The following is a 115,343-nucleotide window of genomic DNA, read 5'->3' as shown; positions in this document are numbered from 1 at the left end:
TCCGGAGTATTATGAGGAGTCTGTGGAAAATACACCAGCCCGCGTTTTGTTTATTGAAACCCATGGCTGCGGTCATCGGTACCGTTACTGTTTTGTAAACCGTCAGTTTCAGTTTCGAGGCTATGATGAGCTGTTTCCTCATGTGAAGGTACAGGAATCAGAAGAGCTGGTGACAGAGCTGGCGTTGGGACGTCTTCTATATCCTGTGGAGCTGACACCTCGCTTTGAAGCTATGTACCGGGAATATGTAAAAGAGCACTGGAATGCGGCAGGGCGGCTTTTGATTGAAGCGGACAGTCCTCAGAAAGGGCGGAGAGCCAGTCTGGAGCCGGGGCGGCTGCCATGGCTGGTAACAGAAATTCTGGAGAGGGCAGGAGACGGTGAAGAGTCGGGTCCAGCGGAAGAGGGAAAAAATCAGCTGACGGATCGGATAGAAGCACTGATTGCTCTGGCCAGAGAGGCAGAGGATACGGAGATGGTCAGCTGGCTGATGGATTACCGGCATGAACGGAAAGACGAAAAGCAGATTGGTGAGGTCGGCAGAGAAAATGCCGGGGGACAGGCGGCAGAGGATGGTTCTAAGGGCCGTCGGCGCAGAAGATTTGAACTGTAAACCAGCATGAAAGCTGCAGCAGAGAGAAATCATAAAGGACGGAGGCAAATATATGATCGATCCTACAAGACACAGGCAGCTCCAGGAGCTGGATGTAGTGGGACTGTGTACGCGGATTCTTCAGAATTCCAGAAATGAATTATATTTGAATATGCGCTATCTGGATCTTTCACTCAGCAGCCTTGGCTTTGAGATGGATCCGGCCTGTCGGGGGCTGGGAACAGATGGCTTTGTGATCTATTATCATGGAGAATATCTCTGTGATTTGTACCGGAGAGGCCGGGTGCTCGTGAATCGGGCATATCTTCACATGGTACTTCACTGTCTGTTTTGCCATATGGATACCATGGGCAGGCGGGATGGCAGGATGTGGAATCTGGCCTGTGATATTGCGGCGGAATCTGTGATAGACGGTCTTTATCTAAAATGCGTTCATATACAGACACCGCCCTTTCGGATGGACTGGTACGGGCGTCTGAGGCAGCGTCTGCAGGTTCTGAACGCAGAAGGCGTGTATAAGGCCCTGGAAGAAATGAAGCTGACAGAACGGCAGCTGGAGCGTCTGGAGGCGGAATTTCTGGTGGATGATCATCAGTACTGGCAGCTTCCGCCAGATGCGCCGAAAACAGGTGTTGTGCGGCAGAACCAGTGGAGCAATAACCGGGAGAAGCTTCAGACTGAAATGGAGACCATGGGAAACCGGCAGGATGAGGACACAAAAAGCCTTCTGGAGCAGGTGCAGGTGGAAAACAGAAGCCGCTATGATTATCGCAGATTTCTGCAGAAATTTTCTGTACTGCGGGAAGAAATGCTGGTGGATGAGGATTCCTTTGATTATGTGTTTTATACCTATGGTCTTTCCCTGTACGGAAACATGCCGCTGGTAGAGCCGTTGGAATCAAAGGAGGTCAGCCGGATTGAGGATTTTGTTCTGGTGATTGACACCTCCATGTCCTGTTCTGGAGATCTGGTTCGGCGGTTTCTGGAGGAAACCTACAGTGTGCTGTGTCAGTCAGACAGCTATTTTAAAAAGACCAATATTCATATTATCCAATGTGATGATCAGGTGCAGCAGGACAGAAGGATCACCTGCCGTCAGGAGATGGAAGCGTATATGCAGGAGTTTTCGATTATCGGACAGGGCGGAACGGATTTCCGTCCGGCCTTTGAGTATGTAAATCAGATGCTTGGTCGGGGTGAGTTTCACCGGCTGAAAGGACTTTTGTATTTTACGGATGGAGAGGGGATTTATCCGGTAAAGCGTCCTGTGTATGATACTGCTTTTGTGTTTGTGAAGGAGCAGTATACGGACATTTCCGTCCCGGCCTGGGCCATGAAGGTAATTCTGGAGCCGGAACAGCTGTTGGAGATGAAACAGGAGAAACCTATAGAGATAGAATAGCAGGAGAAAAGAAATGAACATTAAACGTGCAAAGCAGGAAATAAAGGATACCATAGAGGCTTATCTGAAAAAGGATGAGTTTGGCTCCTATGTCATTGGATCCGTCCGGCAAAGACCTGTATTGTTGATTGGTCCGCCGGGAGTAGGAAAAACACAGATTATGGAGCAGATTTCCCAGGAATGCGGAATCGGTCTGGTGGCCTATACCATTACTCATCACACAAGGCAAAGCGCCATCGGTCTTCCTTTTATTGAGAAGAAAGAGTATGGAGGCAGAGAGTATGCAGTAACAGAATATACCATGAGTGAGATTGTGGCGGCTGTTTATAATAAAATCCAGCAGACTGGGCTGGCTGAGGGCATTCTGTTTATAGATGAGATTAACTGTGTATCAGAAACCCTTGCTCCGACCATGCTCCAGTTCCTTCAGGGAAAGACCTTCGGCAATCACCGGATTCCGAAGGGCTGGATCATCGTAGCTGCAGGAAATCCGCCGGAATACAATAAGTCTGTACGGGATTTTGATATTGTAACCCTGGATCGTATCCGCAGAATTGATGTGGAGCCGGATTTTGACGTCTGGAAGGAATATGCAGTAAAGGCAGACATTCATCCGGCAGTGCGGGAATATCTGAATATCCGCCGGCAGAACTTCTGTCAGATTGAAACAACGGTAGATGGGCGGCTTTTTGTCACGCCCCGGGGCTGGGAGGATCTTTCTCAGCTGATTCAGGTGTATGAGGAACTGGGGAAAAAGGCAGACCGGGAGCTGATCCAGGAATATATCCAGTTCCCCAAAATTGCCAAGGATTTTGCCAATTATCTGGAGCTTCATTATAAGTATAAAAATGATTATCAGGTAGAGCGGATTCTGGAGGGAGAAATTTCCGAAGCAGCAGTGGAAAAGCTGGAGCGGGCGGCCTTTGACGAGCGGATCAGTGTGGTAGGGCTTCTTCTCTCCGGACTGAATGAGGAGTTTCGCCAGGTAAGCCGGATGGGGCGGATTATGGCTATGCGGATGGAATGGATGAAGGAGCTGCACAAAAGCGGAGCTTTTGAAGGAAATGGCATTGAGGCCTTTGCAGCCATGACGGCAGAGTTTCAGGAGCAAATGGAGACGCGCCTGGAGCAGGGGCTGATTTCCAGAATGGAATACCGTACCCGGCGGGCGGTGCTGGCGTATTTTGAGGAGGATCTGCAAAAGCTTCGTGCCGGAGATTTTGCAGATGGGATGCAGGTATGGGAAGCTCTGCGGAAAAATTTCGGGCAGGACAGTGATCGATATGAGGATATGGCAGAGGCTGCCGGAGAAAAATTAGAACATGCCTTTGATTTTATGGAGGCGGCCTTTGGGGGAAGCCAGGAAATGGTTTTGTTTGTAACGGAGCTGAATACGGGCTTCTACAGTATTGAGTTTCTGCAGGAATATGATTGTGAACGGTATTATCAGTATAATAAAAACCTGCTGTTCTCCAGAGAAGAGGAGCTGTTGGGGAAGGTTTTGGGACAGTAATGTGGAGAAAACAGAGAGCATGTGGAAAACACAAGGCAGCCGCCTGCTCTTTGTGGAAAACGAGAAGGGATAAGATATCAATATGAATGGATTGAGAACAGGAATCTGGTATCGGACGCTTCCCAGGCTGGATACGGAAGCGATGATGAACACAATGAAGGGCTGGGGCCCGGGAATCCTTGATTTTATAGTAAGACTTTTGATTGCCCTGCTGATTCTTTTTATTGCCAGCCGGATTGTGAAGATTATCAGCCGTATTATGAACAATGCCATGGAGCGGGCGTCCCTGGATGTGAATGTGATGCGGATGCTTACCACCTTGACCGAGGTGGCGATTTATACGCTGGCTGTATTTATTGCAGCTGACAATATGGGCATTCCTTCTGCATCGATTATTGCCCTGTTAGGTTCCGCAGGCCTTGCAATCGGTCTGGCGCTGCAGGAAAGCCTGAAAAATGTGGCAGGAAGTCTGATGATTATGATCAGCCGTCCCTTTGTTATAGGAGAATATATTATTTTTGGAGATATTGAGGGAACAGTTGTCAGTGTAGGACTGATTTATACAACACTGCTTACCGTAGATAATAAAAAGGTCACGATTCCCAATGGCAGCATTTCCAATGGAGTGGTAGTTAATGTAACCGGTCAGGAAAAACGGAGAGTCGATCTGGAAGTAGGGATTGGATATACCTCTGATATGAAGCTGGCCAAGGAGATTATGTACCGTCTGTTTGAAAATAATCCGCTGGTACTGAAGGAGGATGGGATCACAGCCTATGTAGGAAATCTGGGAGACAGCTCCGTGACTGTGGGAATCCGGGGCTGGACAAAAACAGCGGATTACTGGACTGTGCGCTGGGAGATGATTGAGCGCATTAAGGAGGAATTTGACAAGAACGGAATTGAAATTCCGTTTAACCAGGTAGATGTGAATGTGAGAGGGGCTTTCACCCCTCTGCAAGAGACAGCATCCAGTGAATCCAACCGCTGACAGTGGAGGAACGGCGTTTGTAGGTGCTCATGCTTTCTACCTTGTAAAGGCCGGACTGCTTCATGACAGAAACAATGGCTGAGGCGTCCGGCATGATGCCGGTTTCCAGATACAGGCGAAAGGTTTCCCGGAAAGGCCGATGCTTTAAAATGGCTTCGCAGAGAGCCAGCTGACGTTGGCGGTAGCCCAGGTTCATCATTTTTCTTCCCAGAGGAGTGAGGAAGTAGACAGGCCGGCGTCCGTCTCCGTAGCGGCGGTCAAGAAGACCGAGATACCGGGCTGCGTCGGTGTAGTAGCTGGTCTGCCGGATATCGAAGGCATATTGTTCTGTTACCTGATCCTGACTCAGCTCCTGGGCGGAGAGAAGCTCGCACAGGTTAATGATTCGTTTCATGCTGTTTGCCTGAGGAAAGGAAATCTCCGGTTCCGGAACCGTATTTGTCCTCTGGAGTACCTCCTTTAAATCCTGAAGACTGATGGCAGTATCTTCTATGGAATAGTTTTTTTGTTTAACGAGAATCAGGGAATTGTAAGATTCCGGATTTTCAAATTTATATTCGTACAGGCTGAAAATTCCGTTGGAATAGACGAGAAAGATCGGCCTGATTTTTTTTGTCATCCGGCCAGACCAGGTACGGAATGGATAGTACAGCTGGCGGATCAGAAAATCCTCGGAAAGATCCCGCTTTGCCTCCAGAAGAGAGAGGCTGAAGGCGCTTTCAAAGGCAGCATCAATTTCAATCTGTGAATTATTGACAGAGACAGGAACAGGGAGCTGGGTTATACGGTTTTGAATATGAAAATCAAACTGTCCGGAACCCATCCGTCCGGAAACGGTAGGTAAAAGCCCATCCTCCTCCAGAAAATCTGCCAGCATTCCAGATGCCAGGGCGCAGTTGATGGCGATGGCTTCGCTGGGGATGTGATTGGCATTCAGGCTTTGAAGCCCGGAGGGGAGAGACAGATGGATAATGGAAGAAACCGGTTCCGGAAATGACTGATAGGCGTCAAAATGGGAAATGACATAATCGCCTCGGGAAATGGGAAGAATCGCCAGCTGATGCTCAGAAAAAATCTGCGGCAGATTGATCCGGTGATCGAATTTGGCCATAAGCCGCGGTTCCCGGTATTCTTTGATCTGCGCCGCAGAAATCACGAACTTTCCCTCCTGACGGATGTGGGAAAGAATATCATATTTTTCAAACAGAGCCTCCCAGGCCCGATCGTTCTGGCCTTTTGCTTTTTCACTCATGGGCTTACTCCTAAGCTGCAGAACCTGGAAAGTCCGGCTTACTGCCAGACCTGGCCCTGTGCAGCCTTTTCTTTTATTTGTAGTTTCTTACAACCACCTCGTCTACCTGTCCCCGCTTGGCTGCGTTGGAGTTGATGGCGCGTTTGGCCTTAACAATGGTGATATCATAGGCGGCATATTGTTCCCGGATAAAGTCTGTGGCTGAGTTGGAAAGCATAAACCGGATTCCCCGGCGATTCAGCTCATCACAGCATTCCCGAAGGCGAATCTGCTCCGGACGCCCAAAGCCGCCTTTGGCGTAGCCAGTGAAGTTGGCGGTATCAGAAACAGGGTCATAGGGCGGATCCAGATAGACAAAGGTTCCTTTTTTTACACTGGAAAGAACCTCGGCATAGTCCATGCTGGTAAAGGTCAGGCTGGCCTTCTGAAAGTAGGAGCTGACAGCCCGCAGGGTCGGCTCATTGATAATATTCGGATTTTTGTAATGACCGAAAGGCGTGTTGAACTGTCCGGCATTGTTTACCCGGAAAAGCCCGTTGTAACAGGTTTTGTTTAAATAAATAATCCGGGCGGCCCGATCCACAGGGCTGAGCTGCTGGTATTTTTCCCGATCCCGATCCCAGTCTCGAACCTGATAAAAGTGTTCCGCCTCATTGGGGTGGGTTCCAAGGGCTTCAATCAGCTCGTCTACGTTGTCGCGGATGACCTCGTACATCTGAATCAGCTCGGAGTTAATGTCATTCACATGGGCCGTGTTGGGCTGCAGCTGAAATAAAACGGCGCCGCCTCCTAAAAAAGGTTCGCAGTAGGAGGAGACCCGTTTTGGAAACAGCGGTGTTAAATCATCTAAAAGCTGGCGTTTCCCGCCAACCCACTTTACAACAGGCGCAACAAGACGATTTTTTCGCATAATTTGCACCCTCTCTTTCTAAGCATATTTTAACGGTAAAAATTCAGGACGGCGGGAGAGCTGGCAGAAAAATCCGTGTCAAGCTTGCTTGTAAGCGGATTTTTCAGTCAGAACTCACATCGGAGGAATCTCCGATGCTTCTTGTTCGGCTTTGCCGGACAAGAAGATGCCACGTCCTGTATAGTCACATTTAACGGCAGAAATTCAGGACGGCGGAAAAACGATGTGCCGTCCTGAACCTTTGCATTTCACCCATACATTTTATCACAAGTCCGGAACAGCTTCAATAGAAAGAAGCGGCATTAGGGAAAGAAAGAGTTTATTGTATGTTCTGAGAAAATAAGGTAAAATATTAGAAAAGGAAATGTCGTCAGAAAGGATTTCATGTGGACAGATATAAAAAAATTATTATTATTACTGGGATAATCGGGGCAGTTCTTATTTGTTGGGGTTTTTTGTATTCCCAGGCGGATCGATATGGCTTGGATGTGCCGGGAACCCGGCAGATTTTTCCGGAAAAGGTATGGAGGGGAGAGAACAGGACGATTACATACGAATTTGGTTTTGATTTTTCAAGAGATGCCGGACGGTGTCTGCATTTTGTTTCTGATCGGCAGACCGTAAAGGTTTACCAGAACGGGGGGCTGATACATTCTCTGGATAATGGAACTACGGCAGTGGGAAGGGTTCCTGGGAAGTTTTTTCATTTTGTAAAACTTTCCCAGGCCGAGAGCCAGGTTCTGGTTGAGATTCAGTATCATTATTACCATGATGAGAATGTTTCTCCTGTATTCTGGTTAGGGGATCGGCAGCAGATGTTTAAGGAGCGGCTGATTCATGCTCTGCCTGCGGCGGTTATTTATTTTCTGACTTTTGTGATTGGCGTAATGGTGCTTTTGTTTTGGGGGATTGTCCGCAGAGAGTTAAAAAACAGCCGGGAAAGCTTTTATTTTTCTGCACTGCTGATTGTGGTCGGGCTGTGGTTTATCAGGGGAAGTGAGCTGGTCAATCTTCTGGCCTCTAATCACATTGCCCTGTCTTATGCGGGATATCTTCTGTTTCTACAGATTCCAATTCTGTGTTTCTGTTTTTCCATTTACTATTGGGATATGAAGATAAAGCTTTGGTGGGAGAATTTGTATTTTTTCCTGTGTCTGCTGAATATGGCTGTCAGCGTTGGGCTTCACGTGAACGGAATCCGGGAGTTCAAGGAAACGGTGTTTACAACGCATCTTCTTTTGCTGGCTGCATTTGGAACGATGTTTGCAGGGATGTTTTTTTATTTTAGAAAGCATGGGGCTGATTATAAAGTAAAGGCTACTTTTTTTCCTACCATGATTATCCTGGTTTCTACAGCCTGGGATTTTTGGGGATTTTATCACAATACTCTGGATACTTACAGGGCTGGCGGTCTGGCAAGCCTGCTGTTTGTGGGCTGTGTTTCCTGGAGTGTTATTTACGATCTTTCCATACAGCTGAAGGAGGGACAGGAAAATGCAATTTACAAAAGACTGGCGGTGACGGATTTGCTGACAGGCCTGTATAACCGAAATGCTTATGAACGCTGGGAGCAGAGCTGTCAGGGGATGCTAGGGGAGATTGGGCTTGCGGTGTGTGATTTGAATAATCTCAAATATTATAATGACACATTTGGACATGAAGTCGGAGATCGCTATATTGTGGATGCTGCCGGTCTGATTCAGGAAGCTTGCGGCAGGGAGGGAACCTGTTACCGCATTGGCGGTGATGAATTTCTGGTTGTATGGGAAAGAAAGCCAGACTCTTTTCCATATGCAATGGAACAGTGTCTGAAAAAGCTGGATTTGATGCAGCAGGATTATAATCGGAATTCAGAGTATATCTGTATGCAGATTGCCTGTGGATATGCTGCGGCAGAACCGGGGGATACCCGGGTGGGAGATATGATTAAACGGGCGGACGGTATGATGTACTGCCATAAAAAGCAGCTGAAAGGGTTTGCAGAAAATTCACAAAGAAATTAGCACGTACCTCTTGATAATGGAAGTTGATTTTTGTCCTGTCTTGTGTATAATGGAAAAATAATTACCGTTCTGGCAGGTGGCAAAATGAGTCTAGATTTTGCAAATCACATTAAAGGTAGGAAAACCGCTAAAGCGTATCGAGATAATCCAGAGTATGTAGATGGGGATGGTAATATTCTTAAAAATTGTGAGCTTACTAGCCCTTCAACAGCAGCTCAGTTTGTGAATGGGCAAAGCACAGATGGTTATACTATTGGGAAGTGTTATTATAATCATAGAAGAAATTCTCGCAGGAGAATCGAAGAATGTAGAGTTCAAAGAGAACCTGCTTATCGTAAAAGGAGGGCTTGCGTATGATGACGGATGAAAAAATCAAAAATTCCAATGAACTGGAGTTTGCTGTATTTTGCATTGAAAATGTAGCGGCAAAGCTGGGTGTGGATGCAGAGCGTGTTTATCAGGCATTTACCGGACAGAGTGATATTTTGAACGGCTACATCGTGCCGGAATATGAAGTGCTGCATACCCAGAGCCGGGAATATATCGTTGATGACCTCCTTGATGTGATGAAAGAAAGGGGTGTGGAAGTATGATTCTCTATCATGGTTCTTTCTTAGAGATTGCTAAGCCAGATTTAGCTCATTCCCGCCCCAATGTGGACTTCGGGCGTGGCTTCTATGTCACGCCGCTATATGAACAGGCTGCAAAGTGGTGCGGCAAGTTCAAACGTCGTGGGAAAGACGGTATTATTTCCCGGTATGAATACGATGAAAGTCGGGAAGTTGAACTGAAAACGCTGAAATTCGATTCTTATTCCGAAGAATGGCTGGACTTTATTTTGAACTGCCGTAGCGGGAAAGATTCGACCGATTACGACCTGGTTGTGGGCGGTGTTGCCAATGATAAGGTGTTCAATACTGTGGAGCTGTTCTTTGACGGGCTGATTGATAAGACGGAAGCTATCAACCGCCTGCGTTATGAAAAGCCGAATCTGCAAATATGTTTCCGCACAGAGAAAGCACTGTCTCTGTTGCATTTTGAAGGGAGTGAAACACTATGACAGCGAATCCGATTTTGCTTCAGAAAAAATATAGCCGTGTTATTGAATGCTTTGCGAAGCAGCAGGGACTCTCGCTGGATGAGGCATTGGATTTCTTTTATCATTCCCAGGTTTATCAGCTGATCCGTGACGGTGTTTCTGATATGCACTGCATGAGCGATGCGTATTTGGCAGAGGAACTGAAACAGGAATATGAGGAGAAAGTGCCTGAAATGCGGTAGTAAAGGAGAAAGAAAATGGCAAAAATAGATCATGCGGCAATTCGCACAACATCTTATGAGGAGGCACAGAAATTTTTTGAAGATGTATTTGAAATGCATATGTGGAGAGAAACTGGGGAAAAGCCAGAACGCAAGTGCTGGTATAAAGAAGGAATCCAGCTCTGTGAAACAGAAGCAATTAATACAGGCGTAGAGAATGGCTACGATCATATTTCAATTGCGGTAGAATCTGAGTCAGAGATCATGGAGAGGATTAAGGCTTATCCGGTGAAGGCAATCAATGATCATTGGTTTTTACTTCCCGGTGGAACAAAGATCGAATTAAAATCTTTGGCAAACTGGAAAGTGAATGATGTAGAATAACCGCAATAAAGGAAAGCAAGTGAAAAATCCCTGTGAAGCCCATAAAATCAAGGCTTCACAAAATCTTCACAAAATAATTAGCACTCACCTCTTGACATGGCTAACAACATGTGTTATATTTCGTATAGAACAAGGAAATGCAAGAAATGCACATGTTCCGAAAGGAGGAACAGCTATGAATATTAATAAATTTACTCAGAAGTCTATGGAAGCGGTACAGAACTGTGAGAAATATGCCTATGAGTACGGAAATCAGCAGATTGAGCAGGAGCATTTGTTTTACAGCCTTCTGACTTTGGAGGACAGCCTGATTCTGAAACTGCTGACGAAAATGGGAATTTCCAAAGAGATGATTGTCAATGAGGCAGAGCAGAAGCTGGCGGGACTTCCGAAGGTAAGCGGCAGCAGTCAGGTATATATCAGCAGTGATCTGAACAAGGTGCTGATTCATGCAGAGGATGAATCGAAGGGCATGGGAGATGAATATGTATCGGTAGAGCATATTTTCCTGGCTATGATGAAGTATGCAGACAGAACCTTGAAGGAGCTGTTCAGGCAGTACAGCATCAGCAGGGATTCGTTTTTGCAGGCCCTGTCTACGGTGCGGGGAAATCAGCGGGTGGTCAGTGACAATCCGGAGGCAACCTATGACACTTTGGAAAAATATGGATATGATCTGGTGGAGCGGGCCAGGGATCAGAAGCTGGATCCGGTGATTGGCCGTGACAGTGAGATCCGGAATGTGGTTCAGATTCTGTCCAGAAAGACAAAAAATAATCCTGTCCTGATTGGTGAACCTGGCGTCGGAAAGACGGCTGTCGTAGAGGGACTGGCTCAGCGAATTGTCCGTGGTGATGTGCCGGAGGGCTTGAAAAACCGCAGGCTGTTTGCCCTTGATATGGGTGCGCTTGTGGCAGGAGCCAAGTACAGGGGCGAGTTTGAGGAACGTTTGAAGGCAGTTCTGGAGGAGGTAAAAAAGAGCGAGGGGCAGATTATTCTGTTCATCGACGAGCTTCATACCATTGTTGGCGCTGGAAAGACAGAGGGTTCCATGGATGCCGGCAATCTGTTAAAGCCCATGCTGGCTCGTGGTGAGCTGCACTGTATCGGTGCGACGACTCTGGACGAATACAGAAAATATATTGAAAAGGATGCGGCTCTGGAACGTCGTTTTCAGCCGGTTCTGGTGGATCAGCCGACAGTAGAGGATACGATTTCTATTCTTCGTGGAATTAAGGATCGGTATGAGGTCTTCCACGGAGTGAAGATTACGGACTCTGCACTTGTTTCTGCAGCTGTTTTGTCGGATCGTTACATTACGGATCGATTCCTGCCGGATAAGGCCATTGACCTGGTGGATGAGGCCTGCGCTCTGATTAAGACGGAGCTGGATTCCATGCCTGCAGAGTTGGATGAGCTGTCCCGTAAAATTATGCAGCTGGAGATTGAAGAGACGGCTCTGAAAAAAGAGACGGATCATTTGAGTAAGGAGCGTCTGGAGACGCTGCAGAAGAATCTGGCAGAGCTTCATGAGGAGTTTGCAGGAAAGAAGGCACAGTGGGAGAATGAGAAATCTTCTGTAGACCGTTTGTCGGCTCTTCGTGAAGAGATAGAGCAGGTGAACCGGGATATTGCCACAGCCCAGCAGCAGTATGATTTGAATAAAGCGGCAGAGCTGCAGTATGGACGGCTTCCTCAGCTGCAGAAGGAGCTGGCGGCAGAGGAAGAGAAGGTGAAAACTCAGGATTTGAGTCTGGTTCATGAAAGTGTTACAGAAGATGAGATTGCCCGGATTATTTCCCGGTGGACAGGAATTCCTGTAAGCAAGCTGAATGAAAGCGAACGCAGCAAAATTCTGCATCTGGATGATGTGCTGCATAAACGGGTAGTAGGCCAGGACGAGGGCGTGGAGAAGGTAACAGAGGCCATTCTTCGTTCCAAGGCCGGAATCAAGGATCCTACCAAGCCGATTGGCTCCTTCCTGTTTTTAGGACCTACCGGCGTGGGAAAAACAGAGCTGGCCAAGGCTCTGGCAGAGGCGTTGTTTGATGATGAGAACAATATGGTCCGTATTGATATGAGTGAGTACATGGAGAAGCATTCGGTAGCCCGTCTGATCGGAGCGCCTCCAGGATATGTGGGCTATGATGAAGGCGGCCAGCTGACAGAGGCTGTGCGCCGGAAACCGTATTCGGTAGTGCTGTTTGACGAGGTGGAGAAGGCTCACCCGGATGTATTCAATGTACTGCTTCAGGTGCTGGATGACGGCCGTATTACAGATTCCACAGGCAAGACGGTGGATTTTAAGAATACGATTCTTATTATGACCTCCAACATAGGTTCTCAATATCTGCTGGATGGAATTGATGAGGCCGGACAGATTCGTTCGGAGGCAGAACAGATGGTAATGCAGGAGCTGCGCGCTCATTTCCGCCCGGAATTTTTGAACCGGCTGGATGAAACGATTTTATTTAAGCCGTTGACCAAAGACAATATCAGCCATATCGTAGATTTGATGGTGGCAGATGTAAACAGGCGTCTGGCAGATCGGGAGCTGAAGGTAGAACTTACAGACGGAGCCAAGAGCTTTGTTACGGAAAATGGATACGATCCCGCTTATGGCGCCCGTCCTTTGAGACGATACCTGCAGAAGCATGTAGAAACCCTGGCAGCACGGATTATCCTGGAAGGTAATATCAGCGAGGGACAGACCATTGTTATTGACAGTTCCCAGGATGGACAAAAGCTGATTGCTTATGTGGAGTAAGTGCTTTTTGGAGAAGGCTGCAGCAGACGGAAGGTGTTAGGTTATGGTTCACAGGCCTGACTGAAAATGGGTACAATGCCGATAAAAGACACAGAAAATTCACAAAGATGCGCTTGACATTCACAGAAATAAGTGTTATATTACAGATAGAACAAAAGGAAGAGATAAGAATTCAATGACCGGCATTGGTCGATGGATTTTCTTCCTCCGGATTTCCGGTTCCAGAAAAACAAGGTGATTTTGCATCAATAGAGAAGGAGAGATGACTTATGTTAATGCCTAGTATTTTTGGAGAAGATTTGTTTGACGATTTTATGAGTGATTTTCCGTTTTTCGATGATAAGGCGGAGCGCCGACTGGAGAAAAAGCTGTATGGCCGCCGAGGTAGAAATCTGATGAAGACCGATGTGAAGGAGACGGATACAGAATATGAGCTGGAGATGGATCTGCCGGGATTTACGAAGGACGAGGTTTCTGCTTCTGTGGAAAATGGTTATTTGACGATTACTGCGGCCAAGGGCGTGGATAAGGATGAGCAGGAAAAAGAAACCCACAAATATATTCGCAGAGAGCGTTATGCCGGAGCCTGCCAGCGTTCCTTCTATGTAGGTGAGGATGTGACAGAGGCGGATATTAAAGGTGAGTTTAAGCATGGCATTTTGAAGCTGCATATTCCGAAAAAGGAGGTTCAGCCAGCAGTGGAAGAGAAGAAGTATATTTCTATCGAAGGCTGACAGAAGCGCTGACAAAGTGCATTAGAGGAGAAGTCCTTTCAGGGGCGCCGGGTTATCCGGCGCCCCGTTTTTGCGTTGACGCAGGGATGCATTTGTATTAAAATGAAGTCAGCCAAGAATCAGGCGAATCTACATTTTACGGGAGGATACTTTTGTGGATAAAAAACAGCTGGCAATTGAGAAGCATAAAGAATGGAAAGGGAAAATCGAAGTGATTTCCCGGGCACCTGTAACCAACAGAGAGGAGCTGGCTCTTGCCTATACGCCTGGCGTGGCGGAACCCTGTCTGCTGATTGCCGAGGATGAAGAGAAGGCTTATGATTATACAAGAAAGGGCAACCTGGTTGCTGTTATCACAGATGGTACGGCAGTGCTGGGACTGGGAGATATTGGCCCTTCTGCAGGAATGCCGGTTATGGAAGGAAAGTGTGCTCTGTTTAAAACCTTTGCGGATGTGGATGCATTTCCTTTATGCGTGAATTCCAAGGATGTAGATACGATTGTGAATACGATTGCTTTGATTTCTAAGAGCTTCGGCGGAATCAATCTGGAGGATATTGCGGCGCCTCGCTGCTTTGAAATTGAGAAGAAGCTGAAAGAGGTTTGCGATATTCCGGTGTTCCACGATGATCAGCATGGAACTGCGATTGTTGTGGGAGCAGCGCTTCTGAATGCAGTGAAGGTGACCGGAAAAACCATGGGACAGCTGCGTGTGGTAATTAACGGCGCAGGTGCAGCCGGTGTTTCTATTGGAAAGCTTTTGATTGCTATGGGCTTTGGAAATATTATTATGTGTGATATTCATGGCATTATCTGTGAGGGTGATGAAAACTTAAATTCCGGACAGGAGGAGATTTCTCATATCAGCAACCAGAACAAGGAGCATGGAACTCTGGCAGATGCCTTAAAGGGAGCGGATATTTTTGTCGGCGTTTCCCGTCCAAATCTGGTAACAAAGGAAATGGTTGCGTCTATGAACCAGGGAATTGTATTTGCTATGGCAAATCCGGTGCCTGAGATTATGCCAGATGAGGCAAAGGCAGGTGGAGCGGTTGTTGTGGGAACCGGACGCTCAGATTATCCAAACCAGATTAACAATGTGCTGGTATTCCCGGGACTGTTTAAGGGAGTTCTGGCTGTGCGCGCGAGAGATATTACAGAGGGAATGAAGATTGCTGCAGCTCATGCCATTGCAGCAGTGATTCCGGAGGAAGAACTGACGGCGGAGTATGTGATTCCGTCATCCTTTGATAAGCGGGTAGCCCTGGCAGTTGCCAATGCAGTGGCGCAGGAGGCTGTCAAAGAGGGAATCAACCGTGTGCCCTATGAGGAAATTGTGTAAGCTTACAGTTATTGTTGTCTGAGAGAATGTGATTGTTTTATTAATAGAAATGGAGAGGGAACTGTTGTTTTATGATTGATCGTGAAGCGACAGTTCTTTCTTTATTTTCTGGAATGGAATATAAAAATAATACATAAAAAGTGGAGCTGCCTTTCCCCCACAGAAAGCAGCTCCTCCGGTCACGAACAATAAACCGTACATTATACGCTGGTATCCCCATACCAATCTTAAGAAAATTAAGGATGTCGAAAAATCAACGTTCGCTTTTATTTCTTACATGGTATAATATACCATTTCTTTCTTTTTAAGTCAATGATATTTGTGCATATTTTATCAGAAAATTTCCCGACAAATCGACAAAGTGTGCAAAAAATACATAGGATTTTCTGGGAATCGAAGGAGGATTTTCGATAGAAACGCCAATTCTGTCTGCCTTTGGATAATTTGTCAGGAAGCGGTACATAATGAGCAGAGAGAATAATGCGAGAGGAGCAGAAGGCTATGGCATTTTCAAAACAGATGACAGAAAATCTGGAGCATTTTAAACAGATTCTTCAGACGGATAAAAATTTTGATGTAGTATATCGAGTAATTGATATAGCGGGGCGAAAGGGATGTCTGTTTTGTGTAGACGGATTTACTAAGGATGAGGTGCTGTTAAAGGTGCTGCAGTCCTGGTGGAGCATTCAGCCGGAGGATATGCCGGAGGATGCAGATGGGTTTTCCAAGAAATATATGCCTTATGGCGAGGTAGGAGTTCTGGAACAGGAGAAGGATGTGATTGTTCAGCTTCTGTCGGGAATTACCTGTATTTTTCTGGATGGATATGACAAATGCCTGACACTGGACTGCCGGACTTATCCGGCCAGAGGTGTAGGAGAGCCAGAAAAAGATAAGGTGATGCGGGGCTCCAGAGATGGATTTGTAGAGACTCTTATATTTAATACAGCATTGATCCGGCGAAGAATTCGGGATCCCAGACTTATAATGGAGATTTTGTCAGCAGGAGAAAGCTCTCATACAGATATTGCAGTCTGTTATATGGATGGAAGAGTAGATGAAAATCTTTTGAAAGGAGTGAAAAAGCGAATCCAGCAGCTTCATGCCGATGCGCTGACCATGAATCAGGAGAGTCTGGCAGAGGGAATTTATCCCTATAAATGGTATAACCCTTTTCCGAAATTCAAATTTTCAGAACGGCCGGATACAGCGGCAGCCTGTATTTTGGAGGGAAATATTGTCATTCTGGTGGACAATTCTCCGGCGGCTATGGTGCTGCCGTCATCGGTATTTGATATTATTGAGGAGGCAGATGATTATTATTTTCCGCCGATAACAGGAACCTATCTGCGGCTTTCCAGAATGCTGACAGCTGTGCTTTCACTGTTTCTGACGCCTACCTGGCTTTTGATGATGATGCATCCGGAGGCGCTGCCGGACTGGCTGGAATTTACCAAGCTGGCGGATCAGACCTATGTTCCTCTGATTTTTCAGCTTCTGATTCTGGAATTTGCCATTGACGGTCTGCGGCTGGCGGCCATCAATACGCCCAATATGCTGACAACGCCTCTCAGTGTGATTGCTGGTATTGTGCTGGGGGAATATTCCGTAAAGTCCGGCTGGTTCAATTCAGAAACGATGCTGTATATGGCTTTTGTAACCATAGCCAATTACAGTCAGTCCAGTTTTGAACTGGGCTATGCTCTGAAGTTTATGCGGGTAATGATCCTGATTCTTACCAGTATCTTTGATGTATGGGGATACGGAGTCGGGGTAGTTTTATCCATATGTGCAGTTGTGTTTAATAAAACCATTGCAGGAAAAAGCTATATCTATCCTCTGATTCCTTTCCAGTGGAATGAGGTGAAGAAACGGTTTTTCCGCGGCCGCCTGCCCATGGAGAAAAAAGACGCCTGAAGCTATACAGGATATAAAATATCACGGTTAATGGTGCGGTACAGCAGTTCCCGCACCATTTGCGGATCCTGAGTCTGGCCAAGAATCCACATCAGCTTTGTGACAACGGCTTCCAGAGTCATGTCATAGGCTTCTAAAAGTCCGAATTCCTGTTTAATATTTTTCCCGATTTCATAAACAGACATATTGCTGCCTTCATTGGTGACCTGGGTTGTCATAACGAGGGTCTTTCCGGAGCGGACAAGCCGTTCAATGGCGCTGTGGAAATCTCCGGTTTCCCGGGCGGGAATACCGCCGACGCCGAAGGATTCAATAATGACAGCATCGTAATGTTCTGCCATATAATCAAGAACTCCGGCATCCATAGAAGGAATCAGCTTCAGCAGAGCCACCTTACTGTCCAGGTGGTGATAAAAGACTGCCGGGCCGGTAACATGATCCTTGTCGTCCAGATAGAAAATAATGTGGTCATCATGAATCACTGCCACATAGGGAAAATTAATGCTGGAAAATGCATTGTAGCTTTTGGTTCGTTCCTTTTTGGCGCGGGTTCCGGCAATAACCTTGCCGTCAAAGACAAGATTTACACCGTGGGCGCGGCTGCAGGAGGCAAAGCGCAGGCTGTCCAGCAGATTTGTTTTTGCATCTGTAATTTCCAGATCAATCGGTTTTTGGGCGCCGGTAATTACAATAGGCTTGGGTGAGTTCTGGATAAGGTAGGAAAGAGCTGCGGCGGTGTAGGCCATGGTGTCTGTACCGTGGCAGATAACAAAGCCGTCATACTGGTTATAGTGGTCCTCAATCGTGCGGGCTATAAGCAGCCAGTGCTCCGGCTGGATATTGGTGCTGTCAATGTTCAGGACCTGAATGGCATCAGCCTGACAAAAATGGCGGGCGTCAGGCACATAGCTCAAAAGCTCGTCTGAGGTAATCAGCGGCTTCAGCCCAGTTTCGCTTCGTTTGGAGGCAATGGTTCCGCCTGTGGCAATCATCAGAATCCGTTTATTTTCCTGGTTCATGGTATAGGGCTCCTTTGGGTAAATATTTCGAATGGGAAGGGAATGTCTCTTGTTTTTTGTCTGGAAACATTGTAAACTGATAAAGAACTGTCTGAAAGTTTTTGCTTCGGACAGATTCATCATAATATTGTAACAGTTCAGCTTTGCATCTTCTTGCCCGCTTACAGCGGACAAGAGGCTTTAGGCGTCCGCCTTATGTGGATTCGGTCAGAAAAAATCTTATGAAAGCAAGCTTTCAACGAGTTTTTCTGACCGAATCCCCGCAAGTTTGAACTGTTACATCATATCACAGAAAATTGACGCAGAACAGAGGGATTTTCTGTTAGGCGCCAGAGGAAAGGATGGATAGGTATGGCAGGAATTCCCAAGGATCCGGTTATGTTGATGAGCTTTTTAAATACAAAGCTTCGTGATCGGTATTCGTCATTGGAGGAGCTTTGCCAGGATCTGGAGGCAGATCAGGCGGAGCTGGAAAAAAAGCTGGAAACTATAGATTACCGGTATGATCCTGGAAAAAATCAATTTGTGTAGAGGTTTGAAAGCAGGGCGAGAAGAGCAAGGCTCGAGAAGTGAAGATTTAAGAAGCAGAAGCTGTGAGAGCCGGGAATCGGCGAGAAGCAGTAAGCTGTGGAAGGAGAGAAGAGCAAGCCTCAAGAAGCAGAAGCTGCGAGGAACGGGAATCGGCAGAGAGGAGTGGGGGAATGGAGTTTGCAGCAGAGATTTGGGGATGGCTTATGGAGCATCTTCTGTATATCAATCTGGTGTTATCCGTAGTGATTGTATTTTTTCAGAGGCGGGATCCCAAGGCCGTCTGGACCTGGCTGATGCTACTGTATTTTATTCCTGTTTTTGGATTCTTTTTCTATTTGATTTTTGCCCAGGATTTCAGAAAAAGCAGAATGTTTCGGGTTAAGGAGGTCGAGGATCGGTTCCGGCGTCCTATCCGGACCCAGGAAGAATATCTGCGGCGGGTCGGTCCGTTTTCGAGAGATGAACTGGCGCAGGATTATTCAGATTTGATTTACTATAATCTGGAGCAGTCCGGCGCTGTGCTGACGGCAGCCAATCAGGTCAGGGTATTTACAGACGGAGAAGAAAAATTCGAGGATCTGCGGACGGAGCTGAGAAAGGCATCTCATTTTATCCATATTCAGTATTATATTATAAAAAATGACGAGCTTTTTGATTCGATTGTTCCCATATTAAAGGAGCGGGTTCGGGCTGGAGTGGAGGTCAGAATCCTTTATGACGGAATGGGCGGACGCTTTATGCCAAAGAGAAAATGGAAGGAGCTGGAGGCAGCAGGAATCCGCACAGCCTGCTTCTTTCCGCCGGTGCTGGGGCGGTTAAATCTCCGCGTGAATTACAGAAATCACAGAAAGATAGTTGTAATTGACGGTCATACAGGCTATGTAGGCGGTTTCAATGTGGGAAGGGAGTATCTGGGGCGGGATCCCAAGTTTGGATACTGGCGGGATACTCATCTGCGGATTACGGGAGATGCGGTGATCAGCCTTCAGATCCGTTTTGCTTTGGATTGGAATTATGCAGCGGGAGAGAATCTTTTTAAGCAGATTCGTTATTTTATGGATCAGCGAACCCTCTTTTATGGGATAAGGGCAGAGAAGGCGGATGGTATGCCGGTTTGTCCTGCCTGGGAGCCTCTGGGGATTCAGATCATTACCAGTGGACCGGACTCCTCTAACCGGCAGATTCGTGACAACTATCTTCAGTTGATTCACAGAGCACGCCATCATATTTATATTCAGACACCTTATTTTGTCCCGGATGACGCAGTGCTGAGCGCTCTGAAAATGGCAGCCGGCTCCGGTCTGGATGTACGGGTTATGATTCCCTGTAAGCCGGATCATCCCTTTGTTTACTGGGCCACTTATTCTTATATCGGTGAGCTGATAGGGGCCGGGGCCAGATGCTATACCTATGAAAAGGGCTTTCTTCATGCAAAATGCCTGATGACAGATGGCCGGGTTAGCTGCTGCGGTACTGCCAACATGGATATTCGCAGCTTTGAGTTGAATTTTGAGGTCAATGCTACGATTTATGATGAGAATACGACGGAAACTCTGGAGGAGGCGTTTTTAAGGGATCTGGATGATTGCCGTGAGATTACAAAGGAGGTTTATGCATCCAGAAATCTCTGGATTCGAATTCGTGAGCAGGGCTGCCGTCTGCTGTCACCTCTTTTATAAAGGTAACTGCCCCGACCTGAACCGTTACTTATAAAGAATAAAGAGCAGGTATAGGAACGGGATTTTGGGGGCAGACTGTTGTTATGGAATATTTGAATGTTTTAAAAGAACTGCCCGGTAATTTTATGAAATGCGGCATTGCAGGCTGGTGCCTGGAGGTGATGTTTACCTCTGTAGAATCAGTGCTGGCCAGGGACTGGCGGCTTATGGGAAGAACCTCTCTTCTGATGTTTCCTATTTATGGCTGCGGCGCCTTTCTGTCTCCTGCGCTGAAGCTGATTGATTTCTGGATTGGGGATCAGAAGGTCAGCCTTCCGGAACAGCTGATTCGCCATGGTATGATTGACATGGTGCTGATTTTTACAGCGGAATACATTTCCGGTGCCTGGCTGAGGGCGAGAGGAATGTGTCCCTGGGATTACAGCGCAAGCCGCGCCAGTGTCAACGGTCTGATCCGTCTGGATTTTGCGCCTTTGTGGTTTGCCACAGGATTGTTGTTTGAACAAATTACAAAAAAGAGAAGCAAATGACTTGTTTTTGCTTCTCTTTTTTTATATACTGGAAAAATAAACAATCTGTCGAGGAATGGATCAAATGACGGCGGCAGGACAAAAAGAAAATGACAGCAACGTCAGAAGAAGAGGTAAGACATGATACGATTTATTTTAGTGGCTCTGCTGGTTGTGGGATTTCTGATTTTCAGTATTCCCCTGCTTTTGTGGGAAAATCACGTAGGGAAACAGGATCCGGAGAAGCAGCAGGCGCATAGCCTGAAGATTGTGCAGGCGATGTTTCGTCTGATTCTGCGTATCAGCGGAGTGCAGGTTACAGTCAGGGGGCAGGAGCGGATTCCGGAAGGCCCGGTACTTTATGTAGGAAACCACCAAAGCTATTTTGACATTCTTGTGGGATATACCACAGTTCCTACCCTGCTGGGCTTTGTTGCGAAGAAAGAAATGGAACGTTATATTTTGCTGAGAGACTGGATGCGGAATGTAAACTGTCTGTTTCTGGACAGAACGGACATTAAAGCAGGAATGAAGACGATTCTGGATGGAATTCAGAAAATAAAAGCAGGAATTTCTGTGTGGATTTTCCCGGAGGGAACGCGCAATATCAATGAGGATGTGACAGAGCTTCTTCCTTTTAAGGAGGGAAGCCTGAAAATTGCGGAAAAGGCAGGCTGTCCCATTGTTCCGGTAGCCATTACCGGCACCTCAGAGGTTTTTGAGAAGCATATTCCTTTTATCCGCCGTTCTCAAGTGACGATTGAATTTGGAGAGCCGTTTTATGCAAAGGAGCTTCCTCTGGAGGAAAGAAAGCATGCAGGGGCCTACACGCGAAATAAAATTATAGAAATGCTGAAGGCGGAGCAGCAGATTCGGAGGTCTGGAAAATAGTGGATTTACTGGAGTGCAGAAAAGAACTGGACGGGATTGACCGGCAGATAGTAGAACTGTTTGAAAAAAGAATGGAAATCTGCGGACATGTGGCAGAATCTAAGCTGGCATCAGGAAAAGCCGTGTATGACGGTGAGCGGGAAAGGCAGAAGCTGGAGGCCGTAGAGGCGATGGCCCATGGAGATTTCAACAGAACGGCAGTGACAGAGCTGTTTTCACAGATGATGACCATCAGCAGAAGGTATCAGTATAAGCTGCTTGAGGAAGGCGGAAAAAGTGAGGATCTGGGCTTTCGCAGGGTAGAAGGTCTTCCTGCCAAAGGGGCCAGAATTGTATATCAGGGCGTGGAGGGCGCTTACAGCCATGGCGCTGCCCTTCAGTATTTTGGAGAAGAAGCAGATGTGTACCATGTGGAGCATTTTGGAGACGCTATGGAGGAGGTTCAGGCAGGACGGGCAGATTTTGCAGTTCTTCCCATTGAGAATTCCTCTGCGGGGGCAGTTGTGGATTTGTATGACATTCTGACCCGCTATTCCAATTCGATTGTGGCAGAGACATTTCTTCCAGTAAATCACGCTCTTTTGGGAACAGCAGAGGCTGAAGAGGAGCAGATTAAAACTGTATATTCTCACCCTCAGGCGCTGATGCAGAGCTCAGAATACTTAAACAGTCATAGAGACTGGAAGCAGATCAGTATGGAGAATACGGCAGTGGCTGCCAGAAAGGTTCTGGAGGATGGAGATCCCACACAGGCGGCAGTTGCCAGCGAGATTGCCGGAAGACTGTATGGATTAAAGGTGTTAAAACCATCGATTCAGAACAACAAAGGAAATACCACCCGGTTTGTGATTCTTGCCAGAGAACAGGTATATCGCCGGGATGCAGGAAAGATCAGCATCTGTTTTGAGCTTCCTCACCGCAGCGGTACTCTGTATAATATACTGGGTCATTTTATTTTCAATCATGTCAATATGGTTATGATTGAATCGCGGCCTATACCGGGACGGAACTGGGAGTATCGGTTCTTTGTGGATATCGAGGGAAATCTGGAGGATGCGGCAGTAAAAAATGCATTGAAGGGCATTGGAGCCGAGGCGCTGAATTTGAGAATCCTTGGAAATTATTGAGAAAAACTGAACATTTGAGACAAAGGAAAAATCCAGGGAAATATTACAGAAGCGAGGATGCCTCTGAATATTTAACCTGGATTTTACGCAAATTTTATGTTTGTTTTGTATATTGAAAAGAAGCAGCAGGTTTTGCGAAAGAGCCTGGGCAGGAGGAACAGACAGAGAGGAGTGAGGGGCTATGGTACGAACATTTGCAGCGATTGATGTAGGGTCATTTGAACTGGAGATGGGAATTTATGAGATTTCTGAAAAGACAGGCGTCCGTTCCATTGATCATGTGAAGCATATGATTGCTCTGGGAAAGGATACCTTTGAGGACGGGAAAATCAGCTACCAGATGGTAGAGGAAACCTGCCGGGTTTTGAAGGATTTTGCATCCATTATGAAGGGATACCAGGTAAACGAGTATCGGGCTTATGCCACAACGGCTATGCGGGAGGCAAAAAACAGTCAGATTGTGCTGGAGCAGATCCGGGTCAGGACGGGAATCCAGGTAAAGGTACTGAGCAATTCGGAGCAGCGATTTATCCGCTATAAAGCGATTGCGATCAAGGCCTCGGAGTTTCAGAAGACCATCCAGAAGGGAACAGCGATTGCAGATGTGGGATTTGGCAGTATGCAGGCATCGGTTTTTGATAAGGATTCCCTGATTTCTACTCAGAACCTGCCTCTTGGCGTTTTAAAGCTGCGTCAGATTCTGACTCATGCAAAACTGTCGGCTCAGGCAGAACAGTCTCTTGTTATGGAGCTGATTGATAATGAGCTGTTGACCTTCCGAAAGATGTATTTAAAGGATCGGGAAATCAAACATCTGATTGCAATTGGAGATCCGATTCTGACCATGTATTACAAGCTGAATGGAATTACCCGCAGCGATCGTCTGACAGCAGAAAAGTTTAACAGCTTTTTTGAGTGGATGCGCACCAAAACCCGCGCCCAGCTGGAGGATGCCTTTGACGTAAACGGAGAATATGCATCTATGATGTTTCCTACAGTTGCTATTTACAAAAGAATGCTGGAGGTGACCGGGGCGGAGATTCTCTGGGTTCCGGGTATTCGTATGGCAGACGGGACAGCGGCGGAGTATGCAGAAGAAAAAAAGCTGATTCGGTTTGAACACAATTTTTCCAATGATATTATTGCGGCTTCCCGGAATATGGCAAAGCGGTACAAATGCCATATGCCCCATATTCAGGCTGTGGAGCTGGCGGCACTGAAGGTATTTGACAGCCTGAAAAAATATCACGGACTGAAGGAGCGGGAACGTCTGCTGCTTCAGATCGCAGCAGATCTTCATTCCTGTGGAAAGTTTGTAACCATGCGGGACGCTACGGAATGTGCTTATAATATTATTATGGGTACGGAGATTATTGGCCTGTCTCATGTGGAGCGGGAAATTGTGGCGAATGTGGTAAAGTATCATATTCAGAAGTTCCGATACAATGAGGTGGAGCTGCAGGCAAGACTGTCAAGGGACAGTCGTCTGGCCAATCCGGAAAATCTGCCTTTGATCATAGGAAAGCTGACAGCGATTCTTCGTCTGGCTAATTCTATGGATCGGGGACATGCGGGAAAGCTGTCTGACTGCCGTTTAAGCGTAAAAGGAAACATGTTGGTGATTTCCACGGAATATGATGGTGATGTAACGCTGGAAGCCATGTCTATTGCGGAAAAGGGGGACTTTTTTGAGGAAATTTTTGGCATTCGTCCAGTGTTAAAACAGAAAAAGAGGGTATAAAATATGGCTGATACAGGATTAAATTATCTGGATTCAAAAAATTATGTAAACCGGGAGCTGAGTTGGCTGGAGTTTGATTTTCGTATTTTGAATGAGGCCCGGGACAAGTCTATTCCGCTGTTTGAGCGGCTGAAATTTCTAAGCATTACGGCGTCAAACCTGGATGAGTTTTTTATGGTTCGGGTGGCGTCTTTGAAGGATATGGTACATGCAAAATACAAAAAGACGGATATTGCAGGTCTGAGGCCGGAGGAGCAGCTGGAGTTGATCGGAGAAAAGACCCATGAGCTGGTGGCGCTTCAGTACTCCACCTACAATCGTTCTCTACTTCCGGCTTTAAAGCAGCAGGGACTTCAGATTGTTTCTGAGCATGAAGAGCTGACAGAGAAAGATGGAAACTTTGTGGATCGTTTTTTCCACGACAATGTCTACCCGGTGCTGACGCCGATGGCCGTGGATTCTTCCCGTCCATTTCCTCTGATTCGCAATAAGTCTCTGAATATTGCAGCTCTGGTACAGAAGAAAAATGGAGCGGATGGGCTGGAGTTTGCCATGGTTCAGGTTCCTTCCGGCCTTCCCCGGATTGTGGAGCTTCCTGCGGATGGAAACGGGGAGCGCCGGGTGATTTTGCTGGAAGAGATTATTGAACGAAATATGAAGGAGCTGTTCCTGAATTATAATATTGTGTCTGCTCACCCCTTCCGGATTATGAGAAATGCAGATTTTACTCTGGATGAGGAGGAGGCAGAGGATCTTTTGGAGGAGATCCAGAAGCAGCTGAAGAAGCGCCAGTGGGGCGAGGTTATCCGTCTGGAGGTAGAGGAAAAGGTTGACAAACGCCTCTTAAAGATTCTGAAACGGGAGCTTTCTGTAGGAAACGATGATATTTATGAGATCAACGGTCCTCTGGATCTGACGTTTTTGATGAAAATGTACGGGATGAGCGGATTTGATGAGCTGAAAACGCCGTCTTATACGCCTCAGCCGATACCGGCTTTTATGAATGATGATGATATTTTTACCAATATGCGGAAGGGTGATATTCTTCTGCACCATCCCTACCAGACCTTTGAACCTGTGGTAGAGTTTGTCCGTCAGGCGGCAAAGGATCCGGATGTGCTGGCGATTAAGCAGACCTTGTACCGGGTAAGCGGCCATTCCCCCATTGTGGCGGCTCTTGCCGAGGCAGCGGAACGGGGAAAGCAGGTTTCAGTTCTGGTGGAGCTAAAGGCCAGATTTGATGAGGAGAATAATATTAACTGGGCAAAAAAGCTGGAGAAGGCGGGCTGTCATGTTATTTATGGTCTGGTAGGACTGAAAACGCACTGTAAGATTACGCTGGTGGTTCGCCGGGAGGAGGACGGTATTCGCCGTTATGTCCACCTGGGAACGGGAAACTACAACGATTCTACGGCAAAGCTGTATACAGACTGCGGTCTGATGACATGTCATCCTCAGATTGGCGAAGATGCTACTGCTGTTTTCAATATGCTTTCCGGATATTCAGAGCCGCCGACCTGGAATAAGCTGGCGCTGGCTCCTTTGTGGCTGAGAAGCCGCTGTATCCGGATGATTAAGCGGGAAGCGGAGCATGCCCGGGCAGGAAAGCCGGCCCGGATTATGGCAAAGATGAATTCACTTTGTGATAAAGAGGTGATTGCAAATCTGTATGAGGCCTCCTGCGCTGGTGTGAAGATAGAACTGGTTATCCGGGGTATCTGCTGCCTGAAGGCGGGAATTCCTGGTCTCAGCGAGAATATTACGGTGCATTCTATTGTGGGAAATTTCCTGGAGCATGCCCGGATTCTTTATGTGGAAAATGACGGCAGTCCAGAGGTATATATGGGAAGCGCAGACTGGATGCCCAGAAATCTCGACAAGCGCGTGGAGATTATGTTCCCGGTAGAGGATCCGGAGTTAAAGAAACAGGTAATCCATATCCTTCAGGTTCAGCTGGAGGATAATGTAAAGGCTCATGTGCTGCAGCCGGACGGAACCTATGAAAAGATTGACAAGCGCGGAAAGGTTCTGGTGTGTGCACAGGAGCAGTTCTGTGAGGAAGCCATTGCCATGGCAAAAAAAGCGGCGGAGGAAGCCGGCCATGATGTGCACAATACCAGAGTATTTGTGCCGGCTGAGGCATAGGAAATAATATAAAGCGTTATGGGGGCAAAAGAGAAGCCTGCCTGCTCTAAAACAGAGCAGGCAGGCTTCTCTGCTTTAGCCTTGAAGATCTCTTGCAGAAAAAACGCGGAAAATGGGAATTCTTACACCTTTTGTCAGAAAAAAGTAAGGCATAAACCTGTATTTTATGTTACACTTATGAATAGAGTGAAGCATCGGGAAACAGCAGCTTCTGCAGATTCCCGCATACGGACAGAGAAGAATCACACAAGGAGGAAGCCAATATGGCAGAGACTAATATTCTGGTAGTTGATGATGAGCAGGAGATCGCGGATCTGGTGGAGATCTATCTGGTCAGCGATGGATATAAAGTATTTAAGGCGTCCAACGCCCAGGACGGGCTGGCAATTTTGGATAAGGAGGACATTCATCTGGTCCTTCTGGACATTATGATGCCGGGGATGAATGGTCTGGAGATGTGCAAGAAGATCCGGGAAACCAACAATATTCCCATTATTATGCTGAGTGCCAAGTCTACGGATCTGGATAAGATTCTGGGACTGGGAACAGGGGCAGATGACTATGTAGTAAAGCCATTTAATCCGCTGGAGCTGACTGCCCGGGTGAAATCCCAGCTGCGCCGTTATACCCAGCTGAATCCCAACAGCAATGTCCATGAAAGCTCCAAAAATGAGATCAGCATTCGTGGGCTGACGATTAACAAGGACAATCATAAGGTAACGGTTTATGACGAGGAGATTAAGCTGACGCCCATTGAGTTTGATATTCTGTATCTGCTGGCTTCCAATGCAGGAAAGGTATTCAGCACCGATGAAATTTTTGAAAAGGTGTGGAATGAGAAGGTTTATGAGGCCAACAATACAGTTATGGTACATATCCGCCGTTTGCGGGGCAAGATGAAGGAGGATGAGCGCCAGGACAAGATTATCACCACAGTGTGGGGGGTAGGATACAAAATTGAAAAATAAGAATCAGGCTCCGGGAAAAAATGATTTAAGACACAGATACCACACCCGGATTATTGCCAATGTAGTGTACAGCGCTCTGGTGGCTTTTCTGGTGGAGATATTTCTGGTGACGAATATTTCCATGCTGGCCGGATATGCAGAGGAGGCCCGGTGGAGCAATGCATTTTTGTCTATGGCAAATCGCTTTGATACTGTGATTGTTCTGGGCTATGTACTGGTGGGGATTGTGATCTTTGCTGTGACTTTTCTGATTCTCCAGGAGAAATCCATTGCCTACATCAGCAGAATCTCAGATGCTGTTACCAGTATTTCTGAAGGAGATTTGAATACTACGGTGGAGGTTCTGGGAGATGATGAGTTTTCTTCTATGGCGTCCAGTCTGAATAAGATGGTGGAGGATATCCGCTGGCTGATGGACAAGGAGCGGGAGTCAGAGCGGACGAAAAATGAGCTGATTACCAATGTGGCGCACGATCTCAGAACGCCTCTTACATCGATTATCGGATATCTGGAGCTGCTTTCCGGAAAGGTAGAGCTGCCGCCGGAGATGCAGAAAAAATACATAGACATTGCATACAGCAAGGCAAAGCGGCTGGAAAAGCTGATTGAGGATCTGTTTGGCTTTACTAAGATGAATTATGGCAGACTTTCTATGCATGTGTCGCAGGTGGATATTATCAAGCTGTTAGGACAGCTTTTGGAGGAATCCTATCCGAATTTTGCAGATAAGGGACTTTCTTACGAGCTGCAGAGCAATGTTCCGGCCAAGGTTATTACAGCTGACGGCAATCTGCTGGCCCGCCTTTTTGACAACCTGATCAACAATGCCATTAAGTACGGAGCTGACGGCAAGCGGGTGATGGTGAAGGTTGCGGCAGGGCCGGAGACGGTGACGGTATCTGTGACCAATTACGGATATGTAATTCCGGCAGAGGAGCTGCCTCTGATTTTTAACAAGTTTTACCGCGTGGAGCAGTCCCGTTCAACTCATACAGGAGGAACCGGGCTGGGGCTGGCCATTGTAAAAAATATCGTAGATATGCACGGAGGTACCATTGACGTGAAAAGTGATTTGAACGGTACAGTATTTACTGTAACGCTTCTGGTTAATTTTGATGTAAACAAAGAGCATTTCGGAAAGGCCGGGTGATGAATTTGAGACGCCGCATTCGAAATTCTCAGGAAGAAAGAAACTTTTCAGTCAGAACATCGAAGGCAGGATGGGCCGTCAGGGGGGCGGCTGTTCTGCTGGCTGGTGGGCTGGCTTTTTGTGCTTTATATATGACGGAAACAGCCATGGCAGCGCCGGAAACAAAGGCAGCTGAAGCGGGCACGGCGGGCCGGGAACTGCCGGAAGTAAGTGGCACGGTGGCTCAGGACAGGCAGGAACTGCCGCAGGTAACTGGTGCAGCAGGAAGAGAATCTGACAACAGCAGAGGGGAAGCAAAGCTTTCTCTGGAGGTCAGCTATGGCTATGGAAATAATGCTAAGGGCGGACGATACCTTCCAGTGGATGTGGAGCTTTCTAACAGCGGAACAGAAGCCTTCTCTGGAATGCTCCAGGCAAAAACGATGGAATCAGACGGTACGGTGTACCAGTACGAGTATCAGGTGCAGGCTGGAGCTGGAGAGGTGATGAGTGCCAGGTATTATATTCCCTTGGGAACCGGCGGGGATCAGATCCTTTTCACTGTTTCAGGAGAAGAGGGAAAAACTCTGGTGTATAAGCCTGTGAATCTGAATGTAAGCAGGGATGTGCCGGAAATGTATATCGGCCTTCTGTCGGATGATCCGGGAGAGCTGTCGTATCTGGACGGAGCAGGAATCAATTACAGTACCCTGAGAACCAGAACCTTTGAGCTGGATGAAGCCGATTTTCCGGAGGAGGAGATAGGTCTGGATCTTCTGGACGTTCTGGTTGTAAATGACTATAAGCTTCGCAATCTTTCGGAAAAACAGATTGCGGCGATTATGTACTGGGTACATGGCGGCGGCATACTGATTCTGGGAACAGGAGAGCGGGTGGACGATACTCTGGGGCGGTTTGCACCGGAGCTGCTTGACGAGTCTTATGGGGCTCCGAATCTGCGCCATATTAATCTGGGGGAGAATTTTGCTCTGGATGAGCCGGGGGCCGGAATGCTGGCGGTTTCCTGTGTGGATGTTTCTCTTCACGGGGGCAATGTGATTCTTTCCAGCAGCGGTTTTCCGCTTCTTACAGCAGCGGCCAAGGAACAGGGAATTATTGCTGTGGCAGCCTTTGATCTGGGGGATATCGGAGCGTTTTGTGAGAAAAACTCATCCTTTCTTGATTTTATGTTTACCAGTCTCCTGGGCGAAAACAGGATTAACCGTCTGGCAGAGCTGGTGTACAGCGGCAATTCTGATCGATACTGGTCTGTGCAGACGCTGATTGATACTGGCGATGTAGATAAGCTGCCGAATCTGTTTTTATATATGGCAGTGACGGCCATATATCTGGTTTTGCTGGGGCCGGGCCTGTATCTGTTTTTGAAAAACTGGGATCTGCAGATCTATTATCGGCGGGGCGTGCTGGTTCTTTCGCTGGTATTTGCAGGTATTATTTATATGATGGGTATTTCCACCAGATTCCGTTCTACATTTTTTACTTATGCATCGATCCGTGATGTGACCAGCGATTATGTTACGGACACTACTTATGTCAATGTAAGAAATCCTTATAACCGTCCTTATTATGTGGATTTGGCTCCGGAGTATTCGGTTCTTCCCATTACCAGCAGCTATTGGGGCGGATATGGCAACTGGGAGGAGCTGACAGCGGAAACTCCCTGGCAGACTGAAATCGTAGCTACAGAGGAGCATGTTCGGATTCAGGGACAGAACATTCCGGCCTTTACCTCCCGGTATTTCCGGCTGGAGAACAAGTCGGACAATGTGGAGCAGATTGGATTTGACGGAACGGTGGATTATTTTGAAGGGGAAATCGGAGGAAGTGTGACCAACCATTTCCCGTTCCCTGTAGAGAATGCGGCAGTAATGCTGTATGGAAACATGGTGCTGTTAGGCCATATGGAGGCGGGAGAGACAAAAAATCTGGCAGATTATGAGCTGATGCGGTTCCCGCTGGGCAATTCCTACGTGGTGGCTGACCGGATTACCGGAGAGCGGGATTTTGGCGCAACGGATATTAACAATAAAGAATATCTGCTGGCTATGGAGCGGTCAAATCTGCTGAAGTTTTACATGGACAACTATCTGACCGGTTATACGGCAGATGCGCGGCTGATTGCATTCAGCAGTCAGAAGGAGGAAACTCTGTTTTTGAAGGACAAGGCAGCGGAAACCTATGGAGTTACCATGCTGACGTCATCGATGGAGGTCAATGCATCCAGAGATCGCTCTCTGTATCGGTCTGTGCTGATGAAGGAGCCAAAGGTAGTGAGTGGAAGCTATGATTCCGCTGTTAATTCCATGGCGGGTATGGAGCCGCTGACGCTGGAGTATCAGCTGGGTGAGGATATAGATGTAGAGAGCCTGACTTTTGAATCTGTTAATGAAGAATTTCTGGAGGCAGACAGAAACAGCTTTACTGATGCGTTTACCGGAAGTATTTATTTTTATAATTACGGAACGGGTAATTTTGATTTAATGGAGCTGGAGGGACAGACGCTGGATGTGGAGGAGCTTCGCCCCTATTTGTCTCCGGGAAATACGCTGACTGTGCGGTATGTATATGACGGCATTGCAGGCTACAATGATCTGCAGCTTCCGATGCCGATGGTTGCAGGGAGGGAACGCTGATGCTGAAAATCAGAAATCTTCGGAAGGCATATGGAGGATACCATGCCTTAAACGGACTGGATATGGAGATTGCTGACGGGGCGCTCTATGGCTTTGTAGGGCCGAACGGAGCGGGAAAGACTACTGCGATCCGGATTATGACAGGACTTTTGCGAGCCGACAGCGGAACTGTAGAGATAGACGGAATGGACGCAGCCGCAGATCCCTATGGCCTCAGAGAGAAAATCGGCTATGTGCCGGATTCCTTTGGGGTATATGACAATTTGAAGGTGTCTGAGTATATGGAGTTTTTCGCTGCCTGCTACGGTATGGAGGGCTTTCAGGCAAGAAAACGTTCCAGTATGCTGCTGGAACAGGTAGGACTGGGGGAAAAGGCAGACTTTTTTGTTGAAAGCCTTTCCCGGGGAATGAAGCAGCGTCTTGGGCTGGCCAGAGCTTTGCTCCACAATCCGTCGCTGCTGATTATGGATGAGCCTACCAGCGGGCTGGATCCCAGAACCAGGATCGAGTTTCGGGGAGTTGTCAGAGAACTGAATGAGCAGGGAAAAACCATTCTAATCAGTTCGCATCTGCTGTCAGAGCTGTCGGAGCTTTGCAGTCACATTGGGATTATTGAAAGCGGGAAAATGGTAATCAGCGGAAGCATGACGGAGATTGTAGAGCGGATTCAGACCTCCAGACCGGTGATGATTACGATTCACAAAAATATGGAAACAGCGCTGAGGGTATTAAAGGAGCATCCGCTGGTGCGGACAATTACCGTAAAGGATAGAAGTATTATGGCAGGTTTTACAGGAAGTGCCGGACAGGAAAGTGAGCTTTTGCGGCAGCTGGTTGAGGCGGACGTTCAGGTTCTTGGCTTTAGCCGGGAGCCTGGAAGCCTGGAAGCAGTTTTCATGGAAATTACAGATGATCAGAAAGAAAAGGTGGTGTTGTCCTATGAAGACGAATCCGGTTTATAAGCGGGAGATTATGGTCAGCGCCAGAAGCATTCGTCTGGCTTTGGTTCTTCTGGTTTTTAACGGAATTCTGGCTCTGGTTGCCCTGCTGAATATGTATTCGACTCTGGCACAGGTTCGGCTGACTGCAGAGGTGCAGTATACCAGCTTTCTGGATTTGTATCTGTTTGTGGCTGCCCTGGAGTTTATGATGCTGATCTGTATTATGCCGGCCATAACGGCAGGAAGTATCAGTGGAGAACGGGAGAGAAAAACGCTGGAGCTGATGATGGCTACGAAAATGCGCCCATGGGAGATTGTAGTGGGAAAGCTGATGGCAGCTTTGAGCACTATGGCTCTTTTGGTGGCATCCAGTTTTCCGGTTCTTGCCATGGTATTTGTATATGGGGGGATTACCCTGGCGGATATTCTGATTCTTCTGCTGTGCTTTGCGGCAGCAGCCCTGCTGGTTGGCAGTCTGGGTGTGTGCTGCTCTGCCCTGGCGAGCCGCACAACGATTGCGACAGTGGCAACCTACGGAATTACAGCAGTTGTAATGGTAGGAACCTGCGCAGTTAATTATTTTGTCTGGTATATGAGAAGTATGCGGCTGGATGCGTATCTGGCATCTGCCGGACAGGCGGTGATTCAGAGGGGCTCCGGCGGTTGCCTTTATCTTCTGCTGGCCAATCCGGCAGCAACCTTTCTTTTGATTATCAGTCGTCTGACCGGACGGGAACGGGTATCAGTCAACGCAGGTCAGTGGTTTGGAAATGAAATGGAGGGAGCGGTAATTACCCACTGGGCATCCGTCAGTCTGGTCGTTCAGATTGGACTGGCAGCTCTTCTGATTTGGATTGCCATTCGGGCAATTTCGGAAAAAAAGAAGTAAAGAAACCAGCTTCTGCATTTGAAATGGATGGATAGTGACAGCTGGCTTAACAGAAAGCCCTGGGGATGTAACTCCAGGGTTTTTCTTATGGAATTCAGATACAATTTATTGCTCCATGGAATTTGACGAAGCCTGTAAATCATGATAAAATACTTAAAATAGATTGAAACATTTTTCCGAAAAGGGAGTGAAACAGGGTATGTTGTGGAGTAAATCAAGTTTGACAAAACCGAACGAGACACAAAAGGATTTAGAGAAATTAATTCAGGAGCGATCTACAATTTTAACTTATCCGGCAAAAAAGGTGTTTTTAGAGCCTGGAATGATTCTGGATGGGGTATATTATGTTGCCAGCGGGCGTACCTGCCATTATATGATGTCGCTGGATGGAACAGAAAAGATTCTATATACACTGGCAGCAGGCTGGTTTTATGGAGAAACGCCCTGTTCTTTGTCAGAACCCACAGGTTTGTATTCAAAAACAGAGGTAAAAAGTGTTCTTTATAAGCTTCCGCTTCAGGAGTATGATTATCTGATGGACACGAATAAGCTGTTTCGTGAAACTATTTTGTGCAGCTATTCCAAGAAGATGCTGATTATGCGCCATGAGATTGAGAACATTACATTTAATTCCTGCAAGGACAGGCTGAAGCTTTTATTCTGTTCAGCAGCAGATACGTCCAGGCTGATTGAGGGAGCCTGGTATGGAATGAATGTTTCTTATACGCAGTACGAACTCAGTACGATTGTGGGCGGCGCCAGAGTAACGGTGAGCAAATTGATCAGTGAGATGTGTGCAGAAGGTTTTATCCGAATGCTGAATCATAAGATTCAGATCAATGCGGCAGAGTATAGAAAATTTGCCAAGAATATGGAGGATGATAAATATTAGCTGAGGTAAAAGAAATAGAACAAGAAAGCGAAAAGTGTAACATTTTATACAAATAGTCGATTGCAACAATGTTTTTCAATAGATAGAATAAATAAAGAAGTTCATGTATGATACGTACATGAACTTATTTTTTGCACTATAAAATCAATAAAAAAATTAAAAAACAGTGCAAAATGACATGATAAGAAAAGCGGGATGAGTGAAAATACTGGCATTACAGACAAAATGCCGAAACGAAAAAGAAAGGGGGATTTTACATGGGAGAAACATATCGGGTGATGGAGCATCCGATTCTGGAAGAGCTTCGTGAGCCGGATACATACATCATCTATGACGGGAAAAAAATTCCGGCAGTGTCGGGAGAACCGGTGGCAGCGGCTCTTTTGGCAGCAGGTGTACGCATTATGAGACACACGGAAAAAAAGGATCAGCCAAGAGGAATTTTTTGTGGAATCGGACGCTGCAATGACTGCAAAATGGTGGTAGATGGAGTTCCGAACACCAGAACCTGCGTGACTCCGGTTCGTGAGGGAATGGTAGTGGAAACTCAGAAAGGCCTTGGACAATGGGAGGGACGAGAATGAGGGAAGTAGAACTCTTGATTGTAGGTGCTGGTCCGGCTGGTCTGTCTGCAGCCTGTGAGGCAGCAAAGGCCGGTGTTCAGGTTATGATAATTGATGAGAATTTAAGACCGGGAGGACAGCTTTTTAAACAGATTCATAAATTTTTCGGTTCCAGAGTACACCGGGCGGGAACAAGAGGATTTCGAATTGGAGAAATGCTTTTGAAGGAAACTGAGGAACTGGGAGTAGAGGTGCAGCTGGGATATCCGGTATATGGAATTTTTTCAGAAAACCATGTGCTTTATGGAAGCAGGGATGGCGTGAAAAAGCTTCATGCAAAAAAGATTATTCTGGCTACAGGAGCCAATGAAAACAATCTGTGCTTTGAGGGTTCCATTTTACCGGGTGTTATGACGGCAGGAGCAGCGCAGACCATGATCAATCTGCATCATGTGCTGCCGGGACAGAAAGTGGTTATGGTAGGATCCGGAAATGTGGGACTGATTGTTTCCTATCAGCTGCTTCAGGCCGGAGCAGAGGTTGTGGGACTGGTTGAGGCAGCTCCGGCGATTGGAGGTTATGGGGTACATGCCAATAAGCTGAAGAGGGCCGGCGTTCCTTTTTATCTTTCTCACACAGTTCAGAAGGTAACAGGCAAGGACGGGGTGGAAAAAGTAGAGCTTGTTCAGCTTGACCAGCAGTTCCATCCGGTGCCGGGAACAGAAAAGGTACTGGAGGCAGATACGGTTTGTATGGCAGTGGGACTGACTCCCATGACGGAACTGGCAGAGCTGGGAGGCTGTGAAATGACTGTAAGTCCTGCTCTGGGCGGCGTAGTGCCAATGCATGATGATGGAATGAAAACCACAAACCCGGATATATATGTTGCCGGTGATATTGCAGGAGTAGAGGAAGCCAGTACCGCTATGGAGGAAGGAAGGCTGGCAGGCGTAACAGCGGCAGAAAGCCTGGGCTATTTAGATAAAGAAACAGCCAAAGAAAAGCAGCGGGAAATTCATGAGCGTTTAAATCTTCTGAGAAGCGGACAGTTTGGAAGCCGCAGGGCAGATGCCAAGGCAAAAATAGAGCGGGATTATGAGGAATGGGAAGAAAGTGGGGTGCAGGTATGAATAAAACGAGATTGAGTGGACCTGGAATCCCGTCAGAAGAGCGGATGAAGCTGGGACCGGTGGCCTGTATTGAATGTCTTCAGCAGATTCCTTGCAACCCCTGTGAAGAGGCATGCCCAAGGGGAGCCATAACTGTAGGAAAAGAAATCACAGGTCTTCCTACACTGGACGAGGAAAAATGTAACGGCTGCGGAATCTGTATGACGAGATGTCCCGGACTGGCTATTTTCGGTTTAAATGCAGTATACAGTGAGAAAACAGCGTTAGTGAGCTTCCCTTATGAATATGTGCCGTTGCCGGTTAAAGGCCAGACAGTAGACTGTACGGATCGTCTGGGACAGTTTGTGACAAAGGGAGTGGTTCATCAGGTGAGAACAGCGAAGGCATTTGATCATACGGCAATTGTTACAGTAGAAATCCCGAAAGAATATGTGATGGAAGTTCGCTTTATTAATCGCCATTTTGTTGCCGGGCAGGAGGTGAACGCAGATGAATGAGTGGAAGCCGGAGGATGATAATATTTATGTATGCCGCTGCGAAGAGGTTACAGTGGGAGATATTAAGCGGGCGATTGCCGCAGGAGCAGACAGTTTAAAGGCGATTAAGATGAGAACCCATGCAGGCATGGGGGTATGTCAGGGGATGACCTGCAGAAAAAACATTGAAAAAATGCTGCGGGAGCAGAAAATAGATCTGGATCTTTGCCACGGCCATTTCCAGCGTTTTCCTGTACGTCTTTTGAATATTGGAGATATGGCCGCAGGACTGGAAGAGGAGGGAAGGGAGGCAGCGCATGAGGACTGATGTAGTCATTATCGGCGGTGGAGTGATTGGAAGTGCCATTGCCTATTATCTGACGAAGAGAGGAAAAAAAGTCATTCTGCTGGAAAAAAAGTACCTGGTAAATGGTTCGAGCGGAGCCTGTGATCAGGGAATTCTTCTGCAGTCCAAGGCTCCCAATGAACATTTGGTTCTGGGCATTTACAGCCTGGAGATGTTTAAGAAGCTGGAACAGGAGCTGGGACGAAAACTGGAGTTTGTACAAAAGGGATACCTGGTTTTGATTGAATCAGAACCGGAACTGAAGGTAATGCAGGAAATTGTACAAAAGCAGAATGAACTGGGACTGCCTTCTAAAATTATTACAAAAGAGGAAGCTCTTGCAATGCAGCCCGGTTTGAATCCGGATGCCTTTGTTGCAGCAGCCTGCTGTGACTGGGACGGTGAGGTAAATCCGTATATGCTGACCATGGCATTTGCAGATAAGGCGGAAGAGTTAGGGGCTGTTATTAAAACAGGATGTCCGGTAACCGGACTGGTGATGGAAGATGGTGCTGTAAAAGGCGTAGAAACGCAGGAGGGTACCATTTACGCAGATACAGTAGTCAATGCAGCAGGCGTATGGGCACCGGAAATCGGAGCAATGGCTGGACTGAAGATTCCCATTACACCGAGACGCGGCCAGGCATTTATAACAGAGGCAGTGCCTGAATTTATTCACAGAAGCGTGATCAATGCAAGATATATTGTAGCGAAGCATCATCCGGAGGTTTTAAAGAAAGATACATCAATGAAAGCAAAGCTGGGAGTTGGCTTATGTCTGACCCAGTCAGAAAAAGGCAATGTGATGTTTGGAGCAACCAGAGAATTTGTAGGGTATGATGTCTCCAATACGGTAGATGGTTTGAGTACCATTCTGAGTAATGCCGTACACCTGGTTCCTGGTTTGAAAAATCTCAATATCATCCGGACTATGGGCGGTTTGCGGCCTTACACTCCAGATGGACGGCCTTTGATTGGTTATGTGGACGGGGTTCCCGGATTCTTTATGGCAGCTGGTCATGAAGGAGACGGAATCAGTTTGGCGCCTGCTACAGGAAAGCTGGTATCAGATTTAATTGTAGATGGAAAAACAGAGGTTCCTGCAGCGGAAGGTTTTGATACCAATCGGTTTGCACTGAAATAAATTCTGCAGCTGTTCAGAGCCGGTTCTAAAGGATTGCAGAATGAAAATAATTATAAAAATCAAAAAGAAAAGAGAGGGAATCGTTATGACAAATTTACAGGGTTCTTGGGTAGCAATGCCGACTCCGTTTACGGAGGACAACAAAATTGATTTTCAGGGATTTGAGACACTGATCAATCGTCAGATCAAGTACGGCACATCCCAGTTATTTATTCTGGGTTCTGCCGGCGAAGTAACGCTGTTGACACAGGAAGAAAAGAAGGCTATTGTAAAAGAAGTTATTTCTATGACAAAGGGAAAAATTCCGGTGTTCTTCAGTGCAGCTTCTTTCACTACCGAAATGAGTGTAGAGTTTGCTCAGTACTGTGAGAAAGAAGGGGCAGATGGCGTAATTTTCACAGTTCCTCCTTATGTTCTGATTAATCAGCATGCAGCTCACACGCATCTGGATACCTGTATGAGTGCAGTAGACATTCCCTGCGGTATTTATAATAACCCCAGCCGTCTTGGTGTACAGGTAATGCCGGAAACGATTAAAAAGCTTTCTGATGCACATCCTAATTTTGTAGTAGATAAAGAGGCAATGCCCAGCGTAGAGCAGTTAGTGCAGGTACAGCGACTGTGCGAAGGAAAAGTGAAGATCATGTGCTGTGATTATCCGCACTATTCTATCGTAATCCCGACTCTGGGTGTAGGCGGAACCGGAACTGCAAACATTGGAGGAAATATTATTCCGGAAGAAGCAGCATTATATTCCAGACCGTGGACCAGCATGGAGATTATTGAAGAGTGCCGGAGCGAATATTTTAAGTGGTTCCCGCTTCTGCAGGAGCTTTACACCTTCAGCAACCCGATTGTTATTAAAGCAGCTTTACGGGTGCTGGGACTTCCGGGCGGTCATTTAAGAAAGCCTTATGAGGAGTATACAGGACAGAAACTGGCAAATCTGGAAAAGATGATGGGCGAGATGGGCGTTATTGATAAGTATGGTGTAAAATAAGCAAACCGGAAAGGGAAATCCATATGTCTGAAAAACTGATTGTAATTGGAGGTACGGCGGCTGGTCTCAGCGCCGCCTCCAAAGCAAAGCGTGTGAAACCGGAGATGGAGATTCAGGTTTTTGAAAAATCTGGATATATCAGTTACGGTGCCTGCGGCTTACCATATTTTGTGGGAGGAATGATTGCAGAGCCGGATGATCTGGTGAGCCTGACTGTAGAGCAGATGACGAATAAGCGGGGAGTGCCGACGTATATCCATGCTGAGGTGACAGACATTGACCGGGATGGAAAAACAGTGACTGTAAAAAATCTGGACAATGGAGAGGAAACGGTACATACCTATGATAAACTGGTGATTGCAGCCGGAGCCCGTCCGATTCGGCCTGATATTCCCGGAGTGGATGCGGAGGGTGTGTATTATCTGCGGACAGTAGAGGATGGAATCAGATTAAAGCATGCAGTCAGGGCAGAGTCCAAAGGGCGGGCTGTGATTGTAGGCGGCGGATTCATCGGACTGGAAGTGGCAGAGGAAATGGCATTGTCCGGTGTAGAGGTTCACATTTATGAAATGATGCCCAGACTGCTTCCGTTTTTAGAGGAAAGCTTTTCTGAGGAGGTTTTAAGAACATTGGAGAATCATGGTGTCCACGTTCATCTGGGAACAGGTGTCCAGGAAATCCTGACAGACGGAAAAACGGCTTCAGGAGTCAGGGATGGAAACGGCCAGGAGATACAGGTAGATCTGATTTTAATGAGTATTGGAGTAATGCCGAATTCAGAATTGGCGAAGAAAGCCGGACTGGAGCTGGGAATAAAGGGTGGAATTGCAGTGAATGATGAGATGCAGACATCAGATCCCAGTATTTATGCATGCGGAGATTGTGTGCAGATGAAGAATCGAATTACCGGGGAGGCAGCTTATGTTCCCATGGGGACTACAGCCAATAAGCAGGGCAGAATTGCCGGGGGCAATGTGGCAGGCGGCCATGAAACCTTTAAAGGAGTTTTAGGCTCCATGGTGACAAAGGTGTTTGATTTGTATATTGCAGCAACCGGTCTTACTCTCAGCCAGGCAAAGGCAGCCGGTTATGATGCAGTAAGTTCTGTTATTACCAAAGGCGATCGGGCATCCTACTATCCGGGAAGCCGGGACAATAAGCTTTGTCTGATACTGGATAAAAAGACCGGGCGTCTGTTGGGTGCCCAGGGAATCGGAAGCGAAAGTGTTGCCGGACGAATGAATGTTTTTGTGGTGGCAATAACCTGCGGAATGACAGTAGAAGAGATTAATGAGCTGGATCTGGTCTATTCTCCGTCCGTGGCACCGGTTTATGATCCGATTCTGATAGCAGCCAGTCAGGCAATGAAAAAGGTGGAGCATTAAGGAGAAAGGAATGAAAGGGTTATATGAGGTGACGGTCAACCGGGGAGAGGATATTCGCCAGGTGATCTCTGGTTATATTCTGGAGAAAGGCTGGGAGGAGGTCTTTATTGTAGGTGCCGTAGGATCCATTATTGACAGCGCTTACAACGCACCGATTGACAACAGTATTCCAATGAATCTGGCAACAAATGAATGTCCAAGGGCCGCTGAGCTGTTAAGCTTTAACGGCGAGGTGATGAAACGGGAGCGGATGGATGAAAATCTGGCAAAGGTCTATCCGGATAAAACCAGCCCCCTGTTTGTCCATATCCATGCCAGTTGCGCCACCGGAGACGGTAAGGTGTACGGAGGAGGCCTGGTGAAAGGAAAGGCATTTAGGGGAATTCGTATATTTCTGACACCATTAGATGAAAAAGAATAAACTTGAGGAGGGACTTACAATATGAGAAAAATGATGGCGTTGGTATTAAGCGCAGCAATGGCACTGTCGCTGACTGCATGCGGAGGACAGTCAGGAGAGAAACCTGCTGATACAAAAGCTGCTGGAAGCAGTACCGCAGCTTCGGAAGCGGCAGGCAGCGGTGATTCGGCTTCGGTAGATACCGCCGGTGTAGCAGCTCCTGGTTCTCCGGAGCGGTATTCCGTAGGGGGCGGTTCCGCGGGCGGAAACTTCTATATCGTAGGCGGCGGTGTTGCTACGGTAGTGAATAACCTGCTTCCTGATTATTTTGTTATGACAGCAGAGGAGACTGGAGGAGGAACGGCAAATCTTACCATGCTTCAGAATGGAGATGTAGAGTTTGGCGTAACCATGACCTCCTGTATTGATGAGGCTATGAATGGAACAGCAGAGTGGACGAACGGAAAGCCATTAGATAAGATCCGCGGTATGCTGCCGTTGTATCCCTCTTACCTGACAATTTATGCTTTGAAGAGCTCTAATCTGAATACCCTTCAGGACTTAAACGGTAAAATTGTAGGATTTGGTTCCAAGGGCGCAGCAATGGATTCTGTATACAGGGAAGCTTTCCCGGCTATGGGAGTAAATCCGAAGGATATTTTTAACGACGGTCATTCTGCTACGGCAACGGCTGTAGGTGACGGCCAGGTAGATGCAGCTCTCTTATACTCTCTGCCGCCTTTCGCAGCAATTACAGAGCTGGAAGCAACCAAAGAACTGACCTTTATCGGTCTGACAGAGGAAGAGCAGAATTATCTGACCAGCACCTATTCCTTTATGAAAGCAGGAAATATGCCGGCTGGTTCTTACCAGGGTGTGACAGAGGATCTGCCAGTTGTAATTGAGTGGAATGTATTATGTACCAGTTCTGATGTACCGGAGGATTATGTATATCTGATTACCAAGACTTTGATGGAAAACAATCCTCCGCTGGTTGAGGTTTATAAGGGACTGACCAATGTAACTCCGGAAAATACGCTGAACTTTAACTGCCCGCTTCACGCAGGCGTTGTGAGATATCTGGAAGAAGTGGGAATCGAGGTTCCGCAGGAACTGATTCCTGCAGAATATCAGGGATAAAAAAGAAAATTTTACAGGCAGACTGCCTGTGTCTGTGCTGCCAGGTTTCTGACAGCACAGATGCAGAATATTTTACAGTAAGCAAAAGGAGAAAATGGTTTGGAGAAGAAAATATCTTATGAGAAAATAGTTAAGTGGATTATTATCGCAATTTCCCTTTTTGCTGTATTCATTCATGTAGGGAACTATACGATATTCACCCTTCCCAGCATTATGTTTTATGCTTGGCATTTGATGATTGGAATGGTTCTGATTTTTCTGTACTATCCGCTGGGACGAAAACGGGAAAACAAATCAAAAGGATTTATTATAGCATGCCGCATCATTGACTGGATTCTGATTGCTCTGGCATTACTTATTGGATTTTATGTAGTGCTTAATTTTGATGCCTATTCTCAGATGATGCAGAATAACCAGCTGACTCAGGAAATGTTTGTGCTGGGAATTATTGTAACACTTTTAACACTGGAAAGCGGACGCCGGGTTTTGGGAAATGTTCTTCCAATTATCGCCATTATTGCTATTTTATATGCGTATTTTGGTGATAAGATTCCGGGGCTGTTTGGCCACAGAGGCTATAACACACAGCGTATTACCCTGTCGATTTTCAGCGATCGGGGCGTATACGGTACTCCTATCGGAACCTCGGCAACAAATGTATATCTGTTTTTACTGTTTGCAGCTTACCTGGCTGTGTCTGGTGCAGATCAGATTTTCCAGGATATTGCTATTGCAGCAGCAGGGCGCAAGAGAGGCGGTCCGGCGAAGATGGCAGTAATTGCCAGCGCATTTTTCGGAACCATTTCCGGAAGCTGTGTGGCTAACGTAGTAAGTACAGGCGCTTTTACGATTCCGCTGATGAAAAAGAACGGGTATCGGGCAAAATTCGCAGGCGCGGTAGAGGCGGTTGCATCTACCGGAGGACAGATTATGCCTCCGATTATGGGAGCAGCAGCTTTTGTAATGGCAGATATTACCGGTATTTCTTATGCGGAAATCTGTATTGCAGCAGTATTGCCGGCAGTGATGTACTATGTATGTCTGTTTAAGATGGTAGATTTAGAGTCAGTGCGTTTTGATTTGAAGGGACTTCCGGAGGATCAGATTCCGGATCTGAAGCAGTCTCTGGCCAGAGGAATGAAGCTGTTTGTTCCGGTGGCAGTGCTGCTGATTATGATGATCGGATTAAAGACTACTCCGATGAAAGCAGCGATCTGGTCGATTGCAGCAATTCTTGTTCTGGGATTTTTAGATAAGAAAGACAGGATGACGATAAAAGGAGTAGTAGATGGTGCTGTGGCAGCTGCAAAATCTCTCTGTGCAGTAGTTGGCGCCTGTGCAACTGCCGGAATTGTAGTATCCGTATTTTCTCTGACTGGTTTGGGTCTGAAGTTCAGTAACTTTATTGTTCAGCTTGGAAACAACGCGCTGATCCCAAGCCTGATTTTAAGTATGCTGGTTTGTGCAGTGCTTGGTATGGGTCTTCCTACCACCGCAGCCTACATTGTTTGTGCAACTGCGATTGCCCCGGCTCTGACGGGACTGGGTGTACCGGTTCTGGCAGCAAACCTGTTCCTGTTGTACTTTGCATCCTTATCTGCAATTACTCCGCCGGTAGCAGTAGCATCTTATGCGGCAGCGGGAATTGCAGAGGAAAATCCGGTTCAACTGGGACTTACGGCAGTGAAGCTTGGAATTACAGGATTTATCCTGCCGTTTGCCTTTGCTTTGAATCCGGATTATATAACGTTCCATTTTGATATACAGACTCTGATGACCTGGCTTTCCGGTCTGGTAGTTGCATACTCTCTGGCTATCGCATTCCAGGGATATGTGGAGAAGAAGATTACACTGGTGGAACGGGCAGTTTATCTGGGAATTATCTGTCTGGTAATTGTACCTAATTTCTGGAGCTCACTGACAGGTATCGTACTGTTTGCCGCCTTTTATGGATACCGGCAGTGGGAGGCTAAAAAAGCGGCAGGTGCCGTTTCCTAGACCGAAAATTTTTAAGAAAAAAGCATCTTTTTGTATGTTCAAGATGCAGATAATGTGATGACAAATTTCCTCTGAATAAAACAGACGGGGGGTGTCGCGAAATCATCATGAAATCAGATGGTTGAGCGATACCCCTCGTTTTATGTATAGAAATCCTGCAGTTTTAAGCATAAAAACAGAGCCGCTGCTCCATGAATGATGATTCATTTTGCAGCGGTCCGTTTGTTATGGGATTTTGATTTATCAGTCGATATAGAGAACGTTTTTTAAGGTATCGTGGGTATCCATATATTGAAAAAGTTCTTTCCACTGACTGAGCGGCATTTCTTTTGTGATTAGGGGAGACAGATCCGTATATGGATGAGAAAAGGCTTGAATTGCCTCATCCATATAGGCGTAATTGCTTTGCATAAAAAACTGGAGACGGATGGCTTTTTTGAGACAGGTATCCCAGGGTATGGGAATATTCTCCTTTCTTGTCATGCCCATAGCCAGAATCAGTCCGCCTTTTTTTACAGCCTGGATTGCCTGAGAAATGGCAGTGTCAGAACCGCTGGCATCCAGAATAATGTCTGCGCCGGTTCCCCCGGTCAGTTCCAGGATATGACCTGGGAGATCGGTGGTAAGGCTGTCGATAGTCTGGTCTGCGCCAAGCTTTTGTGCGACAGAGAATCGGTATCCGGTATCTTTTGTGGTTCCGGAGATGATGACCTGCTGACAGCCTGTGCTTTTTGCGGAAACGAGAGCCATCATACCGACCTGTCCGGCTCCGATGATAACAACATTTTTTGCTTTTTCTTTGCGGATGGCGGGAACCAGATTGCCATAGATCATAGAGAAGGGTTCCAGAATACAGGCCAGGCTGTCTGGAATTTCTTCCGGAACCAGATGGACGCAGGATGAGGGAACAGCAACCAGATCGGTCATTGCACCGTCACGATCAATGCCAACGGTACGTTTGTCTTTGCAGAACTGCGGGAATCCGGACTGACAGACAGGACAGACACTGCAGGAGTACAGATGCGGCTGAATGGTGACACGGTCTCCCGGCTGAACAGAGTCTGTACTGTTCAGAACTTTCTCTACTGTACCGATTAATTCATGCCCCATAATAAATGGAGGCGTACAGGGATAAGAGCCATGAAAAATTCTGTGATCCATTCCGCAGACAGCGCAGGCCCGGACACGGATTAGAACGTTGTCTGTCTCATTTAAGACAGGAGCAGGCCGATTTTCCAGGCTCAGGTGACCGGGACCAGGGGCAGATTTGTAAAGAGCTTTCATAAAGGTAATCCTCCTGTTTCTGTTATAGTACATATTGTGCATTTAACTATATTTTATGGTAAAAATAAAAAACAGGAGAGATAGAATCTTACATTGTAAGAAATTACATAGGGCTGGCCGCCCTTCTCATCTGGATTGCTGCTTCATAGAGGATAATGCAGAGGGGAGAGAAAAACATATCCTGTTTATTTCAATATAAATGTTAAAATGTAAAAAAGTATTTTACATACACGTTGATGAATCATCTGTTTTGGCATATAATAATGATAAGAAAATAGAAGGAGGTCATCATAATGAGGTTTGATGAATTATTTGAACAAAGAAGTCTGGTGGCTTCAAAGTTAAAGGAATGTATCAGAGATAAAGGTTACACGAAAGTGTCCTTTGCCGGTAAGGCAGAGATATCACGTCCGACATTAGATAGATTGTTAAATGGTGCTATTGACAATAAAAGTACATTTGATCGTCATCTGCAGAAGATTTTGAAAGTGTTAAATATGTCAGCAGAAGAGTTGTTGTTTTACCATTCTGTATCTGCCAGGCCGGTTACAGCAGCAGTGTTTTCCCAGAATGCCCCTTTGGAACATGAGATGAGCGAAACAGCGAAGAAGCAGTACAACCTGCTTCTTGATGTTATTGATCTGTGTGCAATATATTATTAAGGATGTGTGTGTATGAGCGAATTAATAACTGCTGCGAATATAGATTCCGTTATAAAAAAGAATAATGAAATCAGAAACGAAGTGTCAGGGCAGACAATGAAATTACAGATGAATCCTGCGATTATGAAGGTTGCATCAAGACCGCAGCTTGCTTTACTGATTTTACAGGGATTTGGTCTGATTCAGATGCCTATTGAAGACAAATTTTGGAGTGGAGCAATTTTTGTAAAAAACGGGAAAATAATACCTGTTCTTAATACAGCACTGCCTCGTGCAAATCAATATTTTACAGCATGGCATGAAATTTATCATATTATTTTTGATAAGGTGTCATTTGATCATTTTATTGAAAGAGATAATACGATAGAGGAACGAAAGGCTGAATGCTTTGCAGCAAGTATGCTGTTAGCGGACGTTGACAGATATTTTATAGAACTTCCTGAGATGGATTTTGTTTCAAAAATATTCCTCTGTATGTCAGTATTTCAGGCCCCATATAAAGCAGTGTTGCTCTCTCTTTATGAATATGCGATTTGGAGCGAAAATGAAACATTGGCAAAAAGAATAAAGGAAGTTTTTGATGTGGAATTTGAGGATATGCCACAAAGATTTCAGGAACTTGGTCTGGATGATAGTCTGGTAAAACCATCTTATGTAGTCAATGCATCGTCCTTGCAGGAACGGATAAGAAGAAGCGAGGTCACAAATCCAGAACTTAATTACCATAAAGATAATGAAGAATTTTTGAAAAATATTATGAAAGAAATCTTTATGATTACGAGGAAGGGTGAGTGATGACAATAACGAGAATTACAAATTGCGTCGTTTTGTAGAAAAGTCGGATGTACTTGATATGGATGCATATAAAGACTGGATTAACAAGTTTTATGACGAGTGGCCGATACCAGGTCAAATGTTATCTTCGGGCAGAATAAAAAAGAAGAATGCTGGAGAGGTTTCTATCACAATTTTGGCCGAAGTGGTTTCCTGGTATTATCCGGAAACAGAGGCATTGACTATATATTCACAAGATGGTGATACTTATGAATTTCAGCGTAAAGCCGAGGCCAGTTTAAGAGAACTATTTACTTTAGGAACGCCGGTACCGGTTTCATATAAGAGTAATGATGCTATTCTTTGCCAGCTTTTCCGTGATGGGAAAATAAGCATTGAAAATCTGGGAGATTACAGGAAGGATATACGTAAAATTACTTACAGTAAGGTACAGGATGATCATTCCGTGATTTTAGTAACGGAAGTGGTTGATAATATTCTGTTTTTAGAATTGGTTCAGGATACATCGGTTCATATTATTTTTTAAAGTTAATGTTCTGCCTTTTATTTACGGATGGAAGGGACCAGATTGCCATTCGGGCAATTTCGGAAAAAAAGAAGTAAAGAAACGGTAATGCCGTTGCTATGTAGCGGAAAATCAGGTATAATAAAATTTGAAAAAATGGTAACAAGACGGATTATAACTGTTTGGGGCCTTTTTGTTCTTTCTGGTACTCTGATTGTCAGAAGGTGGGACTTCGAACGGTTTCGTTCAATGTGAGGGGGGTGCTTCATGGATAAGGTTTTGTATGATATGATGGATTGGGCAGGGATTGAAGAGATTGTTTATTCAGAGGCCGCGGAGCCGGGACGCCTTTTGGGGCCGCATATGACAGATGCGGGATTTCTGGTTCAGGCATTCATTCCCAATGCACAGGCTGTGACAGTGAAGATAACAGCCGGAGGAAAAGAGTATCCGATGGAGCAGCAGGACGAGGCGGGATTTTTTGCAGTTCTCATACCGCGGAAGAATCAGGCTGCCTATACGCTTCTGATTACTTATGACAATGGGACAATAGTGGAAACACACGATCCCTATGCCTTTGCATCTCAGTATACCGAGGCAGAACTGAAAAAGTTCGAAGCAGGTATTTTCTATGATGTATACAAAAAAATGGGTGCACATCCCATGGTGATAAACGGGGTATCCGGAGTCAGCTTTTCTGTGTGGGCTCCCTGCGCTATGCGTGTAAGCGTAGTGGGCGATTTCTGTCAGTGGGATGGACGACGTTACCAGATGAACCGTCTGGGTGATTCTGGTGTGTTTGAACTGTTTATTCCCGGGCTGGGAGAAGGTGAAATTTACAAATTTGAGATTAAAAACCAGAAGGGCGAGCCTATGTTAAAGGCAGATCCTTATGGAAATTATTCTGAGCTGCGTCCCAATACAGCATCTATTGTGTGGGATATGAATAAGTTTTCCTGGAGCGATGACGCGTGGATGACAGCACGGGAAAAAACAGATACCAAGAAAAAGCCCATGTCTATTTATGAAATGCATCTTGGTTCCTGGATCCGCAAGCATACGGAGAAGGACGAAGAGGGCAATGACATTGTGGGATCAGAATTTTACAATTACCGGCAGATTGCGCCCCGTCTGGCTGAATATGTAAAGAGTATGGGATATACCCATGTAGAACTGATGCCGGTGATGGAGCATCCGCTGGACGCTTCCTGGGGATATCAGGTAACTGGCTACTATGCACCGACCAGCCGTTACGGAACGCCGGATGATTTTATGTACTTTATGGATTATATGCACAGTCAGGGAATCGGCGTGATTTTGGACTGGGTTCCGGCTCATTTCCCGCGGGATGCCTATGGACTGGCCTGCTTTGACGGAACCTGTGTTTATGAGCACAGGGATCCCCGCCAGGGCTCTCATCCTCACTGGGGTACTTTGATTTATAACTACGGACGTCCTCAGGTGACAAACTTCCTGATTGCCAATGCACTTTACTGGGCTAAGGAGTATCATGCTGACGGTATCCGTATGGATGCAGTTGCTTCTATGCTGTATCTGGATTACGGTAAAAATGACGGCGAGTGGGTTGCAAATATTTACGGCGGCCACGAGAATCTGGAGGCAGTAGAGTTCTTAAAGCATTTAAACAGCGTCTTTAAAAAGCAGACCAGAGGCGCAGTTCTGATTGCTGAGGAATCTACAGCATGGCCGCAGATTACCGGTGATGTAAAGGAAAACGGCCTGGGCTTTGATTATAAATGGAATATGGGCTGGATGAACGATTTTACCGGCTATATGCAGTGTGATCCTTATTTCCGCAATCATCATTACGGTGAGCTGACCTTTAGTATGCTGTATGCATACAGCGAGAATTTTGTTCTGGTATTCTCCCATGATGAAGTGGTTCACGGAAAGGCATCCATGCTGTGCAAGATGCCGGGAGATGATTATGAGGCCAAGTCCGACAATCTGCGGGCAGCTTACGGCTTTATGTACGGACATCCGGGAAAGAAGCTTTTGTTTATGGGACAGGAGTTTGCTCAGATTTCTGAGTGGAATGAAAATGAGGAGCTTCCGTGGGATATTCTGAATTATCCGGTTCACAAGAATATGCAGGATTATGTAAAGGCTTTGAATAACCTTTACAAGAGCCATCCGGCTATGTATCAGGAGGACTTTAACCCAGAAGGCTTTGAGTGGATTAACTGTATTTCCGGCAAGGACAATATGGTATCCTTCCTGAGAAAAACGGATAAGAAGGAAGAAACTCTTCTGTTCGTGTGCAACTTTGCACCGGTAGAGCATGAGCAGTTCCAGATTGGTGTTCCTTTTGCAGGAAAATATAAAGAGATTTTCAACAGTGACGACAAGGCCTTCGGCGGCAGCGGCAAGGGCAACCCACGGGTGAAGACCAGCAAGGCAGCGGAATATGATGGAAGAGAGAATTCCATGATCATTGATGTTCCGCCCATGTCTGTTATTGTATTCAGCTGTACTCCGGCGCCGGCAAAGAAAACGGGAGGCGCAGGAAAGAAAGCAGCAGAGAAGAAGGCAGAGCCGGTAAAGAAGGCGGCAGCAGAAAAGAAGGCAGAGCCAGAGAAGAAAACGGAGCCAGAGAAGAAGGCAGAGCCGGAGAAGAAAGCAGCAGCAGAGAAGAAGGCAGAGCCGGAAAAGAAAGCGGCAGCAGAAAAGAAGGCAGAGCCAGAGAAGAAAACGGAGCCAGAGAAGAAGGCAGAGCCGGAGAAGAAAGCAGTAGCAGAAAAGAAGGCAGAGCTGGAAAAGAAAGCGGAAACAAAAGCTCCGGTGACGAAAAAGACCACAGCTGGAAGAAAACGCACAAGTAAACGAAGCAAATAAAAATAGAATCAGAGAAAGAATTTAGGGAGTGCCGAAAAATCATTGACAGATGGTTTTTCGGCACTTTTGCGTATATTTTCTTTCCATTTCACAGGAAATCACATTCTATGACATAAAAAACGCTCTGACAGGATCGCTATGCGGCGGAAAAATGTCCCTGTTAAAACAAGTGCGTTTTTTAGCAACAGTATTGTTTGCATGATAAGATCCAATACGGCCTAAATTATGATACGTTTTAAAAATATTAAGAGAAATAAAAAGATATAATGTGCAATATGCATAAAAAGTAATATGATTAATTGGTAAAAAATACGAAAAAACAATGTTAAGGCTAAATAAAGTTTTGCAAATTGGCAAAAATATATTGACACGTTTCAATTTATGAGATATAGTTCAAAGTGTCAGGCAATGTAATACGATTTCCCAAAGAAAAGGAGAAGGAAAATGAAAAAGAAAGCGTTATCTCTGCTGCTTGCAGCAACAACTGTTACCACTCTTCTTGCCGGCTGTGGAGGAAAAAAAGAAGAGGCTCCGGCAGCAACAACAGCAGCGTCGGCAGAGGCGGAAAGCACAGCTGGCGGTCAACCAGAAGGCGAGATTGATAAAAGCCAGTTGATTACCATTTATACAAACAATGGTTCAGAAGGCCGGGATGTGTGGCTGATGGATCGAGCTGCTGAAGCAGGTTATAATGTGCAGGTTGTCGGCCTGGGCGCTTCAGATGTAGCGAATCGAATGATTGCAGAAAAGAACAATCCCCTCTGCGATGTGGTTTTTGGTCTGAACAGTATCGAATTCGAAAAGCTGAAAGCACAGGATTTGCTCCAGACCTGGGAACCAGACTGGACAGATGGGGTAGATGCATCCCTGATAGATGCAGATGGTTATTATTATCCAGTAACAACAACCCCTCTGGTTATTATTACAAACAATGAATACCAGAATCCTCCGACAGACTGGGTGGATCTGACAAAGGATGAATATAAGGGACTTTACCAGCTGCACGGTTTAAGCGGCGGAACTGGAAAAACGGTATTTGCAAGTATTATTACAAGATATGCAGATCCGAATGGAGATTTGGGTATTTCTGATGAGGGATGGGCAATCGCTGAAAAATATCTGGGCAATGCACATCTGATTGCATCTGGAGAAGATTCCATTGGCGCAGTAATCGATGGTTCTCTGCCGATTGATATGCATTGGGCATCCGGTGTTCTGACAGAGCAGAAGGTGAGAAATTATAAATTTAATATTGTATCTCCTGAAATTGGCGTTCCCTATGTAGTGGAATCTCTTGCAATTGCAAAAGGAACGGAAAATTATGATCTTTGCGTAGATTTTCTGAACTGGCTTGGAAGTCCTGAAATCCAGTTAGAGTGGTCAAATAACTTCGGAACCATTCCCTGTCAGGAGGAGGCGCTTGCAAATGCAACTGAGGATGTAAAAGAGTTAATGTCTACCTTAAAGCCGCAGGAGCTGGATTGGGGATTTATTGCAGAAAATATTGACGCATGGGTAGAAAAGGCAGAGCTTCAGTACGTTCAGTAACAGATAAAGATTGAGAAGGCTAAACTTTACAGGGGGTTTAAGATGATTAGATTTGAGCAGATTGAAATTAAATATGGAGATTTTGTGGCAATCAGAGACTTAAACCTACACATCAAGGAGGGTGAATTTTTCACCTTCCTTGGTCCCAGCGGATGTGGAAAAACCACATCCTTACGGACTTTAGTAGGTTTTATTACACCGTCAAAAGGAAAAATTAAAATTGCAGATAAAGAAGTAACGCATTTACCGGTAGAGAAACGAGAAATTGGAATGGTGTTCCAGAGCTATGCTCTGTTTCCTACAATGTCCGTTTATGATAATATTGCCTTCGGATTAAGAGTGCAGAAGCTTTCAAAGGATGAAATTGATAAAAAGGTAAGAGCAGTAGCTGCAAAAATTAAAATAACAGATGAACAGCTGAAGAAAAATGTAGCGGCTTTATCAGGCGGACAGCAGCAGAGAGTAGCGCTTGCAAGAGCGATTGTACTGGAACCGAAGATTTTATGTCTGGATGAGCCGTTGTCAAACCTTGATGCAAAATTAAGAATTGATTTACGCGATGAACTGAAACGCCTTCAGAAGGAAATTGGAATTACCACGATTTATGTTACCCATGATCAGGAGGAGGCTCTGACACTTTCAGACAGAATCGCTGTATTTAATGAGGGCTTCCTGGAGCAGGTAGGAACGCCCTATGAAATCTATAACCACTCAGCCAGTGAGTTTGTATGTAACTTTATAGGAGATATTAACAGGCTGAATCCAGCTGCAATTAGAGCTGTCAGCCAGCAGACGGCAGCGAAGCTGGATCAGGAAAAAACTGGCTTCGTAAGAATTGAACGATGTCTGGATGCTCCGGCAGAGGGTTATGCAAAATTAGAATGTAAGGTGACGGAGCATGAGTTCAGCGGTGTATTTACAAAATATACTCTGGACTGCATGGGAGAAACGATTAAATATATTGATAAGAATGATGGATTACGTTCTTATAAAAAGGGCGATTTTATTCATTTATATATTAATCCTCATGATATTATGCAGTTTTAAGCAGGGAGGTACCATATGAATTTTTTTAAAGATAAAATACAGAATGGCACTGTTAATGTTCCCGGCATATTACTGAGAGCAGCGATTCTCTGGTTTGTATTATCATTTCTGGTATTTCCAAATGTCAATTTGATTTTAAATGTATTTATTAAAGACGGGGAATTTACGCTGAGCGCTGTTTCTAAAATACTATCTTCTGCAAGAGCGCTGAAAAGCTTGAAAAACAGCTTTATTCTTGCATGTGCCGCAGTTGTTACTGTAAATATTACAGGTGTTTTAATTGTATTGTTTACGGAGTATTTTGATATTAAAGGCGCCCGACTGTTGAAGCTTGGATTTATGTCTACTTTGATATATGGAGGCGTGGTACTTGTTACAGGATATAAGTTTGTATATGGAGAAACAGGTATTGCAACAAAGGTGCTTTTAAATATTTTTCCAAATATGGATCCTGCCTGGTTTGTAGGATTCTGGGCTGTATTATTCATTATTACATTTTCAGGAACATCAAATCATATGATGTTTTTGACGAATTCTCTGAGAAGCATCGACTATCATACGATCGAGGCGGCAAAAAATATGGGCGCTTCCCAGATGAAAATATTGTTCCAGATTGTGCTTCCTACATTAAAGCCAACTATTTTTGCAGTTACAATCCTGACCTTCCTGTCGGCTTTAAGTACAATGTCGGGCCCATTGATTGTGGGTGGTCCTGATTTCCAGACGATTAACCCCATGATAAAAACCTTTGCGAATATGATGACATCCAGAGATATTGCAGCATTGCTGGCGATTATTCTGGGCCTTGCAACGAGCGTTCTTCTGGTAATTTCGCAGCGCATTGAAAAAAAGGGGAATTTTATTTCTGTTTCTAAGACAAAGGCGAAGCTGGTGAAGCAGAAAATAGAAAATCCCGTATTAAATGTGATAGCCCATATCGTTGCATATTCCATGTTTGTAATTTATATGCTTCCGATTTTGAATGTGCTGGTATTTTCCTTTACAGATGGTCTGACCATTACGACGGGAGAAATCAGACCGGATTCTTTTACTCTGGCTAATTACAGAAAGCTTTTTCAGTCTCCGGCAGCATATAAGCCCTATGTTGTCAGCACGGTTTATGCAATTATAGCAGCGGTAGTAGTGGTGATTGTTGCATTGGTGGCAGCACGCCTGATTACGAAGGCAAAGCATAAGCTTGATAAGATGCTGGAGCCGTTGGTACTGATTCCCTGGCTGCTTCCATCAACAATGATCGCATTGGGAATGATGATGACCTATGATGAGCCGCGGTGGAATATTGGAAATAAAGTTTTGGTTGCTACGCCGCTTATTATGCTGATTGCCTATATTATTGTTAAGATTCCGTTTTCTTACAGAATGGTTAGAGCTGCATTTATGGGGCTGGACGGGAATTTGGAAGAAGCGGCGCAGGTAATGGGCGCAAAACCTTTTTATACTATGAGAAAAGTGATTTTGCCGATCATCATGCCAGTAGTTCTTTCCGTGGTGGTAATGAATTTTATTTCATTATTATCAGAATATGACTTATCCGTATTTTTATATCATCCTTCCTATCGGCCTCTTGGTATTGAGATTAAGCTGGCAACAGACGAAACAGCTACGATCGACGCACAGGCGATGGCATTTGTTTATACTGTTGTTCTTATGATAATTTCTACCTTTGCATTATGGCTTGGCAGATTTGGCGGTTTTGAGGCAATTAAGAATTTTGCAGTTAAGGCGGTAAATAAAATTGGCGGAAAAGCGGAAAAATAAAAAGAATCATCCGGGTATGAAGACTTTTTGTGGTCTGGTTCTGCTGGCACTGTCCTTATCCGGATGCAGTGAAAACAAAGAAGTGGATTTTGTAAAAAAATATAAGGTTGATTTGAATGCAGTATCTGACGTGAGTGATGTGCTTCAGAAGGCAATCAACGATCTTCCGGAGAACGGAACATTGCTTTTAAAGGATGGAACGTATCCTATATCAAGGGCTCTGGAGCTAAAAAGTAATATGACATTAAAGCTCAGCGAAAACGCGGTGCTTTTGAATGAAGTGCAGGGGAGCTCTGCATTGATGGGCTTTAATCATCCCTTAAAGCATGATAAAGCAGAAGGAAACAGTAATATTGTGATTGAGGGAGGAACCTGGGATATGAATGGAGCTCTTGGAGACCATGGGGTTCCTGCGAATCTCCCTGAGGCAGATACGGCAGGCGCTTTGGGGCTTGCCTATGCCGAAAATATTACGCTGAGGGACATACGTTTTATTGACAGCTATAATGGGCATGTTTTGCAGCTGGCCGCAGTAGATCAGGTTTTGATTGAGAACTGCCGGTTTGAAGGGCAGGCCTTTAAGGGCGAGGGAAATAAAACAAGGGAACTGATTCAGATTGAACCAGGATCGATTAAGGGCTATCCTTATACAAAGGTACAGGATGTGAGGCCTACGACGAATGTAGTGATTAGAAACTGTTATTTCGGAGGAAGTGAAAAGTCACCGCAGTATATGGTCGGGCTGGGAAACCACGGTCAGCAAAACGGTGTAAAATGTTCGGATATTTTGATAGAAAACTGCACCTTTGAAAATGCGGCCTGGGCCGGAATTCGATTTTGGGCTTTTGACCGGGTGAGTATCAAAAACAATACGTTCCGGATGACAGCAGACTCCGGGCAAAAAGAGAGGTATGCAATTCTGGCAGACAGCCATCCCTATGGCGCGGTTATAGAGGAAGGCGGAGCGGCAAGCACCAGTGAGCTTGTTATTGAGAAAAATACAATTGTCATAGAAGCTCCGGATGTAAAAGCTGTTGGAGTTCTTGGAAACGGCGGTTCTCCTAAAAAGCCGAAAGATATTTCTATCATGAATAATACCATTCAGTCAAATGGGGCAGAGCAGGCAATTGAACTACTCAGAACAGAGAATTGCGTAATTGAAGGAAATCAGGTGGAAGGCTTTGAAACGCAGGTATACGCAGAGGACTGCGATGGAGAGGTAAAGACTGATTTGGAAATCATTTATAATGAGAAATAGACCTGTCGGAACGGTGACAGGAAAGGAAGGTGTTACTATGAATGCATTACATGCGCTGCTGGCGGAAAAGAAGGTTTTGGTAGCGGCTCACAGAGGCGTAGCAGGAGCAGATATTCCCTGCAATACTATTCCTGCTTTTGAACTGGCTTTAAAATCAGGAGCAGATATTCTGGAGATGGATCTTTTTAAATCGGCAGATGGAGAATTGTTCATTTTTCATACAGGAAAAGAACCGTTTCAGTTGGACAGACATATCGATATTACAAAATTGTCATCTGCGCAAATCAGACAGCTGCGGCTGGTGAATGTGGATTTTAATGAAACTGCATTTGGGCTGAATACCTTTGATGAGGTTCTGGAGCAGTTTAAAAATCGCTGTATTTTGAACCTGGACAGGTGTTTTGGATTTCTGGAGGATGTGATTCGGACAGTAGAGCGTCACAATATGAAGGAGCAGATTCTGCTGAAAAATGCACCAGATGAAAATTCTCTGAAAAAAGTGGAAGCTTTTGCGTCAGAGTATATGTTTATGCCTATTTACATGGAAAAAGACACAGCTACCAGCATCATTGAAAAAATGAATATAAATTATGTGGGCGCAGAGCTGGTTTTTGCTGACGAGAAATCTCCGGTTGCTCAGGATGAATATATCCACAGTATGCATCAGGCAGGGAAAATTTTATGGGGAAATGCGCTGGAATATAATCATAAAATTCCGTTGGCTGCAGGGCACTGTGATAATATTTCTCTTCTGGATCATCCAGATAAGGGCTGGGGCTGGCTGGCAGACAAGGGCTTTGATATTATCCAGACAGATTGGGCGGCACAGTGCTGCTCCTATATTAGAAAAAACAGAGCGTGCTGATAAAAACGGCGGCGACCGGGAGGTGAATAGTATTTTAAAATTTTTAGGATGCGGAGCGGCATTTTATCCTGTTTTAGGAAATACCAGCGCATATTTTATAAAAAATAATAATCTTTATCTGCTGGACTGCGGCGAGCTGGTATTTCATCAGCTGTATGAGCGGGGAATGCTGACAAGGTATGACAGAATTTATTCTATCATTACTCATTTACATGCGGATCACGTGGGAAGTCTTGGATCTTTGATCTCTTATACATATTTTGTACTTGGGAAAAAGATACGGGTTATTCATCCGGAGGAGTCTGTTCGTCAGCTTTTGGATTTGACCGGCATTGATCGGAATGCTTATTATTTTGAACAATGTACCAGGTATGAGAGTGATGGAATTGTGTTTGAAGCGGTTCCTGTCAGACATGCTGAGGATATGAACTGCTATGGATATATTATTGAGGATGGGGGCAGACGGATCTATTACAGTGGGGATTCCTATGAAATTCCAGAGCGTGTGATAAACGGTTTTCTTGAAAGGAGAATAGAGAAAATTTATCAGGATACAACCAATAAGGTATCTTCTCATCGTTCTCATTTCCCGTTGTCGGAGCTGAAGGAACTGATTCCAGAGGAGCTGAGGGCACAGGTGTTTTGTATGCATTTTGGCTGTGATTTTTCAGCGGAAATTGAACAGCTGGGATTCAATAATGCAGAAAAATATTTAGCTCAGCAAAGATAATAAAAACGTAACAGTTCGGCAAAGCCGGACAAGACGAAGCAGGGCTGAACTGTTACATAAAAACATGGATAACGACAGAAAGGAAGGAGAGCAGCCTTCCTTTTGTTGTTAAATCAGACAGGAGGGCTTTATGGAGAATGTATTTATTGCACTGCAGTCATTTATGGGGGAATTTGAAGCTTCGGCATTGATCCGGCTGTTTACGGCAGTCATTTGCGGAGGAATTATAGGCTTGGAGCGGGGGCTGAAAGGACGACCGGCAGGACTGAAAACCTTTTCGCTGGTCTGTGTGGGAGCAACTCTGGTTATGGTAACGAATGAGTATATTTCTATAAAAGCAGGAGGGAGTGGAGATGCTGCCAGAATGGCAGCGCAGGTTGTCAGCGGAATTGGATTTTTAGGAGCAGGTACTATCATCGTGACAGGCGCCAATCAGGTAAAAGGTCTGACAACAGCCGCTGCGTTGTGGGTGAATGCAGCAGTAGGAATTGCAATTGGATCGGGATTTTATTTTGGAGCGGTGTCCGCGACGATTTTAGTCTGTTTTTCATCTGAGATTTTTCGGGCAGTTGATCGTGTTATTATAGGAAATGCCGCTCATATGAAAATCTGTATAGAGGGAATGAATGAAGGCTTTCTGGTGAGGCTGCTGGAATTTTTTAAAGAACGGGATATTCGTGTTTCCAGTGTAATAAGAACTTCAGAATACAAATGGTATAAAAAAGATATTTGTGTTATTATGGAACTGGAATTGAAACACAGACAGAGTCATAATAAGCTTCTGAAGGAAATTCAGGAATTAGAAGGCCTTCGTTTTGTGGAAGAGGTGTAAGAGAAAGGGGAAATCAGTTAATTTGCCGCAGGCATTAACTGAGTGAGATATATGGCAACAATTTTGGATGTGGCGAGACTGGCAGGCGTCTCTCAGGGAACTGCTTCGAATGTGCTCAACAGGAAAGGAAATGTAAGCAGCGAGAAAATCAGACTGGTGGAGGAAGCAGCGCAGAAGCTGGGATTTACTCTGAATGAGAAAGCGAGAATGCTCCGAAAAGGCTCCAGCGATTCTCTGGCAGTGATATTGCCCAACATTCAATTCAAGCAGTACAGAGATTTTTATGCCAGCTTTAAGGTATATGCAGAGAGAAAAGGATATTCTACAGAGCTGATGCTTACAAATGATAATCCAGATATTGAGCGCGCCTTGATCCAGCAGGCAAAGGCTATGCTTCTGGATGGAATCGCAATTGTATCCTGCCTTACAGAAAAGGAGGAACAGGGGATTTTTGACGGTTTTGGAAAGGTATGTTATGTAGAGCGAAAGCCGCAGTTTCCTGCAGTATATTATGGGTTTGATTATACAAGATGCGGGGAGGAGCTGGCGGAGTCAATTATAAGGCATGAATATAAAAATGTACTGCTGATTCACAGTACCCTGCGATATTCTAACGAAAAGGAAACCATAGAGTCCTTCAATAAAAGAATTTCAGGCATTCCATGCAATGTGATAGATGTATCTACAGACTCCTTGAGACTGTATAATACGTTGCTGGCAGTATTTGAAGAGTATGAGACAATCGAGGCAATTGTGACAACAAACCTTGGATTTGCAGAGCGTATCCGTCAGATATGCAACTCGCTGATTCTGGTAGAAGCGCTTCCGATTTACACAATTTCGCCAATGTTTACATTACCGGAAAAGGATTATATCAAATATGAATTAAATTACAGTCTGCTGGGGAGACAGGCTGCGGAAGAATGTATTGGAAAAAGCAAAACAAAAAACAGCTGTCATATTTTGAAAAATGACGGTTATAGAAAATGGCATAATATAAAATTATCCAATCGGAAGGCAGACACACTGAATGTTCTGGCCCTGGAGGGGCCGGAGGCATCAGTGATGAAGGCAATGACAAAGCTTTATGAGGAGAAAACAGGGACACAAATCAATATTTCTGTTTTATCTTATAATGAGATATATGAGGCCTTTGTAAATGCAGAGAATTTTGGAATATTTGATATATTTCGAATAGATGTGACCTGGCTGTCCTGGTTTGCCGATAAGATTTTATTACCGCTGGAAGAGATTGATGACAGAATTTTGAAAGGAACACAGGAATATATTCCTGCATTAATGGGAAAATACTCCACAGTGAATAACAGAGTCTATGCGCTGCCAGTAACACCCAGTGCACAGATTCTTTTCTACCGAAAGGATTTATTTGAGGATGCGGCAGTGAAAAGGGAATTTTGGGAAACCTACAGAAGGGAACTGGAGGTTCCAAAAACCTTTGATGAATTCAATAAAATAGCAGGCTTTTTTACAAAGAGCCAGAACCCTTCTTCAAGAGTTCAATATGGAACCAGTCTGAATCTTGGAAATACAGGGGTAGCGGCAACGGAATTTCTGACAAGATATTTCAGTTACAAACCGCATCTGTTTTCGGATAACGGAAAAATAATTCTGAATGATGAAATTGCTGTAGGCGCAATGAAAAATCTGGTGGAATCGGCGGATTATGCAGTGAGTAAACGGATTTCCTGGTGGACGGATGCGGCAAAAACGTTTGCTAACGGGGACATTGCCATGCAGATTATGTTCAGTAATTACGGCTCTGAGGTACTGGGATATAAATCAAAAATTATTGATAGAGTTGGTTACAGTATCGTCCCTGGAGGAAATCCTATTCTGGGAGGCGGGACTCTTGGAATTGCAAAAAACTGCAGGTATCCAGAGGATGCTTTGGCATTTATCAAATGGATCACCTCAGATCCGGTAGCTTCTGCTATGGCAACCCTTGGAAGCGTTTCTCCTTGTTCGAGAACCTATGAAATATATGAAATTGTGGATGCATTCCCATGGCTGGAGCTGGCAAAGGATTGTTTTTCTTTATCGAAAACAGAGCGGCTTCCGGCGGATAATTTAAGACCATTTGATGAAAAACGTTTTTTGAATATATTGGGAACGATGACAAAGAATATCGTAGCCGGTATGGTTGATATCGAAGAAGCTATGGAGAGAGTGCAGGATATGATGGATCAGTATTTTAATTAAATACAGAGCTGCTGTAATTTTAATGCTGCTGCTTCTGGACTTTAAGAGTACAGAAGCAGCGGCATTTTTAATGTATAGGAAAGTACTTCCTATTTTTTCCTTCTTTGATTTTACAGAAAGATTTCGGAGTCTGGCTCGATCTTCTTGCAGGCAGCAAGGACATTAGCCATAACAGTCTTGGGATCCTGACCTTCTGCAAATTCGACAATCAGTTTCTGCGTCATAAAGTTTACGGTAGCGTTTGCTACACCAGCAGTCTTGCGGGCAGCATCCTCCATTAAATTGGCGCAGTTTGCGCAGTCAACTTCGATTTTGTAGGTTTTTTTCATAGTGGCAGCCTCCTGGAATGTTTTCTGATTTAACAATTAATTATCCGTTTAATTATTATAAGTGCAGTATAATCCAGGAAAAGAAAGAAGTCAATACAGACGGTAAAGTTCCTCCTAAAAGGGATAAAATCATTTCCAAAGGGGAGAAAAAGGCCGGAAACCGGCAAAGCGGCTTCTGGCCTTTGGAAAGCTCCGTTATCAAAATAAGGATTACAGAAGAGTCTTAATGTACTCAGCAAGCTCCTCGTTCTGGCAGTTAGCGAAGAACAGCTCCTTGAACTGCTCGCCGGCAAATGCGCCTTTTACCAGCTCCTGATCAATGTCCTTCAGACAGTCGATGATGGGGCGCAGGGTTACTGCACGAACGCCGTCCAGGATTTTTTTGTTGCGCTGTTCCGGAACAACACGCTCCTTCGGATATCCCTGGCCATGACCAAAGCCGAATAGCTTTTCAAAAATGTATTCCAGATTCAGCTCGCCGCCCCAGCCAAAGCCTTTTGCAAAAGGCAGAGCAACTGCGTTGCCGTCGTTTACATGAGCAAAGGTGTAAGCGTCAACCGGATCTTCTACATGTCCGCAGAGAACGTTGGGGAAGCTGTTCATTGCCAGCATAGCGCCCTCGCCGGTGCCGCAGCCAGTAATTACATAGTCAGCAGCTCCGCTGTTTAACAGGACAGCACCCAGAATACCAACCTGAACGTAGGTCAGCTGTGCAGCATCATCAGCGGTGTACATGCCGTAGTTATATACAGTATGTCCCATGGGTTCAACAACCTTTTTCAGGGATGCAGCGATAAGCTCATTTTTTGCAGCCTGGCTGTTTTCGTTGATAAGTGCGATTTTCATAGAAATTCTTCTCCTTTTCCACTGTGGTGAATATTTGCTGCTCTGCATGGCGTCAGAGCGCCTGCAGAGGTCAGCTCCTGCGTCTATTATACCTGTAATATGAGAGAACTTCAATCATCAAAATGCATCAGCTGTGCAAAATGGCGGATCCTTGGTTATTCTGCCGGATTCTCCCATGCGATTTCTCCGCCGCAGACGGTATATTTTACAACGCCTTTCAGGGTCTCTCCTACAAAGGGAGAGTTGCTGGATTTTGACTGGAAATTCTCAACTGTCCAGGAGGCGTCAGGATCAAAGATAACCAGATCCGCATCAGCTCCTTTTCCGATCCAGCCCTTGTGTTCTTCCAGGCGATAGAGAATAGCCGGATTCAGGCTCATTTTTTCCATCAGCTGAACCATGGTCAGACAGCCGGTATCAACCAGATTGGTAATGCCCAGGGAAAGTGCTGTCTCCAGTCCGATAATGCCGCTGGGAGCCTGTGTCAGAGGACGTCCCTTTTCTTCTGCGCTGTGGGGAGCATGATCTGTGGCAATAATATCAATAATGCCTTCCTTCAGGCCGCGGAGAATTTCCTGCTTATCTTCCAGAGTCCGCAGAGGCGGATTCATTTTTGCAAGAGAACCGTGCTTTAACACAGCGGATTCATCGAGAGAGAAGTGGTGGGGCGTTACCTCTGCCATGACATGAGCGCCCAGCTGCTTGGCCAGCTCTACCATGCGTACAGAGCGGCCGGAGCTGATATGCTGAATATCAACTGTAGCGCCTGTATGGATTGCCAGCATACAGTCGCGGGCCACCATAACATCTTCAGCGGCAGCAGGAGAACCTCCGATGCCAAGCGCCTCAGAAACAGCGCCGCGGTTGATCCCGTTGTTGGAAATCAGAGAGGGATCCTCTTCGTGGAAGCTTAATGGAACGTTCAGCCGCACGGCCTCTTCCATGGCCTTTTTTACAAGAGCAGCATCCTTTAAGGGGATACCGTCATCGGTAAAACCAGCGGCTCCGTGAGCCTTTAAAAGCTCCATATCTGTCAGCTCCTGACCTTTCATGCCTACTGTGATATTGGCGGCGGTCAGCACGTTAATGGGGGTCTTTTTGCCCTCCTGAATGACATATTCCAGGGTTTCTACGTTGTCAACCGGCGGCTTGGTATTGGCCATACAGATAACGGTGGTAAATCCGCCGGCAGCGGCAGCCCTTGCTCCGGTTTGAATGTCTTCCTTGTAGGTAAAGCCCGGATCCCGGAAATGAACATGCACGTCAATGAGACCAGGCGCAGTGATCAAGCCCTTGCCGTCAAGAATCTGGAGGGAAGAGCCATTTTCACTGGCCAGAGCCTGACAGCGCTCTGCCAGATTCTCCCCCATATCTACGATTTTTCCATTTTCGATGATCAGATCCAGCACTGCGTCTGTGCCGGTTTTCGGGTCAATGACCCGGCTGTTTTGAATAAAAAGCATAAATAAATCCTCCTTGTAGGGTTATGATTTCCTGGTTCCGATGCAAAACAGCTTCTGGGGAAGCTCAAAGACAAAAACAATGCCCAGAACAATGGCAATGGCAACCTTCAGTGCAGTAAGGCCTGTGTCAAAGGCTTTGGCCATATGACCGGTAACGGCATAGTAGGAGGCCCAGTAGATGCCAGCCCCGGGAACCAGGGGAAGAATACCGGAAATCAGAAAAATAGTCACCGGGCACTGCTTGCGAACTGCAAACCATCGGGACATCAGGATTACCAGTACTGTAGCGGCAAAGGTAGCGACTGCAGATGTGGTGGCAGGAAGAGTCAGAAGATAAAGGAACCATCCGGCTCCGCCAATCAGTCCGCAGTGGCAGAAGTAGCGGACGGGAACACCAAACAGCAGGGAAAAGCCCACAGTTCCGGCTGCCGCTGCCAGAGTCTGTAAAATAAGATAACCAATGTTTGTCAAAGCAGGATACCTCCCGTTATCTGATTCCAGAGGGCGATGACAAATCCCACGCCCATGGCAATGCACAGGAAGACCAGGATTGCATCCAGCATTCGCACAGACCCGGAAATGTAGTCTTCGTCTGCCATATCGCGGATAGCGTTGGTAAAGGCAACTCCGGGAACCATCAGAATAATGCCGCCGATCATCATGGATTCCAGATGAGGGCCCAGGCGTGTCTGATAAAAGAAAATGCTGAGAGCAGTCACCAGTGCGCTGCCGGTAATGTTGCATACAATTTTAGAAAAATGAGGCTTGGCGATTTTGACAAGGTACAGCTGCAGAATCGTGCCAATCCATATGGAACAGAAAAAATCCTGGAGAGCGCCGCCGAACATAAAGCTGAAGCAGGCGCCGGAAAATCCGGCTGAAATAATCTGAATCCGGTTGGAAAATCCAGGGGTATTTTCAATGCGCTCCAGCTGGAGCTTTGCCTCTTCCGGCGTAAAGCGGCCGGCTTCAATCTGACGGGAAAGCTGGTTTACCTCTGCCACCCGGCTCAGATTGGCAACGTTGACCGGGATCTGCAGAACCTTTGCAAACTGAGTTTCTTTTTCATCGCCGGAGGTGAGAAAAATTCCATTGCTGAGAACAAAGACATTTGCAGAATGCAGACCATAGTAATGGCAGATTCGGTAGACCGTATCTTCTACCCGGAAAATTTCAGCTCCGTTTTCCAGAAGGATCTGTCCTGCCTTCAGGGCAAGAAGGAGAATGTCCCGTTCCCTCTGGGCTCGGATTTCCCGGTCTTCGGGAGGGGCGTTTAAGCGGTCGTCCTGATGTGGTGTAGTATTCATTTCTTACTCCTCAGAAGAGCGTCAGATCTCAAAGCTCTGCCCTTCTGTCTGTATTTCTGCTATTTTATCCCGGTAGCTGTCAGAGCACTCCAGGCTTTTCAGCCGGTCGATAACGGAAAAGTCATTCCAGAAATGCATTGGAAAAACCATGCCTGCGCCGACCTGGCACATAAATTCGTGAAGTCCCAGATAAAACAGATCCTCCTGCCGTCCGTCCAGGGGAACCATGGCTGCATCAGGAATGATTCCCAGCCGGTGGATCGTTTCCAGCTCCTTCTGGTAATTGGCCTTCATGGTATGATTCCAGGAAAGGGATTCTCCGTTCCATTGCCAGTCATTCAAATCGCCGGCGTGGAAAATGGTTTTGCCTCCGGCCTCCACCAGAAAAGCCACGCCCTCGTCTGTAGAGCGGAACGTATGGATCAGGATGCCGCCGCCCTCAGCCAGGTGGATCATTCGGCCTGGATCAATAAAGTGTGTTCTTGAAAAATGCTTTTCCGGCACCCGGTTCTGCCAGATATCGTCAGACAGAACATAGACAGTGTGCGGGTGGGAATCTGCAAGGGTAAAAATATCGGGGTTAAAATGATCCTCATGGCGGTGGCTGACAAAAACCACCAGCGTTTTGGCAGGATCAAGGGGAGGCAGGATGCCGCCGGCAAAATCAAATAAAAGCAGAGCCTGGTTTGTTTCTGCGAGAAAACCGCTGTGATGAATGTATGTGATTTTCATGAATGTCCTCCTCATAGTTTTGTAATGTACCTTCACTCAGTAGCATACCATAAAATTCAGGGAAAAAACAGGGGAAAAAGCAAGGGCTCTGTCAGAAAATATGCTGACAGAGCCAAAGATAAAATTCTTTAATTTGCCTTTACTTCTTTCCAAAGTTCATTGTATACAGAATCGACTTCATCGCCCATGTATTCAAAAACTTCACAGTTCTTTAAACTGTCAATATCCGGGAATACTGCTTTATTATTCTGCATTTCCTCATCCAGCAGCTCAAAGGCACCCTTGTTGGGGGTAGGGTAGGTAATATACTCAAAGTTTGCCTTGGCAATTTCCGGACGGCACAGGAAATCCAGCCATTTTTCTGCATTTTCTTTGTTCTTTGCATTTTTCGGAATTACCCAGCAGTCCAGCCACAGGTTAGTGCCTTCCTCTGGCAGTACATATTCCAGAGTAAAATCAGCGCCCTGATTTGCAACCTCTTCCTGGATATACAGCATCTCTCCGGAATAAATCACGCCTACAGCAGCCTCTCCTCCGATCATCTTGTCGCGGACCTGGTCAATTACATAGGCCTGAACCAGAGGCTTCTGATCAATCAGCGCCTGCTTTGCCTGCTGCAGTTCCTCCTCGCTGGTGCTGTTCATGGAAAAGCCGTCTTTCTTCAGAGCAACCATAAAAGCGTCGCGGACACTGTCCTGCATAAGGATTTCTCCGCTTAACCGCTCATCCCACAGGTCAGCCCAGGTTGTAGGCGGCTCTACACCAAGCTCCTCAAGACGGGCCGGATTGTAAAGGATGCCGACAGTCCCCCAGCAGTAGGGAACAGAGTATTTGTTTTCCGGATCAAAGGATGTTGCCATCTCCATGTAGGCCGGGGCGATCTGGTCAATGTTGGGAACATTGTCAAAATTGATTTCAGCCAGCAGGTTATTTTCCCGCATTTTCTGAATCATGTAATCAGAAGGACATACCACATCGTAGTTGATAGCGCCTGCCTCAATGATGGGATACATTTCCTCGTTGGTTTCAAAAAGGTCGTAAATGACGGAAATACCGGTTTCCTCTTCAAACTGTTCAATCACAGATTCATCAATATATTCGCCCCAGTTGTAAACGTACAGCTCATTGGAGCCGCCGTTAGCGGTGTTCTGGGCAGGGCTGTCGGCACCTCCTCCACATGCGGTCAGGGAAGCAGCGGCTGCAGCTGTCAGGCACAGTGCAAATACTCTTTTTTTCATAATTAAAATCCTCCTTGCAGGTTCTCTGATAGTGTGAAAAGCTATTTTTCCTGTCTCTTTTTTGGCGCAAAATTGCTGATGAGAAGAAGAATCAGCACAGCTGCAAAAATGACAGTGGACAGGGCGTACATAGATGGCTTAATACCCCGGCGCACCTCACTGTAAATCAGGGTGGACAGAGTATTGATTCCCGCGCCTCTGGTAAAGTGAGTGATAATAAAATCATCCAGAGACATGGTAAAAGCCAGTAAAAATCCAGACAGCACTCCGGGGAGAATGTCCGGAAATACCACCTTAAAGAAGGCGGAAATCGGGCTGGCGCCCAGATCCAGGGCAGCCTCGTAGGTATAGCGGCTTGTCTGCCGCAGCTTTGGCATAACGCTCAAAATCACATAAGGGATATTAAAGGTAATATGGGCAATCAGCACGGTTTTAAAGCCTAGGGAAATTCCGAAGGCGATAAAAGCCAGCATCAGGGAAATTCCGGTTACAATATCCGCATTCAGCATGGGAATGTTGGTAATGCCCATAACAATGGTTCTGGAAACAGGCTTCATGCTGTTGATGGCAATGGCTGCGGCTGTGCCGATGATTGTGGCAATCAGCGCAGATAAAAAGGCAATCAGCAGCGTGTTCTGCAGGGCTGCCATAATGTTTCTGCTGGAGAACATCTGGGTGTACCACTGCAGGGTGAAGCCGCCCCATACGGTGCGGGATTTTGATTGGTTAAAGGAAAGCACCACCATGGTGGCAATCGGCGCATACAGGAAGATCATTATGATAACCAGATAGAAATCCTGTAAAAACCGTCTAAAATTTTTTTTGATTCCAGTCATCAGAATGCACTCCCTTCTCCGTTTTTATCGTATTTGGCAATCAGCGCCATGCTCAGCAGAATAAAGAGCATCAGTACCAGAGACAGTCCGGAGCCCAGATTCCAGTTGCTGCTTTTGGTAAATTCCTGCTCAATCACATTGCCGATAAGAAGAATCTTACTGCCGCCCAGCAGGTTGGAGATAACAAAGGTGGTCAGGGCAGGCACAAATACCATGGTAATTCCGCTGATAATGCCTGGAACGCTTAAAGGAAGCCAGATCCAGATGAGAGTCTGGAAAAAGTTGGCTCCCAGATCTCTGGCAGCGTTGATGGTATTGTCTTCAATTTTGCAGAGCACATTGTAAATCGGCAGCACCATAAAGGGCAGGAAGTTATAAACCATACCCAGCACAATGGCGCTCGGTGTGTTAATCAGGTTCTGGCGGGGCAGGTGCAGGGCGGTTAAAATACCATTGATGACACCGCTTTTTTCCAGCAGAGTCTGCCATGCCAGAGTTCTTAACAGAAAGTTCATCCACATGGGAAGGATAAAAATAAATACAATAAAGCTTCCCTGTCCCATGCCGCGGTTTCTGAGAATCATGGCCAGAGGATAGGCCAGGATCAGGCAGATGACCGTGCTGATGAAGGACAGCTCCAGGGAAAGCCACAGAGCCTTCCTATGCTCCGGAGTAGCCATGGACATGATGTTTGCCAGAGTAAAGGCGCCGGATTTGTCAGTAACTCCATAATATACGATCAGGGCCAGCGGAATGATAATAAAGCCGGCCATCCAAAGCAGGTAAGGCCCTGCCAGCAGTTTTTTACTCATTGACTCCCACTGCCTCCTCATCCTCCGAAGCCGGTTTATTCATAATCTGAATGTCAAAGGGATCCACATGAAGACCGACCTTTCGGCCAACAGGACACAGATCCGTGCTGTGAACCAGCCATTCAAAGCCGTCTGGTGTGGTGACCTCCATTTCGTAGTGCACTCCCTTGAAAATCAGATGGGTGCAAACTCCGGTCAAGGTTCCTTTTTCCGGCTCTACCAGGTCGATATCCTCCGGACGGATTACAACGTCTACCGGCTGGTTTCTTCCGAAGCCTTTGTCTACACAGGCAAATTTAGCGCCGAAGATTTCTACCAGCTCGTCCTGCAGCATAATGCCGGGAACAATGTTGCTTTCTCCGATAAAGTCAGCGACAAATGCATTTTCCGGTTCGTTGTAAATCTGTTCCGGAGTACCCATCTGCTGAATGTAACCCTGGTTCATGACTACGATGGTGTCGGACATGGTAAGCGCCTCTTCCTGATCATGAGTTACATAAATAAAGGTAATGCCCAGTTCGTTTTTCAGACGAATCAGCTCGTACTGCATGTCCTGGCGGAGTTTCAGATCCAGAGCGCCCAGGGGCTCGTCCAGAAGCAGAACCCGTGGCTCGTTGACGATGGCGCGGGCAATGGCAATTCGCTGCTGCTGTCCGCCGCTTAAGGAGTCTACAGACCGTTTTTCATAACCGTCCAGGTTTACCAGCTTTAAGGCATATTTGATTTTATCATTGATGTAATCCTTTGACTTTCCTTTGATTTTCAGGCCAAAGGCAATGTTTTCCGCAATGGTCATGTGGGTAAACAGGGCATATTTCTGGAAAACCGTGTTCAGCTGTCTTTTATTGGGGGGCAGCTTGCTGATATCTGCGCCGTCAAAAATAACTTTGCCGGTGTCAGCAGTTTCAAAGCCGCCGATAATGCGGAGGGTTGTGGTCTTGCCGCAGCCGCTGGGGCCGAGAAGTGTGACGAATTCATTTTCTTTAACAGAAAGGTTCAGATCATCCAGAACCATTGTCCCGTCAAAGCTTTTGGAGATGTTTACTAAATCAATCAAAGGCTGGTTCATGTTCGATTCCTCCTGAAGTAGGTTAAGGTTTAAAAGTTGGGCGGGGAGCTGATCCAGATCAGCGTGGCGCCGGATTTGCTGGAAAGCCTGTGCTGCTTATCAGCCGTATAATAGAAAGATTCTCCCTTTTTTGCCCGGTAGGTATTGCCGCCCAGATGGATGGTTACGGTTCCTTGAAGAACATAACCAAATTCCTCGCCTTCGTGGGGCGTGTCCGGATAGGTTTCGCCGCCGGCCTCAAGCGTCAGAAGAATGGGTTCCATTCTGTTTTTCTGAGCGTTGGGAATAATCCACTTGATATTGTTTTTCAGCTCCGGATCATATTTTTCAAAATAATCCGATTTTCCGAAAACAATCTGTTCTTCCGGCGGTTCATAGAAAAATTCGCTTAAGGTACTGCCCAGACACTGCAGAATGTCAGTCAGCGTGGCAATGGAGGGGGAGGTCAGGTTCCGTTCCAGCTGAGAGATAAATCCCTTGGACAGCTCGGCACGGTCAGCCAGCTCCTCCTGGGTCAGCCCTTTCAGGATACGCAGCTCTTTCAGCTTTAAACCGATGTCAATATTCATAAAAGTACCTCCAGTCCGTTCCAGAGTTTCGTGACTATACTAAGCAAAAAGTTTACTGATATTAAATGAATGTAAAAATAACTTTAAAGTTTAGTATTCATAAACAAAAAGCAAGTTCCATTATACTGAAAAATATCCGCTTGTCAATAGATTCTCAATGGATTTTTTCTGAAAACTGTGGTATACTCTGTCACAGAAAGGCGAGGCCCGGAAATGGGGAGTCATTTGCGGGAAAAACACCATCAGGAGGAAGAATCTATGGCGAAGTATATGGCTTATGTGGGCTCTTATTCCTATACAGGAAAATCCAAGGGAATTACCGTGTATGATGTGGATGTGGAAAAGGGCAAATTTATAAAGCGCTGTGAGGTGGAGGTGGATAATTCCTCTTATGTCATTGCGTCAAACGATAATAAAACTCTGTATTCCATTGCAGATGAGGGCGTTGTGGCCTTCCGTATTCTTGAAAACGGAAGTCTGTCCCGGTTAAACAGTGCGAAGATTAAGGGAATGAGAGGCTGTCATCTTTCTACGGATCTGAAGGATAAGTATATATTTGTTTCCGGTTTCCACGATGGCAAGGCTACGATTCTTCGGCTACGCAGAGACGGGGGCGTAGGTGAGATTGTAGACGGCGTGTTCCATAAGGGACTGGGAAGTGTGGCAGATCGAAATTTCCGTCCCCACGTTACCTGCTTTAGACGGACGCCGGATGGCAAGTTTGTGATGGCAGCAGATTCTGGTCTGGATCAGGTGAAGATTTACCGGTTTAATGAGCGGGATGAACATATGGTGCAGGTTGATGCGATCCGCTGTGATCTGGAGTCAGCGCCGCGTAATTTCCGGTTCAGCAACGACGGAAAATTTATCTATCTGATGTATGAGCAGAAAAATGTGATTGATGTGTATACATACGAAAGCGGAGATCGGGTGCCGGTGATTGAAAAGATTCAGACGATTTCTACCACAGCGCCCAAGCACAATCAGCTGACAGCGGCCTGCTCCCTGCGTTTTTCTCCGGATCAGAAGCATATGTTCTGCAGCAATGCAGGAGATGAAACGGTGTCGATGTATAAGCGTGATGAGAAGACGGGGCTTCTTGAAGAGATGTGCTGCTTACCTATCAGCGGGGAATATCCCAAGGATATTGCAATTTTCCCGGATGACAGACACTTGGCATCGATTAATCATGAAAGTGATAGTATTACATTCTTTAAGATTGATTATGAGAAGGGCTTGCTGATTATGAGCTCTACAGAAATTAAGTGCAATGAGCCCAACAGCTGTGTGATTGTGAAGGTCAGCGACTAATTTTTCTGTCATAGGAAATTGTGTCCTATGACAGAAAAACGCTCCGCGAGGATCGCCATGCGTCGGAAGAGAATTTTGTCGCAGAAGCGACCCTCCGCAGGCGGAGAAGCTCGCGAGCGAGCTTCTTTCTGTCATAGGAAATTGTGCCCTATGACATAAAAAACGCTCCGCGAGGATCGCCATGTGGCGGAAGAGGATTTTGTCGCAGAAGCGACCCTCCGCAGGCGGAGAAGCTCGCGAGCGAGCTTCTTTCTGTCATAGGAAATTGTGCCCTATGACATAAAAAACGCTCCGCGAGGATCGCCATGTGGCGGAAGAGGATTTTGTCGCAGAAGCGACCCTCCGCAGGCGGAGAAGCTCGCGAGCGAGCTTCTTTATTTAAAAGGATGTCAACAACGGAGGAGTGACAGAGTATGGCAGGATCAACCTATGGAACCGTCTTCCGAATTATGACATGGGGAGAGTCCCACGGCAAAGGCATCGGTGTGACCATTGATGGCTGTCCCGCGGGACTTGCTCTGTGTGAGGAGGATATTCAAAAATACCTGAACAGAAGAAAGCCGGGACAGAGCCGGTACTCCACTGCCAGAAAAGAAGGCGATCAGGTGGAGATTTTGTCTGGGGTATTTGAGGGAAAAACAACAGGAACGCCGATTGCCATGATGGTAAAAAATACAGATCAGCGTTCTCATGATTACAGTGCTATTATGGATGTATACCGTCCGGGGCATGCAGATTACTGTTTTGATCAAAAATACGGGCTTCGGGATTATCGGGGAGGAGGCAGAGCCTCAGCACGGGAAACTATTGCCAGAGTGGCAGCCGGAGCAGTTGCATGTAAGCTGCTTGAGCATTACGGAATTACGGTAACGGCCTATGTAAAAAGTATTGGTCCTTTTGAAATCGATCCCCAACGATTTGATTTAAAGGAAAGGGATAAGAATTCTCTTAATATGCCGGATGCTGTGGCTGCGGAGGAGACGGGAGAGTTTCTTCAGCGAATGATGGAAGCCCATGATTCTGCCGGAGGTGTGGTGGAATGTTTGGTGGACGGGATGCCTGCGGGGATAGGAGAACCTGTATTTGACAAGCTGGATGCCAGTCTGGCTCGGGCAGTGATGTCCATTGGGGCAGTGAAGGGCTTTGAAATAGGAGATGGTTTTGAAGCAGCCAAGGCATTAGGTTCTGAAAATAATGATGAATTTTATACAGATACGGATGGAAAGATACGAAAGAAAACCAATCATGCAGGCGGAATTTTAGGCGGTATCAGCGATGGAAGCCAGATTGTACTGCGGGCAGCCTTTAAGCCTACGCCGTCCATTGCCAGAGTGCAGAATACGGTAAATCGTTCAGGCCAAAATGTAGAAATCTCCATTCATGGACGTCATGATCCGGTGGTGGTTCCCAGAGCTGTTGTTGTTGTGGAAGCCATGACCGCTCTGACGATTGTGGATTTGATTTTGGAAAACAGATGCGCAAGGCTGTAAAATTAAGAAAGAAAAGGAGATTTGAAGATGAAAATTGCAATGGGAAATGACCACAGTGCAGTAGAGATGAAGGAAGCAATGAAGGCATATGTAGAGAGCAAGGGATATGAGGTTATTGATTTCGGAACCAATTCAACCGAAAGCTGTGACTATCCGGAGTTTGGGGAAAAGGTGGGCCGTGCCGTAGCATCAGGTGAAGCAGATTATGGTATTGCTATCTGCGGTACAGGCATCGGCATTGGCATTGCAGCAGGAAAGGTAAAGGGGGTTCGTGTCTGCACCTGCAGCGAGCCTTACAGCGCAAGACTTTCCAGAATGCACAACAATACAAATGTGCTGACCTTCGGCGCCCGTGTAATCGGCGTGGAAATGGCAAAGATGATTGTAGATGAGTGGCTGGACAACAAATATGAAGGAGGCCGTCACGAGCGGAGAGTCCAGATGCTGGGAGAGATTGAGAACCGGTAAGGAAATTAAAGAACAGATGGAAGGCTGCAAACTGGAACAGCTGGGCCACCTGGAGAATAACAAAAATGATGGATTTTGCCGTCAGCCGAATAACAGGCTGGCGGTATTTTTCTATACACAATATCAGAAGCAGATTTTGCATTTTGAAAGGAAACTGCAGGAGCCTGTACAAGATTCCAAGATGCATATGCTAATAAACAGGCCCGGAGGTAGATTCCAGCGGAACCTTGATTTTCTGGAAACACAAATAAAAGGTGATACAGAGAATATCAATGAAGGAAAACAATGGAACAAAAGAAAGGATAAAAGAAAACGGGGCTGCCGCACAAATTTGAACTGTGCAACAGCCCCAATATTGGTATAATATCCCGAACTCCAGGATACTACAGCAAAATAATATTGTGCTCGCGGCAGATTTTTCTCATCTCCTCCGGCCAGATGCTTGCCTGAACCTCGCCAACATGAACGCGATCCAGAAGAAGCATGCAGAGACGGGACTGTCCGATACCGCCGCCAATGGTACAGGGAAGCTCGCCGTTTAAGAGCATCTTGTGATAGGGAAGATCTTTGCGTTCCTCACAGCCGGCCTTTTTTAACTGCTCGGCCAGAGAGGTCTCGTCTACACGGATTCCCATGCTGGAGATTTCCAGAGCACAGCCCAGTTTCTCAAACCAGAACAGAATATCGCCGTTTAACTGCCAGTCATCATAGTCCGGCGCCCGTCCGTCATGGGGCTCGCCGCTTTTCAGCTTGTCTCCTATTTTCATCAGGAAGACACAGCCGTGTTCCTGGGTAATGAGATTCTCACGTTCCTTAGGTGATTTGTTAGGCCAGCGATCCTCCAGTTCCTGAGTTGTAACAAAGGTAATGTCGCTGGGAAGGCGTTTTGCGGCTTCCGGGTACTTGTACCATACCTCGTGCTGCATGTGCTTGATCACCTTGAAAATCGTGCGGACGGTTTCCTGAAGAGTTTCCACAGTACGTTCCTCTCTGGTAATCACCTTTTCCCAGTCCCACTGATCCACATAGCAGGAATGAAGATTGTCCAGCTCCTCGTCCCGGCGGATAGCGTTCATATTGGTATAAAGGCCTTCTCCCGGCTGGAAGCCGTAGGTCTTTAATGCCATACGCTTCCATTTTGCCAGAGAATGGACAACTTCTACGGTTTCTCCAGGAATAGATGCAAGATCAAACTGGACAGGACGTTCCACGCCGTTTAAATCGTCGTTCAGTCCGCTTGATTTTTCAACAAAAAGAGGTGCGGAAATACGCTCCAGATGCATTTCTCTGCCAAGCTCTCTCTGAAAGGTGTCTCGAATGTATTTGATCGCCTCCTGAGTCTCGCGGACAGAAAGGTGGGGATTATAGTTTTCCGGTATAATCAGTGCCATAGGTTTTCCTCCCGAAAATGTTCGTAATGCCTATCATGGTAGCATTATTGGGGAGAAATTACAAGTGTTTTTTCTGTTAGAGATCACACTTTTCCGTAACCGCTCAGCGGTGTATTTTCCTGTCGGCTTCGCATGGCTGAACTATTTCAGTTTTTTTGTTTCTATCTTCTATGGCGTGAATCAGCTCTACAATCAGCTGATGGGTGGGGGCAGGAACACCGCACTTTTGGGAGGCGCGTACTACAGAACCACTGATGGTATTCACCTCTGTTTTTCGTCCGGCTTTTAAATCAGCGCAGATAGAGGTAATGCCGTCTGGGGAATTGAGGGAGGTGAGGCGCACCTTTTCTGCAATGGCTTTTTCGTCAGCCTGAAGTCCCAGACCGCGGGCAACGGCAGCAGCCTCCTGAATCAGTCTTTCGGCAATGGACCAGGCATATTCATTAGAGGCAATAAAGCCCATGGGAACCTGAAGGACTCCGGTTAATGCACTTAGGGACACGTTAGTAAAGAGTTTGTCCCAGATAAGCTGCTGGATGTTGGAATGAATCTGTCCCTGAAATCCGCAGGCATCCAGGGTTTCTTTCACTTTTGGAAGAAATCCGCTGGGATCTCCGGCGGGCATTCCGATATTTGTTTTTCCAGTTCCGCCCCGGCGCACATAGCCGGGGGCAAGGACAGCACCGTTGTCCTCAGTTGTTCCAATAATAATATGATCTGCCGGTACAAATTCTGACAGAATATCTTCATGACCGGAGCCGTTCTGAAGAGTCATCAGAAAGGTATCCGGGCCGATAAGCTCCCGATTGGCCGAAAGAGCTGACCGGGAATACAGGGCTTTGACAAACAAAATCACCAGATCCATAGGGGGAAGGCCTTCTGAAGAGGTAACAGCAGAAGGATGGTAGGTGATGTCCTGGCCCTCTTCCTGCAGAATCAGGCCGTTTTTTTGAATATGTTCTACAGTTTCCTGGTTGGTGTCAACCAGCCAGACCTCATTCTGCAGAGATAAGTGGCCGCCGTAAATGGAGCCCATGGCTCCGGCGCCGATAACAGCAATTTTCATAATGTATTCCTTCTTTCGAAAAGGGCTGTTCTAATGAACCGATATGTTTATCTGGAAAACTCAGCCAAGCCTTCAATGGCGTAAGCACGTACCGGACAGGAATCAGCTCCGATAATAGGAAGCGCAGAGTAGGACATGAAGAAGGTGTCTGTGGACAGCTGCTCCAGGTTCTTTAAAACCTCCAGGAAGACAATATCTACTTCCATCAGAATATCATGGAATGGTTTTACATCTGCTTCGCAGTTTTCAATAGAAACTCCGTCACCGAAGCCGACACATTTTACCTTATGGTTGCGGAACCACCAAGCAGACTCTGCATTGATAAACAGTCTCTTATCCTCAGGGCTGTTGGTTGCAGGGGTAAAGGGCGGGAATTTCCAGTTGCTGTCCAGAATGACAATATCGCCTTCCTGAATGCGATCGCCGCAGGCACGATCCAGATCAGCAGCGCTGATGTGAGCGTTGGGTTCCAGGAAATCAATATTTACATAAATGGCACGGCCCATGAAGGTGGTCAGAGGAAGATCTCCTACAGATTTTCCATCTTCGAAATGATGATAAGGACATTCGCAGTGGGTTCCCAGGTGGCTGGTCAGATCCAGAGCAGTGTGGTAATCTGGAATTGGGCCGCCTGTGTTGTAACGGATCAGATGGCAGCGGCGGCTTTCCGTAGCCGGATCCAGAACCTTTGTTAAATCGACAACTCTTAAATTTCCTAATTGATAAACAGCTTCCATGATAAGCTCCTCCTGTACATATAAAAAGTTTAGGTCAATGAAGTCTTTCTAATTCCTATTATAGAGTATACCAGTATACCGGTCAAGGGCTTTTTCTTGACTTAGAAAGAAAATTTGTATAATGTATAAGATGAAAAAAAAGGAAAGGAAAATATGGATGTTAAGAATAAAATATGAAGATATGGTAAAGGAATTTAACCGGGTTCTTTTGGGACGCGGTTTTTCCAGGGAAGACGCGCAGGCAGCAGCAGAACTGTTTGCACAAAACAGTCTGGACGGAGTATACAGCCACGGGTTAAACCGGTTTCCGAGAGTGGTGGAATATCTGGATAAAGGGACGATTGATCCCCATGCAAGGGCCCAGTGTGTGATGGCTATGGGAGCAGCGGAGCGGTGGGACGGACACAGGGGATTTGGTCCTCTGAATGCGAAACTGGCCATGAACCGAGCTTGTGAGCTGGCGAAGCTGTATGGTATCGGAATGGTAGCCCTGGGAAATAACAATCACTGGATGCGGGGCGGTACCTATGGCTGGCAGGCGGCAGAGCAGGGCTGCATTGCCATTTGCTGGTCCAACACGATGCCCAATATGCCGGCCTGGGGCGGGGTGGACAGAAAAATCGGCAATAATCCGATTGTATTTGCCGTTCCGGGGCCAAATGGAAATCATGTGGTAGTAGACTGCGCTGTTTCGCAGTTTTCTTATGGAAAGCTGGAGGAGCTGAGAATAAAGGGAGCAATGCTTCCTGTACCGGGCGGATATGATGAAAATAATCAGCTGACGATGGATCCGGCTGCAGTAGAGAAAACAGGAAGAGTGATTCCCATGGGATACTGGAAGGGAAGCGGAATTTCTATTCTGCTGGATTTGATTGCCACAGTGATGACTGGCGGCAATTCTGTCCGGACAATCGGAACCTTTGAGGAAGAAGCAGGAGTATCCCAGATGATGATTGCCATGGATCCTGGGAAATTTCAGGGTGCAGAAGCTACAGAGCAGATGGTAAAAGATCTGGTGGCAGATTTGAAAACATCGATTCCTGCAGAAGAGGGGCGGGAGGTTCTGTATCCGGGAGAACGGGTAATTGCCACGAGGAAGGATAATCTGAAAAATGGAATTCCAGTGGTGGAAGAGAAGTGGAATGCAGTTTTGAAGATGTAAAAAAGGAACACAGAAAATACGGATAAAGAAAAAACGAGCCTGCCCTTCAGAAGTGAGGGGCAGGCCCTTTCTTTTATCGAATCAGGTGAACCCTGCGGCACAGACGAAGAATTCTCATTCCAAAGGGCATATCAGGAAGCTCTTCCTCTGTTACGGATTTGGTCAGAATAATCAGAACTCCGTAAAGGATCATAGCCAGGGGAACACTTACCAGAATACCCAGCTGATAGTATCCTGTAATGGAAGTTGTCAGCCGGTAAACAGCCAGAGCAAAGGCCCCCATAATAACGGAGGAAAGCAACGGCAGCAGGAACGTGGTTCGTACCTCCTGACGGTATTTTAAGGCTTTTCCGATAGCCAGCCAGTTGAGAATGCATACAGCCAGAGCAAAGGTTACATTTCCGATTACCAGTCCGTAAACTCCCATGTTACAGTGCTGCAGCAGCACATAGACAAGAACGACATGGAGAGCCAGGGAGATGGCTGAATGGGTGACTGATTTGCGCATCAGGTCAATGCCCTGGAGCACCGCGTTGGTGACTGTGGACAGGGAAAAGAAAATAACAGCTGGCGCGCCGATGGTCAGCAGATCTCGTGCCAGAGCTGAATGATCTCCAAAAATAAGCTGCATGACAGGACCGGCCAGAACTCCCATGCCTACGGCACAGGGAATGGCAATCAGCATGTTGAATTTTACAGTCAGCCGGATTTTTTTCTGGACTGCCGGGAAATCCCTCTGGGTTTTGGATGCTACAATGCTGGGAATCATAGAGGTTCCCAGGGAAGAGGCAATGGCTACAGGAACATTGGTCAGAAGCCGATATTCGCCGCCGTAGACACCAAGAAGAGACATTCGCTCCTTTTCTGTCAGTCCTTTAGCAGACATAATCTGCCCGAACATGGAATTATCTACGGAGCCGCTTAACTGATAAACAAACTGGCTCAGGATAATAGGAGTCAGCGTAATGAGCAGGGCCCAGAATACAGACTTCCAGGATTCTACAGAAACAGGCTGGGGCTGGCGATAAAGCTCTGCCTGTCTGTTTCTATGGCGAAGCATCAGAGCAGAAAGGAAAATCAGGGCAGCCAGAGCGCCAGTCAGGGTTCCTAGGGTTCCGCCTGCTGCGCCGTAGGAAGCCGGAGAGGCAGTGTCTGCAAACCACCGGAGAAAGAAATAGGAGGCAACAATGCTGACTGCAGCGTGAATCACCTGTTCAATAATCTGAGATACAGAGGTGGGAATCATATTGCCAAAGCCCTGAAAATATCCTCGTATAATGCCCATAATAGAAAATACAAGCACGGTAGGAGCCATGATAGCCAGGGGAAGGGCGCTGCCAGGACTTTTGAAGATAGTTTCTGTAATCCAGGAGGAGCCAAACAGCAAAATTGCAGTCATGGCAGTTCCCACGGCCACACCGAAGGCCATGCCGCACAGATAGACTCGGCGGGCATCCTGGTAACGTCCCCGGATTCTTCGGGCTGCGATCAGCTTGGAAATGGCCAGAGGCAGGCTGTACGAGGATAAAATCAGTCCAATGTTGTAGATTTCATAGGCAGTATTGTAATAGCCAATGCCTTCGGTTCCCAGAATACGGGTCATGGGCACCTTGTATAAAAGTCCGATGAGCCGGACAATGATTCCGGCTGCGGCCAGAATGCTTCCCTGAATCAGGAAGTTTCCAGAATCAGAGGATTTGGATGTCGTTTTGGTTTCGTTGATCATATACACTCTCCTCATAGGTATCAGCAGATTTTAGTATGGTCTGAAAAGCTGATTCCTATTATAACGCAACCGAGCAGGGCAGGCAAGGAGAACGTTCTGGCGCATCCCGCCGTCCTGTGATACAATACCGGTATGAAAACTTCAGAACAGGAGGCATTTAGAGAATGAAGAAAATAGGTTTTATTGGTGTGGGTATTATGGGTAAATCCATGGTTCGTAATTTAATGAAGGCCGGCTTTGATGTGGCGATTTATACCAGGACAAAATCGAAGGTTGAGGATGTGATCTGTGAGGGAGCAGCTTGGCGTGATTCGGTAAAAGAGTGTGTAGCAGATAGGGATGCGGTGATTACGATTGTCGGTTATCCCAAGGATGTAGAAGAGGTTTATTTCGGAGAAGGCGGGATTTTGAAAAATGCTCCGACAGGCGCCTATGTCATTGACATGACAACCAGCAGCCCCAAGCTGGCAGAGCGGATTTATGAGGAAGCAAAGGCAGTGGGGCTTTATGCTCTGGATGCACCGGTAACAGGCGGCGACAGCGGAGCGAAAGCTGGAACTCTGACGATTCTGGCAGGCGGCGACAGGGAAGCTTTTGATGCCTGCATGCCGGTATTTGAGGCCATGGGAAAGAATATTAATTATGAAGGAAAGGCAGGAAATGGACAGCATACAAAGATGTGCAACCAGATTGCGATTGCAGGAGCACTTTCCGGCGCCTGCGAGGCTTTGGCCTATGCCCAGGCTGTAGGTCTGGATCCAAAGCTGATGCTGGAATCTATTTCTACTGGAGCTGCGGGAAGCGCACAGATGAATAACGTGGCATCCAGAATTTTAAAAGATGATTTTGAACCGGGCTTTTTTATCAAGCATTTTATTAAAGATATGAAGCTGGCTGATGAAGAGGCCCTGGCGGCAGATGCCAGATTGGGAGTTTTGGAATATGTTCTGGCAATGTATGAAAAGCTGGCGGGAGAAGGACTGGGAGATCTGGGAACTCAGGCGCTGATTAAGTATTACGAAAAATTGTAAGAAGCAGAAGTGATGCAGAGGATTGGCAGAAATCCTTAATGCACTCTTAATATGGGAATGTCTTGTTTCTCCAATACAAATTGAGTATAATCGATGTAGCGGCCAGAAAAAATCAGGCCGTCCTGAATCGTTACAATAGAAAAAGGAGCCAGGACGATGAAAATAAAATCCATTCGAGATGTAAAAATCAGCAAAAAGCTGATGATATTGGGTGCTGTCAGTATTCTGGGGCTGTTTCTTATGGGAAAGGAATCCATTGCCACAGCAAGACAGATTGATCAGGTAGGAGCAGAGCTGAATGATGTGTGGATGAATGCAGTGATTGCGGCAGAAGAGTTGAATACAGTGACCTCGGATTACCGGATTACAGAAAGCCGCCATGCGATTACAACGGATCTGGAGCTTATGGGAGCGCTGGAACAGGATATGCTGGAGCTGGAACAGGATATTGAAAGCCGGTTTCAGGAGTATAAGCAGCTTCCAACTCTGGAAGCAGATCAGATGATCATGGATCGGGCATATCAGGCATGGCAGCAATATCTGGAATGCAGTAAGGAACTGGTCGAAATCAGTAAAGGAAATGACCGGGAAAAGGCCACGGAGATGATGATGGGCGAGGCACAGCAGCGCTTTGACGAAACCAGCAGCCTGTTTCTGGAGGCAGTTGATTATAATAAGGATACAGCCATGCAGGCAAGAGATGATGCCGGAAGGCTGTATGATCGGCTGTCCCGGGTAAAATTGGTTGTAATCGGCGCTGTTTCCCTCATTGTTATCAGTCTGATTCTTTCTTTGATTCGGTCAATTAAGGAGCCGTCAGAAAAGCTGGCTGATGCAGCATGGCGGGCGGGAAACGGCAATCTGGATACGTTTCTGGAGTATGAATCTGAGGATGAGATTGGAGCTTTGACAAGAGCGATGAATGAAATGCTGGCTCGTCTGCGGGATATTATCCGGGATGAGACGAGAATGTTTCAGGAAATCGGAAGCAGAAATTATGAGGTGAAATCCGAGTGTGAGCAGGCATACCGGGGAGATTTTGCTCCGGTGCTTTATGCATTTGCCAGTCTTCAAAGTCAGCTGAAGGTGCAGGAAAGTCAGCATCAGGAAGAGCTTCTGCGTCAGAAGGAACACTATGAAAAAGAGTTGGCGGCGCTGAAAATTCAGATATCGCAGATGGAAAAGGAAACTGAAAAACATGAAGAAAAATAATGGCAGCAGACAGGAATCCTGCTGGATGCTGCAGACCAAGCGGGCAGATTTTGGGACCCTCGCAAAGCGTTTTCACATCAGCCCTGTGACTGCGCGGATTATCAGAAACAGAGGGATAGTAGGAGAGGAGGCTGTGGAAAAATATCTCCACGGAACGCTTCGGGATTTGTACAATCCTCATCTTCTGAAGGGGATGGATCAGGCTGTCGGGATTTTGGAAGATAAAATAAAATCTGGAAAACGGATTCGCGTTGTAGGCGATTATGATATTGACGGTGTGTGCTCCACCTACCTGCTGTACCGGGGAATTTCCCGGTGCAGAGGTCTGGTGGATTATCAGATCCCGGAGCGAATCCGAGACGGATACGGTATTAATGAGAATATTATCAGAAAGGCTGCAGCTGACGGAATTGATACGATTGTAACCTGTGACAATGGAATTGCGGCTTTGGATCAGATTGCTCTGGCAAAAGAATTGGGACTGACAGTCGTGGTGACGGATCATCATGAGGTGGTGCGCGGGGCAGATGGCTCAGAGCAGCTTCCCTGTGCAGATGCGGTTGTGAATCCCAAGCAGGATGGCTGCAGCTATCCATTTAAAAGCATTTGCGGCGGAGTTGTGGCCTATAAGCTGGTGCAGGTTTTGTTTGAGCGCTTTGGAATTCCGGAGACAGAATGGGAGCAGATGCTGGAGTTTGCGGCAATTGCTGCAGTAGGCGATGTGATGCCGCTTCAGGATGAGAACAGAATTCTGGTGAGAAGGGGACTGCGTCAGATTGCCTGTACGAAAAGTGCAGGACTCAGAGCCTTGGTGGAAGCCTGTGATCTGGATATTACCCAGCTGACGGCATATCACATTGGATTTGTCATTGGACCCTGTCTGAATGCCAGCGGAAGACTTCAGACAGCGAAGCTGGCTCTGGAAATGCTTCTCTGTGAAGATGAGACACAGGCTCAGGAAATGGCAGTTCAGCTAAAGGAGCTGAATGAGGAGCGAAAGAACATGACGCAGAAAGGCGTAGAGGAAGCCCTTTCTCTCGTTGAAGAACAGTATGAGAATGATTCGGTGCTGGTAGTGTACCTGCCGGACTGCCATGAGTCTTTAGCTGGAATTATTGCAGGCCGTGTGCGTGAAGCCTGGAACAGGCCGTCTTTTGTTCTGACCAGGAGTGCGGAGGAGGCAGATTCACAGGACGGCGAAGAAACGGTTCTCATGGCAAAGGGCTCAGGCCGTTCGATTGAAGCATACCATATGTACCAGGGACTTTGCGGAGTTCAGGATCTTCTTGTAAAATTCGGAGGCCATCCTATGGCAGCTGGTTTTTCTCTGCGGGAAGCAGATATTGAGGAATTCCGCCGAAGACTGAATGAACAGGCGGATTTGAAGCCAGAGGATTTTGTGCGGAAAATCTGGATTGATGTACCGATGCCTCTGGAATATATTTCCGAGGGACTGATTGAAGAGCTGAAGCAGCTGGAGCCCTTTGGACAGGGCAATGAGAAGCCGCAGTTTGCGCAGAAAAATCTTTTGATTCGAAGCAGCCGCGTTCTTGGACGGAACCGGAATGCAGTAAAGCTGTCTCTGGTTACGGAACAGGGGTATTCGATGGAAGGAATGCTGTTTACGGAGGGAGATCGCTTCATGGAGGAGCTGGGAAGTCAGAAGCACATCGATGTGATTTATTATCCAGATGTAAATGAGTATAATGGAAACAGAACTCTGCAGATTGTGGTTCGAGAATATAAGCTGCATCCATAAAAATTGAAATGGGGGATAATGCTATGAAAGAAATTCGTACAGTAATCATCGGTTTTGGCGGTATGGGAAAAAAATATGCAAAAATTATTGCAGAAGGACAGGCTCCGGGGCTGACGCTTCAGGGGATTTGCTGTCGGAACCAGCCTGGTCAGCAGGAGATCCGCACCCTTTATCCTCAAACGGCTCTGTATCAGGATGTGGAAGATACATTTTCTCATCAGGAGGATTTTGACGCAGTGGTGATTGCAACCCCGCATTCTACCCACGTGGAAATTGGGAAAAAGGCATTTTCCTGTGGAAAACATGTTTTTTGCGAGAAGCCTTTGGGGATTACGGCAGAAGCGGCAGAAGAACTGGCAGCTGCAAAGCGGGCAGATACGGAATTTGCCGTGATGTTTCACTGCAGAACCTTCCCGGCATTCCGCAAGGCAAAGGAAATGCTGGATACAGGCGTTCTGGGACATGTAACGAGAGCTGTCTGGATTTGTAATAACTGGTTCCGCTCCCCATGGTATCACAGCAGCGCTTCTTGGAGAAGCAGCTGGAACGGGGAAGGCGGAGGACTTCTTTTGAATCAGTGTCAGCATTATCTTGATATGTGGCAGTGGCTGTTTGGAATGCCGGATGCAGTGGATGCAGATATTGATTTTGGAAAGTATAATGATTTTGCTGTAGATGACAGTGTAGATCTGCGGCTTTATTATGGAAGCCGAAAGGATGGACGTCCGCCCTTCCGGGGCTCTCTGATCAGCTCCAGCGGTGAGCATCCAGGCTCTAATCGGCTGGAAATCTGGGGAACCTGCGGAAAACTGACTGTTGAAGGTGGAAAAACGGTGCTCTGGGATAAAAATGATGTGAATACAGACACTTTTAATCGGGAAAACAGGGTGATTTTCGGACAGCCCTCTCACCATGAGGAAGTGGTGGCATTAGAGCCAGAGGAGGATGCTTATGTGACGATGTTTCGGAATTTCAGCGATCATCTTCGGAAAGGAACGCCGTTAATTGCGCCGGGAGAGGAAGGCATTGGAGGACTTTTGCTGGCCAATGCTTCTTATCTTTCTGCCTGGACTGGTGAACGGGTTAAATTTCCTCTGGATGAAAAGCAGTATGGAGAGCTGTTAGAGGAGCATCGGAGAGCGGAGCTGGAGAAGGGCTGAGAATTCGATAGAAAATATGCTGCTGTTTACAGGCAAGCCAGTGAACAACAATAAAACGTCAGAAAACCACGAAGAAAAGAGACAATTGCTTGACAGGTCTCTTTTTTTTGTACTATAATCAAAACCATGCGGGGGATACCAATTATTTTAGAGAAGAAAAGGAGTACTGCTATGGTTAATGAGGTAATGAATTTCATCACAGACTATGATCCTGAAGTGGGAAAAGCGATTGAAGCAGAGGCGGCTCGTCAGAGAAGAAATCTGGAGCTGATTGCATCAGAAAACATTGTTTCAGAGCCGGTTATGATGGCGATGGGAACGGTGCTTACCAACAAATATGCAGAGGGTTATTCCGGGAAGCGGTACTACGGCGGCTGTGAGTGCGTGGATGTGGTGGAGAATATTGCCATTGACCGTGCAAAAAAGCTGTTTGGATGCGACTATGCCAATGTACAGCCCCACTCTGGAGCACAGGCTAATATGGCAGTGTTTGTCGCTATGTTAAAGCCGGGAGATACGGTGCTGAGCATGAGTCTGGATCATGGCGGCCATCTTTCTCATGGAAGTCCTGTAAACTTCTCTGGCATGTATTTTAATATTGTTCCCTATGGCGTGAATGAACAGGGATTTATTGATTATGATGAGGTAGAACGTCTTGCTGTAGAGCATAAGCCGAAGATGATTCTGGCAGGAGCCAGCGCTTATGCCCGGACGATTGATTTTAAACGTTTCCGTGAGATTGCAGATAAGGTTGGCGCATATCTGATGGTAGATATGGCTCATATTGCAGGGCTTGTGGCAGCAGGAGAGCATCCCAGTCCCATTCCTTATGCAGATGTAGTGACGACTACGACACACAAGACTCTGCGGGGGCCCAGAGGCGGCATGATTCTGGCAAATCAGGCTGCAGCAGATAAATTTAATTTTAACAAGGCTATTTTCCCGGGAACCCAGGGCGGACCTCTGGAGCATGTGATTGCAGCAAAGGCAGTCTGCTTTGGCGAAGCTCTGAAACCGGAATTTAAGGAATATCAGCATCAGGTAAGAAAGAATGCAGCGGCTCTGGCAGAAGCGCTGACGGCTCAGGGCTTCAAGCTGGTTTCCGGCGGCACTGATAACCATCTGATGCTGGTGGATCTGACAGGGCTTGATGTCAGCGGAAAGGAGCTGCAGAATCGATGTGATGAGGTTTATATTACACTGAATAAAAATGCAGTACCTAATGATCCCAGAAGTCCCTTTGTGACCTCCGGTGTCCGTATTGGAACTCCAGCTATTACTTCCAGAGGGCTGAAAGAGGAGGATATGCCGAAGATTGCTGAGTGTATCTGGCTGGCAGCTATGGATTTTGAGAATAAGGCTGATTACATTCGCGCTGAGGTAACGAAGCTCTGTGAAAAATATCCGATTTATAAATAATATCTGCAATACAGGCCGCTGCCGGAGATTTTACATTGTTTGTAAAATCTCCGGCAGCGGCTTTTCTTTGCTTTTTTTTGCGAAAAAAACTTTACATTGATTTTACAGACAGCTTCTTTTAGATTTTACATAAGGATTTTACAATACGCCTTGTAAGAAACAAAACGCAGTCACTGGGAAGTCCCCCAAAAGCAGCTTCCCATGATGATACAGGATCACAAATGTAAAACATATGCGGCAAAAAGACAAGGCCGTACAGAAAAAGGAGAGAAAAATTATGAAAAAAACAATGGCAGTACTTTTAGCAATGGGTCTGGCAATGGCAGGTCTGACTGGATGTTCCGGAAATAAGGCAGCTGAGACAACTGCAGCAGCAACCGAAGCAGCAACTACAGCCGCTCAGACAGAGAAGGCGGAGGAGACTACTGCAAAAGAGACTGAAGGAAAGGCAGAAGGTCCTATCAGTGTGGTATCTCGTGAGGATGGCTCCGGTACCAGAGGTGCTTTTATTGAGCTGTTCGGCATCGAAGAGAAGAATGATGCAGGAGAAAAAATAGATATGACTACAGAGGATGCAGAAATTACTAACAGCACCTCTGTTATGATGACCACAATTTCTGGAAATACCGAGGCAATCGGTTATATTTCTCTGGGCTCTTTAAATGATACGGTAAAGGCAGTAAAGATTGATGGAGCAGAGGCAACCGTTGACAATATCAAATCTGGTGCATACAAAATTGCCCGCCCGTTTAATATCGCAACAAAGGCAGAAGTAAGCGAGGTTGCTGCTGATTTCATTAAATATATTATGAGTGAGCAGGGACAGAAGGTTGTTGAGGACAACGGATATATCAGCCAGGGAAATGAGGGAGCATATGAAGCTTCTGGTCTTTCTGGAAAGGTTGTAGTAGCAGGTTCTTCTTCTGTAACTCCGGTTATGGAAAAGCTGAAAGAGGCTTATAATGCATTGAATCCGGATGTAACTATTGAAGTACAGCAGTCTGATTCTACTACTGGTGTAACCTCCGCAATTGAGGGTGTGTGTGATATTGGTATGGCATCCAGAGAGTTAAAGGACAGCGAACTGGAGAAGGGAGTTACTGGCACTGTAATTGCCATGGACGGAATTGCTGTTATTGTAAACAATGATAGTCCGGTAGAGGAACTGACCAGCGAGAATGTAAAAGCAATTTTTACCGGCGAGGTTACTGACTGGGCAGATGTAAAGTAATTACAACATGAAGAATCATATTTGAAACCATCGTGAGGCGGCCCCTTCAGGAGCCGCCTTCTATGACACAGCAGAGAAGCATCCCTGGAAAGTAAGGAGTTTGTATGAATCATTTGAAAGAAAAATCCATGCGTATGGTATTTATGATATCTGCCTGCGCGTCTATTCTGTCTGTAGCTATGATATGTATTTTCCTGTTTGCAAACGGGATTCCAGCAATAGGAAAAATCGGTATATTTGATTTTCTGCTGGGGGAAAAGTGGAAGCCGGGAAATGACATTTATGGAATACTTCCCATGATTCTGGGAAGTATTTATGTAACTGCAGGGGCTATTGTGGTGGGGGTTCCCATCGGCATCCTGACTGCTATTTTTATGTCACGCTTCTGCCCTCGCAGCCTGTATCGGATTATGAAGCCGGCCATTGATCTGCTGGCAGGAATCCCTTCCGTTGTCTATGGATTTTTCGGTATGGTAGTGATTGTTCCGGTCATGTCAAAGCTTTTTGGCGGAAGCGGAAAGAGTATGGCAACAGCTTCTGTTCTCCTGGGAATTATGATTCTTCCTACGATTATCGGGGTATCAGAATCAGCAATTAATGCGGTTCCTTCCAGCTATTATGAAGGAGCTCTGGCTCTGGGAGCCAGCCATGAAAGAAGTGTATTTTTTGCTACACTTCCAGCTGCAAAATCAGGAATTCTTGCAGGTGTGATTCTGGGTGTAGGACGGGCTATTGGTGAGACGATGGCAGTAATTATGGTGGCTGGAAACCAGGCTCGTATGCCGAAGGGATTGTTTGAAGGAGTCCGCACCATGACGGCTAATATTGTGCTGGAGATGGGATATGCCACAGATTTGCATCGGGAAGCTTTGATTGCAACAGCTGTAGTATTGTTTGTGTTTATTTTGATTATTAACCTGTCATTTTCTATTTTAAGCAGAAAGGCGGAAGCGTGATGGAAGCATTTATGGAAAAAAAGAATGTAGAGATTCAGGCAATTAACCGTCAGACCTTTTCTCAGCGTCTGAAGTCCTATAAAAGAAGTCCCTTGTCCCTGCTTTTGCTGATTCTGGTCAGCCTGTCGGCTCTGATTACGGTGATGACGCTGCTGTTTTTGATTGCCTATATTCTGATTAAGGGTGTTCCTTATCTGACGGCAGATCTGTTTGCGTGGGAATATAACAGTGAAAATGTATCTCTGATGCCGGCGCTGATTAATACCATTATTATGACAGGGCTTTCTCTGATTATTGCAGGTCCTTTGGGAATTTTTGCAGCTATCTATCTGGTGGAATATGCAAAGCGGGGAAATAAGCTGGTGGCTTTGATTCGAATTACAGCGGAAACCTTATCCGGAATTCCTTCGATTGTGTACGGTCTGTTTGGATTTCTGCTGTTTGCCGTTACCTTTAAGTGGTCCTACACAATCCTGGGCGGCGCGCTGACTTTGGCAATTATGATTCTTCCGTTGATTATGAGAACAACGGAGGAGGCGTTAAAATCGGTTCCGGATTCTTATAGAGAAGGCAGCTTTGGACTGGGAGCGGGGCGGTTAAGAACAGTCTTTCATATTGTGCTTCCATCAGCAGTTCCGGGAATTCTGGCCGGAATTATTCTGGCAGTTGGACGAATTGTAGGTGAGACGGCAGCTTTGATGTATACGGCAGGTACTGTGGCTGGAATTCCGGAAAGTCTTTTAGGCTCCGGGCGGACGCTGGCTGTTCATATGTATGTGCTGACTAATGAGGGGCTGTATACCAATCAATCTTACGCAACAGCAGTGGTGCTTCTGGTGATTGTCGTGTGCATCAATGCCGTTTCCGGGATGATTGCAAAAATGGTAGCAAAATAGATGCCGGAAAGGCTGAAAAACCGGATAGGCCAACTGGTGAAGAGGCGTTTGTATCAGAAAAATATAATAACAAAGAATGTTTGGAAATCAGGAAAGGGAATTTATGGATAAGCTGACAATTCAGAATATGGAGCTGTATTACGGGGATTTTAAGGCCCTGAAGGGGATTAATTTGAATATTCAAGCAAATGAAATTACCGCTTTTATTGGGCCTTCCGGATGCGGAAAATCGACACTTTTAAAGTCTTTAAACAGGATGAATGATCTGGTTGAGGGATGTAAAATCACAGGAAAAATTCTGCTGGATGGGGAAGATATTTATGGAAATATGGACATTAACCTTCTGCGGAAGCGGGTGGGAATGGTATTTCAGAAGCCAAATCCTTTCCCCATGAGCGTGTATGATAATATTGCTTTCGGTCCCAGAACTCACGGGATTCATTCCAAGGTTCAGCTGGATGATATTGTGGAAAAATCGCTGAGAGATGCGGCTATCTGGGATGAGCTGAAGGATCGTCTGAAAAAGAGCGCCCTGGGACTTTCCGGCGGTCAGCAGCAGCGGCTTTGCATTGCCCGCGCGTTGGCAGTACAGCCCGAGGTGCTTTTGATGGATGAGCCTACTTCTGCTCTGGATCCGATTTCTACCTCAAAAATAGAGGATCTTGCTGTAGAACTGAAAAAGGATTATACTATTGTTATGGTAACACATAATATGCAGCAGGCTGCGCGTATTTCTGATAAAACTGCATTTTTCCTTCTGGGAGAGGTGGTAGAATTCGGAGAGACAGAGCAGATTTTCTCCATGCCCAGAAACAAGAAAACGGAAGATTATATTACGGGGAGGTTTGGCTGATATGCGCAATCGTTTTGACGAACAGCTGGAGCTGTTGAATGTGGAACTGATTCGAATGGGAGCACTGTGTGAGGACGCGATTTCCTATGCATCAAGAACTCTGATGAAGGAGGGAGATTTCTCTGATGAGGTGTATAAAACCGATCGGGAAATCGACCAGAAGGAGCGGGATATTGAAAATCTTTGTATGAGAATTCTCCTGCAGCAGCAGCCTGTGGCAAAGGATCTCAGACAGGTTTCTTCTGCTCTGAAAATGATTTCTGATATGGAACGTATTGGTGATCAGGCGTCAGATATTGCAGAGATCTGCAGCTTTCTGCAGGGCTGGGAAACAGAGAGCCGGCTTCACATTCGGGATATGGCAGAGGCGACCATGAAAATGGTAACGGAGAGCATTGATTCCTTTGTAAAAAAGGATTTGAACATAGCAAAAGAAGTAATTCTCTATGATGATGTGGTGGATGAGCTGTTCGGTAAGGTAAAGCAGGAGTTGATTGGACTGCTGACCCGGGAGGACAGGAATGAGGAGCTGGGAGAGTTCTGTATTGATATGCTGATGATTGCAAAGTATTTTGAGCGCATCGGTGATCACGCTACGAATATTGCCGAGTGGGTGGAGTATTCTATTACCGGCACACATCTGGAGTAGAACAGGAGGAAGCAGGCAGAATGATTTATCTGGTAGAAGATGACAACAGTATCCGGGAACTTGTGATTTACACCCTGCAGTCTACAGGATTTCCGGCGAAGGGATTTTCCTGTGCCAAGGAATTCTGGGAGGCCATGAAGGAGGAGCAGCCCTCGATGGCGCTGCTTGATATTATGCTGCCGGACGAGGACGGTCTGACTATTTTGAGAAAGCTTAGGGATTCGGCTCAAACGGCACGGCTTCCGGTGATTATGCTGACAGCAAAGGGAACGGAGTATGATAAGGTGATTGGTCTGGACAGCGGAGCTGACGATTACATTCCCAAGCCCTTTGGAATGATGGAACTGGTATCCCGGGTGCGGGCTCTGCTTCGGAGAGCGGAGCCGGAGAAAAAGGGGGGACTTCTTCAGGTTGGCCCCATTGCGGTAGATGCGGCAAAGCACACAGTTAAGGTCAATGATCAGGCGGTGGTTCTTACCTTTAAGGAGTTTGAGCTGCTTTGCTATCTGATGGAAAATGAAGGAATGGTTCTTACAAGAGATCAGCTGCTGTCCAGAATCTGGGGCTATGATTTTGATGGGGAGACAAGGACTGTGGACGTTCATATCCGGACTCTTCGGCAGAAACTGGGGGCAGCCAGCGGCTATATTGAAACCATCCGCGGCGTAGGCTATAAGATGGAGGAAATCGGATGAAACGGAAAATCTATTGGAATATGTGCCTGGTTGCCCTGTTTTCCATGGTAGTGGCAACTCTGGTAACGACCTGGCTGTTTTGCCGGGATTTGCAGGAGCAGATGCAGCTGGCAGTGAGGACTGAGGTGCGGTATCTGGAGTCGGCTGTAGAGGTTTCTGGGAAAGAATATCTTGCGCATCTGGCCAGCCGGGGAGACGGCAATAATATAAACCGGATTACCTGGATCGGGGAGGACGGAACAGTTCTCTATGACAGTTATGCAGACAGCGAATCCTTGGAAAATCACAGGGATCGCCCGGAGGTTGTCAGTGCGTTTCAGACAGGGGCTGGAGAAAGTGTCCGGATTTCTGATACTCTGGCAGAGCAGACCTATTATTATGCCAGAAAGCTGACAGATGGGACAATCATTCGTGTAGCCAGTACGACCAGCAGCGGCCTTGCTACGATGGTTCATACAGTTCCGTGGATGATTGTAATGGCAGTGGTGATTTTTGGTGTTACCATGGTTCTGGCAGAGCTTCAGACGAAGCGGATCGTGGATCCGATTAATCGTCTGGACCCCAAAAATCCTCAGGCAGAGCAGGTGTATGATGAGCTGGCTCCACTGGTGCGCCGTCTGGAAAAGCAGAAGGAAACCATTCGGGAGCAGATGGAAACCCTCCGGGAAAAGCAGGAAGAATTTACTGCAATTACAGAAAATATGCGGGAAGGCTTTATTGTTGTGGACAGCAAAGCAGATGTGATTTCCTATAATTCCAGCGCAGTCCGGATCCTGGGAGTCGATATGGAAAAGAATGGGAACGGCAACATCAATGTGCTGAGTTTAAATCGTTCCAACAGCTTCCGTCAGGTGGTAGATGAAGCTTTGGCGGGACAGCGATGTGAGCAGAATCTGGATTTAAACGGACGCCATTATCAGATTATTGCCAATCCGGTAGCAGAGTCTGAAAACCGCTGGGGCGCTGTTGTTGTGATTCTTGATGTGACAGAGCAGCAGAACAGAGAGGGGCTTCGCAGAGAGTTTACAGCAAATGTTTCTCACGAGCTGAAAACGCCTCTGACTTCCATTTCCGGGTATGCGGAGATTATGAAAAACGGGCTGGTACCGGCAGCGGATATGGGGCGTTTTTCAGAAAAAATCTATGTGGAGGCTCAGCGTCTGATTACTCTGGTAGGGGATATTATCAAGCTGTCCCGTCTGGATGAGGGCAATGTGGAGCTGGAAAAGGGACCAGTAGATTTGTACCAGATTGCCTCTGAGGTGGTAAAGCGAATGGGGGATATGGCAAATAAGGCTGGAGTGGCGATTGATATTAAGGGAAGTCCGGCCGTGGTTTCCGGAGCAGCCCAGCTTCTGGATGAAATGATATTTAATATCTGCGAAAATGCAGTAAAGTATAATAAGCCCGGCGGACTGGTACATGTAACTGTAGTAAAGGAAAAGGGACATCCTACAGTAACTGTGGAGGATACGGGAATCGGGATTCCAGAAGAAGATAAGGAACGGATTTTTGAGCGGTTTTACCGGGTAGATAAAAGCCATTCCAAGCAGATTGGAGGTACCGGACTGGGCCTTTCCATTGTGAAGCACGGCGCCATTTACCACCAGGCAAAGGTGGAGATGGAAAGCAGGCTGGGAGAGGGAACGAGAATCCGGCTGGTGTTTTAGCCGTGTAGAACGGTCGCTTGCCTGTTACCAATTTCACTGGTTTAAGACGGTGGGGAGTTCACGAAACTGATGTTTGGACGGGTGATAAATAGACAGGAAAGAAAGGATAGACTTTATTATATGGAGTGGATTGGCTGTTTTGCAGCGGATCCACTCCATATTTCTTTGTACAGGAAAGGGTGTCAGCACCAGGATTTTTTGAGAACGTTCTTTAACTTCCTTCGCTGAGAGCAAGTCCAAGCAGTATGCCTGGAATAAGAAATACAACCGGTCTTTTCAAAAGCCATGGAAGAAGCTTCGAAGGCGCTGCCAGAACGGACAAGCTCGTGATGGAGCATAAGATGAGTCCGTAGCATCCTGCTGCCAGAGCAATCCCGCACCAAAGAAATACTTTGTGAAAACGATGCACGGTCTGTTTCTGGAAAACTACAAGAGTTCCAATAATTCCAGTACAGATCCAAAACGCCGGTCGGGCAAAGTCAATGAAAAGAATTTCCCAGGGTGAGATCTGGAATGTCCGTGCACGAAGCGGCTCCAGTATCAATTGGTGGCAGATACGTACTGATATTGGTAGGAGATGACAAGAAGGCAATCTGAAGAAAGCGGCCATCTCCATTCCCTTGCGCTGTGGATATGAGACAAATCATTTTCTGTTCCGAATCGCTTAACGTATAGGTAAAATGCTTGTCCTGTACAGAAGCTGTTTCTGTTACGGTCCATTCCAAGATTTCTTCCTTTAGTATGGTATTCAGAACGTCCAGGGAAATAAATATATGAGTGGCCAAAATGGTCCAGTATTCCTGTCTGCTCGCTTTTCCGGAAAAATGAAATGAGTACTGGATAAATCTTTTATAGCTCTCAAAAAGACTGAGTATGATAGCACTCACCTCCTGCTTTCTAGTAACAGTTCCTTAACCTGAGAGCTTCCCTCACCTCTACATCTCCACCATTCCATACGGAACCTGGCAGGCTGTCAGCATTTGTGCTTCCCTCTGGTGGCAGGTAAAGATGATAATCTGACCGGGCCAGGACTGAGACAGCCATTTCAGAGCAGTCCGCAGCCGCTCATCATCGTACAGTACAAAGCTGTCGTCAAAAATCAGAGGCATCTGATCGCCGTCGCCCTGGAGCAGTCTGGCGGCAGCCAGCCGCAGGGCCAGGTAAATCTGATCCATTGTGCCGCTGGAAACCTGTTCTACAGGAACCAGGCGAGTGGGAGTATTCATGAAAATATTCAGATTTTCATCTACGCTCATACTGCTGTAAATCCCTCCGGTAATGCTGTTTACCAGCTGAGAGGCGCTTTTGTTTAAGTACAGGCCAAAGGAGTCCCGAATGGTGCCGGAAAGCTCTGTCATGGTCTCCAGAGCCAGATCGATTGCAGTAATTTCTTCTCGGATCCGTTCGTTTTCCTCCAGAACCTGTTTCAGTGCTTCTACCTGATCCTTGCAGTGCGTCAGGTGATCCAGCTTCTTTTCCAGCTCCCACTGGGTTCGCTGCTGTTTGCTGATGTTTTCTTCACAGGAAACCTCCTGCTGCTGAAGGGATGTGATCTGTTCAGCCTGTTCTTTTATAGAATTTTCGGAACGCTCCAGTACCTGGCTTAACCGGATAAATTCCTCCATACGGGCCTCAAAGGCAGCCATGGCATCTGCAGAAATAGCAGAATCCCCCAGATGGCGGGAAAAGGTCTCCTGAAGCAGCTTTCCTACCATAGCTGTTTCCTTTTTCCGGGTTTTGTAACGAAACATGAGAAACAGTCCGGCTGATGCAAACATTACAGCCATCATAGCGCACAGAGTCAGATAGGCAGAGTGATCCACCGCATGGGCTGCTCCAGGAAGAAGCTCTGCAGCAAATCGGGCCAGTGTACCGGGAAAGCCGATTCCCAGTCCGGCAAGGACAGCAAAAAGCAGGAAGAGGACAGAAAGAACGAGAGTCCCTTTTTTCTCGCTGGCGGCCTTGGCATTTTCGTATTCCTGGTAGGAAGCTCTGGCGCTGTCCCGGTAACTGATAATAGAGGATTCATCCGTAAACTGTGCTGCGCTTAATACCTGGCGGCCCTTGGCAATTTTTTGAAGAAGGGTTTCCCGCTCCTCCTGCTTCTGTGCCAGCTGGCTTTTTACGCGGGAACGCAGCTCCTGATAGGACTGGAGCTGATTTTCATACTCTGGAGCAGCAATTTCTTTTTCGATGGAACGAATCTCCCCCAGAAGCGAGGTGTAATTTTTTCCGGCATCCGGAGTCAGCTGCCGTTCAAATTCCCGCCGCCGGTTTTTTAAGTAGGCAGTGGCTTTCGTAATATTCAAGGCCATGCTGCCGGTTGTATTCATATTTGCAATATAATTGCGCAGCTCCGTTACCATACCGCTGTCGGTAGCGCTTTTGAGCTGCCCGATGCTGATGGTATTGTTGTAGGTGGTTTCCGTCAGTCCGCACAGAAGAAAATCCAGAAAGCTTTTGGTGGGCTCCACTTCCTTTCCGGCAGTTTCATCTATAATTGTCGGAACCTTTAAATCTTTTTGAAAATTTCGTTCAATTCGATAAATAATCCCGTTTTTTTCCAGACGAATCCAGCCGCCGTAAGCGCCCTTATTCTGCCAGGGCTCAAAACGGGTAAACAGATCATTTCTGGCTGCTCGTCCCCGTCCCCGCTCCATTCCAAAGAGCATACAGCGGATAAAGGTATGGAGGGTCGATTTTCCGGCCTCATTTTTTCCGTATACAAGATTCATGCCGTCCTCAAACCGGACGGTGCGGTCGTGAAATTTTCCAAAGCCGTCAATATGTAAATCCAATAACCGCATGGCTAGCTCCTCTCATCCGTTGTTCTAAGCAATGCATCAATTCCGTAATACAGGGCCTTTTTTTCCACAGGGCTGGAATCCTCCCGCTGAAGTGCCCGGATATAAAAGCCGATCATGTCGCTGGGATGCTCTGCAAAAAGCCGGCTGAAATCATACTGAGGCTCTGATTCGTCGATGACCTCAATGATCTGCAGCCGTCGTATCAGCGATTCAAAATCGAAAACAATATCAGGATCCCGCATTCCGCGAATTCGGAACCGGTAAATATGTCCGGCGCCCCGTTTCTGAATCTCCTGAGCCATACGGTCATTCAGCTCCCGGCTGGTAGTAGCCGGAGTTACATGAACCACAAGGGGAATATACTGAGCCTGGCACAGGGGAACAAATTCCAGGGAGGTTACCTGAAGCGTGGAAGGGCTGATTTCTCCTGCAATCATACCATGGGGGCCAGTTTCTGTCTTGTCCAGAGGTTCTGGGGAACCGCACCAGGCATAAGACCGATCCGGCGCGATTTCCGGCTTGTGAATATGTCCCAGGGCAGTGTAGGAAAACCCTGATTTGGCAAGCTGGGCCTTGTCCAGAGGCAAATGGGCAGCATCGCCTCCGTGGGCCAGAAGAATTTGAATTCGCCCATTTTCCGGCGCATGAATGCCGTTCAGCCGGGATTCGGTAATTTCGGCAGTGTGGTAGCTAAAACCGGTCACCTCGGTATTGAGCTCTTCAAAATACACAGAGCTCAGCTCCTCATCCATAAGAAAGGTCACATTGGGACACCACTGAAAGCTCATGAGAGCAGAATTTTTCCGAATTCGGTCATGGTTTCCGGCAATGATAACCACCTGGACTCCGGGAATGGTGGAAAACAGATAATTGACCTCCTTCAGATCCCGCAGCAAGGGCTGGCGGTGGAAGAGATCGCCGGCAATAAACAGAAAATCAACATCCCGGATTTTTGCCTGGCGAATGATTTCACCAAAAGTATCATGGATGGCGTGGGCCCGTTCCCGGCTCCAGGGCTTATCGCTGTCGGGATGCATTCCCCAGTGAATATCAGCTGTGTGGATGAATTTCATAGAGAAATCTCCTTTGCTTTGTAAATGTAACTGTTCAGGACGGCTTATCTTCTTGTCCGGAAAATCCGAACAAGAAGCATCGGAGTTTCTCCCGCCGTCCTGAATCGTTATCTGTAAATAGAAGAAAAACGGCACCGTTTCCGAAGCATCTCCAGCCCTCTGCAGCAATACTGCTTTCGGAATACTCCAGAAAATCAGAGAGATCAGGGCAGAAGCATCCGGAAAACAGATGCCGTTTTTAAAAACAGTTCCAGTTATAATACTTACAGTTCGCAGTTGCCTACAGTACGCGGGAAGGGAATGACATCGCGGATATTGCCCATACCGGTCAGGTACATAACGCAGCGCTCAAAGCCCAGTCCGAAGCCTGCGTGACGGGTAGAGCCGTATTTGCGCAGCTCCAGATAGAACTTGTAATCCTCTTCCTTCAGTCCCAGCTCGTTCATGCGGGCCAGCAGCTTTTCATAATCATCCTCACGCTGGCTGCCGCCGATGATTTCACCGATGCCCGGAACGAGACAGTCAACAGCTGCAACGGTCTTTCCGTCCGGATTCAGCTTCATGTAGAAGGCTTTGATTTCCTTGGGATAATCGGTTACGAATACCGGTTTTTTGAATACCTGCTCTGTCAGATAGCGCTCATGCTCTGTCTGCAGATCACAGCCCCAGGAAACCTTATAATCAAATTTGTCGTTGTTCTTTTCCAGAATTTCAATCGCTTCTGTGTAGGTGATGCGGCCGAATTCAGAATTCAGCACGTTATTTAACCGATCCAGAAGTCCTTTGTCGATAAAGCTGTTGAAGAAGGCCATTTCCTCCGGAGCATGTTCTAAAACATAGCGGATGATATACTTTAACATACCCTCAGCCAGCTCCATGTTGTCGTCCAGATCAGCAAAAGCCATCTCCGGCTCGATCATCCAGAACTCAGCTGCATGGCGGGTGGTGTTGGAGTTCTCTGCCCGGAAAGTGGGGCCAAAGGTATAAATATTGCGGAAGGCCATTGCATAGGTCTCACCGTTTAACTGGCCGCTTACAGTCAGGTTGGTAGGCTTGCCGAAGAAATCCTCAGAGAAATCAACAGCTCCGTCCTGGGTTGTGGGAATGTTCTTTAAATCCATGGTAGTAACCTGGAACATCTCTCCGGCGCCTTCACAGTCGCTTCCTGTAATCAGGGGAGTATGAACATAGACAAAATCCTTCTCCTGGAAATACTGGTGGATTGCATAAGCAATCAGGGAGCGGACACGGAATACAGCCTGGAAGGTGTTGGTACGGGGGCGCAGATGAGTAATCGTGCGCAGATACTCCAGGGTGTGACGCTTTTTCTGCAGGGGATAGTCCGGAGCAGATGCGCCCTCTACAACAACCTCAGAGGCCTGAATCTCAAATGGCTGCTTGGCCTGAGGTGTGGCAACCAGAGTACCCTTTACAATAATGGCTGCGCCTACATTCAGACGGCAGATCTCATCAAAGTTTGCCAGGGTGTCGTGGTATACAATCTGAAGGGTGTCAAAATAAGAACCATCGCTGACAACAATAAATCCAAATGCTTTGGAATCCCGGACGCTGCGGACCCATCCGCCTACGGAAATTTCCTTGTCCAGGTAAGCTTCTCTGTTTTTATACAGTTCTCTTACGGTTACTAAATCCATAATGCTTCTCCTTTATCTTTCCTAGCGTCCAGCAAAGGGCGCCATGTTTTGCCTGAAAATAACCTAATCTGCAGGCATACCTATACAGAAGTATACTGTATTTTTGCATTTGATTCAAGTAGGGGAAACGAAGATCTTGGAAGGAAACCCATTCATTAGTGCCAATTCTGCGTTTTCTGGCGAAGTATTGTGTCAAGCTGGCAGGTTGATACTAAATATAGAAAAAAATAAAGAGTTGCGAGAAATGTCGGAAAATGTACAAAAAAACTTCATAATAAATTCAAAATTTATTCACCTTTCTACAAATCTATGCTATAATATAAAGCACAAGAAAATCTTACAGCGAGGTGATAACGTGATAAAGAAGGAAATGATTGCCATGCTTTTGGCTGGGGGACAGGGAAGCCGTCTGGGAGTATTAACACAGAAGGTAGCCAAACCGGCAGTATCATTTGGGGGGAAGTACAGAATTATCGATTTCCCGCTGAGCAACTGTATCAATTCGGGAGTAGATACAGTTGGAGTTTTAACACAGTATCAACCGTTGCGTCTGAATACCCATATCGGAATTGGTATTCCGTGGGATCTGGACCGCAACGTAGGCGGAGTGACGATTCTTCCGCCATATGAGAAGAGCAAAGGCAGTGACTGGTATACAGGAACAGCCAACGCCATTTTCCAGAATCTGGAATATATGGAAACCTACAATCCTGACTATGTGCTGATTTTGTCAGGAGATCATATTTACAAGATGGATTACGAGGTTATGCTGGAGTACCATAAGGCAAACAATGCAGATGTAACCATCGCGGCTATGCCGGTGCCCATTGAGGAAGCCAGCAGATTTGGCATCGTAATCACAGATGAGCACAACCGGATTACGGAGTTTGAAGAGAAGCCAGCGAATCCGCGAAGCAACCTGGCATCCATGGGTATTTACATATTCAGCTGGCCGGCTCTGAAGGAGGCTCTGCTTGCTCTGTCTGAGGAACCGGGCTGCGACTTCGGAAAACATGTGATTCCCTACTGCCATGGCAAGGGAGAGCGTATTTTCGCTTACGAGTACAACGGCTACTGGAAGGATGTAGGAACACTGGGTTCCTACTGGGAAGCTAACATGGAGCTGATTGATATTATTCCGGAATTCAATTTATATGAGGAATACTGGAAGATCTATACAAGAAGCGATATTATTCCGCCTCAGTACATTGCACCGGAGGCTGTGATTGAACGCAGTATTATCGGAGAAGGTACAGAGATCTACGGGGAGGTTCACAACTCTGTCATCGGCGCAGGCGTTACTATTGAGGCCGGCGCAGTGGTGAGGGATTCGATTGTCATGCGCAACAGCGTAATAGGCGCAGGAGCGAAGGTGGACAAGGCCATCGTAGCTGAGGACACTGCCATCGGAGCCGGCGCAGAGCTTGGCGTAGGTGAATATGCGCCCAGCACCTATGATCCCAAGGTTTATCAGTTTGATCTGGTAACGATCGGAGAGCACAGCGTAATTCCGGAAAATGTCAAGATTGGAAAGAATACAGCGATTTCCGGCGTTACCGTTTTGGAGGATTATCCTGACGGATTACTGGCAAGCGGCGATTCCATTATAAAGGCAGGTGGCATGAGATGAGAGCGATTGGTATAGTATTAGCAGGCGGAAACAGTAAAAGAATGCGGGAGTTATCGAACAAAAGGGCAATATCCGCCATGCCGGTTGCAGGAAGCTACCGCAGCATTGATTTTGTATTAAGCAACATGACCAATTCCCATATCCAGAACGTGGCTGTATTTACCCAGTACAATTCCCGTTCCTTAAACGAGCATTTAAGCTCCTCCAAATGGTGGGATTTCGGAAGAAAACAGGGCGGTCTGTATGTATTTACCCCGACCATTACAGCGCAGAACAGCGACTGGTACCGGGGCACAGCTGATGCGCTGTACCAGAACCTGACCTTTTTAAAGAACAGCCATGAGCCGTATGTTGTGATTGCATCCGGCGATGGTATCTATAAGATGGATTACAACAAGGTTCTGGAATATCATATCGAGAAGAAAGCAGATATTACTGTAGTATGCAAGGATATGAGCGAGGAAGAGGATGTGACCCGCTTCGGTCTGCTGAAGCTGAATGATGACGGCCGTATTATAGAATTTGAGGAGAAGCCCATGGTGGCAACCTCCAATACAGTTTCCTGCGGTATCTATATTATTCGCCGCCGTCAGCTGATTGAGCTGATTGAGCGCTGTGCTGCAGAGGATCGGGTTGACTTTGTACGGGATGTTCTGGTTCGTTATAAAAACCTGAAGCGTATTTACGGATACAAGATAGACTCTTACTGGAGCAATATTGCATCTGTGGATTCCTATTACAAAACCAATATGGATTTCCTGAAACCAGATGTGCGCAACTATTTCTTTAAGCAGTATCCGGACATTTATTCCAAGGTAGACGATCTGCCGCCGGCCAAGTACAATCCTGGCGCGTCAGTGAAAAACAGCCTGATTTCCAGCGGATCCATTATCAACGGAACCGTGGAAAATTCAATTTTGTTTAAGAAGGCCTATGTAGGCAATAACTGTGTTATTAAAAATTCCATTATTCTCAACGATGTTTACATCGGGGACAATACGGTGATCGAAAACTGTATCGTAGAGAGCCGTGATACCATCCGCGCCAACACTACATATATCGGCACTCCGGATGAGATAAAGATTGTAGTTGAGAAAAACGAACGCTATACATTATAGGCACAGGCTGAAACGCTGGTGCGGGGGATATAGCAGCTGTTTCAGTCTTATTCCAGGAGGGGAGGTCTGCAAACAATAAGGCAGACAAGCCTGCATAAGCATTGTTCGGGGAAGTCAGAAAGACCCGGAACAGGGGGGACTGGACAGTTGTACAGTTTACGAGAGGGAAGGGGCTTGGAAAAATGCAGATAACAGATGTCAGAGTAAGAAAGATTGAAAAAGAGGGTAAGATGAAAGCGATTGTTTCCATTACCTTGGATAATGAATTTGTCATTCATGATATCAAGGTAATTGAAGGGGAAAAAGGACTTTTCATCGCCATGCCAAGCCGTAAGGCAGCAGACGGGGAGTATAGAGATATTGCACATCCAATCAATTCTGAAACCCGTGAAAAGATTCAGGATATGATTCTGAACAAATATGAGACAACTGCTCTGGAGGCAGCAGCCGAATAGGCAGGGACTTTCGGAAAAGTGAGATCAGAAGATGCAGCAGCTCTTTCGGGGCGGCTGCATCTTCCTGTTTTATAGGAAATCTATTTAAAATTCTTTCTGAAGAGCAGACCTTTACAAGAGATTTTCTACCTGTTACAATAAAACCCGTAGCAGTTTGGCGCTAGTTTTCTTTCCCGGTGTCTATACCCCCTGGGGAGAGAAAATTAGCGCTTTTGGCGCGTGGTACAGGATGAAATGGAAAGGAAAGAAGATGTATTTAATAGCAGGACTTGGAAATCCAACAAAGGAATATGATAAAACAAGACACAATGTAGGCTTTTCGGTGATAGATGTGCTGGCAGATCGATACCGGATTGATATCAGTGAGAAAAAGCACAAGGCTTTGTGCGGCAGAGGTGTCATAGAGGGACAGAAGGTTCTTCTTTTAAAGCCTCAGACCTTTATGAATTTAAGCGGAGAAAGTATCCGTGCAGCGGCGGATTATTATAAAATTGAGCCGGAGGAGATGATTGTGATTTACGATGACATCAGCCTGGATCCGGGACAGCTTCGGATTCGTCTGAAGGGAAGCGCCGGCGGACACAATGGAATCAAGAATATTATTGCAAATCTGGGAACCCAGGATTTTCCGCGGATTAAGGTTGGGGTAGGAGCTAAGCCTCCTCGCATGGATCTGGCAGATTATGTGCTGAGCCGGTTTGGAGCTGGGGAACAGAAGCTGATGGAGGAGGCTTTTGGAGAGGCAGCAGAGGCTACGGTTATGATGATGACTGATGGAGCAGAGCGGGCAATGAATCATTTTAATGCGAAGAAGAAGGCAGAGTAGAAGATTTTGACTGGGGAAAGCAGGGAGTACAAAAATGAGCAGGATATTTTCAAACCCATTAATAGAGCTGGCAGAATTTGAAGAGCTGAGCCGGGATATTGCCCGGAAAAAGGGACCGGTACAGGTCAGCGGCTGTATGGATTCGCAAAAGGTTCACCTGATGGCAGAGGCAGAGCCGGATATGCCCTGGAAGCTGGTTGTCACTTATGATGAGGCGCGTGCGCGGGAGATTTACGATGATTTTTGCTGCTTCCGGGATGATGTATGGCTTTATCCGGCCAAGGATCTTCTGTTTTACAGTGCGGATATTCATGGAAATCTGCTGACCCGTCAGAGGCTTTTAACCTTGCGCCATTTGATGGAGGATCCCTCTGGTGTTGTGGTAACGACTCTGGACGGACTTATGGATCATTTGTTTCCTCTGGAGCAGCTGAGAAATCAGGTTCTCAGAGCAGAACCGGGGCAGGAGCTGGATCTGGAACAATGGAAGGAAAAGCTGACGCAGCTGGGATATGAACGAATGCCTCAGGTAGACGGTATGGGGCAGTTTTCCATTCGCGGCGGTATTCTGGATATTTTCCCTCTGACAGAGGAGGTTCCGGTGCGGATTGAACTGTGGGACACGGAGATTGATTCTATCCGTACCTTTGATTTGGAAAGTCAGCGTTCCATTGAACAGCTGGATGAGATTCTGATTTATCCGGCTACAGAGTTGGTACTGACGAAGAAAGAGCTTCTTTTGGGAGCGGAACGTCTTAGAAAAGAAGAAAAGGCTTTTTCGGAAAAACTGAGAAAAGCCATGAAAACAGAAGAGGCCCATCGGATCCAGTCGATTGTGAAGGAACTGACTGAGGGAATGGAGGAAGGCTGGAAAATCACAGGACTGGATAGCTGTGTCACGTATTTTGGAAGGGAAACCGTATCTTTTCTGAATTATTTTGAGCCGGATTCCAGTATGATTTTTCTGGACGAGCCGCCAAGACTGCGGGAAAAGGGAGAGGCTGTGGAGACAGAGTTTCGGGAGAGTATGTCCCATCGTCTGGAAAAGGGATATTTGCTTCCGGGACAGACCGAGCTTTTGTATCCGGTGAAGGAAATTCTGGCCCGGGCACAGAGACCTAACACGGTGTATCTGACTGGACTGGAACAGAAGCTTCCGGGAATGACTGTGGAAAAGAAATACAGCATTAATGTAAAAAATGTGAATTCTTACCAGAGCAGCTTTGAAATGCTGATTCAGGATTTGAAGCGGTGGAAAAAGGAAAAATACAGAGTAATTCTTTTGTCCGGCTCCCGAACCAGAGCCAGCCGTCTGGCAGGCGATCTTCGGGAATATGATCTTCGGGCCTTCTGTCCGGATCAGGAAACGCGACAGGTTCAGCCGGGAGAAATTCTCGTAACCTATGGCAAGCTGCACAGGGGCTTTGAATATCCTCAGATTAAGTTTCTGGTGATTACCGAAGGAGACATGTTCGGGACCGAGAAAAAGAAACGGAAGAGAAAAAAGACTTCTTATGAAGGGAAAAAGATTCAGAGCTTTTCCGAGCTGTCTGTGGGCGATTATGTGGTTCACGAGGATCACGGACTGGGAGTTTACCGGGGAATTGAAAAAATCGAGAGGGATAAGGTTGTAAAGGACTATCTGAAAATTGAATATGCAGATGGAGGCAACTTATATCTTCCGGCAACCCGTCTGGACGGAATTCAGAAATATGCGGGAGCAGATGCCAAGGCGCCGAAATTAAATAAGCTGGGCGGAGAACAGTGGAACCGGACGAAGACAAGGGTGAAAACTGCTGTCCGGGAGATTGCGAGAGATCTGGTGAAGCTGTATGCAGCCAGACAGGAGATGGGCGGTTTTCCGTATGAAAAGGATACCGTCTGGCAGAAGGAATTTGAGGAGCTGTTTCCCTATGAGGAGACCGATGATCAGCTGGAGGCGATTGAGGCCACAAAGCGAGACATGGAAAGCAGAAAGATTATGGATCGGCTGATTTGCGGCGATGTAGGGTACGGAAAAACGGAGATTGCCCTGCGGGCAGCCTTTAAGGCCATTCAGGACGGGAAACAGGTAGTATATCTGGTTCCTACAACGATCCTGGCTCAGCAGCATTACAATACCTTCGTACAGAGGATGAAGGATTTTCCAGTGAGAGTTGATCTGATGTCTCGTTTCCGCACGCCGGCAGAGATGAAAAAGACCATTGAGGATCTAAAAAAGGGGCTGGTCGATATTGTTATCGGCACTCATCGAGTTCTGTCAAAGGATGTGAAGTTTAAGGATCTGGGGCTTTTGATTATTGATGAGGAACAGCGGTTTGGAGTGGCTCACAAGGAAAAAATCAAACAGCTGAAGGAAAATGTGGATGTTCTGACTCTGACTGCAACGCCGATTCCCAGAACGCTTCACATGAGCCTGGTGGGAATCCGGGATATGAGTGTGCTGGAAGAGCCTCCGGTGGACAGAACGCCGATACAGACTTATGTTATGGAATATAACGATGAAATGGTGCGGGAAGCCATCAATCGGGAGCTGGCGAGAAATGGACAGGTGTATTATGTATACAACCGAGTGAAAAACATTGATGAGATCGCAGCCCATATTCAGGAGCTGGTTCCGGATGCGTCTGTGGTTTTTGCTCATGGGCAGATGTCAGAGCATAAGCTGGAAAAGATTATGTTTGATTTTATTAATGGGGATATTGATGTACTGGTATCCACAACAATTATTGAAACTGGACTGGATATCCCCAATGCCAACACGATGATTATTCATGACGCGGATCATCTGGGGCTGTCTCAGCTGTATCAGCTGAGGGGGCGTGTAGGCCGTTCCAGCCGGGTTTCCTATGCATTTTTGATGTATAAACGGGATAAGCTTCTGAAGGAAGAGGCAGAGAAGCGTCTTCAGGCAATTCGGGAATTTACAGAACTGGGATCCGGAATTAAGATTGCCATGCGGGATCTGGAAATCCGCGGCGCAGGCAATGTGCTGGGAGCAGAACAGCATGGCCATATGGAGGCAGTGGGATATGATCTGTACTGTAAGCTTTTGAATCAGGCGGTGAAAGCCCTGAAGGGAGAGCGGGATGAGGAGGAAGACTTTGAATCCGTAGTAGAGTGCGATATTGATGCCTATATTCCTGCATCTTATATTAAGAATGAATATCAGAAACTGGATATTTACAAGAGGATTTCCGGGATTGAAAATGAGGAAGAATATCTGGATATGCAGGATGAGCTGATGGATCGGTTTGGCGATATTCCGAGGTCTGTAGACAATTTGCTGGCAATAGCAGCTTTGAAGGCTCTAGCTCACAGGGCTTATGTGACAGAGGTGAAGATAAACCGCCAGGAAATTCGCATGACCATGTATCAGAAGGCCAGACTGAATACAGATGGGATACCGGCGCTGGTAGAGGAATGCAAAGGCGCTTTAAGATTCCAGATGACAGAGCAGCCCTATTTTCTGTATACAGACCGGAAACGAAAAAATAAGGACTGTATGCTGATGATGGAAACAGCCCGGGAATTGCTTCAAAAAATCGGAGATCTGGCACAGAAAACAGAAAATACAGAAAACGCATAAAAATCCCTCCATCGACAGATACTATTTCCAGAAATGGAACAGTCAATCAATGGAGGAATGTGATATGAAAGCTACAGGAATTGTAAGAAGAATAGACGATCTGGGCCGTGTAGTAATTCCAAAGGAGATTCGGCGCACGCTTCGCCTAAAGGAAGGAACCCCTCTGGAAATTTTTACCGATCGGGAGGGAGAAATCATTCTGAAAAAATATTCGCCAATGGTGGAGCTGACTGCCTTTGCGGGACAGTATGCAGAATCCATGGCGCAGACTACGGGAATGATGGTCTGCATTACGGATCGGGATCAGGTGATTGCGGCGGCAGGCGGCCCCAGAAAAGAAATTCTTCAGAAAAATATCAGCAAACAGCTGGAGCAGGCAATTGATGATAGAGAAACGATCGTTGCCGGAAAAGGGGAAAAGCAGTTTATTCCGCTGACGGATGATGAGGTGGAAGGAATTACGGCGGAGGTGATTGCACCGATTATCTGTGAAGGAGATGCCATTGGAGCGGTTGCCCTGCTGGGGCGGGATACCCGGGCAAAATTCGGAGAGGCAGAGCTGAAGCTGGCAGGAACGGCTGCCGGATTTTTGGGACGCCAGATGGAGGGCTAAATCAATACGAAGGTTCCTTTTGCCAAAAACAGAATTTACAGGAACAAAATCTGAAATGGATGGTACAGACAGCTTCAGGGCAATTTGTACCATCCATTGTACATAAAAGGATTCCGAGCTAAACGCGGCGGATCATGCCGCAGCCAATCTTATTAGCAGAATTTCCGGAAGGCTGAGAGGAAAAATCGTCGCTGTCAGAATGGATCACAACAGAACGCCCAAGAATATTGGAAATGGAAAAGCGTTTATCGTAAAAGGCTTCCCACGCATATCCCTGGTTGCCCAAAACAGGGAGAAGATCTCCGGCGTGATAGGGGTGAAGCCGGTGTTGGGGATTGTAGTGTTCTCCGGTTTTCGTAAAAGACTGAGAGCAGTCTCCATTTTCATGAATGTGCATAGCATAGAAATCAGAAGAACCGGAAGTCTGGATATTTGGAAGCCCGAAAAGTTCGGATTCTATCAGAATGCCTCCATAGGGAGTATCGTAAAATTTGACGAGTCCGCTTAACTGCGGAGCGCTCGTATTTCCTGTAACCCAGGCGGCTGCCTGGGGCTGATTATTTTTCAAAAGCTGGGAAAACACAAGTGCGGGAGTAACAGATGAGGGCATAAAAACAGCCTTTCATAATGGAGTTACTATAATCATATGCAGAGAACAGAGGAATGTTTCGGAAAGAGATTCTGCCGAAAAAGCGAACCGATGCAGGCGGAGCATGTAATTTTCCGGAGCAGCCAGTCTGCGTAAAGCACCTTCTATAGAGCTGATGCGAAGATTGACAAGGAATGGTTTTCGGATATACAATGTCATCAGAAATGTATAAAGGAAAGGATTTTATTTATGAACAGAAAAAGACGAGGTGGTTTTTCGATTCTTGCAGCTGTTCTTGCGGTAATGCTTGCACTCTTTTTGGGGCTGCTTTTCTGGCTGCTTCATGGAAATGAAGAGCCGGAGCGGATTTTGCAGGGGGCTGCAGGGACTGAGACTCTGTCCGTGTCAGGACAGGCTTCGCCGCCAGAAAATTCTGGGCAGGATGTTCCAGGAGACGGTTCAGAACAGCCAGAGAGAACGGAGGAGAACAGTCCGGTTGTGATTATCGGGGCAGAAGAGGCCGGGGAAAATGACGGTTCAGGAAGCTCTGACGGAGAGGGGGAATTGGAGAATTCTTCGGAGGAAGCTGTGCCGGAGGAGGAAATCAATCTGCTTTTTGCCGGAGATGTATTTCTTTCCAGCCATGTACTGAATGCCTATGATACAGCAGGTGGTATTGGCGGAGTTTTGGATGAGGAGCTTCGCCAGGTCATTCAGGCTTCGGATTATTTTATGGTGAATCAGGAATTTCCCTTCAGTGACAGGGGAACAGCGGCAGAGGATAAGCAGTTTACCTTTCGTCTTCCCCCTTCCAGAGTGCATTTGCTGCAGGAAATGGGGATTGATATGGTGACCCTGGCCAATAATCACAGCCTGGATTTTGGAACAGATGCGCTTCTGGACACCTGCAGGACTTTGGACGAAGCGGGAATCCGTTATGTTGGAGCTGGTGAAAATATGGCCAGGGCAAGACAGCTGGAAACCGTGGAGGTGAAGGGAAAAACCATAGGATTTTTGGGCTCCTCCCGGGTTATTCCTGTATATGACTGGACAGCAGGAGAGCAGAAGCCAGGAGTTGCAATTACATACGATCCCGGAATGCTTTTAAAGGATATTGCAGCAGCAAAGCAGGTCTGTGATTATGTGGTGGTTTATGTACACTGGGGAAAGGAAAAGGCGGTTACGCCGGAAGAATATCAGCAGACTATGGGGCGGCAGTATATTGATGCCGGAGCGGATCTGGTAATTGGAAGCCATCCCCATGTGCTTCAGGGAATTGAATATTATCAGGGAAAACCGATTGTATACAGCCTTGGAAATTTTGTTTTCGGAAGCAGTATTCCAAGAACGATGCTGCTTCAGGCAGCTCTTGGGAAGGACGGTGTGAAGCTGTCAGCTGTGCCCTGTAAATCCGCAGCAGGATATACACAGATGGAAAAGGATCCGGAAAAAACAGCCGCATTTTATCAGGAGCTGCAGGGGCTTTCTGTTCATGCGCAGGTAAATGAAGCAGGAGAAATAACGGCGGCAGAATAGAATGCTGACAGAAATTACGAAAAATAATCGACAGGAAGAAAGAAGAAAGACAAATGGAAAAGATGACAAATACTCCCCAGGATTGGGAGCTTTCAGAGGATTTTTACAGCCAGGAGGAAGGAAAAAAATGGAAGCTGGAGGATTTTCTGGAAGAGGATTCCGGAAAACAGGAGAAAGCCCCAGGGCTGAATACAGCAGCTGAGACAGGCGCCCGTCTGGAGGAAATGGCAGAGCTGGTACGTCAGGTGATGGCTCTTTCCGGGCATGGAAATACCGCAGATCAGATTGCAGGAGCTCTTGGTGTGGAGAGGAAGCTGGTGCAGGATATTATGGTGTGTCTGCAGGCATTCCCGGAGGATAATCCGGTTGCTGTGGCGCGGCTGATTGTTTTGGGATAAAAGAAACGAAAGAAGGGAAAACGCCATGTTTTTTATTATGGGTGTCAGTCAGGGGCAGAAAAAGCTGAATTTTGATCAGCTGATTGTCTGCGGACGCTGTGGCCGTTACGGACATTTGGAAGTGTATATGGTGTACTCATATCTGAGCCTGTTTTTTATTCCGGTGTTAAAATGGGGACGCCGCTATTATGTGCGAACCACCTGCTGCAATGCCTCAGTGGAGCTGGATGCAGAGCTGGGAAGAAAAATTCAGAGAGGAGAGATAACCTCTCTGCCGGAGAATATCATTCCAGACAGTCCGGCAATGCTCCAGAGCGGGAGAAAGCGCTGCGCTTCCTGCGGATTTGAGACAGAAGAGGATTACCAGTTCTGTCCGAAATGCGGCAGGGAGCTTTAAGGAAAGGGTTACTGAAACAGCTCCGTTATTTCCTGAAACAGAGCAATATCGTCTTCCTTCAGCCGGAGATTGGCGGAGAGCTCTTCGCCTTCGGGAGTGGTTACTTTAAACTCGATTACAGTGCCTTCCCGGATCGCCTTCTGACGGACAGCAGACAGATATTTCGGGAATTTGGGATGATTGGCTTTTACCCGATCCCAGGCTGATTTCAGTTGAAGAAGCTTCATTGGGTTCATGCAAAATACCTCCTTTTTCTGGTGTTGATGGTTGTAGTATACCCGACATAGGAGGTTTTGAAAAGGCTGCATGGCTGAACGGTTACAATTTTGAGGTGACAAGAATGATTTTTTCCAGAAAAGACCTGTTTCGGCTTCTGGGTCCGCTGATTGTGGAACAGATTCTGGCGGTATTAGTCGGAATGGTAGATGTCATGATGGTAGCTGCTGTAGGAGAAGCTGCTGTATCCGGAGTTGCTCTGGTGGACTCAGTCAGTCTGCTGATTATTCAGCTGCTGGCAGCCCTGGCAACCGGAGGCGCTGTAGTGTGTTCCCAGTATATTGGCAAGCACAGGTCAGACATGGCATGTCGGGCTGCGGGACAGCTGGTATTAATTACAGCAGGCGTGTCATTTCTGTTTACAGCAGTGGCGTTAATTGGAAACAGGAGTCTGCTTTATCTGATATTTGGTCAGGCAGAGGCGGCGGTTATGGATAACGCAGCCACATATTTCTGTCTGACGGCTCTGTCTTATCCTTTTTTGGCTTTGTATAATTCCTGTGCAGCGCTGTTTCGTTCTATGGGAAATTCCAGGGTGTCGATGATGGCATCTATGATTATGAATGGGATAAATGTTGCAGGAAATGCTGTTTGTATCTATGGTCTTCATATGGGGGTAGAGGGCGTTGCCGTTCCCACGTTGATTTCCCGAATAACAGCGGCAGTTCTGATGATGATTCTGGTGCGTCATCCGGACAATGTGATTCGGATTACCGGTATTTCTCAGCTGCGTCCGGAAAAAGATATGATTCGGAGTATTCTGACTGTGGGAATTCCCAGCGGTCTGGAAAACGGAATGTTTCAGTTTGGAAAGCTGATGCTGCAGAGTCTGGTTTCCACCTTGGGAACGGCTTCTATTGCAGGCTTTGCAGTAGCAAATAATCTGGTGACTCTGCAGTATCTTGCCGGAAATGCTCTGGGGCTGGGGCTGATTACTATTGTAGGACAGTGTGTGGGCGCCGGAGAGGTGAAGCAGGCAAAAACGTATACAAAAAAGCTTTTGGCTGTAAACTACGGTATTCTGCTGGCTGTGTGTACGGCAATGGCTCTGGGCCGCGGGGGGATTGTGGGCTTTTATCATCTGTCCCCGGAGGCGGCGGGCATGGCTGAGGAGCTGATACTGGTTCACTGCTTTGCAATGACAGTGTGGCCTCCGGCGTTTGCGCTTCCCAACACGCTGCGGGCTGGCATGGATGCGCGGTTTACGATGATGGTTTCCGTATTTTCCATGTGGGTGTTCCGGATCGGCTTTGCGTATTTGTTTGTACGGGGCTTTGGTTTTGGAATCATGGGAGTATGGTGTGGAATGTTTATTGACTGGATTTTCCGTATGGCTGTATTTCTGTGGAGATTCCGCGGATTTGAAAAACGGGCGAAAAGAATTTAAGGTAACAGCGGGCAAGAAGCTTTAGGCTGAACTGTTACAATTTAAGGGCAAATTTCAGGAGGAGGATGAATATGAAAAAGAACAGAATGAAACGGGAATGCGGAATGCTTTTGCCGGTCAGCGCTCTTCCGTCAAGGTACGGGATTGGATGCTTTTCCAGAGAGGCCTATCAGTTTGTGGATCAGCTGAAGGAGGCTGGGCAGCAGTACTGGCAGATTCTGCCGCTGGGACCTACCGGGTATGGGGATTCTCCCTATCAGTCCTTCAGTGCGTTTGCAGGCAATCCCTATCTGATTGATCTGGAGGACTTGATTCAAAAAGGGCTGCTGACCAGGGAGGAATGTGACCAGGCGGATTTTGGGAACAATCCCAGGGATATTGATTATGAGAAGCTGTACCGGAACCGTTTCCCTGTATTGCGCAGGGCATTTGAACGGTGGAGAGAGCGCCAGTTTCAGGACGGATATGATGAAAAGCAGATGGAACATATTTTTTCAAAAAAGCTTTCTGATGAGACTCTGGAATACTGCTTTTATATGGCAGTGAAAAATGAATTTGGAGGAAAAAGCTGGAGTGAATGGGATGAGGATATCCGCCTGAGAAAGGAAAGCGCAGTTCCCCATTATCGGGAAAAGCTGCAAAATGAAATTTTATTTTATGCCTTTTTACAGTATGTATTTCAGAAGCAGTGGAAGCGGCTGAAGCAGTATGCCAACAGCCAGGGAATCCGGATTATTGGAGATATTCCTATTTATGTGGCCTTTGATGGGGCAGACAGCTGGGCGCATCCTGAGCTGTTTCAGTTTGACCAGGAACGGCGCCCGTCTGCTGTGGCAGGATGTCCGCCAGATGCATTTTCGGCTACGGGACAGCTTTGGGGCAATCCTCTATATCGCTGGGATTATCATAAAAAGACAAAGTACCGCTGGTGGATGAAGCGGATGGAATACAGCTTTGGACTTTATGATGTTGTCCGGGTGGATCATTTCCGGGGATTTGATGAATATTATTCGATTCCAGCAGGAGATCAAACAGCAGAATTCGGCCATTGGGAAAAAGGGCCGGGATATGATTTGTTCCGGGTTCTGAAAAAGAAATTTGGAGATCCCGATATTATTGCAGAGGATCTGGGGTTTTTGACACCGTCTGTGTTAAAGCTGGTAGAGAAAACCGGTTATCCTGGAATGAAGGTGTTGGAATTTGCCTTTGACGAGTCGGAAGACAGCGCCTATTTGCCTCATAAATACCCGGTAAATTGTGTAGTTTATACAGGAACCCACGACAACACAACTCTCCAGGAGTGGTACAGAACTCTGGATCCGGCAGCAAAAGCTTTCGCAGTTCGGTATCTGGGAAATGAGAGGACTCCTCAGGGAGAGATTCACTGGGATTATATTCGTCTGGCTCTTCAGAGCGCAGCGCGGATTGCTGTGATTCCTGTTCAGGATTATCTGGGACTTGGCGGCTGGGCCAGAATTAATGAGCCGTCTACCTTGGGTAAAAACTGGCGGTGGCGTATGACTGAGGAGGATTTTACAGAGGATCTTCTTAAACGGTGCCGAGATATGGCACAGACGTATGGACGATGTGAGAAGGAAGAATAGCGGTTTTTTGTAAAGAAGAAAGGCCTGACAGGGGGGATGTCTGTCAGGTCCTTTCTCTTTTCATAGGAGATTATGTCCTGTGAAATAAAAACGCTCTGCGGAACGAGCACTTACGGAAGAATAAATCTGCCTCTGTGAGTGCGTCCGGCACATTCGTAACAGTTCAATCAAAGCTATCAGCAAGGTGTGCCGAAAAATTTATGATAACGCGAATCAGGTATTAATCGTCATCGCGGTCATCATCATGGTCATCATCGTCATGGTCGTCATCGTCGTGGTCGTTATCGAAACGGTCATCATCGTCATCGAAGCGATCGTCGTCGAAGCGGTCATCATCGTCATGGTCGTCATCATAACGATCGTCATCATTCCAGGCATCCCAGTCATCGTTGCGTTCCCGGTCAGATGCTGTGATTTTTCCGGTGAAAGCGTTGACTTCGTATTCGTATTCGATTCCGCCGGCAGTGAATTCCAGCTCATAAATGCCGTCGTCCAGATCGTATTCGCCTTCGCTGAAAACGGCATCTTTCAGACCGGCATGGGCAAGAGCAAGTTCACGGGCTTTCTGAATGCCAATGCGTCCTTTATTATCCAGATCAGAGGTATTTACTGTAACAGTGCTGTACTTGAGCCCGCAGTCCTTTAAAGTATAACGGGCGCTGTCTGCCACATCTTCCAGAAACTGACTGTCGGGAGTCTTAGAGCCTGCTTCCAGCTTAATAAGAAGGTTTTTTGCAGGATGATTCTTTTGTGTATCAAAATATCCATCTTCATAGATTTCCCGGATCAGATCCTCCATAACCTCGTCACAGGGATCGTACTGATAATTTTTCATATCACGGACAACGGCGCGTCCGCTTTCGTTCATGCCACTCAGCTTCAGAACGCGTCCCTTATAGTTGTAATCCATTTTGATTTCAGGATTAACGCTGATTAGAAGGGTTCCGGTTTTGACAGTTTTATCTGTAACAACGGAAGCATCCTGTTTCAGAAGTGCGGATGCAGATGCGTGGCTGGTCATAGAAGCAGCCAGAGAAAGAACCATGGCAGCAGATAACATACTGGAAACTAAATTTTTTTTCATAAAGAGCATCTCCTTTCAGAAATATATGTTATTTTTATTGTTTTCAAAGATAGGATACGGAAGAGAAAAGGGAAAACCGGGGTTAGAGAAAAAATTTGAAAATTTTTTTACTGTTCATGGCTTGCGGCAGATGATAAAATATGATATTCTGAATTCATCTTCAGAAGAGAGTCTTTGATTGAAAGAAATCTTTGGCAGTTCGTCAGATTGATACCAGACTAAGTTTTAAAATTTCAGAATAAAATCAGGAAGTGCTGTTTGGATGCAAAAAACTTGTTTGCGGGTGACTCCGCCTGCAGCAGGGCGCGTTTGCAGCGAAAAGGTCATAATTGCTGAGATTTATTAAGCCATTTTCATTTGCAGATAAGGGGACTTATAAAACAGAAAATCCCTGCCGAAATCAATTCGGCAGGGAGAAAGACTCAGTCGTCATCGTTATCATTGCTGTCCTCATCACTGCTGTTGTCGGTGTCATGCTCCTCGCCGTCCTCATCACTGCTGCTGTCATTGCCGTCATGCTCATCCTCGTCATTATCATTGTGATCATCTGTATGCTCAGCATCATCGTTTGTATCCAGCCGCGGGCTGTGTTCGTCCAGGTCATTGTTATCGGTATCCCGCTCGCTGTCATCATCTTGCCTGTCTGCTGTATTCTCCCTGTCATCGTCCTTCCCTTCGGACGTGTCCTCGCTGTCGTCTTCGTCATCCTCATTAAGAGCGCCCTCGTCGCCTTCGTCTTCAGAATCATCGTCCTCCTCATCTATTTCCTGAAATTTGGAGATTTCGGAGAGAGGCGTATTGTCAGGAGCGCTGGGGAGGACAGGAGCATCGGGAAGTGAACCTGTGGGGAGGGGCTCTGCGGATACAGGTGCTTCGGATGCAGCAGATACAGTGACAGATACCGCATCATTCAGATGGTTTTCCAGTTCGGTTAGAAGGCGATCCTCTGTTTTGGCGATCCAGTTTTCATGAGAGGATTCCAGAGTCAGAAAAATCTGTCCGCCTTCCTTCAGATAACCCATTTCCATGGCTCTGTCTGCCAGCTCGTCAGAAGCCTGTTCCAGCTTTTGTCCTCGAAACTGGTAGCCGTCAAGAAGCCGCAGACCATCATCATTGAGACCATCTGCAGAAATAACATAGTCAAGCCGGTTGACGGTCAGCTTCAGATCAGGATTGATTTGAATTCGGACAGCTCCATAGGGGGTCAGACAGACATGCCAGGTTCCCAGAACAGCCAGGAAGAAGCATGCAGCCAGAGAGGCAGCGGAGAGAAGCATTCGGCGTCTGCGCAGGGATTTTATTGTGATGGGCTCCTCTTCTGCAGTACATTCTATAACGAAGGATACCGTTTCCCCGACCTGATAATTCAGATTGGCAACCTTCAGAAATCGTCCTGTCTGATCCAAAACTACAGCGTATCCGGGATGGCATTCCATTACAAGATAAGTCATAGCGGTTTCTCCTTTCGTTTCATAAACTGCAGATGTCCTCGGATGATTTCAAAACCATTGGTGTAGGCCAGAAGAATGGCAACGAGATATTTCCGGTGCCGTTCCAGGGTTTTTCGCTCTGTTCCGGAACCGGCAGCCAGCTGAGCCAGAGGCAGTTTTTTGCTGTGAATCATCTGGACCAAAAGCTGAGGATGGGATTTCGCATAATCCAGCACCTTCATGCAGGCATCCATGGTTCGTTCCTGTCTGGGGCAGTTATCAGCAATGTCAGACAGTGTAAGCCCAAAGGACTCCAGTTGATGAGAAAATTCTTCGATTTCTGTGCGGGCCGCTGTTATCTGAAGAACCTCGTTCATTTTGTCAGAACGATCCGGAAGCTGTTCTCCAAGGGAGCGGCTGTCATCCTGAGAGGATGGCAGATCCAGAGAGAGAAGGGATTTATGCCGCTGTTCTTTTCGGGCATAATCAATCAGCCGGTTTCGAATAGCAGTGGAAGCCAGCGTAAAGAATGCTCCCTTTTCTGTCCGATAAGAGAGAATGGATTCATAGAAGGCAAACATGGCAATATTCAGTTCATCCTGGTTTTCATCCGGCGGGCGTTTCAGA

General features: G+C 46.6%; 103 protein-coding genes (2 of these 103 only partly in view). 76 read left to right on the top strand and 27 right to left on the bottom strand.

Translation table 11 applies throughout. From position 1 onward, the window contains the following. From ACESON_RS05710 to ACESON_RS05695, 4 genes are all read left to right on the top strand, one after another. On the top strand, nt 1-613 hold the 3' portion of the coding sequence (locus ACESON_RS05710) for a leucine-rich repeat protein (protein ID WP_373108824.1). Its footprint begins 419 nt before the window's first position; only the last 613 of its 1,032 coding nucleotides appear in the window; its start codon lies beyond the left edge, outside the window; its stop codon occupies nt 611-613. Between the two features lie 52 nt (nt 614-665). Further along, nucleotides 666-2,015, top strand: a complete 1,350-nt coding sequence (locus tag ACESON_RS05705; protein ID WP_373108823.1) for a VWA-like domain-containing protein — start codon at nt 666-668, stop codon at nt 2,013-2,015. A gap of 13 nt (nt 2,016-2,028) precedes the next feature. Then, a complete protein-coding gene (locus ACESON_RS05700; protein ID WP_373108822.1) occupies nt 2,029-3,528 on the top strand; it encodes an AAA family ATPase in 1,500 nt (499 codons plus the stop codon). An 82-nt stretch (nt 3,529-3,610) separates the two neighbouring features. Continuing rightward, entirely contained in the window at nt 3,611-4,519 is a 909-nt protein-coding gene (locus ACESON_RS05695; protein WP_373108821.1) for a mechanosensitive ion channel family protein, read from the top strand. Here ACESON_RS05695 and ACESON_RS05690 read toward each other — a convergent pair. Next, entirely contained in the window at nt 4,476-5,771 is a 1,296-nt protein-coding gene (locus tag ACESON_RS05690; protein WP_373108820.1) for a hypothetical protein, read from the bottom strand. The two genes, ACESON_RS05695 and ACESON_RS05690, sit on opposite strands and share 44 nt — an antisense overlap. 73 nt (nt 5,772-5,844) lie before the next feature. After that, nucleotides 5,845-6,681 carry a Dam family site-specific DNA-(adenine-N6)-methyltransferase gene (locus ACESON_RS05685; protein WP_177958452.1) on the bottom strand — a complete coding sequence of 279 codons (837 nt, stop codon included), beginning with the start codon at nt 6,679-6,681 and terminating at the stop codon, nt 5,845-5,847. Nucleotides 6,682-7,067: 386 nt separating this feature from the next. Here ACESON_RS05685 and ACESON_RS05680 point away from each other — a divergent pair, with 386 nt between their 5' ends. The 10 genes from ACESON_RS05680 (at nt 7,068) to ACESON_RS05635 (ending at nt 17,088) form a co-directional block, all read left to right on the top strand. Beyond that, nucleotides 7,068-8,684: a GGDEF domain-containing protein gene (locus ACESON_RS05680; RefSeq protein ID WP_373108818.1), complete on the top strand. Its 1,617-nt coding sequence runs from the start codon at nt 7,068-7,070 to the stop codon at nt 8,682-8,684. A 226-nt stretch (nt 8,685-8,910) separates the two neighbouring features. Then, complete coding sequence (locus ACESON_RS05675; protein WP_373108817.1) at nt 8,911-9,051, top strand: hypothetical protein; 141 nt, start codon at nt 8,911-8,913, stop codon at nt 9,049-9,051. Next, nucleotides 9,038-9,277 carry a DUF3791 domain-containing protein gene (locus tag ACESON_RS05670; RefSeq protein WP_373108816.1) on the top strand — a complete coding sequence of 80 codons (240 nt, stop codon included), beginning with the start codon at nt 9,038-9,040 and terminating at the stop codon, nt 9,275-9,277. Before ACESON_RS05675 ends, ACESON_RS05670 begins: the two co-directional genes overlap by 14 nt. Further along, nucleotides 9,274-9,744 carry a DUF3990 domain-containing protein gene (locus ACESON_RS05665; RefSeq protein WP_373108814.1) on the top strand — a complete coding sequence of 157 codons (471 nt, stop codon included), beginning with the start codon at nt 9,274-9,276 and terminating at the stop codon, nt 9,742-9,744. The genes ACESON_RS05670 and ACESON_RS05665 overlap by 4 nt, the downstream gene beginning before the upstream one ends. Further along, nucleotides 9,741-9,965 carry a DUF3791 domain-containing protein gene (locus tag ACESON_RS05660; RefSeq protein WP_373108813.1) on the top strand — a complete coding sequence of 75 codons (225 nt, stop codon included), beginning with the start codon at nt 9,741-9,743 and terminating at the stop codon, nt 9,963-9,965. Before ACESON_RS05665 ends, ACESON_RS05660 begins: the two co-directional genes overlap by 4 nt. Nucleotides 9,966-9,980: 15 nt before the next feature. Continuing rightward, a complete protein-coding gene (locus tag ACESON_RS05655; protein ID WP_373108812.1) occupies nt 9,981-10,328 on the top strand; it encodes a VOC family protein in 348 nt (115 codons plus the stop codon). Nucleotides 10,329-10,503: 175 nt separating this feature from the next. Then, entirely contained in the window at nt 10,504-13,095 is a 2,592-nt protein-coding gene (gene clpB / locus ACESON_RS05650; protein WP_177959790.1) for an ATP-dependent chaperone ClpB, read from the top strand. 269 nt (nt 13,096-13,364) lie between these two features. Then, nucleotides 13,365-13,829: an Hsp20/alpha crystallin family protein gene (locus ACESON_RS05645; RefSeq protein ID WP_373108811.1), complete on the top strand. Its 465-nt coding sequence runs from the start codon at nt 13,365-13,367 to the stop codon at nt 13,827-13,829. Nucleotides 13,830-13,983: 154 nt separating this feature from the next. Next, nucleotides 13,984-15,171, top strand: coding sequence for an NADP-dependent malic enzyme (locus tag ACESON_RS05640; protein WP_177960042.1), 1,188 nt, complete (start codon nt 13,984-13,986; stop codon nt 15,169-15,171). 501 nt (nt 15,172-15,672) lie between these two features. Then, a complete protein-coding gene (locus tag ACESON_RS05635; RefSeq protein WP_373108810.1) occupies nt 15,673-17,088 on the top strand; it encodes a spore germination protein in 1,416 nt (471 codons plus the stop codon). Between the two features lie 2 nt (nt 17,089-17,090). On the opposite strand, the gene ACESON_RS05630 is transcribed toward ACESON_RS05635, so the two are convergent. Next, on the bottom strand, nt 17,091-18,107 hold the full coding sequence (locus ACESON_RS05630) for a type I asparaginase (protein WP_177960044.1): 1,017 nt from the start codon (nt 18,105-18,107) through the stop codon (nt 17,091-17,093). A gap of 351 nt (nt 18,108-18,458) precedes the next feature. Here ACESON_RS05630 and ACESON_RS05625 point away from each other — a divergent pair, with 351 nt between their 5' ends. The 23 genes from ACESON_RS05625 to ACESON_RS05515 all read left to right on the top strand — a co-directional run bounded on the left by ACESON_RS05625 (nt 18,459) and on the right by ACESON_RS05515 (nt 43,785). Then, nucleotides 18,459-18,638 carry a DUF4250 domain-containing protein gene (locus ACESON_RS05625; RefSeq protein WP_373108809.1) on the top strand — a complete coding sequence of 60 codons (180 nt, stop codon included), beginning with the start codon at nt 18,459-18,461 and terminating at the stop codon, nt 18,636-18,638. Between the two features lie 170 nt (nt 18,639-18,808). Further along, complete coding sequence (gene cls, locus ACESON_RS05620) at nt 18,809-20,317, top strand: cardiolipin synthase (protein WP_177960046.1); 1,509 nt, start codon at nt 18,809-18,811, stop codon at nt 20,315-20,317. An 83-nt stretch (nt 20,318-20,400) separates the two neighbouring features. Continuing rightward, nucleotides 20,401-20,847, top strand: coding sequence for a hypothetical protein (locus ACESON_RS05615; protein ID WP_177960047.1), 447 nt, complete (start codon nt 20,401-20,403; stop codon nt 20,845-20,847). 120 nt (nt 20,848-20,967) lie between these two features. Further along, nucleotides 20,968-21,717: a 1-acylglycerol-3-phosphate O-acyltransferase gene (locus ACESON_RS05610; protein ID WP_177960048.1), complete on the top strand. Its 750-nt coding sequence runs from the start codon at nt 20,968-20,970 to the stop codon at nt 21,715-21,717. Beyond that, a complete protein-coding gene (locus ACESON_RS05605; protein ID WP_373108867.1) occupies nt 21,714-22,844 on the top strand; it encodes a bifunctional chorismate mutase/prephenate dehydratase in 1,131 nt (376 codons plus the stop codon). The genes ACESON_RS05610 and ACESON_RS05605 overlap by 4 nt, the downstream gene beginning before the upstream one ends. Nucleotides 22,845-23,025: 181 nt before the next feature. Further along, nucleotides 23,026-24,585, top strand: a complete 1,560-nt coding sequence (locus ACESON_RS05600) for an exopolyphosphatase (RefSeq protein ID WP_373108807.1) — start codon at nt 23,026-23,028, stop codon at nt 24,583-24,585. A gap of 3 nt (nt 24,586-24,588) precedes the next feature. After that, a complete protein-coding gene (locus ACESON_RS05595) occupies nt 24,589-26,730 on the top strand; it encodes an RNA degradosome polyphosphate kinase (RefSeq protein ID WP_177960051.1) in 2,142 nt (713 codons plus the stop codon). Nucleotides 26,731-26,993: 263 nt separating this feature from the next. Beyond that, entirely contained in the window at nt 26,994-27,698 is a 705-nt protein-coding gene (locus ACESON_RS05590) for a response regulator (protein WP_177960052.1), read from the top strand. Further along, on the top strand, nt 27,688-28,848 hold the full coding sequence (locus tag ACESON_RS05585; protein ID WP_177960053.1) for an ATP-binding protein: 1,161 nt from the start codon (nt 27,688-27,690) through the stop codon (nt 28,846-28,848). The genes ACESON_RS05590 and ACESON_RS05585 overlap by 11 nt, the downstream gene beginning before the upstream one ends. Further along, complete coding sequence (locus ACESON_RS05580; protein ID WP_373108805.1) at nt 28,848-31,481, top strand: hypothetical protein; 2,634 nt, start codon at nt 28,848-28,850, stop codon at nt 31,479-31,481. The genes ACESON_RS05585 and ACESON_RS05580 overlap by 1 nt, the downstream gene beginning before the upstream one ends. After that, nucleotides 31,481-32,443, top strand: coding sequence for an ABC transporter ATP-binding protein (locus ACESON_RS05575; RefSeq protein WP_373108804.1), 963 nt, complete (start codon nt 31,481-31,483; stop codon nt 32,441-32,443). The genes ACESON_RS05580 and ACESON_RS05575 overlap by 1 nt, the downstream gene beginning before the upstream one ends. Then, nucleotides 32,421-33,311, top strand: a complete 891-nt coding sequence (locus ACESON_RS05570; protein ID WP_373108802.1) for an ABC transporter permease — start codon at nt 32,421-32,423, stop codon at nt 33,309-33,311. The genes ACESON_RS05575 and ACESON_RS05570 overlap by 23 nt, the downstream gene beginning before the upstream one ends. 220 nt (nt 33,312-33,531) lie before the next feature. Beyond that, nucleotides 33,532-34,203 (top strand): Crp/Fnr family transcriptional regulator, encoded by a 672-nt coding sequence (locus ACESON_RS05565; protein WP_373108801.1) that lies wholly within the window; start codon nt 33,532-33,534, stop codon nt 34,201-34,203. A gap of 257 nt (nt 34,204-34,460) precedes the next feature. Then, entirely contained in the window at nt 34,461-34,787 is a 327-nt protein-coding gene (locus tag ACESON_RS05560; protein ID WP_177989892.1) for a 2Fe-2S iron-sulfur cluster-binding protein, read from the top strand. Continuing rightward, nucleotides 34,784-35,896 (top strand): FAD-dependent oxidoreductase, encoded by a 1,113-nt coding sequence (locus tag ACESON_RS05555; RefSeq protein ID WP_177989887.1) that lies wholly within the window; start codon nt 34,784-34,786, stop codon nt 35,894-35,896. The genes ACESON_RS05560 and ACESON_RS05555 overlap by 4 nt, the downstream gene beginning before the upstream one ends. Continuing rightward, nucleotides 35,893-36,393, top strand: coding sequence for a 4Fe-4S binding protein (locus ACESON_RS05550; protein ID WP_373108800.1), 501 nt, complete (start codon nt 35,893-35,895; stop codon nt 36,391-36,393). The genes ACESON_RS05555 and ACESON_RS05550 overlap by 4 nt, the downstream gene beginning before the upstream one ends. After that, entirely contained in the window at nt 36,386-36,700 is a 315-nt protein-coding gene (locus ACESON_RS05545) for a (2Fe-2S)-binding protein (protein ID WP_373108799.1), read from the top strand. Before ACESON_RS05550 ends, ACESON_RS05545 begins: the two co-directional genes overlap by 8 nt. Continuing rightward, nucleotides 36,690-37,862, top strand: a complete 1,173-nt coding sequence (locus tag ACESON_RS05540) for an FAD-dependent oxidoreductase (protein WP_177989878.1) — start codon at nt 36,690-36,692, stop codon at nt 37,860-37,862. The genes ACESON_RS05545 and ACESON_RS05540 overlap by 11 nt, the downstream gene beginning before the upstream one ends. Nucleotides 37,863-37,947: 85 nt before the next feature. Continuing rightward, the gene (locus tag ACESON_RS05535; protein WP_177989875.1) at nt 37,948-38,862 is read left to right on the top strand and encodes a dihydrodipicolinate synthase family protein; all 915 of its coding nucleotides are present in this window, start codon (nt 37,948-37,950) and stop codon (nt 38,860-38,862) included. Nucleotides 38,863-38,885: 23 nt separating this feature from the next. Further along, nucleotides 38,886-40,247 carry an FAD-dependent oxidoreductase gene (locus tag ACESON_RS05530; RefSeq protein WP_373108798.1) on the top strand — a complete coding sequence of 454 codons (1,362 nt, stop codon included), beginning with the start codon at nt 38,886-38,888 and terminating at the stop codon, nt 40,245-40,247. A gap of 10 nt (nt 40,248-40,257) precedes the next feature. Further along, complete coding sequence (locus ACESON_RS05525) at nt 40,258-40,668, top strand: PCC domain-containing protein (protein ID WP_373108796.1); 411 nt, start codon at nt 40,258-40,260, stop codon at nt 40,666-40,668. A gap of 21 nt (nt 40,669-40,689) precedes the next feature. After that, nucleotides 40,690-41,787 (top strand): TAXI family TRAP transporter solute-binding subunit, encoded by a 1,098-nt coding sequence (locus ACESON_RS05520; protein WP_373108795.1) that lies wholly within the window; start codon nt 40,690-40,692, stop codon nt 41,785-41,787. A 99-nt stretch (nt 41,788-41,886) separates the two neighbouring features. Then, nucleotides 41,887-43,785 carry a TRAP transporter permease gene (locus ACESON_RS05515; protein WP_373108794.1) on the top strand — a complete coding sequence of 633 codons (1,899 nt, stop codon included), beginning with the start codon at nt 41,887-41,889 and terminating at the stop codon, nt 43,783-43,785. A gap of 243 nt (nt 43,786-44,028) precedes the next feature. Here the strand turns inward: ACESON_RS05515 and ACESON_RS05510 are convergent, their stop codons facing one another. Continuing rightward, a complete protein-coding gene (locus ACESON_RS05510; protein WP_373108793.1) occupies nt 44,029-45,069 on the bottom strand; it encodes a zinc-binding dehydrogenase in 1,041 nt (346 codons plus the stop codon). A gap of 293 nt (nt 45,070-45,362) precedes the next feature. Between ACESON_RS05510 and ACESON_RS05505 the strand changes: the two genes are divergently transcribed. From ACESON_RS05505 to ACESON_RS05450, 12 genes are all read left to right on the top strand, one after another. Beyond that, nucleotides 45,363-45,731 (top strand): helix-turn-helix domain-containing protein, encoded by a 369-nt coding sequence (locus ACESON_RS05505; protein WP_177989857.1) that lies wholly within the window; start codon nt 45,363-45,365, stop codon nt 45,729-45,731. Nucleotides 45,732-45,743: 12 nt separating this feature from the next. Further along, entirely contained in the window at nt 45,744-46,526 is a 783-nt protein-coding gene (locus ACESON_RS05500) for an ImmA/IrrE family metallo-endopeptidase (protein WP_373108792.1), read from the top strand. Continuing rightward, nucleotides 46,519-47,052, top strand: a complete 534-nt coding sequence (locus tag ACESON_RS05495; protein WP_373108791.1) for a hypothetical protein — start codon at nt 46,519-46,521, stop codon at nt 47,050-47,052. The genes ACESON_RS05500 and ACESON_RS05495 overlap by 8 nt, the downstream gene beginning before the upstream one ends. 246 nt (nt 47,053-47,298) lie before the next feature. Next, nucleotides 47,299-49,887, top strand: a complete 2,589-nt coding sequence (gene glgB, locus ACESON_RS05490) for a 1,4-alpha-glucan branching protein GlgB (protein ID WP_373108790.1) — start codon at nt 47,299-47,301, stop codon at nt 49,885-49,887. Nucleotides 49,888-50,331: 444 nt separating this feature from the next. Beyond that, nucleotides 50,332-51,435, top strand: a complete 1,104-nt coding sequence (locus ACESON_RS05485; protein WP_373108789.1) for an extracellular solute-binding protein — start codon at nt 50,332-50,334, stop codon at nt 51,433-51,435. Between the two features lie 42 nt (nt 51,436-51,477). Further along, nucleotides 51,478-52,482, top strand: a complete 1,005-nt coding sequence (locus tag ACESON_RS05480; RefSeq protein ID WP_373108788.1) for an ABC transporter ATP-binding protein — start codon at nt 51,478-51,480, stop codon at nt 52,480-52,482. Between the two features lie 15 nt (nt 52,483-52,497). Next, nucleotides 52,498-54,261, top strand: coding sequence for an ABC transporter permease subunit (locus tag ACESON_RS05475; RefSeq protein ID WP_177960060.1), 1,764 nt, complete (start codon nt 52,498-52,500; stop codon nt 54,259-54,261). Nucleotides 54,262-54,277: 16 nt separating this feature from the next. Further along, nucleotides 54,278-55,519, top strand: coding sequence for a right-handed parallel beta-helix repeat-containing protein (locus ACESON_RS05470; protein ID WP_373108786.1), 1,242 nt, complete (start codon nt 54,278-54,280; stop codon nt 55,517-55,519). A gap of 37 nt (nt 55,520-55,556) precedes the next feature. After that, entirely contained in the window at nt 55,557-56,384 is an 828-nt protein-coding gene (locus ACESON_RS05465; RefSeq protein ID WP_177960062.1) for a glycerophosphodiester phosphodiesterase family protein, read from the top strand. Continuing rightward, nucleotides 56,317-57,114, top strand: a complete 798-nt coding sequence (locus ACESON_RS05460; protein ID WP_373108785.1) for an MBL fold metallo-hydrolase — start codon at nt 56,317-56,319, stop codon at nt 57,112-57,114. The genes ACESON_RS05465 and ACESON_RS05460 overlap by 68 nt, the downstream gene beginning before the upstream one ends. A gap of 130 nt (nt 57,115-57,244) precedes the next feature. Further along, entirely contained in the window at nt 57,245-57,946 is a 702-nt protein-coding gene (locus ACESON_RS05455) for an MgtC/SapB family protein (protein ID WP_177960064.1), read from the top strand. 51 nt (nt 57,947-57,997) lie between these two features. Further along, nucleotides 57,998-60,166, top strand: a complete 2,169-nt coding sequence (locus ACESON_RS05450; RefSeq protein WP_177960065.1) for an extracellular solute-binding protein — start codon at nt 57,998-58,000, stop codon at nt 60,164-60,166. Between the two features lie 110 nt (nt 60,167-60,276). On the opposite strand, the gene ACESON_RS05445 is transcribed toward ACESON_RS05450, so the two are convergent. From ACESON_RS05445 to ACESON_RS05395, 11 genes are all read right to left on the bottom strand, one after another. Next, nucleotides 60,277-60,495: a cation transporter gene (locus ACESON_RS05445; protein ID WP_373108784.1), complete on the bottom strand. Its 219-nt coding sequence runs from the start codon at nt 60,493-60,495 to the stop codon at nt 60,277-60,279. Between the two features lie 210 nt (nt 60,496-60,705). Next, nucleotides 60,706-61,341 (bottom strand): RpiB/LacA/LacB family sugar-phosphate isomerase, encoded by a 636-nt coding sequence (locus ACESON_RS05440; RefSeq protein ID WP_373108783.1) that lies wholly within the window; start codon nt 61,339-61,341, stop codon nt 60,706-60,708. A gap of 155 nt (nt 61,342-61,496) precedes the next feature. Continuing rightward, nucleotides 61,497-62,804, bottom strand: coding sequence for a dihydroorotase (locus ACESON_RS05435; protein WP_373108782.1), 1,308 nt, complete (start codon nt 62,802-62,804; stop codon nt 61,497-61,499). Between the two features lie 21 nt (nt 62,805-62,825). After that, complete coding sequence (locus tag ACESON_RS05430; protein WP_373108780.1) at nt 62,826-63,275, bottom strand: threonine/serine exporter family protein; 450 nt, start codon at nt 63,273-63,275, stop codon at nt 62,826-62,828. After that, the gene (locus ACESON_RS05425) at nt 63,272-64,111 is read right to left on the bottom strand and encodes a threonine/serine exporter family protein (RefSeq protein WP_373108779.1); all 840 of its coding nucleotides are present in this window, start codon (nt 64,109-64,111) and stop codon (nt 63,272-63,274) included. The genes ACESON_RS05430 and ACESON_RS05425 overlap by 4 nt, the downstream gene beginning before the upstream one ends. Nucleotides 64,112-64,132: 21 nt before the next feature. Continuing rightward, nucleotides 64,133-64,843, bottom strand: a complete 711-nt coding sequence (locus ACESON_RS05420) for an MBL fold metallo-hydrolase (protein WP_177960070.1) — start codon at nt 64,841-64,843, stop codon at nt 64,133-64,135. Nucleotides 64,844-64,971: 128 nt separating this feature from the next. Then, nucleotides 64,972-66,081 (bottom strand): PotD/PotF family extracellular solute-binding protein, encoded by a 1,110-nt coding sequence (locus tag ACESON_RS05415; protein ID WP_373108778.1) that lies wholly within the window; start codon nt 66,079-66,081, stop codon nt 64,972-64,974. A gap of 41 nt (nt 66,082-66,122) precedes the next feature. Continuing rightward, nucleotides 66,123-66,917: an ABC transporter permease subunit gene (locus ACESON_RS05410; protein ID WP_177960072.1), complete on the bottom strand. Its 795-nt coding sequence runs from the start codon at nt 66,915-66,917 to the stop codon at nt 66,123-66,125. After that, the gene (locus tag ACESON_RS05405; RefSeq protein ID WP_177960073.1) at nt 66,917-67,729 is read right to left on the bottom strand and encodes an ABC transporter permease subunit; all 813 of its coding nucleotides are present in this window, start codon (nt 67,727-67,729) and stop codon (nt 66,917-66,919) included. Before ACESON_RS05405 ends, ACESON_RS05410 begins: the two co-directional genes overlap by 1 nt. Beyond that, nucleotides 67,722-68,798: an ATP-binding cassette domain-containing protein gene (locus tag ACESON_RS05400; protein WP_177960074.1), complete on the bottom strand. Its 1,077-nt coding sequence runs from the start codon at nt 68,796-68,798 to the stop codon at nt 67,722-67,724. The genes ACESON_RS05405 and ACESON_RS05400 overlap by 8 nt, the downstream gene beginning before the upstream one ends. A 29-nt stretch (nt 68,799-68,827) precedes the next feature. Then, nucleotides 68,828-69,361 (bottom strand): cupin domain-containing protein, encoded by a 534-nt coding sequence (locus ACESON_RS05395; RefSeq protein ID WP_177960077.1) that lies wholly within the window; start codon nt 69,359-69,361, stop codon nt 68,828-68,830. A gap of 264 nt (nt 69,362-69,625) precedes the next feature. On the opposite strand from ACESON_RS05395, the gene ACESON_RS05390 reads away from it, so the two are divergent. The 3 genes from ACESON_RS05390 (at nt 69,626) to rpiB (ending at nt 72,636) form a co-directional block, all read left to right on the top strand. Further along, nucleotides 69,626-70,678: a beta-propeller fold lactonase family protein gene (locus tag ACESON_RS05390; protein WP_177960075.1), complete on the top strand. Its 1,053-nt coding sequence runs from the start codon at nt 69,626-69,628 to the stop codon at nt 70,676-70,678. 413 nt (nt 70,679-71,091) lie between these two features. After that, complete coding sequence (aroC, locus tag ACESON_RS05385; protein ID WP_373108777.1) at nt 71,092-72,168, top strand: chorismate synthase; 1,077 nt, start codon at nt 71,092-71,094, stop codon at nt 72,166-72,168. A gap of 27 nt (nt 72,169-72,195) precedes the next feature. Further along, the gene (gene rpiB, locus ACESON_RS05380; RefSeq protein ID WP_373108776.1) at nt 72,196-72,636 is read left to right on the top strand and encodes a ribose 5-phosphate isomerase B; all 441 of its coding nucleotides are present in this window, start codon (nt 72,196-72,198) and stop codon (nt 72,634-72,636) included. A 383-nt stretch (nt 72,637-73,019) separates the two neighbouring features. On the opposite strand, the gene asnA is transcribed toward rpiB, so the two are convergent. The 3 genes from asnA to ACESON_RS05365 form a co-directional block, all read right to left on the bottom strand. Further along, entirely contained in the window at nt 73,020-74,027 is a 1,008-nt protein-coding gene (asnA, locus tag ACESON_RS05375) for an aspartate--ammonia ligase (protein ID WP_373108775.1), read from the bottom strand. A 103-nt stretch (nt 74,028-74,130) separates the two neighbouring features. Further along, nucleotides 74,131-75,093 (bottom strand): 2-dehydropantoate 2-reductase, encoded by a 963-nt coding sequence (locus tag ACESON_RS05370; protein WP_177958896.1) that lies wholly within the window; start codon nt 75,091-75,093, stop codon nt 74,131-74,133. A gap of 47 nt (nt 75,094-75,140) precedes the next feature. Beyond that, nucleotides 75,141-75,830, bottom strand: a complete 690-nt coding sequence (locus tag ACESON_RS05365) for a cyclase family protein (RefSeq protein ID WP_373108774.1) — start codon at nt 75,828-75,830, stop codon at nt 75,141-75,143. A gap of 157 nt (nt 75,831-75,987) precedes the next feature. Between ACESON_RS05365 and yiaK the strand changes: the two genes are divergently transcribed. Beyond that, nucleotides 75,988-76,992 carry a 3-dehydro-L-gulonate 2-dehydrogenase gene (yiaK, locus tag ACESON_RS05360; RefSeq protein ID WP_373108773.1) on the top strand — a complete coding sequence of 335 codons (1,005 nt, stop codon included), beginning with the start codon at nt 75,988-75,990 and terminating at the stop codon, nt 76,990-76,992. A 73-nt stretch (nt 76,993-77,065) separates the two neighbouring features. Here yiaK and ACESON_RS05355 read toward each other — a convergent pair whose 3' ends face one another. After that, on the bottom strand, nt 77,066-78,718 hold the full coding sequence (locus tag ACESON_RS05355) for an oligosaccharide flippase family protein (protein ID WP_177958893.1): 1,653 nt from the start codon (nt 78,716-78,718) through the stop codon (nt 77,066-77,068). 164 nt (nt 78,719-78,882) lie between these two features. Between ACESON_RS05355 and ACESON_RS05350 the strand changes: the two genes are divergently transcribed. The 12 genes from ACESON_RS05350 (at nt 78,883) to ACESON_RS05295 (ending at nt 92,249) form a co-directional block, all read left to right on the top strand. Next, a complete protein-coding gene (locus ACESON_RS05350) occupies nt 78,883-79,749 on the top strand; it encodes an NAD(P)-binding domain-containing protein (RefSeq protein WP_177958892.1) in 867 nt (288 codons plus the stop codon). A gap of 156 nt (nt 79,750-79,905) precedes the next feature. After that, nucleotides 79,906-80,961, top strand: a complete 1,056-nt coding sequence (locus ACESON_RS05345) for an MCP four helix bundle domain-containing protein (protein ID WP_373108772.1) — start codon at nt 79,906-79,908, stop codon at nt 80,959-80,961. Next, nucleotides 80,948-82,720: a single-stranded-DNA-specific exonuclease RecJ gene (recJ, locus tag ACESON_RS05340; RefSeq protein ID WP_373108771.1), complete on the top strand. Its 1,773-nt coding sequence runs from the start codon at nt 80,948-80,950 to the stop codon at nt 82,718-82,720. Before ACESON_RS05345 ends, recJ begins: the two co-directional genes overlap by 14 nt. A gap of 23 nt (nt 82,721-82,743) precedes the next feature. After that, on the top strand, nt 82,744-83,880 hold the full coding sequence (locus ACESON_RS05335; protein ID WP_373108770.1) for a Gfo/Idh/MocA family protein: 1,137 nt from the start codon (nt 82,744-82,746) through the stop codon (nt 83,878-83,880). 171 nt (nt 83,881-84,051) lie between these two features. Next, nucleotides 84,052-85,299, top strand: coding sequence for a serine hydroxymethyltransferase (glyA, locus tag ACESON_RS05330; protein ID WP_373108769.1), 1,248 nt, complete (start codon nt 84,052-84,054; stop codon nt 85,297-85,299). 277 nt (nt 85,300-85,576) lie between these two features. After that, a complete protein-coding gene (locus tag ACESON_RS05325; RefSeq protein WP_177958888.1) occupies nt 85,577-86,530 on the top strand; it encodes a substrate-binding domain-containing protein in 954 nt (317 codons plus the stop codon). Between the two features lie 104 nt (nt 86,531-86,634). Beyond that, on the top strand, nt 86,635-87,486 hold the full coding sequence (pstC, locus tag ACESON_RS05320) for a phosphate ABC transporter permease subunit PstC (protein ID WP_177958887.1): 852 nt from the start codon (nt 86,635-86,637) through the stop codon (nt 87,484-87,486). After that, the gene (gene pstA / locus ACESON_RS05315; protein ID WP_177958886.1) at nt 87,486-88,382 is read left to right on the top strand and encodes a phosphate ABC transporter permease PstA; all 897 of its coding nucleotides are present in this window, start codon (nt 87,486-87,488) and stop codon (nt 88,380-88,382) included. Before pstC ends, pstA begins: the two co-directional genes overlap by 1 nt. 103 nt (nt 88,383-88,485) lie before the next feature. Beyond that, a complete protein-coding gene (gene pstB, locus ACESON_RS05310; RefSeq protein WP_177958885.1) occupies nt 88,486-89,235 on the top strand; it encodes a phosphate ABC transporter ATP-binding protein PstB in 750 nt (249 codons plus the stop codon). 1 nt (nt 89,236) lies between these two features. Next, a complete protein-coding gene (gene phoU / locus ACESON_RS05305; RefSeq protein WP_177958884.1) occupies nt 89,237-89,884 on the top strand; it encodes a phosphate signaling complex protein PhoU in 648 nt (215 codons plus the stop codon). Between the two features lie 20 nt (nt 89,885-89,904). Then, nucleotides 89,905-90,579 carry a winged helix-turn-helix domain-containing protein gene (locus tag ACESON_RS05300; RefSeq protein WP_177958883.1) on the top strand — a complete coding sequence of 225 codons (675 nt, stop codon included), beginning with the start codon at nt 89,905-89,907 and terminating at the stop codon, nt 90,577-90,579. Next, nucleotides 90,576-92,249, top strand: coding sequence for an ATP-binding protein (locus ACESON_RS05295; RefSeq protein ID WP_373108767.1), 1,674 nt, complete (start codon nt 90,576-90,578; stop codon nt 92,247-92,249). The genes ACESON_RS05300 and ACESON_RS05295 overlap by 4 nt, the downstream gene beginning before the upstream one ends. Nucleotides 92,250-93,184: 935 nt before the next feature. Here the strand turns inward: ACESON_RS05295 and ACESON_RS05290 are convergent. The 3 genes from ACESON_RS05290 to asnS form a co-directional block, all read right to left on the bottom strand. Then, nucleotides 93,185-95,056, bottom strand: a complete 1,872-nt coding sequence (locus ACESON_RS05290) for an ATP-binding protein (RefSeq protein WP_373108766.1) — start codon at nt 95,054-95,056, stop codon at nt 93,185-93,187. A 2-nt stretch (nt 95,057-95,058) separates the two neighbouring features. Continuing rightward, complete coding sequence (locus ACESON_RS05285) at nt 95,059-96,129, bottom strand: exonuclease SbcCD subunit D (RefSeq protein ID WP_373108765.1); 1,071 nt, start codon at nt 96,127-96,129, stop codon at nt 95,059-95,061. A gap of 263 nt (nt 96,130-96,392) precedes the next feature. Next, nucleotides 96,393-97,784 (bottom strand): asparagine--tRNA ligase, encoded by a 1,392-nt coding sequence (asnS, locus tag ACESON_RS05280; RefSeq protein ID WP_373108764.1) that lies wholly within the window; start codon nt 97,782-97,784, stop codon nt 96,393-96,395. A gap of 355 nt (nt 97,785-98,139) precedes the next feature. On the opposite strand from asnS, the gene ACESON_RS05275 reads away from it, so the two are divergent. The 6 genes from ACESON_RS05275 (at nt 98,140) to spoVT (ending at nt 106,015) form a co-directional block, all read left to right on the top strand. Continuing rightward, a complete protein-coding gene (locus ACESON_RS05275) occupies nt 98,140-99,414 on the top strand; it encodes a glucose-1-phosphate adenylyltransferase (protein WP_177958719.1) in 1,275 nt (424 codons plus the stop codon). After that, on the top strand, nt 99,411-100,532 hold the full coding sequence (gene glgD / locus ACESON_RS05270; RefSeq protein WP_177958720.1) for a glucose-1-phosphate adenylyltransferase subunit GlgD: 1,122 nt from the start codon (nt 99,411-99,413) through the stop codon (nt 100,530-100,532). Before ACESON_RS05275 ends, glgD begins: the two co-directional genes overlap by 4 nt. Nucleotides 100,533-100,714: 182 nt before the next feature. After that, the gene (gene spoVG / locus ACESON_RS05265) at nt 100,715-100,987 is read left to right on the top strand and encodes a septation regulator SpoVG (RefSeq protein ID WP_177958721.1); all 273 of its coding nucleotides are present in this window, start codon (nt 100,715-100,717) and stop codon (nt 100,985-100,987) included. Between the two features lie 250 nt (nt 100,988-101,237). Further along, a complete protein-coding gene (gene pth / locus ACESON_RS05260; protein WP_373108762.1) occupies nt 101,238-101,813 on the top strand; it encodes an aminoacyl-tRNA hydrolase in 576 nt (191 codons plus the stop codon). 34 nt (nt 101,814-101,847) lie between these two features. After that, complete coding sequence (mfd, locus tag ACESON_RS05255) at nt 101,848-105,402, top strand: transcription-repair coupling factor (RefSeq protein ID WP_373108761.1); 3,555 nt, start codon at nt 101,848-101,850, stop codon at nt 105,400-105,402. Between the two features lie 64 nt (nt 105,403-105,466). Next, complete coding sequence (gene spoVT / locus ACESON_RS05250; protein ID WP_177958724.1) at nt 105,467-106,015, top strand: stage V sporulation protein T; 549 nt, start codon at nt 105,467-105,469, stop codon at nt 106,013-106,015. 118 nt (nt 106,016-106,133) lie between these two features. On the opposite strand, the gene ACESON_RS05245 is transcribed toward spoVT, so the two are convergent. Then, nucleotides 106,134-106,625, bottom strand: a complete 492-nt coding sequence (locus ACESON_RS05245) for a superoxide dismutase family protein (protein ID WP_373108760.1) — start codon at nt 106,623-106,625, stop codon at nt 106,134-106,136. 228 nt (nt 106,626-106,853) lie between these two features. Between ACESON_RS05245 and ACESON_RS05240 the strand changes: the two genes are divergently transcribed. The 3 genes from ACESON_RS05240 to ACESON_RS05230 are packed head-to-tail and all read left to right on the top strand — an operon-like array spanning nt 106,854 to nt 108,935. Beyond that, nucleotides 106,854-108,140 (top strand): CapA family protein, encoded by a 1,287-nt coding sequence (locus ACESON_RS05240; protein WP_373108758.1) that lies wholly within the window; start codon nt 106,854-106,856, stop codon nt 108,138-108,140. A gap of 53 nt (nt 108,141-108,193) precedes the next feature. After that, on the top strand, nt 108,194-108,538 hold the full coding sequence (locus ACESON_RS05235; protein WP_177958726.1) for a hypothetical protein: 345 nt from the start codon (nt 108,194-108,196) through the stop codon (nt 108,536-108,538). 25 nt (nt 108,539-108,563) lie between these two features. Continuing rightward, nucleotides 108,564-108,935 (top strand): zinc ribbon domain-containing protein, encoded by a 372-nt coding sequence (locus tag ACESON_RS05230; RefSeq protein ID WP_373108757.1) that lies wholly within the window; start codon nt 108,564-108,566, stop codon nt 108,933-108,935. Nucleotides 108,936-108,943: 8 nt separating this feature from the next. Here the strand turns inward: ACESON_RS05230 and ACESON_RS05225 are convergent, their stop codons facing one another. Beyond that, a complete protein-coding gene (locus tag ACESON_RS05225) occupies nt 108,944-109,171 on the bottom strand; it encodes a hypothetical protein (RefSeq protein WP_177958728.1) in 228 nt (75 codons plus the stop codon). 107 nt (nt 109,172-109,278) lie between these two features. Between ACESON_RS05225 and ACESON_RS05220 the strand changes: the two genes are divergently transcribed. Continuing rightward, nucleotides 109,279-110,598 (top strand): MATE family efflux transporter, encoded by a 1,320-nt coding sequence (locus tag ACESON_RS05220; protein ID WP_373108866.1) that lies wholly within the window; start codon nt 109,279-109,281, stop codon nt 110,596-110,598. A gap of 71 nt (nt 110,599-110,669) precedes the next feature. Next, entirely contained in the window at nt 110,670-112,202 is a 1,533-nt protein-coding gene (gene malQ / locus ACESON_RS05215) for a 4-alpha-glucanotransferase (protein WP_373108756.1), read from the top strand. 220 nt (nt 112,203-112,422) lie between these two features. On the opposite strand, the gene ACESON_RS05210 is transcribed toward malQ, so the two are convergent. The 3 genes from ACESON_RS05210 to ACESON_RS05200 all read right to left on the bottom strand — a co-directional run. Then, nucleotides 112,423-113,286, bottom strand: a complete 864-nt coding sequence (locus ACESON_RS05210) for a PepSY domain-containing protein (RefSeq protein ID WP_373108755.1) — start codon at nt 113,284-113,286, stop codon at nt 112,423-112,425. Nucleotides 113,287-113,708: 422 nt separating this feature from the next. Further along, on the bottom strand, nt 113,709-114,737 hold the full coding sequence (locus tag ACESON_RS05205; protein ID WP_373108754.1) for a hypothetical protein: 1,029 nt from the start codon (nt 114,735-114,737) through the stop codon (nt 113,709-113,711). Next, nucleotides 114,734-115,343 carry the 3' portion of a sigma-70 family RNA polymerase sigma factor gene (locus ACESON_RS05200; RefSeq protein WP_177958731.1) on the bottom strand. 116 nt of this gene lie beyond the right edge of the window, so the window shows 610 of its 726 coding nt (coding positions 117-726); its start codon lies beyond the right edge, outside the window; it ends in the stop codon at nt 114,734-114,736. The genes ACESON_RS05205 and ACESON_RS05200 overlap by 4 nt, the downstream gene beginning before the upstream one ends.

This window comes from Lachnoclostridium sp. Marseille-P6806 (assembly GCF_964238185.1).
In the GTDB taxonomy this organism is placed as follows: domain Bacteria; phylum Bacillota; class Clostridia; order Lachnospirales; family Lachnospiraceae; genus Brotaphodocola.
This window is presented reverse-complemented; position numbering and strand designations above follow the sequence as displayed.

Coding starts and splice junctions, on each gene's coding strand:
- pstB (WP_177958885.1), top strand. CDS start 88,486: ATGGATAAGCTGACAATTCAGAATATGGAGCTGTATTACGGGGATTTT.
- recJ (WP_373108771.1), top strand. CDS start 80,948: ATGAAGAAAAATAATGGCAGCAGACAGGAATCCTGCTGGATGCTGCAG.
- ACESON_RS05535 (WP_177989875.1), top strand. CDS start 37,948: ATGACAAATTTACAGGGTTCTTGGGTAGCAATGCCGACTCCGTTTACG.
- pstC (WP_177958887.1), top strand. CDS start 86,635: ATGAATCATTTGAAAGAAAAATCCATGCGTATGGTATTTATGATATCT.
- ACESON_RS05555 (WP_177989887.1), top strand. CDS start 34,784: ATGAGGGAAGTAGAACTCTTGATTGTAGGTGCTGGTCCGGCTGGTCTG.
- ACESON_RS05660 (WP_373108813.1), top strand. CDS start 9,741: ATGACAGCGAATCCGATTTTGCTTCAGAAAAAATATAGCCGTGTTATT.
- ACESON_RS05205 (WP_373108754.1), bottom strand. CDS start 114,737: ATGACTTATCTTGTAATGGAATGCCATCCCGGATACGCTGTAGTTTTG.
- ACESON_RS05505 (WP_177989857.1), top strand. CDS start 45,363: ATGAGGTTTGATGAATTATTTGAACAAAGAAGTCTGGTGGCTTCAAAG.
- yiaK (WP_373108773.1), top strand. CDS start 75,988: ATGTTAAGAATAAAATATGAAGATATGGTAAAGGAATTTAACCGGGTT.
- ACESON_RS05435 (WP_373108782.1), bottom strand. CDS start 62,804: ATGCTTTTTATTCAAAACAGCCGGGTCATTGACCCGAAAACCGGCACA.
- ACESON_RS05580 (WP_373108805.1), top strand. CDS start 28,848: ATGAATTTGAGACGCCGCATTCGAAATTCTCAGGAAGAAAGAAACTTT.
- ACESON_RS05615 (WP_177960047.1), top strand. CDS start 20,401: ATGGAATATTTGAATGTTTTAAAAGAACTGCCCGGTAATTTTATGAAA.
- ACESON_RS05705 (WP_373108823.1), top strand. CDS start 666: ATGATCGATCCTACAAGACACAGGCAGCTCCAGGAGCTGGATGTAGTG.
- ACESON_RS05415 (WP_373108778.1), bottom strand. CDS start 66,081: ATGAAAAAAAGAGTATTTGCACTGTGCCTGACAGCTGCAGCCGCTGCT.
- ACESON_RS05635 (WP_373108810.1), top strand. CDS start 15,673: ATGGCATTTTCAAAACAGATGACAGAAAATCTGGAGCATTTTAAACAG.
- ACESON_RS05570 (WP_373108802.1), top strand. CDS start 32,421: ATGAAGACGAATCCGGTTTATAAGCGGGAGATTATGGTCAGCGCCAGA.
- rpiB (WP_373108776.1), top strand. CDS start 72,196: ATGAAAATTGCAATGGGAAATGACCACAGTGCAGTAGAGATGAAGGAA.
- ACESON_RS05675 (WP_373108817.1), top strand. CDS start 8,911: ATGGGCAAAGCACAGATGGTTATACTATTGGGAAGTGTTATTATAATC.
- ACESON_RS05390 (WP_177960075.1), top strand. CDS start 69,626: ATGGCGAAGTATATGGCTTATGTGGGCTCTTATTCCTATACAGGAAAA.
- ACESON_RS05655 (WP_373108812.1), top strand. CDS start 9,981: ATGGCAAAAATAGATCATGCGGCAATTCGCACAACATCTTATGAGGAG.
- ACESON_RS05545 (WP_373108799.1), top strand. CDS start 36,386: ATGAATGAGTGGAAGCCGGAGGATGATAATATTTATGTATGCCGCTGC.
- malQ (WP_373108756.1), top strand. CDS start 110,670: ATGAAAAAGAACAGAATGAAACGGGAATGCGGAATGCTTTTGCCGGTC.
- ACESON_RS05625 (WP_373108809.1), top strand. CDS start 18,459: ATGGCAGGAATTCCCAAGGATCCGGTTATGTTGATGAGCTTTTTAAAT.
- ACESON_RS05610 (WP_177960048.1), top strand. CDS start 20,968: ATGATACGATTTATTTTAGTGGCTCTGCTGGTTGTGGGATTTCTGATT.
- ACESON_RS05590 (WP_177960052.1), top strand. CDS start 26,994: ATGGCAGAGACTAATATTCTGGTAGTTGATGATGAGCAGGAGATCGCG.
- ACESON_RS05420 (WP_177960070.1), bottom strand. CDS start 64,843: ATGAAAATCACATACATTCATCACAGCGGTTTTCTCGCAGAAACAAAC.
- ACESON_RS05240 (WP_373108758.1), top strand. CDS start 106,854: ATGAACAGAAAAAGACGAGGTGGTTTTTCGATTCTTGCAGCTGTTCTT.
- ACESON_RS05470 (WP_373108786.1), top strand. CDS start 54,278: ATGAAGACTTTTTGTGGTCTGGTTCTGCTGGCACTGTCCTTATCCGGA.
- ACESON_RS05455 (WP_177960064.1), top strand. CDS start 57,245: ATGGAGAATGTATTTATTGCACTGCAGTCATTTATGGGGGAATTTGAA.
- ACESON_RS05335 (WP_373108770.1), top strand. CDS start 82,744: ATGAAAGAAATTCGTACAGTAATCATCGGTTTTGGCGGTATGGGAAAA.
- asnA (WP_373108775.1), bottom strand. CDS start 74,027: ATGGCACTGATTATACCGGAAAACTATAATCCCCACCTTTCTGTCCGC.
- spoVT (WP_177958724.1), top strand. CDS start 105,467: ATGAAAGCTACAGGAATTGTAAGAAGAATAGACGATCTGGGCCGTGTA.
- ACESON_RS05670 (WP_373108816.1), top strand. CDS start 9,038: ATGATGACGGATGAAAAAATCAAAAATTCCAATGAACTGGAGTTTGCT.
- ACESON_RS05230 (WP_373108757.1), top strand. CDS start 108,564: ATGTTTTTTATTATGGGTGTCAGTCAGGGGCAGAAAAAGCTGAATTTT.
- ACESON_RS05595 (WP_177960051.1), top strand. CDS start 24,589: ATGGCTGATACAGGATTAAATTATCTGGATTCAAAAAATTATGTAAAC.
- ACESON_RS05245 (WP_373108760.1), bottom strand. CDS start 106,625: ATGCCCTCATCTGTTACTCCCGCACTTGTGTTTTCCCAGCTTTTGAAA.
- ACESON_RS05510 (WP_373108793.1), bottom strand. CDS start 45,069: ATGAAAGCTCTTTACAAATCTGCCCCTGGTCCCGGTCACCTGAGCCTG.
- ACESON_RS05425 (WP_373108779.1), bottom strand. CDS start 64,111: ATGAATACTACACCACATCAGGACGACCGCTTAAACGCCCCTCCCGAA.
- ACESON_RS05475 (WP_177960060.1), top strand. CDS start 52,498: ATGAATTTTTTTAAAGATAAAATACAGAATGGCACTGTTAATGTTCCC.
- ACESON_RS05520 (WP_373108795.1), top strand. CDS start 40,690: ATGAGAAAAATGATGGCGTTGGTATTAAGCGCAGCAATGGCACTGTCG.
- phoU (WP_177958884.1), top strand. CDS start 89,237: ATGCGCAATCGTTTTGACGAACAGCTGGAGCTGTTGAATGTGGAACTG.
- ACESON_RS05645 (WP_373108811.1), top strand. CDS start 13,365: ATGTTAATGCCTAGTATTTTTGGAGAAGATTTGTTTGACGATTTTATG.
- ACESON_RS05665 (WP_373108814.1), top strand. CDS start 9,274: ATGATTCTCTATCATGGTTCTTTCTTAGAGATTGCTAAGCCAGATTTA.
- ACESON_RS05560 (WP_177989892.1), top strand. CDS start 34,461: ATGGGAGAAACATATCGGGTGATGGAGCATCCGATTCTGGAAGAGCTT.
- ACESON_RS05405 (WP_177960073.1), bottom strand. CDS start 67,729: ATGAGTAAAAAACTGCTGGCAGGGCCTTACCTGCTTTGGATGGCCGGC.
- ACESON_RS05345 (WP_373108772.1), top strand. CDS start 79,906: ATGAAAATAAAATCCATTCGAGATGTAAAAATCAGCAAAAAGCTGATG.
- ACESON_RS05445 (WP_373108784.1), bottom strand. CDS start 60,495: ATGAAAAAAACCTACAAAATCGAAGTTGACTGCGCAAACTGCGCCAAT.
- ACESON_RS05575 (WP_373108804.1), top strand. CDS start 31,481: ATGCTGAAAATCAGAAATCTTCGGAAGGCATATGGAGGATACCATGCC.
- ACESON_RS05485 (WP_373108789.1), top strand. CDS start 50,332: ATGAAAAAGAAAGCGTTATCTCTGCTGCTTGCAGCAACAACTGTTACC.
- ACESON_RS05500 (WP_373108792.1), top strand. CDS start 45,744: ATGAGCGAATTAATAACTGCTGCGAATATAGATTCCGTTATAAAAAAG.
- ACESON_RS05300 (WP_177958883.1), top strand. CDS start 89,905: ATGATTTATCTGGTAGAAGATGACAACAGTATCCGGGAACTTGTGATT.
- glgD (WP_177958720.1), top strand. CDS start 99,411: ATGAGAGCGATTGGTATAGTATTAGCAGGCGGAAACAGTAAAAGAATG.
- ACESON_RS05630 (WP_177960044.1), bottom strand. CDS start 18,107: ATGAACCAGGAAAATAAACGGATTCTGATGATTGCCACAGGCGGAACC.
- ACESON_RS05695 (WP_373108821.1), top strand. CDS start 3,611: ATGAATGGATTGAGAACAGGAATCTGGTATCGGACGCTTCCCAGGCTG.
- cls (WP_177960046.1), top strand. CDS start 18,809: ATGGAGTTTGCAGCAGAGATTTGGGGATGGCTTATGGAGCATCTTCTG.
- ACESON_RS05450 (WP_177960065.1), top strand. CDS start 57,998: ATGGCAACAATTTTGGATGTGGCGAGACTGGCAGGCGTCTCTCAGGGA.
- spoVG (WP_177958721.1), top strand. CDS start 100,715: ATGCAGATAACAGATGTCAGAGTAAGAAAGATTGAAAAAGAGGGTAAG.
- ACESON_RS05530 (WP_373108798.1), top strand. CDS start 38,886: ATGTCTGAAAAACTGATTGTAATTGGAGGTACGGCGGCTGGTCTCAGC.
- ACESON_RS05235 (WP_177958726.1), top strand. CDS start 108,194: ATGGAAAAGATGACAAATACTCCCCAGGATTGGGAGCTTTCAGAGGAT.
- ACESON_RS05480 (WP_373108788.1), top strand. CDS start 51,478: ATGATTAGATTTGAGCAGATTGAAATTAAATATGGAGATTTTGTGGCA.
- ACESON_RS05285 (WP_373108765.1), bottom strand. CDS start 96,129: ATGAAATTCATCCACACAGCTGATATTCACTGGGGAATGCATCCCGAC.
- glyA (WP_373108769.1), top strand. CDS start 84,052: ATGGTTAATGAGGTAATGAATTTCATCACAGACTATGATCCTGAAGTG.
- ACESON_RS05295 (WP_373108767.1), top strand. CDS start 90,576: ATGAAACGGAAAATCTATTGGAATATGTGCCTGGTTGCCCTGTTTTCC.
- pth (WP_373108762.1), top strand. CDS start 101,238: ATGTATTTAATAGCAGGACTTGGAAATCCAACAAAGGAATATGATAAA.
- ACESON_RS05550 (WP_373108800.1), top strand. CDS start 35,893: ATGAATAAAACGAGATTGAGTGGACCTGGAATCCCGTCAGAAGAGCGG.
- ACESON_RS05700 (WP_373108822.1), top strand. CDS start 2,029: ATGAACATTAAACGTGCAAAGCAGGAAATAAAGGATACCATAGAGGCT.
- ACESON_RS05410 (WP_177960072.1), bottom strand. CDS start 66,917: ATGACTGGAATCAAAAAAAATTTTAGACGGTTTTTACAGGATTTCTAT.
- ACESON_RS05690 (WP_373108820.1), bottom strand. CDS start 5,771: ATGAGTGAAAAAGCAAAAGGCCAGAACGATCGGGCCTGGGAGGCTCTG.
- asnS (WP_373108764.1), bottom strand. CDS start 97,784: ATGGATTTAGTAACCGTAAGAGAACTGTATAAAAACAGAGAAGCTTAC.
- ACESON_RS05355 (WP_177958893.1), bottom strand. CDS start 78,718: ATGATCAACGAAACCAAAACGACATCCAAATCCTCTGATTCTGGAAAC.
- glgB (WP_373108790.1), top strand. CDS start 47,299: ATGGATAAGGTTTTGTATGATATGATGGATTGGGCAGGGATTGAAGAG.
- pstA (WP_177958886.1), top strand. CDS start 87,486: ATGGAAGCATTTATGGAAAAAAAGAATGTAGAGATTCAGGCAATTAAC.
- aroC (WP_373108777.1), top strand. CDS start 71,092: ATGGCAGGATCAACCTATGGAACCGTCTTCCGAATTATGACATGGGGA.
- clpB (WP_177959790.1), top strand. CDS start 10,504: ATGAATATTAATAAATTTACTCAGAAGTCTATGGAAGCGGTACAGAAC.
- ACESON_RS05440 (WP_373108783.1), bottom strand. CDS start 61,341: ATGAAAATCGCACTTATCAACGAAAACAGCCAGGCTGCAAAAAATGAG.
- ACESON_RS05290 (WP_373108766.1), bottom strand. CDS start 95,056: ATGCGGTTATTGGATTTACATATTGACGGCTTTGGAAAATTTCACGAC.
- ACESON_RS05210 (WP_373108755.1), bottom strand. CDS start 113,286: ATGAAAAAAAATTTAGTTTCCAGTATGTTATCTGCTGCCATGGTTCTT.
- ACESON_RS05365 (WP_373108774.1), bottom strand. CDS start 75,830: ATGGAAGCTGTTTATCAATTAGGAAATTTAAGAGTTGTCGATTTAACA.
- ACESON_RS05225 (WP_177958728.1), bottom strand. CDS start 109,171: ATGAACCCAATGAAGCTTCTTCAACTGAAATCAGCCTGGGATCGGGTA.
- ACESON_RS05370 (WP_177958896.1), bottom strand. CDS start 75,093: ATGAAAATTGCTGTTATCGGCGCCGGAGCCATGGGCTCCATTTACGGC.
- ACESON_RS05325 (WP_177958888.1), top strand. CDS start 85,577: ATGAAAAAAACAATGGCAGTACTTTTAGCAATGGGTCTGGCAATGGCA.
- ACESON_RS05350 (WP_177958892.1), top strand. CDS start 78,883: ATGAAGAAAATAGGTTTTATTGGTGTGGGTATTATGGGTAAATCCATG.
- ACESON_RS05600 (WP_373108807.1), top strand. CDS start 23,026: ATGGTACGAACATTTGCAGCGATTGATGTAGGGTCATTTGAACTGGAG.
- ACESON_RS05400 (WP_177960074.1), bottom strand. CDS start 68,798: ATGAACCAGCCTTTGATTGATTTAGTAAACATCTCCAAAAGCTTTGAC.
- mfd (WP_373108761.1), top strand. CDS start 101,848: ATGAGCAGGATATTTTCAAACCCATTAATAGAGCTGGCAGAATTTGAA.
- ACESON_RS05685 (WP_177958452.1), bottom strand. CDS start 6,681: ATGCGAAAAAATCGTCTTGTTGCGCCTGTTGTAAAGTGGGTTGGCGGG.
- ACESON_RS05540 (WP_177989878.1), top strand. CDS start 36,690: ATGAGGACTGATGTAGTCATTATCGGCGGTGGAGTGATTGGAAGTGCC.
- ACESON_RS05525 (WP_373108796.1), top strand. CDS start 40,258: ATGAAAGGGTTATATGAGGTGACGGTCAACCGGGGAGAGGATATTCGC.
- ACESON_RS05465 (WP_177960062.1), top strand. CDS start 55,557: ATGAATGCATTACATGCGCTGCTGGCGGAAAAGAAGGTTTTGGTAGCG.